Below are 115,343 nucleotides of genomic sequence, written 5' to 3'. Positions count from 1 at the left end.
GACAGATAAATCACCTTTGCGCCTTCACCTGCCGCGGCTTTTGCTGCATGGATGGCTTCCCGTAAGGGTTGAACCATCATTAACATCCCCGGTCCGCCGCCGTAAGGACGTTCGTCCACGGTACGGTGCCGGTCATGCGTGAAGTCACGAGGACTCCAGCTTTCGATGTTCAGCAGGCCTTTTTTTACTGCCCGGCCAGTTACCCCGTAATCAGTAATCGCGCGGAACATTTCAGGAAACAGGCTAATAATGCCAATCCACATAGCGCCGTCTTTTACCGTTTATCCGGAGAATTTAAAAACCAGGATCCCAATCTACTTCGATTGTTCGAGTAGTGAGATCGACTTTCTTGATAACCTGCCCATCGAGGAACGGAACCAGCCGCTCCTTGATGCCAAACGCATCTTTCAGGTTTGCCTTAATGACGAGAACGTCATTTGACCCGGTTTCCATCATGTCGATGACTTTGCCCAGGGCATAGCCTTCAGTAGTGACCACCTGGCAACCCATAAGGTCTTTCCAGTAATAATCACCCTCTTCCAGCGAAGGCAGTTGCGATGAATCGACGACAATTTCGCAATTGGTCAGCAGATTCGCCGCATCGCGATCGTCAACGCCTTTCAGCTTGATCACGATATCCTGATTGTGGTGACGCCAGCTTTCCAGCTCGACCGTTTCCCACTTACCGGCTTTCTGGATCATCCAGGGCTGGTAATTAAAAATGCTTTCAGCGTCTTCAGTGGAGGAAAACACTCTGAGCCAACCACGAATACCGTAGCAAGAACCCATTTTTCCCAATACGATCGGTTCAACAGGTGCTTTATTGCTCATCATGACCACCGTGACAGATTAAGCTGCTTTGTTTGCTGCTTTGATAAGCGTAGCAACGCGATCGGAAACAGTAGCGCCCAGGCCAACCCAGTGAGCGATACGATCCAGATCCAGACGAGTTTCTTCTTCAGAACCGCTAGCGATCGGGTTGAAGAAACCAACGCGCTCAATGAAGCGACCGTTGCGTGCATTACGGCTGTCAGTAACAACAACCTGGTAGAACGGACGCTTTTTTGCGCCGTGACGTGCTAAACGAATAGTTACCATAACATCCTCTTGTGTGAATAAAACACAGGGCCCCATCGAGGAACGGAGCCCAGTGTCATATTAAAAGCCCGAAAATTTTACTGATTTCTGGGGAAAATGCAATCAACAGTTACTCAGACTGCTGTAAATGGCAGGCAAGCCAGGCCAATCAGCGGCCCGGGAAGCCTGGGGGCATCATCCCTTTCATGCCTCGCATCATTTTCGCCATTCCGCCCTTCTTCATTTTCTTCATCATGCGCTGCATGTCGTCGAACTGTTTCAGAAGGCGGTTTACATCCTGTACCTGCATCCCGCAACCGGCGGCGATGCGGCGTTTGCGCGAACCTTTGATGATTTCTGGCTTGGCGCGCTCTTTCAGCGTCATCGAGTTGATGATCGCTTCCATACGCACCAGCACTTTGTCATCCATTTGCGCTTTGACGTTATCTGGGATCTGACCCATGCCCGGCAGTTTGCCCATCAGGCTGGCCATGCCACCCATGTTTTTCATCTGGCGAAGCTGTTCGAGGAAGTCGGTCAGGTCGAAACCGTCACCTTTCTTCAGCTTGCTTGCCAGCTTCTCAGCCTGCGCGCGGTCAACCTTGCTCTCGATATCTTCGATCAGCGACAGCACGTCGCCCATACCAAGAATTCGGGAAGCAATACGATCTGGATGGAACGGCTCCAGCGCTTCGGTCTTCTCACCGACGCCGAGGAATTTGATCGGCTTACCGGTGATGTGACGGATAGAGAGCGCCGCACCACCGCGAGCATCACCGTCCACTTTCGTTAATACAACGCCGGTCAACGGCAGCGCTTCATTAAACGCTTTTGCGGTATTTGCCGCATCCTGACCGGTCATCGCATCGACAACGAACAGGGTCTCAACCGGATTAATCGCGGCGTGAACCTGTTTGATTTCGTCCATCATCGCTTCGTCAACGTGCAGACGACCGGCGGTATCCACCAGCAGCACGTCGTAGAATTTCAGCTTCGCTTCTTTCAGTGCCGCATTAACGATGTCCACTGGCTTTTGCGCAACGTCAGACGGGAAGAAATCTACGCTAACCTGCTCAGCCAGAGTTTCAAGCTGTCGGATTGCCGCCGGACGATAAACGTCGGCAGACACAACCAGGACTTTTTTCTTATGCTTTTCGCGCAGGAATTTACCCAGTTTAGCGACGCTGGTGGTTTTACCCGCACCCTGCAGGCCCGCCATCAGCACCACCGCAGGTGGCTGCGCGGCCAGGTTCAGAACCTGGTTTTCTTCGCCCATTGCCGCAACCAGCTCGCTGCGCACAATTTTGACGAACTCCTGACCTGGGGTCAGGCTTTTGTTCACTTCATGACCAACCGCTTTCTCTTTTACACGGCTGATAAACTCGCGCACAACGGGCAGTGCCACATCGGCTTCGAGCAACGCCATGCGGACTTCGCGCAGCGTTTCTTTCACATTGTCTTCGGTAAGGCGCCCACGGCCGCTGATGTTGCGCAGCGAGCGCGACAAACGATCGGTTAAATTATCAAACATTGTCTCTCGCCTGAGGGTGAAACGTTAGGTCGCGTCAGCGACACATACACAGAATTTTGCCGCAGTATAACATGAAGGCGTCTTTGTTGTTATGCAACGGTTGGAGCGCGCGTCACGTAACGTTATACTGCTTCTCTTTCTTATTAAGACAACTGTCGACGCCTATATGCCTGTTTTCGCACTGATCGCCCTTGTTGCCTACTCTTGCAGCCTTGCGCTGATTATCCCTGGCCTGTTACAAAAAAACAGCGGCTGGCGGCGTATGGCTATTTTGTCGGCAGTGATCGCGCTGGTAAGCCATGCGTTTGCGCTGGAATCGCGCATTATTCCGGGCGACGGCAGCGTACAAAATCTGAGTGTCCTGAACGTCGGCTCACTGGTCAGCCTGATGATCTGTACGGTGATGACCATTGTCGCTTCCAAAAATCGCGGCTGGTTGTTACTGCCGATTGTCTACGCTTTTGCGCTGATTAACCTGGCGTTTGCCACCTTCGTTCCCAACGAATTCATCACCCATCTTGAAACCACACCGGGCATGATGGTGCATATCGGCCTGTCGCTGTTCTCTTACGCTACGCTGATCATTGCGGCGCTGTACGCCATGCAACTGGCGTGGATTGACTACCAGCTGAAAAACAAAAAACTGGTTTTCAACCAGGAAATGCCACCGCTGATGGTCATTGAGCGTAAGATGTTTCACATCACTCAAATAGGCGTCGTTTTGCTGACGCTAACGCTGTGTACGGGTTTGTTTTACATGCATAACCTGTTCAGCGTTGAGAATATCGATAAAGCGGTTCTCTCTATCATTGCGTGGTTTGTCTATATTGTCCTGTTATGGGGCCATTATCATCAGGGCTGGCGCGGTCGTCGCGTCGTCTGGTTTAACGTAGCGGGCGCTGGCATCCTGACCCTGGCCTATTTTGGCAGCCGCGTCATACAGCAGTTCGTCGGCTAAGCAACAAAGGAGTTCCCCCTGGAACACATCTCCACCACCACGTTGATCGTCACGCTGATCGTCATGGTGGTTATCTCCGCCTACTTCTCAGGATCGGAAACCGGCATGATGACCCTCAACCGCTACCGGTTACGTCATCGTGCTAAACAGGGTAACCGTGCTGCCCGACGCGTCGAAAAGCTGCTGCGTAAACCCGATCGCTTGATTAGCCTGGTGCTCATCGGCAACAACCTCGTCAATATTCTCGCCTCCGCGCTGGGTACCATCGTCGGGATGCGTCTTTACGGCAACGCGGGTGTCGCCATTGCGACCGGCGTTCTGACATTCGTGGTGCTGGTATTTGCTGAAGTCCTGCCTAAAACCATCGCCGCACTGTACCCAGAGAAAGTTGCCTATCCGAGCAGCTTCCTGCTGGGGCCGCTGCTGATCCTGATGATGCCGCTGGTCTGGCTGTTGAATATGGTCACCCGTTTGTTGATGCGCATGGTCGGGATTAAAGCCGACGTGGTCATCAGCAGTGCCCTGAGCAAGGACGAACTGCGCACCATCGTGCATGAATCTCGCTCGCAGATTTCTCGTCGTAATCAGGACATGCTGCTGTCGGTGCTGGATCTCGAAAAGGTCAGCGTCGATGACATTATGGTGCCGCGCAATGAAATCGTCGGGATCGACATCAACGATGACTGGAAAGCCATCGTCCGCCAGCTAACGCACTCCCCGCATGGCCGTATCGTGCTTTATCGTGATTCACTGGACGACGCCATTAGCATGCTGCGCGTACGCGAAGCTTATCGTCTGATGACGGAGAAAAAAGAGTTCACTAAAGAGGTGCTGCTACGCGCCGCCGATGAACTTTACATCATTCCTGAAGGCACGCCGCTCAGCACGCAGCTGGTGAAATTCCAGCGCAATAAAAAGAAAGTCGGCCTGGTGGTCAACGAATACGGGGATATTCAGGGGCTGGTGACAGTCGAAGATATTCTGGAGGAGATTGTTGGCGACTTTACGACGTCAATGTCGCCATCGCTTGCCGAAGAGGTCACGCCGCAAAACGACGGCTCGGTGCTGATCGACGGTAGCGCCAACGTGCGCGAGCTCAACAAAGCCTTCAACTGGCAGCTGCCTGAAGACGACGCTCGCACCATTAACGGAATGATTCTGGAAGCACTGGAAGAGATCCCGGCCTCCGGCACCCGTGTGCGCATCAGCCAGTACGATATTGATATCCTGGACGTGCAGGACAATATGATCAAACAGGTGAAAGTCATCCCGATAAAACCGCTGCGGGATAGCGTGGCCGAACGGTAATGTGTAGGCCGGGTAAGGCAAAGCCATCACCCGGCACTACTCAAGCTAAAGCAAATTACGCCTTCGCTTTTGCAACAGTCACCATCGCAGCACGAATCGTACGACCGTTCAGCGTGTAACCTTTCTGCATCACGGCCAGCACGTTGCCTGCGGTGACATCTTCAGATTCAACCATTGCAATCGCCTGGTGAACGTTCGGGTCCAGAGCGACGTTGGTATCAGCCACCACTTCAACGCCGAACTTACGCACTACATCCAGCATGGATTTCAGCGTCAGCTCCAGGCCTTCGACCATCGCAGCCATGTCCGGGTTGGCTTTATCAGCCACTTCCAGCGCACGATCCAGGCTATCAATCACCGGCAGCAGTTCGTTGACGAATTTCTCCAGCGCGAACTTATGCGCCTTCTCCACGTCCAGCTCGGTACGACGACGCAGGTTTTCCATTTCCGCTTTGATACGCAGCACGCTTTCGCGCTCGCGATTCTGGGCTTCAGTTAACTGAGCTTCCAGATTCGCAATTTTCTCATCGCGCGGATCCACCTGCTCAGCAGAAGCATCCGGCTCAACAGCCTCAACTTCTTCATGCTGTTCCATGATAATTTCTTCCGGGGCTTGCCCCTCAGGCGTTTTCTGTTCTTTACTACTCATGAATTTCTCCGCGTTTTTCTGCATTCATCTCGCTAACTTCGCTTATTATGGGGATCAGTTTCCGGGATTCAAGGGAACAAAGCATATTGTCACCATCATTCGGCACAAGGACCTCCAGAAAATGAATAATCATTTCAAGTGTATTGGGATTGTCGGACATCCACGTCACCCTACCGCGCTGACGACACATGAAATGTTGTATCGCTGGCTGTGCGCGAAAGGTTATGAAGTGATGGTTGAACAGCAAATTGCGCAGGAATTGCAGCTCAAAAATGTGAAGACCGGCACACTGGCTGAGATCGGCCAACAGGCTGATCTCGCGGTCGTGGTCGGCGGCGACGGCAACATGCTCGGCGCTGCCCGCACGCTGGCGCGTTACGACATTAAAGTCATCGGTATCAACCGTGGCAATCTCGGCTTCCTGACCGACCTCGATCCAGACAATGCCCATCAGCAGTTGGCCGATGTCCTGGATGGGCATTACATCAGTGAAAAACGCTTTCTGCTCGAAGCGCAGGTCTGCCAGCAGGACTGTCAAAAACGGATTAGTACGGCCATCAATGAAGTGGTCCTGCATCCTGGCAAAGTCGCGCATATGATTGAGTTCGAAGTCTATATCGACGAAGTCTTTGCCTTCTCGCAACGTTCTGACGGGCTGATCATTTCCACACCGACCGGTTCTACCGCCTATTCCCTTTCCGCTGGCGGTCCGATACTGACGCCCTCTCTGGATGCCATTACGCTGGTGCCAATGTTCCCGCACACCCTCTCGGCCCGCCCTTTGGTTATCAATAGTAGCAGCACCATCCGTCTGCGCTTCTCGCACCGCCGCAACGATCTTGAAATCAGCTGCGACAGCCAAATTGCACTGCCAATTCAGGAAGGTGAAGATGTCCTTATCCGCCGCTGCGACTACCATCTGAATTTGATCCACCCGAAGGACTACAGCTATTTCAACACCCTAAGCTCAAAACTCGGCTGGTCAAAAAAATTGTTCTAAAGTCGCACTCAGCACTTTACTGTATAAAAAACCAGTTTATACTGTATGAAAATACAGTTATGGTTTTTCATACAGGAAAACAATTATGCTGGCACAACTGACCATCAGCAACTTTGCCATTGTTCGTGAGCTTGAGATCGACTTCCAGAGTGGAATGACGGCTATAACCGGTGAAACCGGAGCCGGTAAATCTATTGCCATTGATGCGCTCGGATTGTGTCTCGGCGGTCGTGCAGAAGGCGACATTGTGCGCACCGGCGCCAGTCGAGCCGACCTCTGTGCACGCTTCTCTTTGAAAGATACCCCTGCCGCTCTGCGCTGGCTTGAAGTCAATCAGCTCGAAGATGGACGTGAGTGTTTACTTCGCCGCGTCATCAGCAGCGACGGGCGCTCCCGTGGTTTCATTAATGGCACTGCGGTTCCTCTTTCGCAGCTTCGTGAGCTGGGCCAATTACTGATTCAAATTCATGGTCAGCACGCGCATCAACAGCTCATCAAACCTGAACAACAAAAGGCACTGCTTGATGGCTACGCGGGTGAGCACGCGCTCACTCAGCTGATGGCAGAACATTATCGCCTTTGGCATCAAAGCTGCCGTGAACTGGCGCAGCATCAGCAGCAGAGTCAGGAGCGCGCCGCACGTGCTGAACTGTTGAACTATCAGCTTAAAGAACTGAATGAATTTAACCCGCAGCCGGGCGAGTTTGAGCAGATCGACGAAGAGTATAAACGGCTGGCTAACAGCGGGCATCTGATTTCAACCAGCCAACAAGCACTCAATCTGCTGGCGGATGGCGAAGACATCAACCTGCAAAGCCAGCTCTATTCCGTGCGCCAGCAAGTCACTGAACTGGTCAGTCTCGACAGCAAACTGTCAGGCGTGCTCGAGATGCTGGAAGAAGCTGCCATTCAGATTTCCGAGGCTGGTGAAGAACTGCGCCATTATTGCGAGCGCCTGGATCTCGATCCCAATCGTCTGTTTGAGCTTGAGCAGAGAATTTCCCGCCAGATTTCACTGGCACGTAAGCACTACGTCACGCCGGAAGAACTGCCGAATTTTCACCAGTCGCTGTTAGATGAACAACAGCAGCTCGACGATCAGGCCGACTCGCATGAAACCCTGTCGCTGGCAGTGAATGTTCATCATCAGCAGGCGCTGGCCACGGCGAAGCAGCTTCACGCGGTCCGCCAGCATTATGCTCAGGAACTGGGTCAGCACATAACAGACAGCATGCATGCGCTATCGATGCCACACGGCATCTTTACCATCGACGTCAAATTTGAAGTTAATCATTTAACGGCAGAAGGCGCAGACCGCATCGAGTTTCGTGTGACGACTAACCCAGGCCAGCCTTTACAGGCGATTTCCAAAGTGGCCTCCGGGGGCGAACTCTCGCGTATCGCTCTGGCGATTCAGGTGATCACTGCACGTAAAATGGAAACCCCGGCGCTGATTTTCGATGAAGTGGACGTGGGGATCAGCGGCCCGACCGCTGCCGTTGTCGGCAAACTGCTCCGTCAGTTGGGCGAATCCACCCAGGTAATGTGTGTGACCCACCTTCCGCAGGTGGCTGGCTGTGGGCATCACCATCTCTTTGTCAGCAAAGAAACAGACGGTGAAATGACTGAAACGCACATGCAGCCATTGGATAAAAAAGCTCGGTTACAAGAACTGGCTCGGTTACTTGGCGGCAGTGAAGTCACTCGTAATACGCTGGCCAACGCGAAAGAACTGTTGGCTGCATAAACTTTTTCGGGTTCTCAGGGTCATACTGAACAACAAAAACGCCGTCAGACCGGTTTCAAAGTGGGGCAAGGTCTATTATCATCGGCATATAACATATGAGCCGCGTATTGCTCGGGCCCGAAAAGGAATCAAATCACTATGCGCTGTAAAACGCTGACCGCTGTCGCAGCGGTTCTTCTGATGTTGACCGCAGGTTGTTCCACTCTGGAGCGAGTGGTTTACCGTCCTGACATCAACCAGGGGAACTACCTCACACCTAACGATGTGTCTAAAATTCGTGTCGGCATGACGCAACAGCAGGTCGCTTATGCACTGGGAACCCCGATGATGTCCGATCCGTTCGGCACTAACACCTGGTTCTATGTTTTCCGCCAGCAGCCTGGCCATGAAGGCGTGACTCAGCAGACGCTGACCCTGACCTTTAACAGCAGCGGTGTGTTAACCAACATTGACAACAAACCGGCGCTCACTAAAGAGTAAGGTTTCAGAAATGCAAAAAGGTGCTCACTGAGCACCTTTTTTGTGTCTTAACGATGTTTAGTTCTACTTCCCAGCTTTCTCCGCACGCTGACGGCGCAGCTCTTTAGGGTCGGCAATCAGCGGACGATAAATCTCAACGCGATCGCCGTCATTCACAACGTCACTCAGCTTAACCGGACGGCTGTAAATACCCACTTTGTTTTGAGCCAGATCGATATCACTGCGCAGCTCAAGTAGACCAGAGGCGCGAATTGCTTCTTCAACGGTGGCCCCCTCTTCGAGTTTCACGCGTTGCAGATATTGCTTTTCAGGCATCGCGTAAGCCACTTCCACCGTGATTTTAGGCGACACTGTAAACCTCTTTTGCACGCACGGTGAATGCCTGAACCATATTGGAGGCCAGTTCTTTAAAGATGCGGCCAAACGCCAGTTCGATCAGCTTATTGGTGAACTCGAAATCCAGATGGAACTCGATGCGGCAGGCATCAGCGCTCAGCGGCGTAAACTTCCAGCCTCCCATCAAGGTTTTGAACGGCCCGTCGACCAGATGCATCAGAATACTTTGATTATCGGTCAGCGTATTTCGAGTAGTGAATGTCTTACTGATCCCTGCTTTGGACACATCCACCGCCGCCGTCATCTGCGTCGGGCCAGCATCCAGCACCCGGCTACCGGTACACCCCGGGATAAACTGCGGATAGGACTGAACGTCATTCACTAACTGGTACATTTGTTCCACACTGTAGGGGACAAGCGCAGTACGGCTAATCTGAGGCATAGCATTTTCCATGGTCACACAACGGACAAATAATAACATTTATCCCCTGTTAAAAAAACGCTAAGGCGTATCTCGTGCTAAGATAGCGCGTTGGACCTCACAGGATGCAATCGCAATGAGGTTACTTTTTGAACTCAGATTACCTATGGCTTCACGACACTTATGACGAAGAAAAAAGCACATAAACCTGGCTCGGCAACCATTGCGCTGAACAAGCGTGCCCGCCATGAGTATTTCATTGAAGAAGAATTCGAAGCTGGTCTTGCGTTGCAGGGCTGGGAAGTCAAATCCCTGCGTGCAGGGAAAGCAAACATCAGCGACAGCTATGTGATCCTGATTGATGGCGAAGCCTTCCTGTTTGGTGCGAACTTTACGCCGCTGGCCGTCGCCTCTTCGCACTACGTTTGCGACCCGACGCGCACGCGCAAACTGCTGCTGAACCAGCGCGAACTGGCTTCACTCTTTGGCCGCATCAACCGCGAAGGTTACACCGTCGTCGCCCTGTCTCTGTACTGGAAAAATGCCTGGTGTAAAGTGAAAATCGGCGTGGCTAAGGGTAAGAAACAGCACGACAAACGTGACGACGTAAAAGACCGTGAATGGCAGGTCGACAAAGCGCGTATCATGAAGCACGCAGGTCGTTAATTTCTGCCTGAATTTTGTACTTTTCATAGTGATTTAAGAACTTATCGTTCCACGCTGGCATCACCAATGCCAGTTCTGGTATACTGAGTTCAACACATTGGGGCTGATTCTGGATTCGACGGGATTTGCGAAACCCAAGGTGCATGCCGAGGGGCGGTTTGCCTCGTAAAAAGCCGCAAAAAAATAGTCGCAAACGACGAAAACTACGCTTTAGCAGCTTAATAACCTGCTAAGAGCCCTCTCTCCCTAGCTTCCGCTCTTAAGACGGGGATCAAAGAGAGGTCAAACCCAAAAGAGATCGCATGGATGTCCTGCCTGGGGCTGAAGTGTTAAAACTAATCAGGCTAGTCTGGTAGTGGCGTGTCTGTCCGCAGGTGCCAGGCGAATGTAAAGACTGACTAAGCATGTAGTACCGAGGATGTAGGAATTTCGGACGGGGGTTCAAATCCCCCCAGCTCCACCAAATAAAACAAGGGGTTACGTGAAAACGTAGCCCCTTTTTTTTGTCCATGTCCACTTTACGTCCACCCAAGTTTGTTCGTTAGATTGGTTTTAATCAAAGAGGATTGATTGCCCATGAGTAACGCCCCTACACAAGAACTCGATGCTGAAAAGCTTTACGAAAATGCCAGAGTCTCAATTCAGCTCGGAATTGAAGACTTCCAGATGTCGCAACGAAATGAAAATGAAGGAGGAAACCCGGCTCGAGCTTTGTCCTCAGTGAGAAATCTTTTTGCCGGAATGATGCTTCTATTCAAGTACAAGCTAGCTAAGTCCGTGGATACTCCAGAAGACGCTTATCGTTTAATTCACATTCCTCCCAGGGATATCTTGCCAACACCTGATGGCTCCGGTGGCATCCAATGGAGGCCAGAAGGTAAATTTCAGAAGAATAAAACAATCGATGTCTCTGATATTAAAGCTCGTTTCAATACGTTTGAGGTTTATGTCGACTGGGATACGATTGCTGAACTTCATAATTGCCGCAATCATTTAGAACATTTACATCCTCAGAATACACATGGCGAACTAGCTGGTTTTGTAGCCAATTTGTTCCCTGTACTAACAAATTTCATCAATGACGAGCTTGAAAAATCGCCTCCAGAGGTTTTAGGTACTTCTTGGGAAATTATGCTTGCACATCAAACGTTTTATAATAGCCAATTAGCTGAGTGTGAAGAATCTTGGTTAGGTGCAGAAGTTCCTGAGGGGATGCAAGAATATTTACCAACCTGCACTTGTAGTGAATGCGGCTCCAGACTTTTAAAAGCTTCACCTGACAGCATTGAACAGGGATATACAGTCCAATCAAATGAAGATGATTTTGAGTATTACTGTATATCCTGTGGCGAACATGCTCCTATCACGCCCTTATTGATGGACTCATTTGAACACGAGTTTTTCTATTGGCCACCAGATGGGGATGATCCAACTTACGAGGAGTGTTACAACTGCAATCATGACACTTTTGTTATAGCTGAAGGCAACTGTCGTTGGTGCGATACCGACTTAGACTATAAAAAATGCAAATTTTGCGAACAAACATTACAGCAAGATGATCAAGCAAACGAAGGGCTTTGTGGTTACTGCAATCACAGATTTTATAAAGATGATTAATGGTTTTTTTGCTGTCTTTTACATTTAACCTTAAAAATCAACATTTATAGCCACTCAATAGTACCATTGACGACAGAGTGGCAGCAGAGATACAAGGTGCGATTCTTTACATGGATAAAGTGAATACCGTTTTAGTCCTCCTGATTACAGTATCGTTAGCTCTGATTGCTCTGTTCACAGGAACTGGCTCAGTTTCAGACACAATAGCAATTGGAGGTTCTGGCGTTTCATTTCAGGCCCCAAAAGCTGTGCCACTTATACTGGCTTTCGTTTGGTTATTGCTTTGGCAGCGCTTCATGGTTCTTTCCTTACATGAAAATAAACCTGAAATAGACAAATTAATCCAAAACAAACTGAACGATTCAGGCTTCGTTCACAAAGCTTTCTCAGCTAAGAAAGCAGGATTTCCAGGAGCCTATGCTGTGTGCAAATGGCCATGGCCAGATTTCAAAATCCCCCAGACAGCTGCCGGAAAATACGTTCATTATGAGAGAGGGTTGCTAGCTCGGAGATTTAAGTTTTCCTATTTCGGAAACGATGCTACCGGTGGGGGTATGTTCGTACATTTCGGACCAAAAGCGAGCAACATCAAGAACGGAACGCTTACCCCTTTAAATCTGGGTTATTGGAAGTGCCTGCTTTTTGAGGTGAAATTTCTAACAATTCGCCTTTTTGATACACCTTCAGTAGGGCAGCATTACATACCCCATGTCATTGCGTGGACAACAGCCCTAACAATTCTCTTAATGACAATACATCAATCTTCAATCTGACTTTTTCAGTTTTGAATTGTTAATCGAAAGCCTTGCAATGCACACCTGCCAAGGCTTTGCTGTATTTTCCTTACCAGCCATCTCTGGTGTAATTTGATCTTCCAAACTTACGTAAAATATTAAATCCCCTTATTTATCTGTAAGTTGCAATTCTCATTAGATCCTCTTCAGATCCATAAACCTGAAAAATACTGAAATTTGTTTCAATCTTTTCAGTTTGGATATTCTGCAAAACCGCCAGTCGTGGCGCGGTCTGGCCATCCGGTTTGTAGAAAAATAAAACTGAAAAATTTTTACGATCCAAAAACCGCAGGCGGGTGCGGTGTAGTGCGATTTTGGTCTGCGGAAGATTTATTTTGTCATGCTGTGACGCTCTCAGCGCCCCGCTGTGGGTACGATCTATTTTAACTGTTGCGGTTGCTGTCGTAAGGAAAGGACGCGGCAGAGCGCTGCGGGTTGCGCGTGATGATAGGTAACGAAGGCTTTCATAGTTATCCCTCACATCATGCCGCTGGCGTTTGTGGTCACGATATCGACGGCAGCAGCAAGAACCGGCGCGGACTGGAGGCGGCTTTCAACGGTGTAAGCCAGAACGGAAAGGGAGCGAATAGCATCACGCGCACGATCAAGAATTTGTATGCGGCGCGCAGCGGTCATATCCTCAGTTGATACAGCTTCCCCAGCGATCGCACCCACATTGGCGGTGGCGCTCAATGCACAAAATTGCATGTTGGCTTCGATAGCGTTGTTAACCGGAACGGACGGCAAGCAATTTATCTGCCCCAGCATCCCGTCCAATAAACGCGCATCCTCTGTGTAATCAGTGATCGCAAGAAGCTCGTCACAAGTCAGGCGGTGTGGTTGCGTAGGGTTCAACTTATTGCGCAGAATTTGCGGACGCATACCAACGGCTGCGGCTACATCTTCCAGGTTATGAGAGAGCGCGAACGCTCGGCAAGCTGCATCAAAGTGAGCATGTTTAGAAGTCTGATAATCAAACATTGTTTCAATCCCACGCCATATACAAAATGAACATTGAAATTCGCTCAAAATGATAATTAGTTGTCTGCATTCCACGCATGCCAATCTACAAAGACGTGTTCTTTTGGCCTGATTTTTGGTTTGATTTTCAGTTTTCCTGAATGGACCCAGTATCGTGCTGTGCGTAGTTTGATGCCTACACGGTCGCAAAAAGCCGCAATTGGCACCCAACGACTTTCTGTATAGGTTGCGGAGGTAGTTTTCATAAGGCAAAATCTCACTTTGAAGTACCCACCATTTGCAGATGGTGGCAATGGTTAACAAAGAACTACAATCAATCACAATAACGAACTACAAACCAACATCGCAAATGCTATGTATTCGTTTGTAGTTTGTCAACCATTAAGAACTACAAAGATGCAAAACTATAATATCAAAACTGGTGCCAGAGAAGCTGTAGCTCGCATTTGCGAGGTTTACGGATTCACTTCACGCCTTCAGCTAGCTCAGTATCTTGAAATGTCACCGAGTGCCTTGGGCACACGGATAATGCGAGACAACTTCCCAGCAGATCTTGTTTTAAGATGTGCTTTAGAAACAGGGGCTTCTATCTACTGGCTTACAACTGGAGAGGGTGCAACATTCGACCATTTGGCTAGTGAAACGGTTAGAATTCCAGCATATAAAATCGTCAACAACGAATTATCACGCCAGCCCTCTTACATCTTCGATAAGGTACTTTTACCGAACTACACGGGAGAACTACAAATTATCATAGATGACAAAACAACCTACTTTGTAGATTTCGGAACCCATCAAGTTAATGATGGTAAGTATCTGATCGAATATTCAGGCACAAAGAGCATTAAGGAATTGACTCTTTTGCCAGGCAATAAACTTCGTATTGATTGGGGTAAATATCCCGTGGACTGCGACGTGACCGACGTTACATTGCTGGGTAAAGTTGTTGCCATATACTTGGTTAACGAATAATGGCAGTACGGAAAATTGACAGTGGGGAATGGCTATGTGATGTGCGCCCAAACGGTGTACAAGGAAAGCGTGTTAGGAAAAAATTTGCTACAAAAGGAGAAGCGCTTACTTACGAGAAATTCATACTTCTTGAACTTGAAAATAAACCATGGCTTGGTGAAAAACAGGATAACCGAAGACTCTCAGAAATAATTGAGCAATGGCATGATCTGTATGGGCGAACCTTGACGGACTCTGAACGCATGATGTCAAAACTTAAAGCTATCTGTACTGGAATGGGAAACCCAATAGCTACTAATATTAGTGCGGCTGATTTCAGCGAGTATCGCCAAGGAAGGCTCAGAGGTGAAATCCCTGATATTAATGGCAGGTGCATGTCTATTAGCCCACGCACAGTCAATCATGAACATCGCTATCTCTCTGCCGTATTCGGCACATTAAAAAAATTAGGACATTGGCCACTTCCAAATCCTTTGTCAGGCATTCCCACATTCAAAATTGATGAGAAAATGGTTTCATTTCTTTATCCTGAGGAAATAAAAAATCTCATTGAATATTTGAAAGATTCTAACAGTGAAAGTGTACTACTAGTCGCAAAAATCTGTTTAGCCACAGGTGCAAGATGGAGTGAAGCAGAAAACCTTGAAGGGGCACAAGTTACTCCTTACAGAATTACCTATCGTAATACAAAAAATAAAAAGGTACGTTCAGTTCCCATTTCAAAAAAACTCTACGAGGAAATTCCAAAGCTACGAGGACGTTTGTTTACACCTTGTCGTAAAACATTTGAAAGAGTAGTAAACAAAGCGGGAATTGATTTACCTGTAGGTCAATGCACACATGTATTACGTCACACTTTCGCGAGTCACTTCATGATGAACGGGGGCAATATACTAGTCCTAAAAGAGATTCTTGGCCATTCAGATATCAAAATGACCATGATATACTCTCATTTCGCACCCACTCACCTAGAAGATGCAGTAACTAAAAACCCTCTTTATAATTTGGAATAAAAATGGAAGAATTAAACTTTGAGTTTTCTATAAAGCTGATAATAATTATTACATATATTATTTATTTAATTTATACCAGCATTAATATTTTCAAAGCTGATTCATTCAATATGACTCCGGAACCATTATCGCACCAACCATTATTCAAAGCAGCCATAATGATCCCCTTCGTATCATTCATTACGTTTGGAATGATTGCATGGATTGGTCATAAGCCTCAATTAGATGCTGAAGGTTTAAATAATTTCCTTAACATTAGCAAACTACCACTAGCGCTTTTTTCATTAGCAGCTCCCTTTGGAGTTTTAGTCAACAACATTCACAGAACCATACAGACAAAAGCTCAAATAAATGAAATCCAGAAAAAAAACACTAGTGACATTTATTACAGCCATCAAAAAAACATAATAGAATTAATTAATGGCATAAAGGAAAAAACTTTAGATTTTAAAGTAACCCTAGACTCAAAAAATGATGATACATACATTGCCAGCATTATAAGACCGATAAGACTATACCGTACGGTATTTTACAAATCGACGCCTAAGAGCAATGACTTCTCATTTAACTTTGAGTTTATTTACTTCACAATTAAGAGTATGGTCTCTTCACTCGAAATATTAAAAAATTTAGAGGAGCATTCAAAGAGAGAAAAAAAAGACATATCATTTGTAGCTAAGGAACTCAGCAATTTCATTGATAAGATAGATAATGTCGCGAGGCTTTATCAAATTGATACGTTTTTTAGACACAAACAATATGAAATAAAAGAAGATACATTTACATTCAACACTATCTTTCAAACAGAATCTGAAGTGATTTGTATATTTGTCTATTACATTTCCACCATTCAGAATATTGCAGATATTTTGGGATTTAAAAGTCATACTTATCCAATTTTTGAATATTTAAAAGATAAGGAAGAGTATTTCATGAAAGATGTATTTAAACATCCCAACTTTGAAGAAAGAGATTTCAAACTCTCCAAACATGGCTTCAAAACCAATGACCACATTGTGTCCACCGAGTAATTAAACCAGTGATAACAGGTGTCAACCACTAACAACTAGGCATATGAAAAATAACAACTAAATCACCAATAGCGCATTCCCATTGAGAATGTAGGAATTTCGGACGGGGGTTCAAATCCCCCCAGCCCAAAATTCTTTGTAGATGGTCACCAGAGCCTGATACGAAGTCCTGAAAGCCCGCACGGCGAAAGCCTGCGGGCTTTTTTGTGGCTCATATCTGTCACGAGAATTCTCAAGCAAATCTCATAGCAACGCCGTCGGCAACCTTATGCCTCCAAACCACAGCAACCACCTCAAATAACATCACTGCCAATAATCCATTCATTATCACAAGCGTTCTATTTCGATCGCTAAAGCACTTTTCACGATTTTCTGAACGAGAACTCCCCCTATAAATTCGCCATTTCATACTTCTTTATCTTCCGATACAGGGTCGCAATCCCAATCCCTAGCTCATCCGCAGCCTGTTTTTTATTACTGTTACGACTCAGCGCGCCTCGTATCATCTGCCGCTCCATCTCCTCCAGCACTGTCACGCTCTCTTCTTCGGAAGACACCGTCGCCCCTGGCAGTTGAGCTGCTGCAACCTTCCGACTACTCACCACGTTTGGCGGCAGCAGCGAGATATCAATAACGCTGCCAGAGGGTACAACGTTCACCAGATACTCGAGCAAATTGCTAAGTTCGCGGATATTGCCGGGCCACTGGTAGTCTTTCAGGAAGGCGATAACATCAGGTGCGACGCCGGGATATACCAGGTTTAGACGACGGGTGTGCAGATGCAGGAAATAGTGGATCAGTAGTTCGATATCCTCCTGCCGCTCACGAAGCGGCGGCAGATTAAGCGGAATTACGTTCAGACGGTAGTAGAGGTCTTCGCGAAACTGACCCTTACTAATCAACTGTTCGAGGTTCTGATTGGTGGCCGAAATAATACGGATATCCACTGGCAACGGGTGGCTGGCCCCTACTGGCTGAATCTCCCGAGACTCAATGGTGCGCAGCAGCTTGGCCTGCAGTGACAGCTGCATATCGCCAATTTCATCGAGGAACAGCGTTCCGTGATTCGCCGCCTGAATTAGTCCAGTTTTACCGTTCGCCAGTGCCCCGGTAAAAGCGCCCTTCACGTAGCCAAAAAGTTCGCTCTCCAGCAGCTGCTCAGGGATAGCGGCACAGTTGATAGCAATAAACGGCTGGTCCCGACGGTCGCTGAGCTTATGAATCGCACGGGCGACCACCTCTTTACCGGTGCCACTCTCACCGGCGATCATCACGCTGGAAGGGCTAGGCGCCACGCGGCTCATGAGCGTTTTTAACTGCCTCATGGGCGGGCACTCCCCCACCATCGCCTCGATCTGCGGCCCCTCCTGAACATGATTTAAAGCAGTTGAAGAATGAGACTGATGGAACGCCATCAGAAACAGCCACTGATCCTGTACCGCGTGCAGCTGGCCAATAATCAGCTCCTTCTTGTCATCTATGGAGATAACGTGCTGCATGTGGCCGTGCCTGAAATTCCCTTCAAAAGTCAGGGGGCTAAAATGAATGCTTTTGCCCATAATATTGTTATGGGTGGCACCCATAATCTTTAATGCCACCTGATTCGCACATATGACTTTCTGATCTCGCCCCACCACCAGAACACCCTGGTCCATATTTTCAATCATAGTGGTGAAGAGTTTCTGAATATTATCGCTGCCCCCCTGATCTTGTAAAAGACGAGCAACAAATATTGAAGAGATATGACGAACGTAATCAGAGAACGCCTGAATATTGTCATTAATTCGCTCCTGCTGTTCGCAGGTCAGTGCAACCAGACTGATAACTCCGACGCATTGATCTTGATATATTACCGGTGTTCCCAGAAACGCCTTCTCTTTGCAATTTTCTTTATGTGAACAATCGGTACAAAGAGGATCGAAACGCGAATGCGTCACCACCTTCTCTTTTTTTGTTTCTATTATGTAACATAATAACCGAGAGTTTTTACTGAGTTTTCGCCCGAGAAATTTCCCATACACGCCCGTCCCGGCCACGCGACACAGCGTATTATCAACAATCTCGACCTCCAGTTGCAGCACACTGGAGAGCATTCTTGCAAACTGTTGAATCGTAGGCTGAATTTGCATGAGAATCGAGGGTGCATTAGAGGATGTCATAATCAACCTTTTAATATTGCGCATTGGGTGACATATCAGAACAGGTCCATGTCATGTCTTATCCACAATGATACTACGCTCTCTTTAGCTGGAATTGACATAGAGAGTTTTCTTTCCCGCTTCCTATCCAAAAATATGCAGCCACTATCACATTTTCATATCAATATGATATTTACAGCGCGTGTTTTATCAATTTCGCAAAGCTGCCCTACCTGGTTCTCTTTACATTGGCAATGAACTACGTAATTTCGTGATTCACTTCTCAAAATCGCGGCCAAATAACGGTTTTCACATCATCAGTGACGTTCTGGCGCACTAATTGCTTGATGTGCATTAGCGCTGGCTGTCGCTATTTCGGTACCCCCGCACATCCGACCGCACAGCAATCATTAAGCTCGTTACTTACAATCAGGATTAAAAATGAAAACTGTCAACGAATTGATTAAGGATATCAATCAGCTTAATTCTCACCTCCACGAGAAGGACTTTCTGCTGACGTGGGAGCAATCTCCAGATGAGCTGAAACAGGTACTGGACGTTGCCGCTGCGCTCAAGGGGCTGCGCGCCGAAAACATCGCCACCAAAGTGTTTAACAGCGGGCTGGGGATTTCCGTTTTTCGCGATAACTCAACGCGCACCCGCTTCTCCTACGCTTCAGCGTTAAACCTGTTAGGCCTTGCCCAGCAGGACCTTGATGAAGGGAAATCGCAAATCGCCCACGGGGAAACGGTTCGCGAAACAGCCAACATGATTTCTTTCTGCGCGGACGCCATCGGGATCCGCGATGACATGTATCTCGGCGCGGGTAACGCCTATATGCGTGAAGTAGGCGAAGCGCTCGACGACGGACACCAGCAGGGTGTTCTGCCACAGCGTCCCGCGCTAATCAACCTGCAGTGCGATATCGACCACCCGACCCAATCAATGGCCGATCTGGCCTGGCTGCGTGAGCATTTCGGCTCGCTGGAAAACCTGAAAGGCAAAAAAATCGCCATGACCTGGGCCTATTCCCCAAGCTACGGCAAACCCCTTTCCGTGCCGCAGGGAATTATCGGTCTGATGACCCGCTTTGGTATGGACGTCACCCTCGCGCACCCTGAAGGTTACGACCTGATCCCAGAAGTGCTCGAGGTTGCCGAACGCAATGCCAAAGCCTCCGGGGGGAGCTTCCGTCAGGTCACAGATATGGCCGAAGCCTTCAAAGACGCAGACATTGTTTACCCGAAATCCTGGGCACCTTACAAGGTCATGGAAGAACGCACCGAACTGCTACGTGCTAACGATCACGACGGCCTGAAAGCGCTGGAGAAAGCCTGCCTGGCGCAAAATGCCAAACACAAAGACTGGCACTGCACCGAAGAGATGATGGCAAAAACCCACCAGGGCGATGCCCTGTATATGCACTGTCTGCCTGCCGATATCACCGGCGTCTCCTGTGATGAAGGTGAAGTGGCCGAAGCGGTGTTCGAGAAATACCGTATTGCTACCTATAAAGAAGCGAGCTGGAAACCTTACATCATTGCCTCGATGATCCTGTGCCGCAAATACGCCAAACCAGGCCAGCTTCTGGCAGAGCTGCTCAGCGAAGGGCAGAAACGCATCAAATAAATTTCCCGGCTGGCTGACCCGCCAGCCTTATCTTTTACACCTGGGAGAAGGATCGCGTATGTCTACTTTCTCAATGAAGATGGATATTGCCGACAACCATTTTTTTACCGGGGAACACTCGTCGCTGTTCTCTCGCCAGCAGGCGCAGCAGGCCCGGCAGTTCCATCAAAAAATAGCCGGTTACAGACCGACCCCCCTGTATGCCCTGAATGACCTGGCCGCCCTGTTTGGCGTGCACAAAATTCTGGTCAAAGACGAATCGCAGCGCTTCGGTCTCAACGCCTTCAAAATGCTGGGCGGCTCCTATGCCATCGCCCAGTTACTCTGCGAAAAGTATCATCTCGATATCAAAACCCTTTCCTTTGATGCGCTGAAAAATAGCATCAAAGAGAAGATGACCTTCGCCACTACCACCGATGGCAACCACGGACGAGGTGTGGCCTGGGCGGCTAAACAGCTTGGGCAAAAAGCGGTTATCTACATGCCGAAAGGCTCCGCGCAGGAACGCGTTGACGCCATTCTTCGCCTCGGTGCTCAGTGCATCGTCACCGACATGAACTACGACGATACCGTCCGTTTTACCCTACAAATGGCGCAAAAAAACGGTTGGGAAGTGGTGCAGGACACCGCTTGGGAAGGCTACACAAAAATCCCAACCTGGATCATGCAGGGCTACGCCACTCTCGCCGACGAAGCGGCCGAACAGATAGCCTCTATGGGCATTGCCCGCCCGACGCACGTCTTCCTTCAGGCGGGTGTTGGCGCGATGGCTGGCGGCGTGCTCGGCTATCTGACCAACGTCTATGACGCGCGTGAATTGACCTCGGTGATTGTTGAGCCGGACCAGGCCGACTGCATTTATCGCTCTGGTGTCAAAGGTGAGATGGTCAACGTCGGTGGCGATATGGCCACCATTATGGCGGGCCTCGCCTGCGGTGAACCCAACCCGCTGGGCTGGGAGATCCTGCGTAACTGTGCCAGCCATTTTGTCTCCTGCCAGGACGCCGTCGCGGCGCTAGGGATGCGGGTACTGGGCAATCCCCTCGGCAACGATCCCGCCATTATCTCCGGTGAATCCGGCGCCGTCGGTGTGGGTCTACTTACCGCCATTCACTGCCACCCCGACCGCGACGTGCTAAGACAAAAACTCGGGCTGGACAGCCACTCCGTGGTACTGGCGATCAGCACCGAAGGTGACACAGATGCGAAGCACTACCGGGAAGTGGTCTGGGAAGGCAAACATCCGGCAGCGCGATAACGCATATTCATTTCATCCCGGAACACGGGACAACAAGGACTGGAGAACAACTCAATGGCTAAGCAAATTCCTTTCAAACTGATCACCGAAAAAGCAAAACATTATCAAGATGATATGACGCGCTTTCTGCGCGACATGATCGCTATCCCCAGCGAAAGCTGTGATGAAAAGCACGTCGTACACCGCATCAAAGAAGAGATGGAAAAAGTCGGGTTCGATAAGGTGGAAATCGACCCGATGGGCAACGTGCTTGGCTATATCGGCCACGGCCCGCGTCTGGTGGCAATGGATGCCCATATCGATACTGTCGGCATCGGCAACATCAAAAACTGGAACTTTGACCCGTACAAAGGCATGGAAACCGATGAATTGATCGGTGGACGCGGCGCGTCAGATCAGGAAGGCGGCATGGCCTCGATGGTTTACGCCGGGAAAATTATTAAAGATTTGGGGCTGGAAGATGAGTACACCCTGCTGGTGACCGGCACCGTGCAGGAAGAGGATTGTGACGGCCTGTGCTGGCAATACATTATCGAGCAGTCCGGCATCCGTCCTGAGTTCGTGGTTAGCACTGAGCCAACCGACTGCCAGATCTATCGCGGCCAGCGCGGACGCATGGAAATTCGCGTTGATGTTCAGGGCGTCAGTTGCCACGGCTCAGCGCCGGAACGCGGCGACAACGCCATCTTCAAAATGGGTCCAATCCTCAACGACCTGCAGGGGCTTTCACACAATCTGGGCAACGATGAATTCCTCGGCAAAGGCACTCTCACCGTCTCCGAAATCTTCTTCACCTCACCGAGCCGCTGCGCGGTGGCAGACAGTTGCGCCGTCTCCATCGACCGTCGTCTGACCTGGGGTGAAACCTGGGAAGGCGCACTGGACGAGATCCGCGCCCTGCCTGCGGTCAAAAATGCCGGTGCGGTCGTTTCCATGTACAACTACGATCGCCCTTCGTGGACCGGGCTGGTCTACCCCACTGAGTGCTACTTCCCGACCTGGAAAGTGGAAGAGAACCACTTCACCGTCCGCGCCCTGAGCAACGCCTATGAAGGTCTGTTTGGCAAAGCGCCAGTCGTTGATAAGTGGACCTTCTCCACCAACGGCGTATCGATCATGGGTCGTCACGGTATTCCGGTGATCGGCTTTGGTCCTGGTAAAGAGCCCGAAGCGCACGCGCCGAACGAGAAGACCTGGAAATCACATCTGGTCACCTGCGCCGCCATGTACGCCGCTATTCCACTGAGCTGGCTGGCAAACGAATAATCGCTTTCAGGATCACCTCCCGCCGCACCCACGGTGGGAGTCTGGGGTTTTCTATGCGCCTGTTGATTAAAAATGGCCTTGTCGTCAACGCCGACGGGCAGGCAAAGCAGGATTTGTTGATCGAAGGGGGTCGGGTCAAGCAGCTCGCCCCTCATATCGCGGTCGAGCCGTCCTGCAAGATCATTGATGCCGAGGGGTGCTACGTCATGCCCGGTGGGGTCGATGTTCATACCCACTTTAATATTGATACCGGTCTCGCACGCAGCTGCGATGATTTCTTCACCGGTACTCGCGCCGCCGCCTGTGGCGGAACCACCACGATTGTCGACCATATGGGTTTTGGTCCGTCGGGCTGTCGGCTGCGCCACCAGCTTGAGGCCTACCAGGGTTACGCAGCCTACAAAGCGGTGATCGACTACAGCTTTCACGGCGTGATTCAGCACATTAACGCCGCCATTCTCGATGAAATTCCGATGATGGTGGAGGCGGGCATCAGCAGCTTTAAACTCTATCTGACCTATCAGTACAAACTGAACGATGAGGAGGTTTTGCAGGCGCTGCACCACCTGCATCGCGCTCATGCCCTGGCCACCGTTCACCCGGAAAACGACGCGGCCATCAAGCAAAAACGCGCCGAGTTTATCACCGCCGGAAAAACTGCCCCGCGCTACCACGCCCTGAGCCGTCCGGTCGAGTGTGAAGCTGAAGCTATCGCCCGAATGATCAACCTGGCTCAGCTCGCGGGCAACGCGCCGCTGTATATCGTGCATCTCTCCAACGGCTTGGGGCTGGACTATTTACGCCTTGCCCGCGCCCGCCGCCAGCCGGTATGGGTCGAGACCTGTCCGCAATACTTGTTACTTAACGATCTTTACTACGAACGCGATGACGCGCTGCAGTTTATTCTCAGCCCACCTTTGCGTAACGCCAGCAACAACGACGCCCTGTGGAGCGGCATTGCTGATGGTGCCATAGACGTGGTGGCGACCGATCACTGCGCCTTCTCAATGGCCCAGCGCCAGCAGATCTCCGGCGGTGATTTCAGCCGCTGTCCGAACGGTCTTCCGGGCGTTGAAAACCGCCTGCTACTGATGTTCTCAAACGGAGTCATGACCGGGCGCATCACGCCAGAACGCTTCGTCGCACTGACCAGTACCAACCCGGCAAAGCTGTTTGGCATGTGGCCGCAAAAAGGGCTGCTCGCCCCCGAATCGGATGCCGACGTGGTGATTATTGATCCGAAAAGGACCACTACCATCCGCCATGACATGCTGCACGACAACGCCGACTACTCGCCGTGGGAGGGCTTTATCTGTCAGGGGGCGATTCGCCAAACCCTTTCTCGCGGCCGGGTGATTTATGACAACGGCAACTTTACCGGCAGCGCCGGACAGGGCCGCTTTATCCGCCGCCAGCCTTTTTCTGCGACTCACGCTCCCGCCACGGGATTGCATCTTAATGAGAGGAATTAATGCGTAAAAAAATCGTTCTCGCTCTGGGCGGGAATGCCCTGGGCGACAATCTTGCCGGGCAAATGCAGGCCGTGAAGCAAACGGCACAAGCGATCGTCGATCTGATCGCGCAGGGGCATCAGGTGGTCGTCACACACGGAAATGGCCCGCAGGTGGGGATGATCAACCTCGCTTTCGAAGCCGCCGCCAGAACCGAAGCCCACACCCCGATGCTGCCGATGTCCGTCTGCGTGGCCCTGAGCCAGGGTTATATCGGCTACGATCTGCAAAACGCCCTGCGCGAAGAGCTGCTCAGCCGCAACATGCCCATTCCTGTCGCCACGTTGATTACTCAGGTGGAAGTGGATGCCAACGACGAGGCTTTCCGCAACCCGACAAAACCGATCGGGTCCTTTTTCAGCAAAGACGAAGCCGACGCGCTGACGAAGCAAGGCTACACCCTGAAAGAAGATGCCGGGCGCGGGTATCGTCGCGTGGTGGCCTCGCCGCAACCACTGGATATTATTGAAAAAGAAACGGTCAAAGCGCTGATGAACGCCGGTCAGGTAGTGATCACCGCCGGTGGCGGCGGTATTCCGGTGGTCCGAGAGGGGCACCATCTGCGCGGCGTCAGCGCAGTGATTGATAAAGACTGGGCCAGTGCCCGGCTGGCGGCGATGATCGACGCCGACATGCTGATCATCCTCACCGCCGTGGAAAAGGTCGCCATCAACTTTGGCAAATCGAACGAACAGTGGCTGGAGAAATTGTCTCTGCACGATGCCGAGCGCTTCATTGCCGAAGGGCATTTTGCCAAAGGCTCAATGCTGCCAAAAGTGGAAGCTGCGGCCTCTTTCGCCCGTTCGCGTCCCGGTCGTCAGGCGCTCATTACTATGCTGAGCAAAGCCAAAGAGGGCATCGAAGGCAAAACCGGAACGATTATCGAAGGCTAATCGCCGGCAATCGTCACCATCATCAGGCCCCCAGGGGCCTGATTTTTTACCTGCAAAAGCTCCGCCAGCACGCTGATGGCAATTTCATTCGGCGTTTCGGCCCCAATGTCATACCCCACCGGGGCACGCAGACGGGCGATATCCGCTTCCGCCACACCGTTTTCCCGCATCTGACGGACAAAAACCTGCACCTTACGCCGACTGGCAAGTAGCCCAAGCCAGACCACCGGCAACACAATCAGCTTATCCAGCGCTTCACGATCCTGGTTATTGGTGGCGATCAGCACGAAGTTTTCAGGGCAAATCGCCAGTTGCTCGACGGCTGCCCCGAACGTGGGCGCATGCAGTAAGGTAGTCGATGGCGGAAAGTAGGTCGGGTTCAGGCTCTCTTCGTGGATATCCGCCACCGCAATATCAAAACCCAGCAACACCGCCCCATGCGCAATCGCCCGATTGACGTGTCCGCCGCCGATCAATACCAGCCGCGGGCGCAAACCGTGCACGCTGATGTAAACCGACATCGCTCCGCCGCAGTCTGACCCGACCGCATCGTTGCCGTTGCGCGCCATGCGCCCGTGGAACATTCGCGAAGCCTTTTCCTGCATCGCTTCCAGCGCTTCGGCAATCACCTTCCGCTCCACCATTCCCCCGCCAATGGTCCCCACAATAGAGCCATCATCGCGGATCAGCATCTGGGCAGAATGTCTGGGAGTAGAACCGCGGCTATCGACAATTTGCGCCAGCGCAAACGCGCGGTTTTGCTCTTCAAGCCGTGCGGCTTCTGCGAAAATATTCATAGCAACCTCGATGATTATTCCTTTGTTCCCAATCCCGTTTGCCATGCAAGGTTTGTGCTGATTTCATCTCTGTCGTGTTAAAGCGTGAGCGTCGTCAGCTTATTTCCCTTATCGGTACTTTTTTCGCCCTGACGTGCTGCCCTCTTTCGCTGAAATATTATCATTCTGATAGCTTGCTTCTGTTTTTGAGAAATAAAACCACGCTTTAAAAAAGAGTGATTTTAATTCGCATCAAGCATCGGAATATTATTTACCGTATCGTCACCGACTTTCGATCTGGTTCACAAATTCATTCAATCTCTGGTCGCCAGGGAATACGTGGTGTGAATATTGCTCTCCTTCTCCTCATTCACTGGAATTATCACAAAACGAGCAATGTCTTTCTGACAAATTAAGGAGAAGGTTATGGGGGATATTATGCGTCCCGTTCCATTTGAGGAACTCTTGACGCGCATTTTTGACGAATACCAGAGCCAGCATTCCATTTTTGGTATTCCTGAGCAGCAGTTTTACAAGCAGACAGTACCGCACAGCCTCAGCGTGTTTGGCGAAAGCTGTACCACCCCCGTGGGCCCTGCCGCCGGGCCACATACCCAGCTGGCGCAGAATATCATTACCTCCTGGCTGACCGGTGGGCGGTTTATCGAACTGAAAACCGTGCAAATTCTTGACCGCCTGGAGCTGGAAAAACCCTGCATTGATGCGGAAGACGAATGTTTTAACACCGAATGGTCTACGGAATTTACCCTCCTGAAAGCCTGGGATGAATATCTTAAGGCGTGGTTTATTCTGCATCTGCTGGAAGAACTCTTCCCTCTCACGCCCGTCGAAAACGGCAAATCTTTTATTTTCAATATGAGCGTCGGCTATAACCTCGAGGGAATTAAGCAGCCGCCGATGCAGCAGTTTATCGATAATATGATCGATGCCTCTGAACAACCTAAATTTGCTGAATATCGCGACACGCTTAACCGCTGGTTGCAGGATGAGTCCTTTATTAACCGCGTCAATCCGGCAGCGAAGCGATATCACCTTGCGACGCTGGCCCAGCGCATCCCAGGGACGCTGGTGCAGAGCATCACCTTATCCACCATGCATGGCTGCCCGCCCGATGAAATCGAAGCCATCTGCCGCTATATGCTGGAGGAGAAAAACCTTAATACCTTCGTGAAACTCAATCCGACATTATTGGGTTATCCGCGCGTGAGGGAAATTCTCGACTCTTGCGGCTTCGGGTATATCAAACTCAGCGAAGAATCCTTCGAGCACGATCTCAAAATTGGTCGTGCGCTGGAGATGTTAAAACGGCTGATGGCGATCGCCAAAACGCGCTCGCTGGGCTTCGGGGTAAAACTCACCAACACCCTCGGTACCCTCAACAACAAAGGCGCGCTGCCGGGCGGCGAAATGTACATGTCCGGGCGCGCGCTGTTCCCGCTGTCGATCAACGTTGCGGCACTGCTGTCGCGGGAATTCGACGGCAAGCTGCCCATCTCCTACTCCGGCGGGGCAAGCCAGGTTAATATCCGCGAGATCTTCGAGACCGGGATTCGCCCGATCACTATGGCGACGGATCTGCTCAAACCCGGCGGCTACCTGCGCCTGACCGCCTGTCTGCATGAGCTGGAATCCTCCGACGGCTGGGAAATGCCGCTGATTGACGTCGCGCGCCTGAACGCCCTGGCTGAAAAAGCGACGACTATGGCCTATACCCAGAAAAGCTGGAAGCCGGAAGATCGCATTGAGGTCGCCGAACCGCTGCCAATGTTCGATTGTTACGTTGCCCCTTGCGTTACAGCCTGCGCCATCAAGCAGGACATCCCGGAATACATCAGTCTGCTGGGACAGCAGCGTTATGCCGACGCGCTAGAGCTTATTTATCAGCGCAACGCCCTGCCTGCGATCACCGGCCATATCTGCGATCACCAGTGCCAGTACAACTGTACGCGCCTTGATTACGACAGCGCACTCAACATCCGCGAACTGAAAAAAATAGCCCTCGAAAAAGGCTGGGATGAGTATCAGCGCCGCTGGCATAAACCGGCAGGTTCCGGCTCTCTGCATCCGGTCGCGGTGATCGGCGCAGGTCCGGCGGGGCTAGCGGCGGGCTACTTCCTCGCTCGCGCCGGTCATCCGGTCACGCTGTTTGAACGCGAAGAGAACGCCGGTGGCGTGGTCAAAAACATCATTCCTCAGTTCCGCATCCCCGGCGAACTCATCCAGCATGACATCGATTTTGTGGTCGACCACGGCGTGAAAATTGTTTACGGCTGTGACCCGCATTTGAGCGTTGAAAAGCTCCAGCAGGAAGGCTTCCAGTATGTACTGGTTGGCATCGGCACCAATAAAAACAGCGGTGTGACGCTACGCGGCGATAACCCGAACGTGCGTAAATCTCTCGATTTCCTGCGCGAATTGAATCGCGGCGATACCCTTCATCTCGGCAAACATGTGGCTATTGTCGGGGCGGGAAATACGGCGATGGACTGCGCTCGTGCGGCTTTGCGCGTGCCGGGCGTGGAAAAAGCCACCATCGTCTATCGCCGCTCGCAGCAGGAAATGCCCGCCTGGCGGGAAGAGGTTGAAGAGGCCCTGCACGACGGCGTCGCTTTCCAGTTCTTGAGCAATCCCGAACAATTCAACGCTGACGGGACGCTTGTCGTGCGTGTGATGACCCTCGGCGAGCCCGATGAAAAAGGCCGTCGCCGTCCGGTGGAAACCGCAGAAACGCGTACCATGCAGGTCGATACGCTGATCACCGCCATCGGCGAACAGCAGGACACCGACGCGCTGACCGCGATGGGTATTCCGCTGGATGCACGAGGCTGGCCAGAGGTCAATGCCGACGGTGAAACCCGCAAACCGGGCGTGTTCCTGATTGGCGATGTTCAGCGCGGGCCGTCTTCCATCGTCGCCGCCATCGGCAATGCCCGGCGGGCGACGGACGTGATCTTGGCGCGGGAAAACATCGCCAGTTCTCACGCCAATAAACACTGGAACAACGTCGATCCGGCGCAGGTTTATCAGCGCAAAGGGGCGATTGTCATCGCTGAAATCAGTAAAGACGACAGCGATGCGTTCGTCGCCCAGGAAGCCAGCCGCTGCCTGGAGTGCAACTACATCTGCAGCAAGTGTGTCGACGTCTGCCCTAACCGTGCCAACGTTTCTATCGCCGTACCTGGCTTCCAGAACCGCTATCAGACATTGCATCTCGATGCATATTGCAACGAATGCGGGAACTGCGCGCAGTTCTGCCCGTGGCAGGGAAAACCGTATAAAGACAAAGTGACCGTCTTTAGTCTGGCGCAGGATTTCCTCCACAGCAGCAATCCTGGATTCTTCGTCGATAACCACAGCCTACATGTCCGGCAGAACGACCAAATCTGGCAGCTCTCGATCGGCAACGACGGTCAGTTCGCTGAGGTTCCCTTGGAGCTGAATGCGCTCTGTCGCATCATCAGCCATGTCCATCAGCACCACAGCTATCTGCTGGGAGGCGTTGAAATATGAGTATCTTAATTCTGAAAAATGCGACAGGCGTGCAGCTACATCCGGCGAAGGTGTGGGAAAACGTCGATATCGCCATTGAAAACGACGTCATCCTGGAGGTCGGTCCTTCGCTCTCCGCGCGCTATCCACAGGCGAAGAGCAAAGAGATGAACGGGCGCATCGTCATGCCAGGCATGGTCTGTGCGCATAACCACTTCTATTCAGGCCTGTCGCGCGGCATTCAGGCGACGATCCCGCCCTGCCCAGATTTTATCTCGACGCTGAAAAACCTGTGGTGGCGTCTCGACCGGGCGCTGGATGAAGAATCACTTTACTACAGCGGGCTGATTTGCGCGCTGGAAGCGATCCGCAGCGGCTGTACTGCGGTGATTGATCATCACGCCTCCCCAGCTTATATCGGTGGTTCGCTTAGCCAGCTGCGCAACGCCTTCCTGAAAGTCGGTCTGCGCGGCATGACCTGCTTCGAAACCACCGATCGCAACGGCGGCACTAAAGAGCTACGGGCCGGTGTCGAGGAGAATATTCGCTTTGCCGGGGAGATCGACGCAGCCCGCAAAAAAGGCGAGCAGCCGTATCTGGTAGAGGCGCATATCGGGGCGCATGCGCCCTTTACCGTGCCCGACGAAGGGCTGGGGATGCTGAGAGAAGCGCTCAAAATCACCGGGCGCGGCCTGCATATTCATGCCGCCGAAGACGGGTATGACGTTTCGCACAGCCATCACCGTTATGGGAAAGATCTGCTGGTACGCCTCGCCGAATTTGACCTGCTCGACAGTAAAACGTTAGTCGCCCACGGGTTGTATCTTTCAGAGGCGGATATCGCGCTGCTGAATGCCAGCGACGGTTTTCTGGTACACAACGCCCGCTCCAATATGAACAACCACGTCGGGTATAACCAACATTTACTCGAAATACGCAATCTGGCGCTGGGCACCGACGGTATTGGTTCCGATATGTTTGAAGAGATGAAGTTTGCCTTCTTCAAACACCGCGACGCGGGCGGACCGCTGTGGCCGGACAGCTTCGCCCGCGCATTAAGTAACGGCAACGAGCTTCTGAACCGCAACTTCAACGCTCGCTTTGGTCGCCTGGAAGCCGGCTACAAAGCGGATCTGACAATTTGTGACTATCAGCCACCAACGCCGCTTATTGCGGAAAACATTGCCGGGCATATCGCCTTCGGCATGGGCGCTAATAGCGTGTACGGCGTGATGGTCAACGGTGTGACGATCTATGAAAACCGGCAGTTTACCTTCGACTGCGAACCGATCTTCACCGAAGCACAAAGGGTGGCGAAGAAACTCTGGGCGCGGATGGATAACCTGTCCTGATAAAAAAATCCCCCGGCGAGCCGCATCGGGGGGATTTTTTCGCGACAGCACTCACCAACTGACGGTATCGGCCTGGCGCTTTTGTCGCAGCGCCACCAGCTGTGATTCGGTCATCAGACTCAGTGCTGCCGTCGGGCAGGCTTCGACACAGGCCGGGCCGCGCTCCCTGCCAGCACACAGACTGCATTTCACCATCGCCGGTAATTCCCCTGCCTTAATCTCAATGGTAATCGCACCAAACGGACAGACCACCGCGCAGCGCTGGCAGCCGATACACTTTCCGGCATCGGCTTCGACCCGCTCTTTTCCCATCGACAACGCACCGCTCGGGCAAACCGCCACGCAGGGCGCGTTCTCGCACTGATGGCACATCACCGGAACGCTCAGGGTATCCAGGCGCAGCACGGTAAGTCGCGGCTGAAGTTTGCCGTCCGGCGCGCCGTTTTCCAGCGCGCAGGCCAATTCACAGGTCCGACAGCCAATACAGGCTTCCGGGCTGACGAAAATAAAACGGGTCATGCCTCCTCCTTACGCTCAAAGAGCGTGAGCATCTCCTGCGCCGCCTGACGTCCGGCCACCATCGCCGTGACCACCAGATCCGCGCCGTGAACGGCGTCTCCGCCCGCAAAAACCTTGTCGTTGCCGGTTTGCGTGGTGGCGCGATCTTTTCCGCCGGTACAAATTTGCCCCCAGCGATCAAGCTCGATCCCGTTCCCGCGCAGCCACGGCATATCGTGCGCCTGGAAACCAAAGGCCATGATCAGCACATCGGCAGGCAGTTCAAATTCCGATCCGGCCACCGGCTGTGGACGGCGGCGACCATCCGGGCCAGGCTCTCCCATCGCCGTGCGGATAAGCCCAATCGCGCTCACCTGGCCTTTGCGGTTGGACTGAATGAAGCGCGGCTGCACATTGAACTGAAAATCCACGCCCTCTTCACGCGCGTTACCCACTTCTTTCTTCGAGCCGGGCATACTTTGCTCATCCCGGCGATAGGCGCAGGTGACGCTGGCGGCCCCCCGACGGATGGCGGTGCGCAGGCAGTCCATCGCCGTATCACCGCCACCGAGCACCACCACGCGTTTGCCCTTGATTTCGGTCAGTGGATACTCAGCTATTTCTTCGAGTCCCATCACTTCGCGGGTATTGGCTATCAGGAAAGGCAGCGCCTGAATAACGCCCGGCAACGTTTCACCCTCCAGCCCGGCCGCCATCAGACCGTAGGTGCCAACACCGAGGAACACCGCGTCATAGTTGTCCACCAGCTCATTGAAGGCGATATCGCGGCCCACCTCCTGATTAAGGTGAAAACGAATCCCCATTTCACTGAAAATTTCGCGCCGCACCGCAAGAATATTTTTATCGAGTTTGAAGGGCGGTATGCCAAAGGTCAGCAGCCCGCCAATTTCCGGGTGGCGATCAAACACATCCACCTGCACGCCCGCGCGCGCCAGAATATCGGCACAGCCAAGCCCCGCAGGCCCGGCACCGATCACCGCTACCCGTTCTTTGCGGGGCGCGACCTCGCCAATTTTTGGCCGCCAGCCCATCGCCAGGGCAGTGTCGGTGATATAGCGTTCAAGATTGCCGATTGCCACCGATCCGCCTTCGTTTTTCAGGGTGCAGGCCCCTTCGCAGAGCCTGTCCTGCGGGCACACCCGGCCACAAATTTCCGGTAGCGAACTGCTCTGATGGCAAAGCTCAGCGGCCTCGATAATCTTGCCCTCATTCACCAGACGGATGAAATCTGGAATGGCGTTATGCAGCGGGCAGGTCCAGTTACACCAGGCTTTTTGCGCGCAGCTCAGGCACCGCTCGCTTTCATATCCGGCATCGCATTCTGCGAGCGGGCGATAAATCTCGTCGAAATGCTGTTTACGCTGTTCGGCGTCGACTTTTTTCGCCCCGATACGCGGCGGTTTATTCAACATATCCTGGCGTCGGATGCCGTGAGGTGGCTTCTGCTGTTGCCCCAGCGCCGAGCGAATTTGCCGCTCGCGGCGCAATTGGTTGAGCGCCTTTTCATCCACCAGGCTCAGTGCCTGTGTCGGACAGTTCGCCACGCAGGCCTGCTGCCCGGAGGCACTCTCGCTGCACAGATCGCATTTTTGCGCCAGCAACGGCGACGCATCGTCATTTGCCACCATCTCAATGGCACCAAACGGGCAGGCAATCACGCAGTTTTTACAGCCGATGCACGCCTCCTGTCGGAACTGCACGCTGTCATTGGCAAATAACAAAGCCTGAGTGGGGCAAACGGCGACGCAGGGGGCGTCATTGCAGTGATGGCAGGTGGTCGCACTGCTGGCATCGCGCTTAAAAATGACGTGAATGCGTGGAAGGAAATCACTCCGCTGCTGCGGCCAGGAATCCTGGTGATGAGAGAGAACGCAGGCGACTTCGCAGGCATGGCAGCCAATACAATTCGCCGCATCCGCGACAATAAATTTATTCATTTTCTTCCCTTTATTATTCTGAAGTAACTCAGGGAAGCTATGCAATTATCAGGCGATGTTTGATTACGGGATTATATGAAACGTTATTTTGCGAGCCATATCAAAAAGCCGCCCCAGAACATCATTACAGGCAGCCCTAACCTTTTGAAAATACGGACACAACCACTGATTAAAATACCATTATGAGAGATAATTTATCTCAATGTGATATCGCAGGGGAAAAGGTTTGGAATTCGCCTCGCAAACTTATTTCAGGGTATTTCATTATTTCAGGTAACGCGTGATTTAATTCACAGAATATATTCATCACACGTTGGCGTATTCATTTCTGGCACAGCTTACGCATAACACTCTCCGTGTGCGCAACATGCTGATGATCCCATCAGTGCAGGGAGGCTAAGGCCTTCGAATCGTAACTTCAGCCTTCAACCTAATCGGCGTGCTGGAGTCGTACAGGAGACAACCTTTTTATGAAAGACATGGCCATTCCGGCTCCACGAGCCACAGGGTCAACCGCTCCGGTTGACGAAATTCTGCCTATCACCCAAATGTTCCTCTATGGTCTGCAGCATGTGCTGGTGATGTACGCCGGCGCGGTGGCGGTTCCGCTGGTGGTGGGCAGCGCGGTGGGGCTACCGCCCGAGCATATTATTTTATTGATCAGCGCCGATCTGTTCGTCTGCGGCATCGCCACTATTATCCAGTCGATGGGCGCGACCCAGTGGCTGGGCTGTAAACTACCGCTGATTCAGGGATGTACCTTTGCGGCGCTGATCCCGATGGTACTGATCGGCAAGCAGTACGGTATGGGGGGTATTTCCGGGGCAGTGATTGTCTCCGGGATTTTCATACTTTGTTGCGCGCCCTGGATTAGCCGACTGATCCGTTTCTTTCCAAAAGTGGTGATGGGCGGGATCGTGACGCTGATCGGGCTGTCGATTATGCCCGTGGCAGGAGGCTGGATTGGCGGTGGCTCAAGCGAAATGGCCGGGTTCGGCGATCTGTTCTGCCTGCTGATGGGGGCCATCACCCTGGTGATTATCCTCAATATTTATACCTTCGCGTCGGGCGTGATTAAAAACACCTCTGTGCTGATCGGGCTGGTGATTGGCACAGTGCTATGGAGTTTCTTTAAACCACTCAATTTCAGCCTCGTCAACACCACCCCGTGGCTCCACCTGCCAACGATAATGCCCTTCGCAAAACCCGAATTTCACATTATCCCCGTCGCGCTGCTGTCGATGGTGATGGTCGTAGTGATGGTGGAAACCATGTCATCGATGATGGCCACGGGTGATATCGTGGGCAAAAAAGTGGATGCATTGATGCTGCGTAATGGCCTGAATACCTGCGGGTTGGCAACCACTTTCTGCGGCTTCTTTAATCTGTTTCCCTACGCCGCCTTTGCACAAAACGTCGGACTTATCGGCCTGACGGGCGTTCGTAGCCGCTATGTAGTCTCTGTCTCAGGAATGATTCTGGTGCTGATGGGCATTTTCTCCAAAATGGCGGCGCTGGTGGTGCTGATCCCGAAACCGGTGCTCGGCGGCGCGGGTATTGTGATGTTCGGGATGGTGGCCGTGTCCGGCATTCGCACGCTGGGGCAGGTGAACTATCGCAATAATAACAACGGGATGGTGGTGGCGTTAACCCTGGGCCTCGGCATGATGCCGGTGCTGGTGCCCAATCTGTTCAGTCAGTTCCCGCCGATGGTTCAGCTGTTTCTGCACAGCGGGATCACCATCGGGACGCTGACGGCGATTGTCGCCAACCTGACGCTGAACGGAAGCGTGCCTTTCCGCGTCTCCCACGATGCACTTGTGCCAGACCCGCTCCCGCCAAGCTCAGCGGCGCGTAATATGGCGGTGAGAACCGTACGGATGTGGCTGTTGCTACGTAAAGTACAAAAAGAGCAGCAGCTCCTGCAACAGGAAGAGAAAGGATGATCATTCGTCTCATTTTCTCGGCGATTGTTTTGGCGCTGCTGGCGGTTCCTGCCGTTCAGCAGGCCATCGCCCTGGGGCTGAGCAGCCGCTTCGGCTTCGGGTTACTGTTTTAACGAGTCAAAAAAATCGCCCCGATAGATGCACTACCGGGGCGATGCAGAAAAAATGATTACTTTGAAGTCATCGTGCAGACTCGACCACTCCATTGCGCGACCTGCGAATACTGCGCTGGCGTATCGACATCCCAGTGAATGCCCTGCTCTCTCACACTCACCACATGTGTTTCGATCTGATTGATTACGTCCTTAAGCGTGGTGCTTTCCGGCGCGTGCGCGATCAACACCTTGGCTCGCTGAGGCAACAAAATAGGATGTCCTTTGCCCCGATCGTGTCCAGGAATCAAACAGACATCCTGATTACCACCAAACCACAGGGTACGATAAACGGCGGGGGTGACTTCCGGCATATCCCCTAACGCGAGGAAAAAGCGCGAAGAGGTCAGCGCGGCGACCCCGCACTGAACCGACGAAAACATCCCCGCCTCGTAGTGAGGGTTCTGGATAACGTCGATGCGCGGATGATCCTGGTAGTACAGCGCCAGCTCATTGCCGCGATGTCCTGCCACCAGCACCACGCGATCGCAAAAAGATAACGCGCTGGCAAGCGCGCTATCGAGGATCGTCCCGTCGTCCCAGGGCATCATCAGTTTCCACTTTCCCATCCGGCTGGAGAGGCCCGCCGCCAGCATAACGCACTCTTTTGTTTGCCTGGTACTCACCCTCTTCTCCTCCGAAAACACCGCCTTGGCAGCGGTGTCGGTTCTCAATTACGCTTTCAGGACCGCTTTAATGGAAGTGATGATCGGCTGATAGCCAGTGCAGCGACAAAGGTTGCCCTCCAGCGCTTCTTTTAATTGGTCATCGTCGGGAGTGGGGTTCACATCCAGCAGCGCTTTGGTACTCATCAGCACGCCCGGTGTGCAAAAACCGCACTGCACGCCGCCATGACGGATAAAGGCATTTTGCAGTCGCTTGCCTACCGGATCGCGATACAGCCCTTCAACGGTCTCAATCTCTGCCCCGTCGCACTGGGCGGCCAGCAGCAGGCATGAGCACACCGATTTACCGTCGACAACAATTGTACAGGCACCGCACTCCCCGACAGAGCACCCTTCTTTGGTGCCCGTCAGTTGCAGGTCGTCACGCAGAAAATCGATCAGACGCTGGTTGTCTTCGACATCACGACAAACGCGAATGCCATTCACAATTAGCTCAATATGATTCATGGTCATGGCTCCTTATTTGCTCTGCTCTGTCATCACTTCCAGCAGCATCTGCCGGAACATATCGATAAATACCGGGATTTTGTACGGGGCAGACCAGCGCCCGCCAATCGCACCTTCAATCAGGGTATGAAGCACCTGCTCCGCATGCGCGATGGTGTCAGCCGTCAACGGTTTACCCACCAGAGCCTGCTCGACGACCGTCAAACGCTGCGGCTTGCTCATCAGCGCCCCATCCACCAGCCGACAAACCTGAATTGTCCCCGCCGCATCCACATGGAACTGGCCGGTTAAACTCTGGCGGGTGATGTTTAGGGCGTTTCGCCGCCCCAATTGTAGGTAACGCGTAGTCAGCGGCTGTTTGAGCGGAGCCGGAAGATGGATATGCGTCACCAGCTCATCGGGTTCGAGAGCGGTACGATATCCGCCGGTGACAAACTGGCTGACCGGCATTCGGCGCACACCCCGTAAACTGCGTAGTTCAACTTCTGCGTCGTAAATAATCAGCGGCGGCAGCGAGTCGGCACACGGTGCAGCGTTAACAATGTTGCCGCCGATAGTCGCGCGGTTGCGAAGCTGCAACGAGCCAACCGTGCGACAGGCGGTGACCAGCAGTGGATAACGTTCTTGAATCAGCGGATGTTTCACCAGGTCGCTAAAGCAGACGCCCGCCCCGACCGACACGCCACCGTTGACATCAGCAATCTCTTTTAACGCCTGCAACGCCGCGATATTCACCAGCGGCACGCCTTCGGATTTCATTCGCGCCTGAACCAGCACATCTGTGCCTCCGGCAATCGGAACGGCTCCACCGTCGGCGAGCATCGTGAGCGCCTCTTCCAGCGAGTGAGGGATTTTTAACGAAACCGAATTGAGACGATGGATCTGCTTTTTCTCTTCCGAGTCGAGCATCTGCTCGCTCTGACGTTCCGGCTTTTTCAGGTTATAGCCGAGCCTGACCTGCTCGAGCGTGAGCGGCAGGGTGCGGTTATGGCGTTCAATGGCAAAACTCACCGCATTGTTTAACGCCGCGGCACCCAGCTCCAACACCGGCTCGCCAATCACTTTCGCCCCCATCGGCCCGGCGTTATCATAATTCTCAACGGCGATGACATCGATGTGCGGCATGTCCTTGATGGTCGGTAGCAAATAAGTATCAAAGTTTTCCGACTTCACCACGCCGTGCTCGGTGTTGAAATCTTCCAGCATGCCGTAGCCGATCATCCCCTGCATAACGCCGCCATAGACCTGGCCGACGAACCCGACTGGGTTGATGACTTTGCCGACGTCGTGGGTCGCCACCACGTTATTCACCGTCACTTTGCCGGTGCGCGTGTCCACCGCCACGTCGGCTATTTGACAGCCATACACCCAGGTGAAGTACGGGCTGCCGCTGCCTTTTTCCTCATCCCAGTGGATATCCGGTGCTACGTGCCAGCCGTAGGATGACAGGTTCGCGCCGGTCGCTTTGGTCATATCAACCACCTGCTGGAAACTCAGGCTGTGTTCAGGATGATGGCGATGGAACACTCGCCCTTCGCGCCAGACCAGATCGTCATCGCTTCCGGCTTTCAGCGTCTCTTTGATCGCTGCCGCCATACGTTTTTTGATTTTAGTGACCGCGCTCAGAATAGCCTGACCGCCCATCAGCGTGCCGCGAGAAGCCACCGTTGAGCCGCCATCGGCAATCATCGCCGTCGCCGGTTCGCTGAACATCACCCGATCGAGCCCAATACCAAAGGCTTCCGCCGCCAGCAGCGACATGGTGGTTTGCAGCCCCTGCCCGTTTTCCGATACGGATGTGGAGATGTTGACGCTGCCGTCGGCATTCACTTGCATCAGCGCAGACGACGCATCCAGCCCTTCCGCCCCCAGCGAGCAACCGCGATGGCTTAAGGCCAGCCCAATGCCATAGCGAATCGGGCCGCCTTGCGCATTAATCTCCCGGTAGTGCGCCCGCTTGGCTTCAAACTCCGCCTTAATCAGTGATTTTTGCAGGACCTCTTCGGCAGAGACCGTATGTTTATCGAAGACCTGCCCCGCCATGCTGGTGTCGCCCTGCTGCAAGACGTTGCGCAGACGAAATTCCACGGGCGACATTCCGATAATTTCCGCCACTTCATCCATCAGGGATTCGTTAGCAAAAATCACCTGCGGCGCGCCGTAGCCGCGATAGGCCGAGGTGTAGTTATTGTTGGTATAGACGCCCGTCACATCGACGCGCACGTTGGGAATATTGTACGGACCGGCCGCCTGGACCGAGCTTCGCCAGGTCACAAACACCGTCTGCCCGGAGTAGCTTCCGCCGTCAGCGATAATGTCGATTTTCATCGCCTGAATGTGAGCGTTGTCATCCAGCCCGATGCGGTATTTCATTTTATAGGGATGGCGTTTATAGCTTTCCCGCATCGACTGTTCGCGGTTGTAGGTAAACTTCACCGGGCGCCCGGTCAGGTGGACGAGAAGGGCCGCGCGGCAGGCGAGATTATCAATGATGTCGTCTTTACCGCCAAACGAACCGCCCAACACCGAGCGTTTAACGTTGACTTTGGCCTGGGGAAGATCGAGATATTTGGCCACGATCCCGCGAATGCGGTGCGCATTCTGAATCGAGCCGGAAATGGTCATGATCTGCTCATTATCATCCAGATACGCCGTTATCGATTCCGGTTCGATGTAGCCGTGTTCCTGGAACCCGACTTCATATTCACGCTCAAAAATACGCGTAGAGGCGGCAAACCCGGCATCAATATCGCCTTTCACCGTGTGGTGGTGATTAATAATGTTGCTGTCCAGCTCGCTGTGAATGAGGCGGGCCCCCGGTTTCATCGCTTCTTCGGGTGAGGTAATGGGTTCCCAGGGGGTGTAATTCACCTTTATTTTATCGACCGCCAGGCAGGCGGCTTCATAAGATTCCGCAGCCACTACGGCAATCACATCGCCGCGATAGGCAATTTCGTTATCGATGATCGGAGGATAGTCAGGAATGATTACCCCCAGACTGCGCTGACCAGGAATATCATTCCAGGTCGCAATTCGTATCACACCGGGGATATTTTCTGCTTCAGACAGGTCCATCGAATCAATTCTTCCGGCGGGAATATCGGCATATCGACACGCGCCATACAGCATATTCTTCATTCTGATGTCATCGCCGTACACGGCCTTGCCATTCACCTTCGCAAGCCCGTCTACCCGCGGCACCTCATTGCCAACCAGCAATGTTTCCATGTTGTTTCATCTCCGCTAACAGAAAAAAGATAGGGGAAAGAAGCAATGGCTGTGCCATCTCTGGCGGCAAGGGGAATTTGCATGGCGTTCTGTGACGTCAGTTCAGAAAAATAAAGCAAAGGTGGGACAGAGAATGAAGCGATACGCTGAAAGCCTATCAAAAGGATAGCGCATGTATCACTGTGATAATTTCAAACCGAGGGTGACGGTTTAATAACGTCTTGTTGGTTCACGCTTAAGACTTTATTACAGCACCTGAATTTTCCTCATTGATCCAATTACAGTTTTTTCCTAAAGCCATGCCGCTTCGCTCGTGCCATGCTGAATCACGCTCATAACATGAATAACGTTAATTGAGGATATTATGAAAAAGACAATCATCGCATTATCTGCACTTCTGCTGGCTTCTCCTGTTTTTGCCGCAACCACACACGCAACCGACGATACTGTTGCCGCCGCGAAAGCGAATGCCAATGACGCGAAGCAAAAACTGCACGAAGAGCAGAACAAAGGTGAAGAGCTGAAGCTTAAATCTCAGCACGCTGCGGAAGGCAAAAGCGAGAGCTTTGGCAGCAAGGTGAGTGAAGATTCCCAGAAAGCCTGGCATAAAACCAAAGAAGGCACCGAGAAGGGCTGGGATGCCACCAAAGAAGGGACGGAGAAAGGCTGGAACAAGACCAAAGAAGGCGCAGCGTCGCTGGAAAAGAAAGTCACTGAGTAAGTTATCTCCCCCCGAAAAGGCCGCCATCGCGGCCTTTTTTATTTGTAGGCCGCTGCGGCCTGAATTGCCCGGTGGCGCTGCGCTTACCGGGCCTACAACGACAACGACTCGAACCGTAGGCCGGATAAGGCGCAGCCGCCATCCGGCGGAAAACGGCTGTGCAGCCTGACTACACCGGCTGATCATTTCCCCCTTCCTCCCGAATAAATCTCCCTCCCCGCGCGTTTACCCCTTGCCCGCATACTGGAGATCTGCCCGATGATTCGTCCTTTGATATTTGCGCTCGCCCTGCTCTCCCCTGCCCTTTACGCGCAGCCGGTGAGTTACGCCATCAATACCGATAGAACTCCGATTACCCTTTCATGGCATGCGTTCGGCGGCATTCTGTCCTGGGCGAACCTCGATGGTGCCACGGGGGATGTGACCCTAGATCCAGAGAATGAATTTAGCGATCGTATCGACGTCACCATCCCTGTCTCTACGCTGGTCGCATCCAACAGCTTGCTCACCTGGCAGCTGAAGAGCGACATGTTTTTCGATGCCAGCCGCTATCCCAATATTCAGTTCAGCAGCACCCGCGTGGTGGCGCTGAGTGGCGGGCGCTTTCGGGTATTCGGCACACTAAAAGTCAAAGATATCCAGCGCCCGGTGATTCTGGAAGCGACGCTGGAAGAACACAAAATGGATGAATCCATATCGCTTCACGCCACCACTGCCATCTCACGATCCGCGTATCATATGGACAAATTCGCCCTGGTGGTGGATGACCGTATCGCCATTAAAATTGAGATCCAGGCCATTGCCCGCTCCGCGTCATGACAACACAGACTGCAATTGACGCGCACTGGCTTCCAGCTGCGCCGTCGGGTTGCGGCCAATCAGCACAAACTGATAGCTCCGACTTTTCCACCAGGCAATATTCATACTGTGCCGTTGCTCATTCTGAATCTCTGCATCATTGCTCTGCTCAAGCGGCGAAATACACAGCGCCATCGGCCCAAAATCCGCGTGCATCCAGACAATCTGGGCGATAGAGGTGCTGTCATAGCGCAGCATTCGGATCATCTTCAGCTCAGCATTGTGCAGCATCAGCTGCTGCTCACTCACTTTCAGACCGAGATCCTCGGCGGTACGCGCGATCCCTCGGGCAATGACGGGCTGCGAACTGTCGACATCCAGCAAGGTTTCAGCGCTGTAGAGCGACATATACTGGGCTTCAAGATCGCGGATATGCGCGTTTTCATCGCGTGCTTCGCCCAATGGCCTCACCAGATAGCCCAGACCCGAGCCGATAACCAGAAAACTCACTGAGGCAGCGATAAGCGCGCGGCGACTCACGCCGGGACGGGATACGGGGCTTTCTGCCAGATATTTGTCCAGGCATTGCTGCATGCGAGCCGAAGGCGCGTCATCCAGCAACGGGGCAAAGGCGCGTTGATAATCCTGATGGCTATTCTTCAGCTCGGTCGTTCGTGCGCTCAGAAACGCGTCAACGTTAAGTTGCTCTTCGAAAGCGCGGGCGTCGGCACTGTCCATCTCACCGTCCAACCAGGCGACTATCGCATCATCGTGATAAGGGGGAGTAAATCGTAACGATTTCAAGAGCGTTTCTCCTTTGCCGCAGGGCGGGCATCCACTGTTTTTGCAAGCGTTGCCCGCGCCGTGGCCAGTCGGCTCATAATGGTGCCGATGGGGACCGCTAGTGTGTCCGCCGCTTCCTGATAGGTAAATCCTTCGACATAAACTAAAAACAGCGTGTTGCGCTGGGCTTCAGGAAGATTATTCACCCGCTGCATGATTTGCTGAAAATGAATGCGTTCCTCATCCCGCGTATGTGTATCAGGCGCAATAAGCTCTTCGCCCGGCACAAAACCTTGCCCCTGACGAACCTGGCGGGCGCGCAGATCGGAAATCCAGATCGAATGCAGAATCGAGAACAGCCATCTGTCAATTCGGGTGCCAGGCGTGTATTGCGCGCTCCTTTCAAGCGCGCGAACACAGGTCGACTGGACCAGCTCTTCAGCCATATCTCGACTTCGCGACAGCACCAGCCCGTAGCGCCAGAGGCGCGTCAGATGTGCCGCCAGCTGCTGGCGAACGTCACTGGTTGCGATTTTTTTGCCCTCTCGCTGATGTCAGGATTCCGGATGCCCGTCAATCGCGGCCTGCAAATCGCGATACTCCTCGCAATTCTGACCGCAAATACCGGCAATTACTTTCAGTTGTTCTTTCGCCAGATCCGGGCGACCTTTCACCATCCATGCTTCACCCAAGTACTCACGGGCTTTGGCATAGTTAGGCTGCAGGGCAAGCGAGCGCTGGTAATAGCCGATGCCTTCATCCGTGCGTCCCAGTTTTCGCGTCGCATAGCCGCGATAATTCCACGCCTCTGCCGTATTGGCATTTTTCAGCGAATCCAGCAGATTCAGTGCCGCCTGATACTCGCCTTTTTTCGCGAGATGATACGCATAGTTGGTTTTGTCCTCATCGCTGAGGCTGCTGGTTTTCTCCGGCACACATTTCTTGCTCACACTGTCATAGACTTGCCCTGACGGACAGTCTGGCGTCTTGCTTTCAGTATCATTATTGCCCATCGCGAAAGCCTGCGGGGCCTGCAAACAAAATAACAGCACCGGAATCGCAAGGGTGCGGGAAAGCGGGAAAGATGCGTTAGCGTTCATTTTCTACTCCTGGGTCAGTGATGGTCAGGTGAACGAAGAGTAAACGCCTGAGCACCCTGTTCTATTCGGAGTCTGTGCATCATTTATCGATACCGAAAATCATACTTAAGGCGTATGCCATCGGATAATGGAAAGCGATAGATTCAATCAAGAATTAATTCCGCATTAATTACCGCCCCAACTAGCAGATTATTTAGCCCACGCCAGTTTTATTTTTAATTCGGTCACAAACATAATATATCTTATAAGTGATGATTTACCCACCCTGAAATAACGCTTTAGCACTTCTTAACTGACTATTTATTTACATTATAAAAACTCAAATATATTCATCCTCTTTCTTAATAACCCTGTCTAACCCGCAAAGAAGAAAAAACCGCAGAAGCCATGCATAGCGCGGCCTTGAAGGCATTTCATCTATATATAAACCTGTGTGAGATTATTCAATTCAGAAGAGGTTAACGGGTGGTTACTGGCGCTTCATTTGCATATTACGCTATTTATAGCTATATCATTTTTAGACCGTTTAATTAATATCTCTATAAATCACAGGGCTTTATATAACACAAAAAACGTCGAACACAAGCAAAACACAATCAAATAAATTGATTCATCTGATGTTGCCACCCTATTTGTTGGCGGGCATCGATCGCTCTGAAGAAAAGGACGGTGAGCACTATTTCAAATAAATAGCGACTCCGCCGGGGGCGCTCTTTACCCACAGAAATTATATGGCCTCATCTTGCACGCCATTTCAATAAAAATCTGTTGGGAGTCATCTATATGAGCCAAATCTCTGTTATCTCGAAACTTACTGGCGTGGAAACCACCACCGAAGGCACTCAGGTTACTCTGGATCACTCCTCAATCGTGAAGCTTCACGTCGGCCGGGCCGACATTTCCCACTACACGCGCAGCGGCAACGATCTGATCGTGAGCCTGCACTCAGGGGAAGTCATTACCCTGAAAAACTTTTACCACGGCGATGCGCAGGGCGAGAGCCAGCTGGTATTGCAGGAAGGCAACGGCGCGCTGTGGTGGATTGAAGACCCGACCGCCGCCGAGCATTACGAAGCGATTGCCTCGACGGATGTACTGATGGGGGCCTCTGGCGATAACGGCGGCGCAGCCATCTGGCCGTGGGTGCTGGGTGGCGTCGCCGTCGCAGGCGGGATAGCCCTTGCCGCAGGCGGCGGTGGTGGCGGCGGTGGTGGTGGCGGTGATGACAATAACTCGGGTAATCCCGGCAATCCAGGCAACCCGTCGGACCCTGATACCACACCACCTAACGCACCGACCAATCTGCAATTCTCGCCGGACGGTAACACCGTGACCGGGACCGCAGAACCCAACAGTACCATCACCTTAAAAGATGCCAACGGGAATCTGGTCGGCACCGGGAAAACCGGCAGCGACGGGAAGTTCACCATCGAACTGGGTACGCCGTTAACCAACGGCGAGCAGCTTACTGCAACCGCCACCGACTCATCCGGTAACGTCAGCAAAGAGGGCCACGTCACCGCGCCTGACCTGACCACACCTGATGCGCCGGACATTTTGATTGTCAACGACGATGTCGGGGGCGAAACCGGTCCGCTGGAAAATGGCCAGCGCACCGATGATGCCCGTCCGACGCTGAGCGGCATTGGCGAAGCGGGAACCACCATCACCATCTTCGATAACGGCACCAAAATCGGCACCACAACCGTGGATGCCAAGGGCAACTGGAGCTTTACCCCGCCGAATGCGCTGTCCAACGGCAGCCATACCCTGACCTCTACCGCCACCGATGCGGCAGGCCACACCAGCGCGCCGTCAGCCGGGATCACCATTGTGGTCGATACGGTTGCGCCTACGGCACCGGTGATTTCCAGTGTCACCGATGACGTCGACCCGGTCACCGGGCCGCTCAACAACGGCGGCAGCACCAACGATCAGCGCCCACAGTTTACTGGCACCGCTGAAGCGGGTTCAACGGTTACGATTTACGATAACGGCATCGCAATCGGCACGGTAACTGCCGCCGGAAACGGCAGCTGGAGCTTTACCCCGTCAGTCAATTTGAGTGAAGGCAGCCACCAGATTACGGTGCGCGCCACAGACGTGGCGGGCAATACCAGCGCTGCCTCGCCGGGCTTTAACATTACCGTTGATATCACCGCGCCCGCTGCGCCGTCCGCTTTTGTGGTCAATGATGAAGTCGGCTCGATCCGCGGTGCGGTTTCCGCGGGGCAGACCACCGATGCCAGCCAGCCGCGTCTGACCGGTCGGGGCGATCCGGGCAGCACGATTATTATTTACGATAACGGCGTGGAAGTCGGCAGAGTGACCGTCGGCACGAACGGCTTGTGGAGTGTGGCTCCGAATGGCCCACTTTCCGAAGGCCCGCACTCGGTCACGGTGCGTGAAATCGACGCTGCCGGGAATCCGAGCGGCTTGTCGCAGGCCATCAACTTTATTGTCGATACCGTAGCACCAGGCCAGCCTGCGATCACCCTCAACCCGGCAGGCACCCAGATAACCGGTACTGCTGAACCGAACAGCACCATTACCATTACCAACGGCACGGGTCAGAGCTGGACAGGCACGGCAGATGGCAGCGGCAACTTCACCATTGCGCTCAGCCCTGCGCAGACCAACGGCCAAACCATTTCGGTCATCGCCTCGGACGCCGCCGGGAACGCCAGTATTCCTGCCACAGCTATCGCCGTTGACAACATCGCTCCGAACCCGCCAACCGGATTGACCGTCGCCGGAGACGGAGCCAGCGTCAGCGGTAGCGCCGAGCCAAACAGCACCGTCACCGTTAAAGATCCTGCTGGCGGCGTGATCGGTTCTGGCACCACCGATGCTAACGGCCATTTCACCGTGCCTATCGATCCGCCACAAACCAACGGCGAAGTGTTGCAGGTGATCGCCAGCGATCCAACGGGGAATGACAGCCAGCCAGGTCACGCTGATGCGCCTGACACCACCAAACCGCTGGCACCGGATAACCTGGATGTCTCGGATGACGGGACCACCGTTACCGGCACCGCCGAACCGGGCAGCACCGTCAGCATTAAAGGTCCGGATGGCGTGGAGATTGGTCACGCCACGGCGGGCGATAACGGCGACTTTACCGTCACTATCTCCCCGCCGCAGCTTAACGGCGAGAAGCTGACCGCCGATGCGACGGATCACGCGGGCAATACCGGGCCAACGGCGTCGGTCGATGCCCCTGATATCACCCCACCGCAAGCGCCGGTGATCACGTCGGTGTATGACGACGTGGCCAACGGAATCGGTGACATCGCGAATAACGGCCTGACTAACGACTCTAACCCGACTATTCATGGGACAGGCGAGGCTGGCACCCGGCTCTATATTTACAGCGGGTCAGACCAAATCGGTACGCTGATCATTCCTCAAAACGGCATCTGGGAATACACGCCGTCGGTGCACCTGCGCGAGGGCGGGCATGTTCTGACTGCCACCGCCATTGACGCTGCCGGGAATGCCAGCGGCACCTCGAACAGCTGGAGCATTACTGTCGACAGCGTAGTCCCTGCCGCACCGGTCATTACCTCAGTGGTTGACGATGTTCCAGGCAGAACCGGCCCGCTCGATACGGGAGAAACCACCAACGACTCTCGTCCGACGCTCAACGGCACGGGCGAGCCAGGAGCGACAATCAGCGTGCGTCTTGACGGCGTGCAGATCGGCACCGCCGTGGTCAGCGATGGCGGTTCCTGGACCTTTACTCCGACGCTGGCGCTCCCGGAAGGCGGCCCGCACACACTCACCGCCGTAGCCATTGATAAGGCCGGGAACGTCGGCTCCCCTTCGAACGGGTTTGAGATCATCGTCGATACCGCGCCGCCACCGGCCCCGTCTATCGCGACAGTCACCGACAACACCGGCAGCGTCACTGGCCCGGTCACCAGCGGCACACCGACGGATGAAACCCGTCCAGTGCTTTCAGGCAACGCTCCGCCGAATACGATTATCACCGTTTACGATGGCACCACCCTGCTGGGAACCGCCACTGTCACCGGCGGAACCTGGAGCTTTACCCCAACCACCCCGCTCACCAACGGCACGCACTCGCTGACGGTGGTCGCCACGGATTCCGCAGGCAACTCAACCGCCTCGCCGCCGTTTAGCCTGGTGGTGGACACCATTGCGCCCGCCACGCCGGATACCCCGGATGTCACCGTTAATCCTGACGGCCAGCCTGCTGCGCTCAATCCAGGCGAAGCGACGCGTGATACCACCCCGACCTTAAGCGGCTCCGGTACGCCGGGCGACACGGTGACTATCTACATTGACGGCGTCAAACAGCCCGATGTGGTCACCGTTCAGCCGAACGGAACCTGGACCTGGACGCCAACTCAGGCGTTGCCAAACGGCTCTTACGATGTCGCCCTGACGGTCACCAACAAAGACGGCGCGGGCAACGAGAGTGCGCCATCCCAGCCGGTGACTATCATCATTGACACCGATCCGCCAGCGACGCCGACGGCACCGGTTGTCACCGATAACGTCACCCAAATCACCGGACCGGTCGATAACAATGGCAGCACCAACGATTCGCGTCCGGTGCTGAGCGGCACGGGCGTAGCCAACGATGTGATCATTATTTACGACAGCGTGGGCGGTGCACCTAAGCAGGAAGTGGGTCGCGTCACCGTCGGTGCCGACGGCAACTGGAGCTGGCGGCCAGATACAGCCCTGACTCAAACGACACACGCCTTCACCACTACCGCCACGGACGAAGCGGGGAACGTGTCAGGCACATCGCCAGTCATTACGGTGACCGTTGATACCGAGGCTCCTGATACCCCAGCAATCACCTCCGGGACCGTTGCCAATGGCGGTTCAACAACCGATACCACCCCTACCATCAGCGGAACGGGCAGTAGCGGCGATACGGTGATTATCTATAACAACGGCGTCGAAGTGGCCCGCGTTCCTGTCACAGGCGGCACCTGGACCTGGACCAGCCCGGAAGCGTCAGACGGCACGCTGAAACTGACCGCCTCCTCCGTCGATGCGGCGGGTAACGTCAGCGGCACCAGCCCGGTTTACACCATCACCGTGGATACCGTTGCGCCAACCACGCCGCAGATTGACAGCATCTCCAGCAGCACTCTGGTAAACGGTACGCTGTACACCAATGACAGCACGCCGACCATCAGCGGGAAAACCGAGATCGGCAGCACAATCACCGTCTCTATCGACGGTGGCGCACCGCAGCAGGCCACGGTGGATGCCAACGGCAACTGGACATTGACCCTGCCGAACGGTTCGGCGCTGAGCGATAACCCGCATACCATTATCGTTACCGCCACCGACGCCGCCGGAAACGCCACGCCGAGCGCGCCTGTGACCGTGACCGTTGATACTATTGCGCCGGACAATCCTTCGGGCCTGGCGATTACCGCTCAGGGCACTCCGCTCACCGGGGTGACCACTGAAGGCGCGACCGTTGTCGTTCGTGACGGCAGTGGCAATGTGATCGGTACCGGCGTCGCCGGGGCGGGCGGGAGCTTCTCTATCGCCCTGAGTCCTGCTCAAACAAGTGCCACCACCCTGAGCGTGACGGCCACGGATGAAGCGGGCAATAACAGCGCCTCTGTCCCTCTGACTGTGACCGATGCACCTGAAACTCTGCCGGACGTGCCCGTTATCACAGCGATTACCGATGATATCGGCACAGTGACGGGTAACGTTCTGGGTAAAACTTCTGATGATACTTCGCCAACAGTTAGCGGTACTGCGCAGGCGGGCACTACGGTGTCGCTCTATCAGAATGGAGTGCTGTTAACCACCATTGTACTCGGGGCCACTGAAACGACCTGGAGCTATACCGTGCCGGGCCCGTTAACCAACGGCCAGTACAATTACACGGTCACGGCAACCCTTGATGGTGCCACGAGCGGGCTCTCTCCGGCCGCCACCGTCACCATCGATTTGACGGCACCAAACACACCTACCCTTGGCGCGGTCACCGATGACGTCGGCCCTGGCACCGGGCCACTCACTAACGGACAAACCACCAACGATAACCGTCCAACCCTGAGCGGCACCGCAACGCCGGGCGACACCATCACCATCTACAACAATGGTACCGCCATTGGCACTGTGGTGGTCGGTTCCACCGGCACCTGGAGCTTTACCCCAGGCGGCGCGCTGGCGGAAGGCAACCACGCTCTGACCATCACCGCCACCGATCCTGCAGGTAATACAAGCCTGCCATCGGGTGCGTTTAACATTGTCGTCGATACCATTTCCACCACCCCGGTGATCGTCGGCGCGGATGATAACGTCGGCACCGTTGTCGGGAATGTCCCAACCGGCGGTACGACCAACGACAGCACGCCGACCCTTTCAGGCACGGCGGAAGCCAACAGCAGCATCGCGATTTTCGAAGGCAACACCCAGATTGGCACCGCCACCGCCAACGGTTCGGGCGGCTGGAGCTTTACCCCGACCACGCCGCTGGGCGAAGGCAGCCATACCTTTACGGTAATCGCGACCGATCCTCAGGGTAACGTCAGCACCAGCTCTAACAGCTACACGGTGATCGTCGACCTCACCCCACCAGCGGTTCCGGTGCTCACTTCCGTTGCCGATGACGTGCAGGGTGGTGTGGTCGGTAATTTGACCTCGGGCCAGCTCACCAACGACGCCACACCAACCCTGACCGGCACCGGCGTTGACGGCAGCACCATTCACATCCTGAATAACGGCGCCGAAATCGGCACTGCGGTTGTCGTCGGCGGCACCTGGACCTTTATCCCATCAACCGGTCTTGCGGACGGCGTGTACAACATCAGGATCAATGCCACCGATGCGGCGGGTAACGTTTCAGCGAACTCCCCGGTCTTCTCCTTCACAGTGGATACCACCGCGCCTGCGGCACCGGCCCTTACCTCGGTACAGGACGACGTCGGCCCGGTCACGGGGAATATTAACGACGGCGGCAGCACCAATGACAACCGTCCAACCTTTAACGGCACTGGCGAAATCGGGGCGACAATCACCCTGCTCAGCGACGGACAACCGTTCGGCACTGCGGTGGTCAACTCGCAGGGGAACTGGACCTTCACCCCAACGGCAGCGCTCGCCGACGGCCCGCACACCATCACCATCAGCACCACCGATGTGGCGGGCAATTCCTCTACCACCAATACCACCTTCACGCTGACGGTCGATACTCAGCCGCCAGCCGCGCCGCTGATTATTAACGCCACGGACGACGTCGGCACCGTTCTTGACCCGGTGTTAAACGGCAAAACGACCGACGACACGCGGCCACAGCTGAACGGATCGGCGGCGGCCAATGCCACCATCATCATTTATGAAAACGGCGTCCAGGTTGGCACGGTAACGGCCAACGGATCGGGGGCATGGAGCTTCACCCCGCCAACCGCCCTGAGCAATGGCAGCCATACCTGGACGGCCACCGCGACCGATGCGGCGGGCAACGTCAGCGTGGCATCGCCGGGCTTCACGGTGATTGTGGATACCGTCGCTCCGCTCGCCCCGGTTATCACCCAGGCACTGGACGATGTCGGCACCGTGACCGGTCCACTGAGCAGCGGGCAGACAACGGATGACACCTTGCCGCGTCTGAGTGGGACCAGTGAGCCGAACGCGACCATCAATATCTATGAAGGCAGCACACTGCGCGGCACCACCACGGCGGACGCCAGCGGGAACTGGTCGGTGACCCTGACCACTCCGCTTGGCGAAGGCACGCATAATCTGGTCGCCCAGGCCACCGATGCGGCGGGGAACAACAGCGATCCATCCACACCGTTTGTCCTGACCATTGACCTCACCGCCCCGACGCTCCCTGTGCTGCTGACGGTGGTCGATGACGTCGGCACCGTGACCAACCTGGCCAGCGGTCAGCTGACCAACGACGCGCAACCGACTCTCTCAGGCACGGCGGAAGCGGGTTCGACGGTGAAAATCTTCGACAATGGCGTGCTGATTGGCACCGTCACCGCCACTGGCGGCGCGTGGTCCTTCACCCCGACACCAGCGCTGAGCGACGGGCTGCATCCGCTGACCATCACCGCCACCGACGCCGCCGGGAACACCAGCGGCCCGACAACAGCCTTTGTGGTTAACGTGGACGCCACCGCGCCAACGGCCCCGGTGATCTCGTCGGTCGTCGATGATGTCGGTTCCGTCACCGGGCCGGTGATTAACGGCAATCCGACCAACGATACGACGCCGACGCTGAACGGCACCGCCGAGGCCAATGCGACGGTACGCATTTACGACGGCGGCGTGCTGATCGGCACCGTCACCGCCGATGGCAACGGTAACTGGACGCTGCCGCAGGCCACGATCTCGTTGACCAACGGACAGCATAACTTCACCGCCACCGCGACCGACGCGGCGGGCAACACCAGCGCGCCGTCATCCATCACCTCGATCGTGCTGGATACCGTCGCACCAGGTGTTCCAGGCACCCTGGCCGTGATCAGCAACGGGACACACGTCACCGGTCTGGCGGAAGCAGGCAGCACTGTCACCATCACCAGCAGCACCGGGACCGTGCTTGGTACGGCGACGGCGGACGGAAGCGGTGCGTTCAACGTCACCATTTCACCTGCACAAACCAACGGCGAAACCCTGCTGGCCTTTGCAACCGATAAGGCCGGGAACGCCGGTGGCACACTTAGCGTGGTCGCGCCGTTCACCAACCTGCCGAATGCACCGCTGATTACCACCGTGAACGACAACGTCGGCACCATCACCGGGAATCTTACCAACGGCAAAACCACCGATGACACCACGCCAACCCTGAGCGGGACGGCGCAGCCGAACTCCACCATCACGCTGTACAACAACGGCGTGGCGATGGGCACGGCGACCACGGATGTCAACGGTAACTGGACCTTCACCACGCCAGCATTGGGCGAAGGTTCCCACGCCTTTACCGCCACCGCCACCAACGTTATCGGCGGCACCGGGCCGGTCTCGCTACCGACGACGGTCATCGTCGACACCATCGCCCCGAACGCGCCGAACGGCACCTTCAACGCCGATGGCAGCGTGCTGACAGGCACCGCCGAAGCAGGCAGCACCGTCACCATTCGTCTGGCGGATGGTTCTACGGTCACCACCACGGCGAACGCCGGAGGCACCTACAGCTACAGCTTCCTCAATAAACAGACGGAAGGTCAGACGCTGCAAATCACCGCCACCGATGCGGCGGGCAACACCTCTACCCCAGGCTCGGCGCTGGCTCCTGTTGTGCCACTTTCCGCGAGTTCGAACGTCGAGGAGCTGGAACTCAGCACCACAGCGACGGTAACGACCGCCCAGTACAGCGACTACGGCTCCCTGCTGGTCGGCGCGCTTGGCAACGTGCTGGCGCTGCTCGGCAACGACACGGCGCAGGTCGGCTTTACGGTCAGTGCGGGCGGAAGTGCGGATATCTCGATCAATGCCAACGCCACGGGCGTGGTGCTTTCTCTGCTCAATACTCTGGAAGTGGTGGTGCAGCGCTGGGATGCGGTTAACGGCACCTGGACCACGGTAGTGGATACGGGTCTGCCGCAGTTTGCCAACCTGCTGACCCTCGGGGCGAGCGGCGTCACGCTTAACATGACCGGGCTGGCAGATGGGCAATATCGCGTTCTTAGCTACAACACCAACCTGCTGGCGACCGGGTCGTACACCAGCCTTGACGTGGATGTCACCCAGACCAGCGCCGGGACGGTGACGGGCGTGACCACTCAGTCCGGGAACGTGATTTATGACGTTGACCCGACCACCGGCAGCGACAACGCCCCGGCGGGTACACGTATCACGGCAGTGACTGATGCGCAGGGCCATACCATCAACGTTACGGCGGATGGCACGGTTATCCAGGGCCAGTACGGTACGCTGACCATCAACCTGAACGGGAGCTACACCTACACCCTAACCAACACCAGCGCCGCCGTTCTGGGGCGGACCGAAAGCTTCACCTACACCATCGGCCATAACGGGGCCAGCGCCTCGGCGCAGCTGGTAATTTCGCTCGGGGCGAACACCGTCACCAACAGTGTCACGGCGGTGGACGATACGGCGAGTTTCACCTTCGATACCAGCGTGCACGCCATCAACAACGGCACCTCGTCCCAGGGCGGCTTTACCGTTGTCGGCGTGAACCTTGGCAACACGCTGGGGCTGAACCTGCTCGACGATCTGAGCAATCCGATCATCTATAACGTGGCGGAAGGTACCACCCGCACCATGACCATCCAGGCCTCCGTGGGCGGCGTGGCGCTGGCCTCTGTGTTCGACCTGTACGTCTATAAATTCAACGAGGCGACGCAGACCTTCGAGCAGATGCGCGTCCAGCCTGGCTGGCTGCGCGCACCGCTGCTGGGCGGAACGTCAGCCACCCTGACGCTCAACCTGCCGGCAGGTGAATACCTGTTCCTGCTGAATACCGCGGCGGGGATCACGGCCCTGACGGCCTACACCCTCAACGTGCTGGAAGACCATGTCTACACCGTCTCAAGCGTCGGCGGCAGCACCACCGGCGATGTGCTGGCGGATGACATTATCCCGGCGGGCACCCACGTCACCTCGGTGAACGGCGTGGCGGTCAACGGGACGGGCGTCACCACCATTCAGGGGGAATATGGCACCCTGACCATTAATGCGGACGGGAAATACACCTACACCCTGAACAGCGGTGTCGGGGCCGATCACATCAAAACGCCGGATACCTTCGTCTACACCGTGACCGCGCCAAACGGCGATAAAGACACGGCGTCGCTGAATATCACCCCAACGGCGCGGGCGATGGATGCGGTCAACGACGTCAGTGCGGTGATGGACGTGACCTCCGTTCACCATACGGCGGCTTATTCGGACACCACCGTCGGCAGTGCCAGCTGGCAGGCAGCGCTGCTGGCCTCCACCCAGGGCAGCGGCAGCGGCACCTTTGTGGTCGACCCGAACACGGCGCTGCATAACGTGGTTCTGCACTTTAACGTCGCGTCGTTGCTCTCTCTCGGCGGGCTGACGGTGGACTGGGTGCTGTCGAACGGCTCGACCACTATCCGCAGCGGTTCGTTCAACGGGGGATTACTGCTGGGCGGTACCGCCACGATTAACCTCAGCGGGCTGGATCTGGATGCGGGCACCTACACCCTCTCCTACACCGGGAAAATGGGCGCGCTGGCGGTGGGGCAAATCACCATCACCCCGGACGTGGTGGGGACCACTTACTCCCTCACCCAGTTCGATTCCACCAGCGGTCACACCGTCAACGGCAACATCTTCGACGGGACGGATTCGCAGGGGGCGATGGATCAGCTGCACTCGGTCGACACCCGTCTGAGCATCACCGGCTTCAACGGCGTGGTCACCACCCTTGACCCGTACACCACCAGCGCCGCTAACGTCACTATTCAGGGACATTACGGCACGCTCTCTATCGGTGCGGACGGGCATTACACCTACACCATGAACACCGGGGTATCGCTCTCCAGCATCACCTCGAAGGAGGTCTTCAACTACACCCTGACCGATGCGGCTGGCAAAACGGACAGCGCCTCGCTGACCATCAACATGGCGCCGCAGTTCATCAGCTCTGAGCATAACGACGTGATCAACGGGACGGCCTACGGCGATACCCTGATTTATCAGGTGCTGAACAATACCGTGGGTAACGCCACGGCGGGCAACAACACCGGGGATCACTGGACCAACTTCTCTATCAGCCAGGGGGATAAAATTGACATCGGCGATCTGCTGGTGGGCTGGAACGGGCAGGCCTCGACGCTGGGGAATTACGTGCATGTCACTACCAGCGGTAACAACACTGTGATCTCCATCGACCGTGATGGTACAGGGACCACCTACACTAATACCACGTTGGTCACGTTGGACGGCGTGCAGAGCAGCTACGACGAACTGGTTAATCAGCACCACAACATCATCACCTGATAGCACAACACAATTGACCCGGGCGTTCAGCGCCCGGGCATAAAGCGGTACTCTTTTATTAGGGATATGACATGGGAATGAAGATGCCTTACTGGTGGCTTTCATGCTGCCTGATATCTGTGCCCGCGCTCGCTGCAAATCCTGCGGGGGTGATCAATACCGGTTTCCTGAGTGAAGAACAGGAACTGCCGTCGCTGAATGGTCGCGTCGCGCCGGTTGCCGGTAACGCCGCGCCCGGCACACTCAAATTGGGCGATGCCGTTAACCGCGCCGTCAGCTGGCATCCGACCATTAGCGAAGCCGTCGGGAAACTCTACGAACAATCGGAACAAGTCGACGTCGCCAAATCGAAATACTATCCGCAGGTCAACGCCGGAATGGATGGCGGCTATAGCCACGACGGCAGCAACAACGGTTTTACCCCTTCATTAGTGCTTTCTCTTTCACAAATGCTCTACGACTTTGGCAAAGTGGCCAGCCAGGTCCGCGCCGAAAATGCAGGCGTAGCCCAGCAGCAGGCTAACGTGCTGGTGAGTATTGATACCATCGGGCACGACACGGCGCTGGCGATGGTGCAGGTGCAAACCTGGCAGCAGATGGTGGAAACCGCCAAAGAGCAGCTCGACGCGCTGTCGTCCATCGGCAATCTCGCCCGCCAGCGTAACGACGAAGGAGCGAGTTCGCTCTCCGACGTGGTGCAGACCGACGCCCGCATCGAAGGCGCTCGCGCTCAGCTGATGCAGTATCAGGCGAGCCTCGACAGCTCCCGCGCCACGCTGATGAGCTTTCTCGGCTGGAACAACCTGAACACCATCAGCAACGACTTCCCAGCCAACCTGACGCGCAGTTGCGATGTCGCTGAGCCGGACGATCGTCTGGTGCCAGCGGTGCTTTCGGCATGGGCACAGGCCAACGTCGCGCAGGCCAATCTCGATTATGCCAATGCGCAAATGACGCCGACCGTGTCGCTCGAACCGGAAGTGCGCCACTATCTCAACGACCGTTACGCGGGCCACGACTCATTGGATCGCACCCAGTATTCCGCGTGGGTCAAAGTACAGATGCCGCTCTACCAGGGCGGCGGCCTCACCGCCCGGCGCAACGCCGCCGGACACGCCGTCGAAGCCGCGCAATCCACCATTCAGCGTACCCGCCTCGACGTACGCCAGAAGTTGCTGGAATCCCGCAGTCAGATAATGAGCCTGATGAGCACTTTGCAAATTCAGGGCCGTCAGGAAGCGCTCAGCGTCCGCACCCGCGAACTGTATCAACAGCAATATCTCGATCTTGGCTCGCGCCCGCTACTCGACGTGCTGAACGCCGAACAGGAGGTCTATCAGGCGCGTTTCACGCAACAGCAAACCGCCGGGCAAATCCACCAGCTACAGCTGAGCTGCCTGTACAACACGGGCCTTCTGCGTCATTCGTTCGATCTTGAAAACCGCACCATTCAGACTGTGGAGATCCAGCCATGAAGCACACCGATATCCCGCTGGACGAAAGTATTGCGGAAGAGACGCTGGAACACTGGGCGCAGGCGTTTGGCTATGTTGCCAGCCGCTATCGCGTGGCCTGTTCTCCCGGCGCCCTGGTCGCCAGCGCGCCGTGGCTGAAGGGCAAACCGATGATCCCGGCGCTGACCCAGCTGGCGCGTGAGGCGGGGCTTTCCTTTCAGCTCCTGACCGCCACGGAGCAGTCAATCAGCAGCTGGAAACTGCCGGTGGTGGTTGAGCTAAACGAAGGCAAAATCGGCGTCATCGAGCACTTCGACGGCGACGATACCCTCGATATCAACTTCATCGACACCTCGCCGCACAACAACCGCGTGTCGATGACCGCCCTGCTGCCAGCGATTCGCCACGTGGTCGCCCTGCGCCCGCTGGCGGCGCTGAAAGACAGCCGCGTCGATGCCTATATTTCCAAGTACCGTCCGGACTGGCTCTACCGGCTGGTGATGCGCGACATGCGTCCGTACACCTGGGTGATGCTGGCCGCGCTGTTTATCAACGTGCTGTCGCTCTCCGGGATTGTCTTTTCGATGCAGGTGTATGACCGGGTGATCCCCGCGCAGTCCTACCCAACGCTGTACGTCCTGACCATCGGGGTGCTGATCGCCACCTTGTTTGGCTTTGTACTGCGCATTGCGCGCGGGCACATTATGGATCTACTCGGCAAACGCGCGGATCTGCGCGTCTCGGATCGGGTATTTGGTCACGCCCTGCGCCTGCGTAACAGCGCGATCCCGCGCTCGACCGGGAGCTTTATTTCCCAGCTGCGCGAGCTGGAGCAGATCCGCGAGATGGTCACCTCCTCCACCATTTCAACGATCGTCGATTTGCCGTTCTTCTTCCTGTTCGTGGTGGTGCTGGCGATCATCGCCCCGCAGCTGGCGTGGATCGCCCCCGTCGCCGCCGTGCTGATGGTTCTGCCTGGCCTGCTGCTGCAAAAGAAACTTGCGGCACTGGCGAAGCAGTCCGCCCATGAATCGACCCTGCGCAACGCGGTGCTGGTCGAGAGCGTGCAGGGACTGGAAGACATCAAACTGATGCAGGCGGAAAACCGCTTTTTGCAACAGTGGAACAGCTATATCCAGATAACCGCCGAGTCCGGTCTGCGCACCCGCGAGCTGACGCAAAACCTGATCAGCTGGGGGATGACCATTCAAAGCCTGGTCTACGCCGGAGTGATCGTGGTCGGCGCGCCGATGGTGATCGACGGCACGCTCACCACCGGTTCGGTAGTCGCCGCCTCGATGCTGGCCTCGCGGATGATCGCCCCGATGGCGACCCTGTGCGGCGTGCTGGCCCGCTGGCAGCAGGTGAAAGCCGCCAAAGAGGGGCTGGACAGCATCATGCAGTTGCCGACGGAAAATCAGCGTGAAGAGACGCCGATCCGCCAGGACGTGCTGCGCGGACATTACCTGTTCGATCAGGCGCAGTTTCGCTATCACCCGGAAGATCCGCGCATGGCTTTACGCATCAACCGCCTGGAGATCAAACCCGGCGAGAAAGTGGCGATCCTCGGGCGTAACGGGGCGGGCAAATCCACGCTGTTACAGGCGATGTCGGGCGGAATGGATCTGGCGGGCGGCGAGCTGCGCCTCGACAACCTCAGCCTGCCGCATCTGGACGTGGCGGATCTGCGGCGCAACGTCGGGTTTATGACGCAAAATGCGCGGCTGTTCTACGGCACACTGCGGGAAAACATCACCCTCGGGATGCCGCGTGCGACAGATGAAGAGATCTTCGCGGTGCTGGAAATGTGCGGCGCGGCGAGCTTTGTGCAGAAGCTGCCAAAAGGGCTGGATTACCCAATCATGGAGAACGGCGTGGGGCTCTCCGGCGGGCAGCGCCAGTCAATCTTGCTGGCGCGTATGTTCCTGCGCGATCCCAATATCGTGCTGCTGGATGAGCCGACCGCTTCGCTTGATGAACACACGGAACGTGAGTTTCTCCAGCATCTCAGCCAGTGGCTCGGGAACCGGACGCTGATCGTCGCCACTCACCGCGTCCCGGTGCTGGAACTGGTGGAGCGCGTGGTGGTGCTGAAAGAGGGCATGCTGGTGATGGACGCGCCGAAAGCGCAGGCCCTGAGCAACAGCCGCATGCAGCAGCAGGCAAACGGACGGGAGTGGAAAAATGAAAATCAGTCAGCGTGACGTGGCGGCAATGGACGATCTCGATAACGCTCTCGACTCCGAAAGCGGCTACTCCGGCGCACGGCGCATCGTGATCCTCTCCCTGCTGTTGTTCGTTATTGTCGGGGTGTGGGCATGGTTCGGCATTCTCGACGAAGTCTCAACCGGGACCGGGAAAGTGATCCCCAGCTCGCGCGAACAGGTTTTACAGTCCCTCGACGGCGGGATTTTAACCGAGCTGAATGTGCGAGAAGGCAATCTGGTGCAGGCGGGACAAGTTCTGGCGAAACTCGACCCTACGCGCTCGGAATCTAACGTCGGGGAAAGTGCAGCGCGCTATCGGGCATCGCTGGCCTCCAGCGTGCGTCTGACGGCGGAAGTGAACGATCTGCCGTTGGTGTTCCCCCCTTCCCTGAAAAAATGGCCGGACCTGATCGCCGCTGAAACCCGGCTCTACACCTCTCGCCGCGCGCAGCTCGATGACACCCAGCGCGAGCTGAGAGCGGCGCTCGATCTGGCGAACAAAGAGCTGGCGATCACCCAGCGGCTGATCAAAACCGGCGCCGCCAGTCGCGTGGAAGAGTTACGCTTGCAGCGGCAAAAAAGCGATCTGGAGCTGAAACTCACTGACGTGCGATCGCAGTATTACGTCCAGGCCCGCGAGGCGCTGTCAAAAGCCAACGCCGAGGTAGATATGGTCTCGGCGGTGCTGAAAGGCCGCGAGGATTCCGTGACCCGTCTGACCGTGCGATCGCCGGTGCGTGGGATCGTGAAAAACATCAAAGTGACCACTATTGGCGGCGTGATCCCGCCTAACGGCGAGCTGATGGAGATCGTGCCGGTGGACGATCACCTGCTGATCGAAACCCGCCTGTCACCGCGCGATATCGCCTTCATCCACCCCGAGCAAAAAGCACTGGTGAAGATCACCGCTTACGATTACGCCATCTACGGCGGGTTGAATGGCGTGGTCGAAACCATTTCACCGGACACCATTCAGGATGAAGCCAAGCCAGAAGTGTTCTATTACCGGGTATTTATCCGCACCAGCCAGGATTATCTGGTCAACAAAGCGGGGCGGAAATTCTCGATTGTGCCGGGGATGATCGCGACGGTGGATATCAAAACCGGGGAGAAATCGGTGATGGATTACATGATTAAACCGTTTAACCGGGCGAAAGAGGCGCTGCGCGAACGGTAAGGGTTTAACAAACATGCCCGGTGGCGCTGCGCTTACCGGGCCTACGGGTTTTGTAGGTCGGGTAAGCGTGAGCGCCACCCGACATTTTTTTCCCTGAACTCTGCTACAGTACCGCCAACATAAAAATCAGGGAGTGAACATGCGCCAACGTACGATTGTGTGTCCGATTATCCAGAATGACGGGGCGTATCTGCTGTGCAAAATGGCGGCGGATCGCGGGGTGTTTCCCGGTCAGTGGGCGCTGTCGGGTGGCGGTATGGAGCCGGGTGAAACGATGGAACAGGCGCTGCGCCGCGAAATCAGCGAGGAGCTGGGGGATCGCCTTGAGATAAACGAGGTCAAACCTTTCGCCTTTCGCGACGATATCCGGGTAAAAACCTACGCCGACGGCACCACCGAAGAAATCTATATGATCTACCTGATCTTCGATTGCATCAGCGCTAACCGCGACGTGACCTTTAACGAAGAGTTTCAGGAGATCGCGTGGGTGCAGCCGGAGTCTTTGAAAGATCTGGATCTCAACGAGGCAACGCGCGTGACGTTTGCGCAGAAGGGGTTGTTGTAACGCCCCACTGCCCCGGCGTTTTACCGGTATAGGTGCGAAATACCTCGATAAAGGCGCTAACACTGTTATATCCGCACGACAGGGCAATCCACCCCACCGGTTTGCCCTCTTCAAGCCACTCCATCGCCCTGATGACACGGGCCAGTTGGCGCCAGTTCACAAAATTCATTCCCGTCCCGGCTTTGAACTGGCGGTTAAAGGTCCTCACGCTCATCCCGCACTGGCGTGCATACGCTTCCACGGACTGCACATCATCCACGGCGTTCAACAACGTACGGGCAATTTTCAGCAACCGTGGATGGGCAGGCATTGGCAGGCGGTAGAGATCCTGTTTCGCATGAGCCAACTCATCGGTCAGCATCGATGCCCAGCGCAAATCAGCTTTTCCACTCGCCTGACAGAGCCGCATAAACAGCGCCTCGGACAGCATTTCCGGTTCGAAGACCGACGGCTGATCGGGCAGCGCAGTGCACAGCGACGAATCGAGATAAAGAGACTGGCCCTCAATGGCGCTTTCCGACAGCGCAGCGTGACGCAATTCCGCCGGGATCCAGCCGATGTGTTCTCGCGGCACCACCCAGCGCCCTTTATCGCTTTCGATAATCAGCAGGCCCGAGGTAATACGACACAATTGACCGGTAGAATGAACGTGCCAGTCGGTACGATAGCCCGTGGGATGACGAAGGGGTTCAGACGTTAGCATCATTTGACCGAAAATCGTGATTAATTGCCTGATTACAGAAACTACGCCAGATTCTGTCAAGGATAATGTGCTTCACCACGTAAAAGGAGCACAACCATGAATCCACTCATTCACTTGCCATCAGCCGCTAATGAACTGGCGTGTTGCACATTTATGCAGCAGCTCTTAAACGATCTCTTCGCGGGAAAACTGGCTCCGGCGGAAATTTTCTCTGCGGATTATCAGCAGCATACGGATGGCAATACGCTTGATTACGAGGGATTTATCCAGCATCTGAATCACGTCCGCGCCCAGGTTAGCCGTATCGCCTTCAGAGTCGAGCAGGCATGCTGCACCCCACACATGCTGGCAGACCGACATTGTGTCACGGTCACCAAAACCAACGGGCAAACGTCAGACATTGAGGTGTACATGTTTGCCCGCCTGCGTGACGGGAAGATTTGGCGAATCGACGAAGTGACACGCGTGATCAAAGGCGACCATGCCGACAAATCCCTTGCCAGCGCAACGTCTTAACTGGCTTGCTGCGGTGCGGCAGAGAGATAAACGCGCACATAGCGGGTGAATTTACCGACAAAGACGCCCGCGAATATCCCACCGGTGATAATCGCAAAGGCACTCATCCCTGGCTGTTGCAGCGTTTCGGGCGAGACGGCGGTCATTACGCCTAAGACATATTTCACACCGAACGCCAGCATCATAAACGGCAACGCCGAGTAGTCTGCCTGTCGATAAATGCTGCGGGGCTGCGCCGCGCGGGCGGTGTTCACTTGCTTAATCAGCAGATAGCCCAGCGCCGCGCCCGCCAGCAGTCCAGCTCCCCACAGCGTGCAGGTCGCGACGGTGAGTTTGCGAAACACCACCAGATCGTAGATATCCCAGATCAGAAAAATGGCGGGAATAATCGCGAGCTTTTCCAGCGTGACGATGGCGGGTTTGCGGGCTTTTATGCCGCGAGAAACGAGAAAAATAAACAGTACCCACACCCAGACGGGCGTGTGAGTGATAACACCGGTGATGAATTCTGTCATGGGTTTTACCCTCAGTAAGATTTTCTCACCGGCTCATTATTACGCACAATGGCGGCGGTGCCATCATGCGTAAGACTGTTCAGAGCGAAATTTTCAGGCGTCGAACGGCCTCTATCAGCTGTTCATCGGTGGGAGTGACGAACGACATGCGAAGCGTCGAACGATCGGGATTGCTGCAATAGAAGAACTCGCCCGGCACAAACACCACGCCGTTCGCCAGCGTCTTCGCCAGCCACTCGGTGGTATTGAGGCCATTGTTGAATTTCGCCCACAGGAACATCCCGCCCTTCGGCTTGTGGAAAGTCAGCACATCGCCCAACTCTTTTTCCAGTTCATCAGCAAAAGTCTGATATTTCTGGCGATAGGCTTCACGGATAAGCTTTATTTGCCCTGCCAGGCGCCCGGTTTGCAGATATTCATACGTCATCAGCTGCGACAACGTGCTGGTATGCAAATCGGTAGTTTGTTTGAGATTCACTACCGCCCTTTTCAGCCATTCCGGAACCACCAGCCAGCCGACGCGGGTGCCTGGTGCCAGGATTTTAGAAAAGGTCGAGGTATAGACCACGTTGTGTTCGTTGCCGATGGCTTTGGCGTGGGCCATCAGCGGGCGGAACACGTCTGAGGTGTAGTTAATTTCGCTGTACGGGTCGTCTTCAATAATCACGAAATCGTAGCGTTTTGATAACGCCACCAGCTGCTTGCGGCGGCTTTCAGAAAGCGTCACGCCGCCAGGATTACCGAAGGTCGGCACGATATAAACGGCTTTAATGGTTTTGCGGCTGACCAGCGCTTCCAGTTCATCGACCTTCATTCCTTCGCCGTCTGTCCCGACGGATTCAAGATTCGCCTGGGCGAGGCTAAAGACCTGCAACGCTGCGAGATAGGTCGGGCTTTCCACCACCACCGTATCGCCGGGGTTGATCAACGCGCGGGCCAGAATATCCAGCGACTGCTGCGAGCCGGAAGTGATGACCACGTCATCAGCCTGGCAGGCAATTCCTCGGCCAGTACAGATCTGCCCAATCGCTTCGCGAAGTAAAGGGTAGCCTTCGGTCAAACCATACTGGAAGGCTTCGCCAAACTGTCGGGATAAGACGGCATCGGCCGCAATTTGTAAGCCTTCGTGATCGAATAGATCGGGATTTGGAATGCCGCCGCCGAGGGAAATCACACCCGGCATTTTGCTGTGTTTTAACAATTCACGGATGGCGGAAGATTGCAGGCTTTGCACGCTGCTGGCGAGTTTGTTCTTTGACATACTGTCGGACCCTGTTTTTCTGATTTTTTTATGATGTTCACAGTGTTAGTAACACATGTACGGGGCTTTGATAATCCCCTTTGCCGCTTTTTGCTGGAGTTTACTGATCATCTTTGGGAATGATTGAGATATGCCCGGTACGCTCCAGAATTGCATACTTTATTTTACTGAATTCCGTAATGCCCTGGTTTTGTCGCGCGGCGACCAAAATATCATCGCAGGAAACATCCACTTTTTTGAGTTTATCCGTCAGAGGCATCCCATTTTCGACCAAAATGACCGGGGAACCATCCAAAATAGTTTCTGCGCCAGAGACATACTTCTTCATCAGGCCGAATAGAATATCCACCGCAACCAGCGTGACAATCGTCAGCATCGCGCCGGTGACCGAAAAGTCATTCCCCAGCAACGCCTGCTGCGTCGCCTCGCTAATGATCAGCAGTAAGATCAGATCAAAGCTGGTCATCTGCAATAATGCCCGACGCCCGGCGACTTTGAATACCACCAGCAGGATCAGGTAAATCGCCAGTGCCCGAAAGACCATCTCCATATTGCGCTCCTAGGGATAAATAAACTGCCAGAAGCGGATTTCCGGCCCATTATTGAATGAGACCCGGCTCACCGCTTTTCCCGGCGTCGTTGGCGTGACGTACATTGTCACAGAGAAATCACTGTGATTTTTTATTGCGTTATAGACCAGGATAATGGCCTTTCCCTGACTGAACATGCGGTCAGGTTGAGGGGAGATATTGCCGGGCTGGAAATTATCGCTAAAATCACCGTCAAGGCGAAAGACATATTCCCCGGAATTTGAAAAAGGGGCAGTCACCTTGAGTTTACCTTCCGTTTGCAGGCGGCCAAAATGTTCATAATAAAGTCGTAGCGTATGATTGTTATTTTCTTTCTGCGCGGAGCTGAAATACCCCGTCGAAAAAAAACCGCCCAGTGCCAGCGCTAATATGAATAATAAGACAGCAAACCCGAACTGGCGAAATCGTTCCTCGAAGGTGAGCGCAGCACGATTTTCGTTTACGCCAGGTAATACCTTATGTTCGTCTTTCAGACTCGCCATCTATCACCTCATCCTGATGACTCTAGAAATGACCGGTAATCAGACTTAATATTAAGCCAGATCTGCAGATTAGGGAGTTCAGCATGAAATTATCTCTTGCCGCCACACGATACGGGCTGTCTGGGGCGATTTTGTTGCTCTCTGGCTGCGTGGTCGCGGATATGGATTCGTCCAATTATGCCTACGTTCCGTGGGTTCAGGTCTTCCAGAAACCGGATGCCTCCGGGCGAACCAACGTCTCGCAGCGCAAAGAGGATCTCTACGCCTGCGGCGTTCGTCGGGAAGATAATCTCGATGATAAAAACTGGGGACTGAATAGCGCGTATGGAAATGAAACGCCAAAAGAGCATCGTGACCGAATGGATAACACGCTAAATTGCATGACGCAAAAAGGCTATAAGGTTTATGGTTTCGATGAATGTGGGCCGCTAAAAAAACCGACCGGATTATGCCCTAATTAAAATTATCCTCCTCCCCTACCAATATAGGGGAGGGATACACCAGGAATATTCCGGTCTTTAAGATTAATCCCCATTTCTTCCCTTGCCAAAAAAAACAACAATTTCACCGCTCCATTTGTCATGGAATATCCATGACGTCTTTGTCGGTTTATCCGGCATGATCACAATAACAACGGCACAAGGATTACGGAAAATGAAAACAATATCTCTGGCGGTATTGGTGGCGGCAAGTCTGGCCAGCGGCGCTGCTCTGGCGGATAACCAAACTGTCTCTGTTGGCTATGCGCAGAGCAAAGTTGAGAACTTTAAAAATATTCGCGGCGTCAACGCACAATATCGCTACGAATGGGATTCCCCGCTGAGCGTGATCGGCTCTTTCACCTATATGAGCGGCAGTGACGATCAGAAATATTATGTCGATTCTGATTCGGTGAAAAATAACATCGACGTGAAATATTACTCGCTGATGGCCGGTCCGGCTTATCGTATTAACGAATATGTTTCGTTATATGCCCTGGGCGGCATCGCACATACCAAAGCGGATGTGGATACCAAATGGGTGAACGCAGGCGATGGTTATACGCAGAAAGACAGCCTTTCTGAAAAATCGACCTCTTTCGCCTATGGCGCGGGCGTGCAATTCAACCCAACCGCTGAACTGGCGATTAATGTCGGTTATGAAGGCACCAATGCCGATATTGATGGCAGCCATTCCATTAACGGCTGGAACGTGGGTGTGGGTTACCGGTTCTAAGCGGCGTTTATGCCGGGTGGCGGCTACGCCTTACCCGGCCTACGAGGTCAGTGCAGTATTTTGCCGGAGATTAAACCGCACGAATGCCCTGCAAAATATGCTCAATGTAATGCGTCAATTTCGGCAACGGGCGTAAATCCTGGCGCCACAGCATATGCACCGGCCTCGGTTCTGGCGTGTACTTTTCCAGCACGCGGATCAACCGGCCATTCGCCAGCTCTTCCGCCACCAGCACCTCCGGCTGCAACAGCAAACCCGCCCCGGCAACCGCCGCCGTGCGTAATCCATACCCGTCGTTACAGCGCAATATGGCATCACGTTTCCAGCGCACATCCCCTTCTACACCCGGCAGTCGCCATTCATTGCGCGCGGTCCAGACCGTGTGCGAAAGGCACAAATGATCGACCAGATCGGCAGGCGTTTGCGGCGTTCCGTGCCGCGCCAGATAGTCAGGGGCCGCGCAGATCACCATCCGGTACGGACACAGGTACTTCGCGACCAGATCGTCTTTACGGATATCGCCAATGCGGATCGCCAGATCGAATCCTTCATTGACCATATCGACCATCCGGTTGGTTAGATCGAGTTCAACGCGCACTTCGGGCCAGGCTTGTAAAAACGTCGCCGTGAGCGGAGCGATCACACAACCCCCGAATGAGGTCGGCGCACTGATGCGCAGCGTCCCGGCTGGAGCGGCACGCAAACGCTCGACCGAACTTTCAGCAATTGATACCTGCTCCAGCACCCGTTTCGCTTCATCATAAAATACGCGACCGGCGTCGGTTAGACTCTGACGACGGGTATTGCGCTCCAGCAAACGCGTGCCAAGCTGCGTTTCAAGAAGCTGGATGTATTTCCCGACCATCACCGCCGACATCTCCAGCCGGGCCGCTGCACCGGTAAAACTGCCGCTTTCGACCACGGTAATAAAGGTTTCCATGCCGCGAAGCTTATCCATATTGCAAACCTCTGGTTAGTAATCCTCTAACTTTAGCCCAGTTTATCCGAATTCTGATTTATTAAAGAATGGAGACTCACAACCTGAAGGAGTCTGCTATGAAAATCGTCATTATTGGTGCCAGCGGTACGGTCGGTCGCGCCGTGACAGAAGAGTTGAGCAGTAAACATGAGGTGATCCGCGTCGGTCGCACGCAGGGCGATGAGCAGGTGGATATCACGTCGCAGGAGAGCGTACAGGCACTGTTCGAAAAAATCGGCCCGGTGGATGCCATCGTGTCTGCCAGCGGCGGCCTGCATTTTGGCCCGCTGGCAACCATGAAAGACAGCGATTTCAACCAGGGCTTGCAGGACAAACTGTTGGGGCAGGTGCGCCTGGCACTCACCGGGCAACATTACCTGAATGAAGGCGGGTCGATTACCTTGATTAGCGGGATCGTGGCCGATGAGCCGATTGCGCAGGGTGTCAACGCCACCACCGTGAACGCCGCGTTGGCCGGATTCGTCCGCGCTGCCGCCTGCGAACTGCCGCGCGGAATTCGTATCAACCTGATTAGCCCGACGGTGCTAACCGAATCCGCCGAAGCGTACGACGGATTCTTCCCCGGCTTCGAAAGCGTGCCCGCCGCTCGCGTCGCGCTGGCCTACCGCCGCAGCGTAGAAGGCGTGCAAAGCGGCCAGGTGTACAAAGTCGGTTACTGAGGTCTAACGGCGGCGATCAGCACCAGCATCGGTCGCTCCGCCTCTTCTGCCAGCGCGGGCCAGGCGTCAATCTGCGCCTGCGTTGGGCCCCACTCGTTGACTTCACGAAGCGTTAAGCCTGCTTTTATCAGCGCATTCAGCGTGGTGCCGAGCGTGCGGTGATATTTGATCACCCCGTCCGCCAGCCAGTTGCTGACGCGCTGCCCTTCCTGCTGATACTGATTCACGCCCCAGAAACGATCCCCGTTATCATCCGTCAACCACCCCTGGCGCGAGGCGCAGGTGTAGATCGGATGCTCCATCGAAAAGACCAGGCTGCCGCCAGGCTTTAACGCGCGCTGAACATGGCTAAATAACGTGTCGAGTTCCGGGAGATAGTGCAGCGCCAGCGAGCTGTAGACCAGGTCGAGGCTGTTGTCTGCAAGCGTTAAAGATTCCAGATCGCTGCGTTGATAAGTGATCGCTGGATCGTGAGTTAACTCTGAAGCGCGGGCGAGCATTTTTTCCGAGATATCGACGCCCATCACCTGCGCAGCACCCATTTCGCGCGCGCTACGGCAGAACCAGCCGTAACCGCAGCCCAGATCGATGACCGATTTGCCCGACAGATCGGGGAGCATTTTTTTGAGTGCAGGCCATTCCGGTGCGCCGTCCAGCCCCTGCACCGAGCGCGGAAGCTGGGCGTAGCCCTCGAAAAACGCCGGATTGTCGTAGATATTTTGTGCCATCGCAGATCCCTCTTTGTGAATATGCGTAGCAGTATATCGCATGGTATGGGTTTTGTAGGCCGGGGAAGGCATAGCCGCCACCCGGCAGCACGCGGCTGTGCGGCCTAAAATGCCCGGTGGCGCTGCGCTTACCGGGCCTACGGTTCGTGCTGCTGTTGGTTTTGTAGGCCGGGTAAGGCGTAGCCACCACCCGGCAGCAAGCGGCTGTGCGGACTAAAATGCCCGGTGGCGCTGCGCTTACCGGGCCTACGGTTCGTGCTGCTGTTGGTTTTGTAGGCCGGGTAAGGCGTAGCCGCCACCCGGCAGCACGCGGTTGTGCGGCCTAAAATGCCCGGTGGCGCTGCGCTTACCGGGCCTACGGTTCGTGCTGCTGTTGGTTTTGTAGGCCGGGTAAGGCGTAGCCACCACCCGGCAGCAAGCGGCTGTGCGGCCTAAAAGGCCCGGTGGCGCTGCGCTTACCGGGCCTACGGTTCGTGCTGCTGTTGGTTTTGTAGGCCGGGTAAGGCGTAGCCGCCACCCGGCAGCAAGCGGCTGTGCGGACTAAAATGCCCGGTGGCGCTGCGCTTACCGGGCCTACGGTTCGTGCTGCTGTTGGTTTTGTAGGCTGGGTAAGGCGTAGCCGCCACCCGGCAGCAAGCGGCTGTGCTGCCAAAAAAGGCCCGGTGGCGCTGCGCTTACCGGGCCTACGGTTCTTGCTGCTGTTGGTTTTGTAGGCCGGGTAAGGCATAGCCGCCACCCGGCGCAACATTAGCTCACTATACCCCATACCAGATTGCCGTTATGGAACGTGGCGGTACGCGGAGAGATGCGCGCCACGGCTTCGGCGGAACAGGAGGCATCCACCAGCACAAAGCTGGCGTCATCCTGCGCTTTCGGCCACACGCGCTCGCCTTTATCGTTCAGCGGCAACACGTCGCCAGTGGCAATCCCCAGCGCGCGCGACAGGGTTTGTTCGTTCGGGCGGATATAGAGCTGCGCGTAAAGGTTCGCTTTTTCCAGCATGTCGCCCAGGCCATACGGCGACCAGTGGTCGATCACGCTGTCGGTACCCGTCATCACAAACACGCCTTTATCGCGCAGCTGTTTGAGCGGCATGTGCAGCGTGCCAATCGGCACGGTCGAGGCGATGGTGATTTGCTGTGCCGCCATGCGCGTGGCGATGGCGTCTACCTGCTGCTCGTTGAGCGTCGCCAGCGCAAAGCCGTGGCTGATGGTCAGTTTGCCCTTCAGTTCCGGTGTTTTCTCGACCATCTCGACCATATAATTCACCGCCGCCACGCCTGCCGGGCTGGTTTCGTGCAGATGGATGTCCACGCCCTTGTCGTAATCCAGCGCTATCTGGAACATGGCGTCGAGGGATTTTTCCATCGCGCCGTCGACATTAGTCGGGTCCAGCCCGCCGACGTAGTGCGCCCCGGCCTGCATCGCTTCGCGCATCAGCGGCTCGCATTTAGACAGCAGTAATCCGTGCTGCGGGAAGGCCACGATTTCACAGTCAAAACCGGCTTTACGCCGCGCCAGCACCGCCTGCAGATTTTCCAGATTTTTCAGGCCAGAGGTCGGCTCGATATTGCAGTGGCTGCGGGCGATGGTCGAGCCTTTGGACTGGATCAGATCGATCAGCTTTTCCGCGCGCTCCTGCGTGTAAGGCTGCAGCTCCGGCAGCAATTTTTGCTCAAGGCGGATCATGTCCTGAATCGTCGTTCCCGCCGGGCGATTGAGCGATCGCCACGGGCCGCCGTAGAAGGTTTTGTCCAGATGGATGTGCATGTCGCGCATCGCCGGGAGCATCAGCTTGCCGCCCGCGTTGTAGTGCGAAAGCGCGCTGTCAGCGTGGCTTTTATTGTCGCGCAGAGCGACGATTTTACCGTCTTTAATTTCCAGCGTTTTCAGCTCAGTACGCGTGCTGGTGGCTACGTCGCCGTCAAAATTAAACCCGGCCTCCAGCAGCACGTTGTCGAGGTAGTAATGTTTCGCAGTGATGTTCATCGGTTTGCCCGTCTCGCAGGTCTCTTTTGCTGTGTCAGCAGCATACGCGACGGAACCGGTCGCGCCAAACAACGCGCAGGCAGTGACCATTTTGCCGCTCTGGCTGATAAACTCCCGGCGGCTTTTATTCTCTTTCATCTTATCTTCCTTTTCTGACTTTCTTACGCGTTCACGATGTGGGTGCCGGTCTCTCCGCGCAGCGCCGCAGGTAGGCAATCTGGCGAGGTGATGATGACCCGTTTGCCGCCCTGTTGCAGGAACGCCAGGCTGGCAACAATTTTCGGCAGCATGCTGCCCGCCGGGAAATGGCCCTCGTCCATGTAGCGCGTCATTTGCGCCACGTTGACGGTGTCGAGAGCCTGCTGGTTCGGCTTGCCAAAATTCACGCACACTTTCTCGACGCCGGTGGTGATCACCAGCACGTCGGCAGAAATTTCACGTGCCAGCAGCGCGGTGGAGAGATCTTTATCAATCACCGCGTCGACGCTTTGATAATCCCCTTCAGCGGTGCGGATCACCGGAATTCCGCCGCCGCCCGCGCCGATCACCACAAAGCCTTTTTGCGTCAGGGTTTTGATGGCATCGGCTTCGACAATGCGCACCGGCTGCGGCGAGGCGACCACGCGACGGTATCCGCGCCCGGAATCTTCGACAAAGTGCCAGTCGGGATGAGCGAGCTGTAGCTCATCGCGTTGAGCTTCGCTGAAAAAGGCACCGATAGGCTTGGTGGGATGGGTAAAACCGGGATCGTTTTGATCCACCTCCACCTGCGTGACTACCGTCACCGCCTTTTGCTCACCGCGCGCGGCGAGACGGTTGTTTAGCGCCTGCTGGATCAGATAGCCGATCCCGCCCTGAGTGTCGGCGACGCAGTTGGCGAGCGGTGTCAGGGGGAGACCTTCGCGCTCGTGGGCGATCTCCGCGCGCCTAAGATCGAGGCCTACCTGCGGGCCGTTGCCGTGGGTGAGGACGATGTCGTAGTCGGAGGCGAGCATCTCTAACACCGATTCCGCCACCGCTTTGACTGCCTGCGCCTGATGTTCAATCGACTGGCTGGCGTTATCTTTGATAATGCTGTTGCCACCGATGGCGACGACCATGAGTTCTTTCATGTGTTTTCCTTAGAAATTGTGCGGTCTGGTGCCCTCACCCCGGCCCTCTCCCGCAGGGAGAGGGAGAAAACCAGTCCCCCCTCTATCCAGGGGGGAGGGAGAAAACCAGTCCCCCCTCTATCCTGGGGTGAGGGAGAAAACCAGTCCCCCCTCTATCCAGGGGGGAGGGAGAAAACCAGCCCCCCTCTATCCTGGGGGGAGGGAGAAAACCAGTCCCCCCTCTATCCTGGGGGGAGGAATAAACCAGTTCCCTCTCCCTGTGGGAGAGGGTTAGGGTGAGGGCATCAGGCATTATCAGGACTCTGAAACCGGCGCTGCCGCCTGCGCTACTTCGCGGCTATCCATGATGTGTTTCACCACGAACATCCCGCTCATCATCAGGTACGCGGTGACGAACATCAGCGAACTGCCTTCGGCAAAACCGACCACCGGGGCGTGGATTACACCGAACAGCGCCAGCAGTGCACCGACGGCTGCGGCGATCGCCCCGCGCAACGGTTTATTGAGGATGGCGAAGATGGCGATACAACCCCACAGCATGCTGGCGAGCGGTGCGCCGTTGCCCAGATGCATCAGCCCTTCGTAGTAGATACCTTTGCTGTGCAGCACGTCGGTGCCAATCTTCGCGGCGTTAGTCCCCGCTGCACCCATCACGCTGTTCATCATGGTCAGCGCCCAGTTGGCGATCCACGGGAACAGGCAGATAAAGATGACGGGCACCTCCACTTTGGGCGTTTCCCTCACCACCTGGTTGGCGGTGACCACGCCGATAAACACCAGAATCGGCACGATGGCGGTCATCGGAATGATGGCGAGCATAAAGGCCCCCAGCCCGAACAGCGGCACGATGAACATGGTGACGCCCGACGCCAGGGTGTAGCCGATGCTCGCGCCCATCGCTTTCCATCCCGCGTGGCCGACGTAGACTGTCACCGGGAACGGATTGCCCATCAAACAGCCAAGCATGGAGGCCAGGCCGTTGGCCAGCATCACTTTGCGGGTCGGGTATTCATCCCCTGCCGCGTGGGCGCTTTCGATGTTTTCGAGGTCAAAGATATAGTTCGCCAGCCCCAGCGGGACCGCCGACGCCAGATACGGCAGGGCGTGCGGTAAACCTTGCATGAAACTGTCTACGTGGACTGACGGCGGGTTAAAGCCGAACGAGGACATGGACGCTTTGATCGCTTCCGGGCTTTGCAGGCCGGAGATCCACGCCAGCGCAGTACCGGCAACCAGTAACAACAGGCCGGTCGGAATGCGCGCGAAGATCGGCTTTTTACCAAACCAGTTGATAAAGATCAGCAGCAGCACGATGAAGGAGACCGTCGGCGCTTCGAACGCCTGCAGCATTGGGTTCATCGCCAGCAACAGCAGACCTAAACCGGAGAGGCACGACAGCAGCACGGTACGCGGGATCATCTTGCGAATGGTTTCGCCAAGGAACGAACCGCCCGCCAGAATCATCGCTTCCACGAAGCACCACACCAGACCTATCTGGATGGCAAAATCCGCATCACCGGTCTGCTGATAAACCGGCATCAGCACCAGAAACGTCACGGTGAAAATGGACGGCGCGCTCGGGCCAGACGGCAGCGCCGTCACATCGTTGCGCCCGGTCTGGCGCTGCATTTGCAGGCCAAACCACGTGTAACAGATGCTGGCGACCAGCACCGCCAGCCCGAAGGCTGGCGCGATACGCCCATAAACAATCTCTTTCGGGATGCCGACGACAAAAATGAGCAGCCCCATCATGGTCAACAGGTTAGTCAGGTTATTGGTCATGAGCCCGAAATAGGCCGCCCAGTCACCTCTTTTCCACTCCAGTTTCATGCTTTTCATGAATGCTTACCTTATAAAAAGTAGCGATCGCGGAAGGTCAACAGCGCCTTTTCAAAACAGCTAAATGGCGGGTGAACGATGCCCGCCCCAATCATGCCGATCCCAGCGTCTTTGTGGGCGATGGCGGTGTTGATCACCGGCAGAATGCCGCTGGCGGCAACGCGGGTGATATCAATCGCCGTTGGGATGCCCATAAACGAGAGCAGCGGAATGGTGACGTTCGGGTTTTCGCCAAGGGTGATTTCGCGCATCTGGCGCGAGAAGTCGATGGCTTCGTCCACCGTGCCGCCCACCAGCGCGACAATCGCCGGCGCCGTCGCCATCGCAAATCCGCCGATGCCGTAGGTTTCGGTGATGGCGCTGTCGCCGATATCCAGACCGGAATCCTCCGGTTTGTAACCGGCAAACATCGGGCCAATCACCTGCTGCGCCGGGCCGGTAAACCACTGCCCCGGCAGGCCAGAAATGCGCAGGCCAAATTCGTACCCGTTTCGCGCCATCGTCGTGACCACGGTGCTGTACTCGATGCCGTGCGCGGCATCGAGCGCGGCTTTGCACATCGCCATCCACGTCGGGCCGGAGAAGTAGTCGCTGCTCGCCACGAACTCGAACACCTGACGCTGCTGCTCTACCGGATAACCGGCCTGAATCAGCCCCGGCGTTAGCGCCTGGATCAACAGCGTGGTGCCTGCGTTGTTGCGGTTGTGGCACTCATCGCCCATGTGCAGCGCCTGAGCCAGCATTAAGCGCAGATCGATTTCGCCGATGATTTTCATCGCATCACGCAGCATCGGGCCGAGCACGTCGCGCATCCAGTTCAGGCGATCAATCACGCTTTGATCGTTAGCGCCCATGCGCAGGATTTTCGCCATCTGCTCGCTGAGGTTGGTGAACGCGCGGTTGCCGTAGGTTTTATTCTCGACGATGTGCATGAACATCGACGCCGAGGTGACACCCGCCATCGAGCCGACGCAGTCGTGTTCGTGGCACGGCGAGAAGGTGATTTCTCCGGATGCCGCGAGGCGCTCGGCGTCGTCCAGATCGCTTGCCAACCCTTCAAACACCAGTGCGCCCGTCACTGCGCCGCGCATTGCGCCGCACATGTTTTGCCACGCCACCGGTGGGCCGGCATGCAGAATGGTGGTGCGAGTCATGCCAGGCACCACGTTGATGGCCTGATCAAAGCCCACCAGCACCGGATGGGACTGAATAATGCGCTCCAGCGCCTGTTTGTTGGCGGCGGCGATTTTTTCGGCAAGCGCGGACTGTGCCAGCTGATCCAGCGCCTCCACCACCTGCATGTTGCCCTGCCCCGGCGGCGTCCAGTCGAGCTGCGTGACCGCCACGTGTTGTTTTTTGAGATCGTCGCTGAACATGGCGATACCGACATTAATGACGTTCAGCGGCTGGTTAAATAAGGTTTTCATCAGGCTTTTTCTCCTTTGCAGACAAATTCACGCGCCAGTAATCCGGTATTGGTGCTGCTGCTGGCCCAGATCACACCTGCATCCGTGAGCAACTGGCACTGCTGCGACAGGGACGGGGTATCCAGATCGGTGCCGAGCACGTAGCCAAGGATCTCCAGCGGGCGGTTGTCCGCTTTCGCGATGGCCTGCGCCTCTTTAATGGCGTCGATCATCACCCCGACCGGGTCCTCGTGGGAGCCAAAGCCGAGCACGAAATCCATCACGATCACGCCGACTTCCGGGTCGCGCGCCTCCTGCAACAGACGGCTGATGCGGTTGGTCGGGTCGATCATCGGATGCGGTTTGCCGTTGGTGAAATCATCGTCGCCGAAATCAAGGAAGGTATGGGCTTTACTGACGTTGAGATCGGCCAGACGTTTGGTCGGGTCCGGCTGGATGTTGCTGTAAACGTCGTCGAATTTTTCCAGCGCCGCGAACATCGCTTCGTCGCATAAAGTGCCGCCGCAGAACAGGCCGCGAATGTATTTTTGCTGCGGTGTCAGACGCGTACGGACTTCTTCAATAAGCGGCCAGTTGAGCGGATGCAAATCCAGCGACTCTTTTTTAATGCCGGTGAGGAGGACCGCTTTCAGGGCTGCCTCTTTGGTGCCGCGCGCGAACTGCAGGCCGTCTTCATCGGCGGGCGGTTCGTTGCGCCCGAGGAAACAGACCACCACCGGTTTGCGGCAGGCGCGGGCGCGGGCCAGCACTTTTTCAGCCACTTTTGGCGCAGGCGGTTTAGAGATTAAGGCGATCACCTGGGTGGCCTCGTCGGCTTCGAGCATCTCGATGGCGTCGAGCATCATCAGGCCGCCGATTTTTTCACTCAAATCACGGCCACCGGTGCCGATCAATTGCGATATGCCGCCGCCGAATTCATGAATGCGCGCGCTCAGCTCCTGGCTGCCGGTGCCCGACGCGCCCACGATGCCGATCGGTCCAGGGCGTACCGCGTTGCCAAAGCACAGCGCGGCGCCATTGATAATGGCAGTGCCGCAGTCCGGGCCCATCATCAGCAGACCTTTCTCATGCGCCAGCTGCTTGAGCGCCAGTTCGTCGTCGAGGCTGACGTTATCGGAAAAGAGCATCACGTTGAGATCGTTTTCCAGCGCCTGGCGCGCTTCACGGGCGGCAAACAGGCCGTTGACCGAAATCACCGCCAGATTGCTGTCAGGACGATGGGTTTTGGCGCTGGCGAGCGTGGCGAAACGCGCTTCGTGTGCACCGCCGCTCTCTTTGCGGGTAAACAATTCTTCGATGGCCGCCAGGGTTTCGTCATTGGCAGACTCACCTTTAATCACAATCATCAGGTCGCCGTTTTTAGCGTCCTGCAGTTCCGGCGTTAATAAGCCGAGGTTTTTTAATACGCCTTTGTTCATTTCGGTCGCCATCGCCACAAACGCCTGTTCCACACCAGGCAATTTATTGGCTTTGGTCGAAACCGACATCAGCGAAACAGAATCAAAATAAGTGTTCTTTTTAATAACGATTTTGGTGGGCATGTTTCCTCCCGAATGCGGGCAAAAGGGGGCCGCCATCATGATTAAGGCATGATGGTAAACGTGAAAATTTTCAGGTCAGGCAAGCCCGAAAAGGCTTGCCGAATGCATTACGCGCCTGCGGCTAACAGCAGCTCGGCAATGGCGTGATAGCCTTTCTCGCGCGCCAGTTCGAGCGGCGTTTTACCGTATTTGTCGGTCATGTGCGGATTGGCGCCGTGGTCGAGAAGTAATTTGACGATCTCCTGCTGTTTTGGGCCGCCATCGTTGAGCACGATCGCTTCCAGCAGCGGCGTCCAGCCGACAAAGTTGGTGTGATTGACGTTGATATCTGTGTGGGTCAGCAGTTCGCGGACAATTTCCACGTGACCTTTTTCACTGGCAGGCGTAATACCGACGCCGCCGAAACGCGACAGACGATCCAAGTCCGGATTCGCGGGCAGGATAATGCGCAGCAGAGTTAGATCGTTCGTCAAACAGCTGATTAAGAACGGGTTGAAACAGGTCTGATCCTGTTGATCGATATCCGCACCGGCGGAAATAAGAAATTCAACGCAAGGATAATGCTTTTTGAGGCTGGCAGTAATAATGGCGGTTCTTTTCTGGCGATTGGTGGCGTTAATATCCACGCCTTTTTCCAGACAGGCTTTAAGTGCATCCAGATTGCCCTGCTCTGCCGCCAGCAGAAATTCAGTAACGAGTTCATTTGCAGACATATTCAGACTCCGATTTTTCATTTCTGATGGCCTGAGAATAGCAACAGCCCAGGGATAAAAGAATCCGGTTAAAATTCATTCATCGTAAGCACATTGATTGTTGAATCAAAATCAACAGTTGAGTCAAAACGTGCGTCGGTGCAATGTTTTTCTTATCTTTCGAGCGCTTTTTCCGCACAGAAGTGCTTTCTGCTTATGGCTCAACACGCCTTTACTGGCGCGGCCTGAAACAAAATCGCAGAAGTGTGATTGCGCTCAAATGAGTTGTAACCGCAGTGTTAAATACTGTTCAAAACTGATTGCCGTTTGGGTGGATTACAAATAGATTCAACAATACCGCTGAGGCCGTTTGCATAAGAGAGTGAGCCATGAATTCTATTTTCACTGAAGAGAACCTGCTGGCTTTTACCGCTGCGGTGCGCTTCGGCAGCTTCAGTAAAGCGGCAGAAGAACTGGGCGTGACGACATCCGCGATAAGTTACACCATCAAACGGATGGAGACCGGGCTGGACGTCGTACTGTTCGTGCGTAATACCCGCAGTATCGAACTGACAGAATCCGGATTTTACTTTTATCGTAAAGCGACGGATTTGCTTAATGATTTTTACGCCATCAAACGCGGGATTGATACCATTTCACAGGGCATCGAAGCGCGGGTACGCATTTGTATTAATCAGCTTTTATATACGCCGCGCCATACCGCGAGACTGTTGCAGGTATTAAAAAAACAGTTCCCGACCTGCCAGATCACGGTCACCACCGAGGTGTATAACGGCGTGTGGGATTCGATTATTAATAACCAGGCGAATATTGCCATTGGTGCGCCAGATACGCTGCTCGACGGCGGTGGGATTGATTACACGGAGATTGGCGCGATTCGATGGGTGTTCGCCATCTCTCCCCAGCATCCGCTGGCATTTTCCCCGGAGCCGATTGCCGAGAGCCAGCTGCGCCTTTACCCGAATATCATGGTTGAGGACACGGCGCACACGATCAATAAAAAAGTGGGATGGTTGCTGCACGGGCAGGAGGCGATTCTGGTGCCGGACTTTAACACCAAATGCCAGTGTCAGATTCTTGGCGAAGGGATTGGCTTTTTACCGGAACATATGGCGCGGGAAGCGGTGGAAGAAGGCCTGCTGGTAACGCGGCGGATTAACAATCCCCGTCAGGATTCCCGCATGTTGCTGGCAACACAACATGCGGCGACCGGCCAGGTAACCCGCTGGATCAAACAGCAGTTTGGGCCTCAAGGCGTCCTGACCGGGGTTTATAGCGATTTATTGTGGCGAGATTAACGTTTAATCGCGGGACTGCACCCAGAAAGCATGAATAAGCCCCGGAATGTAACCCAAAAGAGTCAGAACGATATTAAGAATAAACGCCCAGCCGAAGCCTTTGCCAAGCAATACGCCCAGCGGTGGGATAAGAATAGTAAAAACGATACGCCAGAAACCCATACATTCTCCATACAAGCTAAACAGGTAATTGTTAAAAAAGATAATTTATCTTTAAGCGTAGTGAGTTTACCGTGGCCTGCCATTCCGCTCGCGAGCTTTTACGCTCCTTTACCCTCTTTACAATCGCACAGACTGGCGAATAAGAGGTATTCGCGCGTTAAGCCTGTACCCTGTTGGCGACGTGGGCTAAGGTAAGAAACACCAAAATGAGGAGGTCACTATGTTTACTGTTGGAGATCTTGTGCAGCCACGTATGGGCGGCCCAAAACTGAAAGTGGTTGAAGTCCATGAGGATCAGATTGTTGCCGTGCAGGCAAGCAATGAGCAAGGCGAGAAATTTACGCTGAAGGCGGCGGATGTGGCGCTGTATAAAGAAGACGGCGATTTCGGCGTCTGCTGAAAACTCAGGGCGGTGCAATACCGCCCTGATGTAAACCACTTAGATCAGGAAATCATCCAGTGATTGACCGTTCGCCAGCGCATTCGCGATAGGCTTAGGGGTGCGGCCCTGACCGGTCCAGGTTTTTTCTTCACCGTTAACGTCAGTAAAACGATATTTCGCTTCACGTGCCTGACGTTTTTGCGGCTGGCTGGCGCCTTTCAGTACGTCTTTACCCAGCAAATCTTCCGGAGAAATACCGTCTGCTTTCATCAGCTCCAACAGCGCATTAATTTTCTGCTGCTGTTCAGCCTGCTGGCTCTGCATTTCATCTTGCTCATTACGTTTTTCTTCCGTAACGATGCGGAATTTTTCCAGCATTTCTTCAAGCACATCTATAGAGAATTCACGCGCCATTGCGCGAAGGGTACGGATATTATTAAGATTTTGTAACATTGAAGACATATTACTGAAGACCTTTTATGAGTTGATTCAATGAGCAATAGTTCAATATGGTAATCCACTTTACTTTGAATATCCAGCGAGATTCCTCCCAGACTTTTATTAAGGACATTCAAAAATATTTAATTAATTATCCTTACCTTTATTTGCATTCCCCACAATATTGCATTTGTTTATCACACTATTTGTTTTCAAAATGGCGTGTATGGGGGGAAAGACCACGGTTTCGTTTACATAGATGAATAATCATTCACGTGTTAAGCATAGTAAAACAGATCCCATATCAGAATAATTCACCATTAAATTGGCCTTAATAGAACATTAATCACAGACTGCCTGATTTTTATACAACTTAGAGCAGCGTCTGCTGAGAGGGATGTCTTTGCGGCTTGTATCGCAGCGCAAAACACAACTAAAGCATTGATTTTAAATGTCAATTACTACCGAGAGACACAAAATATCAGGCTGAGTGAACTGCAGACACTTTTAGAGCATTTTATCGACGAAAGGTCATTAAATAAAAATAAATCACTCATTGTGACTTTCAAGGCAGAGATATACTCTATACACGTTAAATAAACCAACCTAAAGCACCGTTCGCTGCGGGTAAAATTTCTGTTTTGTGGTTTTCTCAAGGAGTTTGGACATGTTCTCACCGCAGTCTCGCCTGCGTCACGCAGTTGCAGACACTTTCGCGATGGTTGTCTACTGTTCCGTTGTGAACATGGCGATCGAGATATTCCTCTCCGGAATGTCGTTTGAACAGTCACTTTCTTCCAGACTGGTCGCTATTCCAGTCAACATTCTTATTGCATGGCCGTATGGATTTTACCGTGATGCGGTGATGCGCGTGGCGCGTCGCTTTAGCCCGTCCGGATGGATGAAAAACCTGGCGGACGTGCTGGCTTACGTCACCTTCCAGTCTCCGGTATATGTGGCTATTTTACTGACGGTCGGCGCAGACTGGCATCAGATTGCTGCAGCTGTCAGCTCAAATATTGTGGTGTCGATGTTGATGGGTGCCGTCTATGGCTACTTCCTCGATTACTGCCGCCGCCTGTTTAAAGTCAGCCAGTATCATCGGTCTCAGGCGTAACGTGCTGCGACTGGCCGACGCCAGTCGCGGATTTATTGCGGTTCGCCAAACAAACCTTGCAGAAATCGCTCCAGCGCCATGCGGGAGCTAAAACCGTGCGGAATACCGTAGTGCTGGTGCCGTTCACCGGCTAAGTACAGCGGGAATTGCTCGTAATGATCGCAGGTTTTGATATCTGTGGCCGGCTCAGCAAACGACAAACTGCGGTCTTTTAGCGTGGGATGAATAATCAGCGCAGTGCGCCCCATTCGGGCTTCGCGGTTAACATAAACATAATTATCGCCACGGCGATATCCGTATGTTTTTTGAGTCACTGCATCCATGATGAAACCCGCTTTTTCAAGAACGCGTGCCACCTCATCGGGTCGTAAATACATATTTTATCCTCGTTATCTTTTCCTGCGGGCCAACCTTACAATATTCAGCATTAGCAACGCTTTCAGATAAATCCATAAAGGCCACGATATGTCGTGACTCGCTTCAGATATTAAAATCCTGGGCTAAACTGAGTATGAACGCAAAATTATGGAGGATCGTATGTTTAACAGACCGAACCGAAACGATATTAATGACGACGCTCAGGATATTCGTAACGATGTCAGCCAATTAGCGGACACACTGGAAGATGTGTTGAAATCCTGGGGCTCAGATGCAAAGGATGAGGCGGATGTCGCCAGACGTAAGGCTCAGTCTCTGCTGCGTGAAACCCGCGCCCGGATGAATGGCCGCTCGCGCACATCGCAAGCCGCCTGCGACGCCATTGGCTGTGCCAGTAGTTTCGTCCGCGATAAACCGCTGTATGCCGTGGGGACTGTCGCTGCGGTGGGGATTTTTATCGGTGCCCTGCTGACGCTGCGTAATAAATAACCCTTAAACGCATCATGCATGACCCTCGTTCGCTCTGGCGTTCGGGGGTTTTTATTTTTTTTGGTCAATATACAACCAAAACCCTTGTACGGCCCGCCCCTCCTCACTTTGACTAGCACCGAGGAAAAATCACGCCAGAAATCCCATATCTTGTATGGTTGAAACTTACATCAACTACATCTAGTATTCCTTTTAGCCAGACACCTACAACCCGACGCGTTCAATCGCGCCGTTCCTTCATTCTAAATGGAAATACGAATCATGAGCATTACTATTTACACTCGTAACGACTGCGTTCAGTGTCACGCCACTAAACGAGCAATGGAAAGCCGTGGCGTCGAGTTTGAGATGGTGAATGTGGACTTACAGCCCGATGCGGCAGATACCCTGCGTGCGCAAGGATTCCGTCAGCTTCCGGTGGTGATCGCCGGGGAAACCAGCTGGTCAGGCTTTCGCCCGGACATGATTAACCGCCTGCAAACTCAGGCCGCCAGCGCATGAGTCTGCTCGTCTACTTTTCCAGCAGCTCGGAAAATACGCTGCGCTTTATCGAGCGCGTCGGGCTGCCCGCCGTGCGCATTCCGCTCAACGAGCGCGAGCGTATTCAGGTAGACGAACCTTATATTCTGGTGGTCCCAAGCTATGGCGGCGGTGGGACGGCGGGCGCGGTGCCCCGTCAGGCGATCCGCTTTCTTAATGATCCCCATAACCGGGCGCTGATTCGCGGCGTGATCGCGGCAGGTAATCGCAACTTTGGCGATGCATTTTGCCGCGCCGGGGATGTTATCTCTCAAAAGTGCGGCGTGCCGTATCTCTATCGTTTTGAACTGATGGGGACACAGCAGGACGTAGAAAACGTGCGTAAAGGAGTGAACGAATTTTGGCAACGACAACCGCAGAACGCGTAATGCAGGGATCGACGGATTACCACGCCCTGAACGCGATGCTAAACCTCTACGATCGCGAGGGGCATATTCAATTTGGCAAAGATCATGAGGCGGTGGACGCCTTTTTTGCCGCCCACGTCCGTCCGAACATGGTGCCATTTGCCAGCCAGCAGGCGCGGCTCGACTACCTGGTCAACGAAGGCTATTACGAAGAGCGGGTGCTGACGCGCTACGATCGCGCCTTTGTAGTGAGCCTGTTTGAACGCGCACACGCCAGCGGTTTTCGTTTTCAGACCTTCCTCGGCGCCTGGAAATACTACACCAGCTATACGCTCAAAACCTTCGACGGCAAACGCTATCTGGAAAGTTTTGAAGATCGCGTGTGCATGGTGGCTTTAACGCTGGCGCAGGGTGATGAAGCCCTGGCGCAGCAGCTGACGGATGAGATCCTTTCTGGTCGATTCCAGCCCGCCACGCCGACGTTCCTCAACTGCGGTAAAGCGCAGCGCGGTGAGCTGGTCTCCTGTTTCCTGCTGCGCATCGAAGACAATATGGAGTCGATTGGACGCGCGGTGAACTCGGCTCTGCAACTCTCCAAACGCGGCGGCGGCGTGGCGTTTTTGCTGTCGAATCTGCGGGAATCCGGTGCGCCCATTAAGCGCATCGAGAATCAGTCTTCGGGAGTGATCCCGGTGATGAAAATGCTGGAAGATGCGTTCTCGTATGCCAATCAGCTGGGAGCGCGTCAGGGTGCGGGCGCGGTCTATCTTCACGCCCATCACCCGGACATTCTGCGTTTCCTCGATACCAAACGCGAAAACGCCGACGAAAAAATCCGTATCAAAACCCTGTCGCTTGGCGTGGTAATCCCCGATATCACTTTCCAGCTGGCGAAAGAGAATGCCGAGATGGCCCTCTTCTCGCCGTACGATATCGAGCGCATCTACGGCAAGCCCTTCGGTGACGTGGCGATTAGCGAGCTGTACGACGAGCTGGTCGCCGACGACCGCGTTCGGAAAAAATACATCAACGCCCGCGACTTTTTCCAGACCCTGGCCGAGATCCAGTTTGAGTCCGGCTATCCGTACATCATGTATGAAGATACGGTGAACCGCGCCAATCCGATTGCCGGGCGCATCAACATGAGCAACCTGTGCTCGGAGATTTTGCAGGTCAACAGCGCGTCGACGTACGACGAGAATCTGGATTATGCCGACACAGGCAAAGATATCTCCTGCAATCTCGGCTCACTGAATATTGCCCACACTATGGATTCGCCGAATTTTGGCCGCACCGTTGAAACCGCCATTCGCGGCCTGACGGCGGTGTCGGACATGAGCCACATCCGCAGCGTGCCGTCGATTGAAGTCGGGAATACCGCGTCCCACGCCATCGGGCTGGGGCAGATGAATTTGCACGGTTATCTGGCTCGCGAAGGGATTTTTTACGGTAGCGCGGAAGGACTGGATTTCACCAACCTCTATTTCTACACCATCACCTGGCATGCCCTGCATACCTCGATGATGCTGGCCCGCGAGCGCAACCAGCGCTTCGCCGGGTTTGAGCAGTCGCGCTACGCCAGCGGGGAGTATTTTAATCAGTATCTGGAAAGCGACTGGCAGCCGAAAACCGACAAAGTGCGGGCGCTGTTTGCCCGGGCCGGAGTCTCGCTTCCAACGCGCGAGATGTGGCAACAGCTGCGCGCCGACGTGATGCAGTACGGCATCTATAACCAGAACCTACAGGCGGTGCCGCCGACCGGGTCAATTTCGTATATCAACCATGCGACGTCGAGCATTCACCCGATCGTTTCAAAAATCGAAATTCGCAAGGAAGGCAAAACCGGGCGCGTGTACTACCCCGCCCCGTTTATGACCAACGAAAATCTGGCGCTGTATCAGGATGCGTATGAAATCGGTCCGGAGAAGATTATTGATACCTACGCCGAGGCCACGCGACATGTGGATCAGGGGCTGTCGCTGACGCTGTTCTTCCCCGATACCGCCACCACCCGTGATATTAACAAGGCGCAAATTTACGCCTGGAAAAAAGGCATCAAGACCCTGTACTACATTCGCCTGCGTCAGCTTGCGCTGGAAGGCACCGAAATTGAAGGCTGCGTGTCCTGCGCGCTGTAAGGAGAAAGGATGAAACTGTCACGCGTCAGTGCCGTTAACTGGAATAAGATTCAGGACGATAAAGACCTGGAAGTGTGGAACCGTCTGACCAGCAACTTCTGGCTGCCGGAAAAAGTGCCACTGTCGAACGATATTCCGGCGTGGGCCACGCTCAGCCACGCTGAACAACAGCTGACAATCCGTGTATTTACCGGATTAACGCTGCTCGATACTATCCAGAACACCGTAGGCGCACCAGCGCTGATGGCCGATTCGCTGACCCCGCACGAAGAGGCGGTGATGTCGAATATCAGTTTTATGGAGGCGGTTCACGCTCGCTCGTACAGTTCGATTTTCTCGACGCTGTGCCAGACCAAAGATGTGGATGCAGCTTATACCTGGAGCGAAGAGAGCGCCTCGTTGCAGCGTAAAGCGCAGCTGGTGCTGGAGTATTATCAGGCCGATGAGCCACTGAAGAAGAAAATCGCCAGCGTGTTTCTGGAATCGTTCCTCTTTTATTCCGGCTTCTGGCTGCCGATGTACTGGTCGAGTCGCGGTAAGCTCACCAACACCGCCGATTTGATTCGCCTGATCATCCGCGATGAGGCAGTGCATGGGTATTACATTGGGTATAAGTATCAGAAAGGGCTGGAGAAAATCAGCGAGGAGAAGCGCGAAGAGCTGAAAGGGTTTGCGCTGGATTTGCTGATGGATCTCTATGATAACGAGCTGAACTATACCGAAGAGCTGTACGCTGGAACGGGCTGGGAAGAGGACGTGAAAGCGTTTCTCTGTTACAACGCCAATAAGGCGCTGATGAATCTCGGCTACGAGGCGCTTTTCCCACCGGAAATGGCGGCAGTGAACCCAGCGATTCTGGCAGCGCTCTCGCCAAATGCCGACGAAAACCACGATTTCTTCTCAGGTTCTGGGTCGTCCTATGTGATGGGTAAAGCGGTGGAAACCGAGGATGAGGACTGGGATTTTTAGATAAGTCTTTCCCCCTCACCCTAACCCTCTCCCCAAACGGGAGAGGGGACTGTTCGGTGCGGTCTTTTCCCCCTCGCCCCTTTGGGGAGAGGGCCGGGGTGAGGGGAAAATAACGAATCTGAAATTAATATAAACTCCACTTCCTTCCCCATAAATATCCCCCATCATCTATACTGTAATTCCAGTGTCATATTCTCCTGAATTATTCCGATTCAGAAGAAATTCCCCGACCCTGCGGCAAAAAATCTCAGAAAAATTCAACACCCGCTCAGCCCTTTCCTCATGGGAAATTCAGACGATTCGCTAATGGCAAAATTCGTGCCACAGACGCCGCAAGGGTTGTCTCAGATTCTCAGTATGTTAGGGTATGGCCAGTTCATTATTTTTAATGGTATTCATATCGACGCTAATAAATAACGGGAATGACTCTATTGCATGGCAATTAAATTAGAAGTTAAAAATCTCTATAAAGTATTTGGCGAGCATCCACAGCGCGCATTCAAATATATTGAAAAAGGACTTTCAAAAGAACAAATCCTGGAAAAGACAGGATTATCCCTTGGCGTTAAAGACGCCAGTCTGGCAATTGAAGAAGGCGAGATTTTCGTCATCATGGGGTTATCCGGTTCGGGTAAATCCACTATGGTTCGCCTTCTCAATCGCCTGATTGAACCCACCCGCGGACAGGTGCTGATTGATGGCGTGGATATCGCCAAAATATCTGACGCCGAGCTTCGTGAGGTGCGCAGGAAAAAGATTGCGATGGTCTTTCAGTCATTCGCGCTAATGCCACATATGACGGTACTGGATAATACCGCTTTCGGTATGGAATTAGCAGGAATCCCTGCAGCTATTCGCCAGGAAAAAGCACTGGATGCATTACGTCAGGTGGGCCTGGAAAATTATGCCCACGGCTATCCTGATGAACTTTCTGGCGGTATGCGCCAGCGCGTCGGTTTAGCCCGCGCATTAGCCATTAATCCCGATATCTTATTAATGGATGAAGCCTTCTCTGCGCTTGATCCTTTAATTCGTACTGAGATGCAGGATGAACTGGTAAAACTGCAGGCAAAACATCAACGCACCGTGGTATTTATTTCCCACGATCTTGATGAAGCGATGCGTATAGGCGACAGAATTGCCATTATGCAAAACGGCGAAGTGGTGCAAGTGGGCACGCCGGATGAAATTCTTAATAATCCGGCAAATGATTATGTCCGCACCTTCTTCCGTGGCGTGGATATTAGCCAGGTATTTAGCGCTAAGGATATTTCCCGTCGCGCGCTGGAAGGCATTATCCGCCGCACGCCAGGTTTTGGTCCGCGTTCCGCGCTGAAACTGTTGCAGGATGAAGACCGTGAATATGGCTATGTGATTGAACGCGGTAATAAGTTTGTTGGCATTGTCTCCATCGACTCTCTGAAACACGCGCTCAGCGAAAATCAGGGAATCGATGCGGCGTTACTCGACGCTCCGCTTGCCGTGGACGCCGAAACGCCGCTCAGCGAGTTGCTCTCTCATGTAGGCCAGGCGCCGTGCGCGGTCCCGGTCGTCGGAGAAGAACAACAGTACGTCGGCATCATCTCAAAACGCATGCTGCTGCAGGCTTTAGATCGCGAGGGAACAAACAATGGCTAATCAATCAAACCCGTGGGGAACCACAGAGGCGGCGGACAGCGCCGCGCAATCCGCAGATGCCTGGGGTTCTTCTGCGCCCGCACCGGCTGACGGCGGCGGTGCGAGCGACTGGCTCACCAGCGCGCCCGCTCCAGCACCGGAACATTTCAATATTATGGACCCGTTCCATAAGACGCTGATCCCGCTGGATAGCTGGGTGACCGAAGGCATCGACTGGGTGGTCACCCACTTCCGTCCGGTGTTCCAGGGCATTCGCGTCCCGGTGGACTACATCCTGAATGGCTTCCAGCAGATGATGCTGGGTATGCCGGCACCTGTTGCCATCATTCTGTTTGCGCTGATTGCCTGGCAGTTCGGCAGTGCAGGAATGGGGATCGCAACGCTGATTTCATTGATTGTGATTGGCGCAATTGGCGCCTGGTCGCAGGCGATGATTACTCTGGCACTGGTGCTCACCGCCCTGCTGTTCTGCGTAGTCATCGGCTTGCCGATGGGTATCTGGCTGGCGCGGAGTCCGAAGGCGGCAAAAATTATACGTCCACTGCTGGATGCGATGCAGACCACACCAGCATTTGTCTATCTGGTACCAATCGTCATGCTGTTTGGGATCGGTAACGTACCGGGCGTGGTGGTAACGATTATCTTCGCCCTGCCGCCGATTATCCGTCTGACCATTCTGGGGATTAACCAGGTCCCAGCCGACTTGATTGAAGCTTCGCGTTCGTTCGGCGCAAGCCCGCGCCAGATGTTATTCAAAGTGCAGCTTCCGCTGGCGATGCCCACCATTATGGCGGGTGTGAACCAGACGCTGATGCTCGCCCTGTCGATGGTCGTTATTGCGTCGATGATCGCCGTTGGCGGTCTCGGTCAGATGGTACTGCGCGGCATCGGTCGTCTCGATATGGGGCTGGCCACCGTGGGCGGCGTCGGGATCGTTATCCTCGCCATTATTCTTGACCGTCTGACTCAGGCTGTCGGTCGCGATTCACGCAGTCGCGGCAACCGTCGCTGGTACAGCACCGGCCCGATCGGGTTGATGACCCGTCCATTCATTAAATAAGGAACAACGATGCGACATAACATCCTTTTTGCCACAGCGTTTGCCACCCTTGTCTCCTCCAGCGCATTTGCCGCTGATTTGCCGGGCAAAGGCGTGACCGTTCAACCGATTCAGAGCACTATTTCTGAAGAATCCTTCCAGACCATGTTGGTCAGCCGCGCACTGGAAAAGCTGGGCTACACGGTTAATAAAGCCAGCGAAGTGGATTACAACGTCGGCTATACCTCGATTGCCTCTGGCGATGCGACTTTTACCGCCGTGAACTGGCAACCGCTGCACGATGATATGTATGCCGCAGCGGGCGGAAATAAGAAGTTTTACCGCGAAGGCACTTTTGTGACGGGCGCAGCACAGGGTTATCTGATCGACAAGAAAACCGCCGATCAATACCACATCACCAATATCGAGCAGCTTAAAGATCCGAAGATCGCCAAACTGTTCGATACCAACGGTGACGGTAAAGCCGACATGATGGGCTGTTCACCAGGCTGGGGCTGTGAGGCGGTGATTAATCACCAGAACAAAGCCTTCGACCTGGAGAAAACCGTCGATGTGAGCCACGGTAACTACTCTGCGATGATGGCCGATACCATTGCCCGCTTTAAAGAAGGCAAACCGATTATTTACTACACCTGGACGCCGTACTGGGTCAGCGATGTAATGAAACCGGGTAAAGACGTGGTGTGGCTGCAGGTGCCATTCTCTTCCCTGCCAGGCGAGCAGAAGGATATCGACACCAAACTGCCGAACGGCATGAACTATGGTTTCCCGGTGAACACCATGCATATCGTTGCCAACAAAGCCTGGGCTGAGAAAAACCCGGCGGCGGCGAAATTATTCTCGGTAATGAAATTGCCACTGGCGGATATCAACGCCCAGAATGCGATGATGCACGCAGGCAAATCATCTGAAGCGGATGTCCAGGGTCACGTTGACGGCTGGATCAAAGCCCACCAGCAGCAGTTTGACAGCTGGGTGAATGAGGCGCTGGCAGCGCAGAAGTAAGGTTTTCCCCTCACCCCGGACCGTACACTCCCAAAGGGAAAGGGGGATTAAATTCCCTCTCCCCGTGGGAGAGGGTTAGGGTGAGGGCATCAGGCCGCACAATCTCACTCTCCCAACCCTAAACCGCACAAACCACCACGCGACAAATCCCCAACATTCACATTCATCCGTTATGATGGTTTCTGAAAAAATAATCACTTAACTCACAGTTCTCGAATCTCATGACGAAAAACTCTCAAGGGCTTAGCCCGGCACTTATTCTGCTCATGTCGGTGGCAACCGGCCTGGCGGTGGCAAGTAACTACTATGCACAACCGTTGCTCGACACCATCGCTCGGGCCTTTTCACTCTCGGCCAGTTCCGCTGGTTTCATCGTGACCGCCGCCCAGTTGGGCTATGCCGCCGGTCTGCTGTTCCTGGTGCCATTAGGCGATATGTTCGAACGCCGCAGGCTGATCGTCATCATGACGCTGCTGGCCGCCGGTGGTATGTTGATCACCGCTTCCAGCCAGTCGCTGGGAATGATGATTCTCGGCACGGCACTCACCGGATTGTTCTCGGTAGTGGCGCAGATCCTCGTCCCTCTGGCCGCCACGCTCGCGGCCCCGGAAAAACGCGGCAAAGTGGTGGGCACCATCATGAGCGGCCTGCTGCTGGGGATTTTACTGGCACGAACCGTGGCCGGACTGCTGGCGAGTCTCGGCGGCTGGCGCACCGTTTACTGGGTCGCCAGCGTATTAATGGTGGTGATGGCGTTTGCCCTGTGGCGCGGCCTGCCAAAAGTGAAGCAAGAAAACCATCTTAACTATCCTCAGCTTCTCGGCTCAGTTTTTAGCCTGTTCACGCAGGATAAACTCCTGCGTACTCGCGCCCTGCTGGGGTGTTTCACCTTTGCCAACTTCAGCATTTTGTGGACCTCGATGGCCTTTCTGCTGGCGTCGCCGCCGTTCAACTATTCCGAAGGGGTCATTGGCCTGTTTGGTCTGGCAGGTGCGGCCGGTGCACTGGGCGCGCGTCCTGCCGGTGGTCTGGCGGATAAGGGCAAATCGCATCTGACAACTTCCGCCGGATTGGTTCTACTACTGCTTTCGTGGGCGGCTATCTGGTACGGGCATATCTCGGTGCTGTCGCTGATTGTCGGGATTCTGGTCCTCGACTTGACGGTTCAGGGCGTGCATATCACCAATCAGACCGTTATCTATCGCGTGAAACCCGAGGCGCGAAACCGCCTGACCGCAGGTTACATGACCAGCTACTTTATTGGCGGTGCGGCGGGTTCGCTGATCTCTGCATCGGCGTGGCAGCACGCGGGCTGGACCGGTGTTTGTGTGGTCGGTACGGTCGTCGCCGCCATTAACCTGCTAATCTGGTGGCGCGGATATCACCTTCAGGAAGCGATTCAGTAAGCTTTACATGATGATGGAGCTTCTTAGGGTGTTAAGGAGCTCCGCACTCTGTTAAGGTGAGCGTAATTATTTATCCCAGAAATTTTACTGTGGGTGACATATTAGATTACCGCATGAATAGTTCAGACCTGGTGGCTGCTCACGCCCCACTCAAATCGCCTACATTTTCGTCCTGTTTGAAACTTCATGCTGTTTCCTCCCGCCCGACCCCGTCTTTCATGGGCGTTAGCCCTCTCGTTTCTGTGCTCACCGGGTCACGGATTCACCCGGCACTTTCTGACAGTGATATCAGCTTGGCGGATATAACCGCACAAATAATTCATTTACATTATTTGTCACTGTCGTTACTATATCGACTGTAATTAATGAGGTCATACCCAAATGGATAGTTCGTTTACGCCCATTGAACAAATGCTTAAATTTCGCGCCAGTCGTTACGAGGACTTCCCGTATCAGGAAATCCTGTTAACCCGTCTGTGCATGCACATGCAGGGTAAGCTGCTGGATAACCGCAATAAAATGCTGAAAGCTCAAGGGATTAACGAGACGTTGTTTATGGCGTTGATTACGCTGGAGTCTCAGGAGGATCACAGCATTCAGCCTTCTGAATTGAGCTGCGCCCTGGGTTCATCCCGTACCAACGCGACCCGTATCGCCGATGAGCTGGAAAAACGCGGCTGGATTGAGCGCCGTGAAAGCGACAACGACCGTCGTTGCCTGCATCTGCAACTGACCGATAAAGGTCATGAATTCCTGCGTGGGGTGCTGCCACCTCAGCACAACTGCCTGCATCAGCTTTGGTCTGCCCTGAGTACGACCGAACGCGATCAGTTAGAGCACATCACTCGCAAGCTTCTCACCCGTCTGGATCAGATGGATGAAGATGGCGTCATTCTTGAGGCGCTGAGCTAACGCGACGACACGCTCAACCTTCCAGATTAAAAAAGATAACGGACAGGCCAGCACGTAATACTGCTGGCCTTTCTGACAACAGGTCGGCTCAGCCGATGTGAAAATAAGAAGATCGTGGAGAACTACAATGAGCGCAAATGCGGAGAACACTCCCCCGCAGCAACCGGTCAACACTAAGAAAGGCAAACGTAAAAGCGCCCTTCTGCTGCTGACTTTGCTCTTTATTATTATTGCCGTGGCATATGGGATTTATTGGTTTTTAGTACTGCGTCATATTGAAGAAACCGATGACGCATACGTGGCAGGGAACCAGGTTCAGATTATGGCGCAGGTGTCGGGCAGCGTGACGAAAGTCTGGGCTGACAATACCGACTTTGTGCAAAAAGGGGATGTGCTGGTCACGCTTGATCCGACCGATGCGCAGCAGGCGTTTGAAAAAGCACAGACTGAGCTGGCCTCAAGCGTGCGTCAAACCCGCCAGTCGATGATCAACAGCAAGCAGTTGCAGGCGAGCATCGATGTGCAGAAAACCGCTCTGGCGCAGGCGCAAAGCGACCTTAACCGTCGTGTGCCGCTCGGCACCGCCAATCTGATTGGCCGTGAAGAACTGCAACACGCGCGTGACGCCGTGGCCAGCGCGCAAGCGCAGCTCGACGTGGCGATTCAACAGTACAACGCGAACCAGGCGATGATTCTGGGTACCAATCTGGAAGATCAGCCTGCCGTCAAACAAGCGGCAACCGAAGTCCGTAACGCATGGCTTGCCCTGCAACGTACTAAGATTGTTAGCCCGATGACCGGCTATGTTTCTCGTCGCTCCGTGCAGCCTGGCGCGCAAATTAGCCAGACTACGCCGCTGATGGCAGTGGTACCGGCTAACAATCTGTGGGTGGATGCGAACTTCAAAGAGACGCAGCTGGCCCACATGCGTATCGGCCAGACCGCGACCATCGTCAGTGATATTTACGGTGACGACGTGAAGTACACCGGTAAAGTGGTCGGCCTGGATATGGGTACCGGCAGCGCGTTCTCCCTCCTGCCAGCGCAGAACGCCACCGGCAACTGGATCAAAGTGGTTCAGCGTCTTCCTGTGCGTATCGAACTGGACGGCAAACAGCTGACGGATCACCCACTGCGCATCGGTTTATCGACGCTGGTGACCGTGGACACTGCCGATCGTGAAGGCCAGATGCTGGCGAATCAGGTTCGTACCCACCCGGCTTATGAAAGTAATGCCCGTGAAATCAACCTTGATCCGGTCAATAAGCTGATTGACGACATCGTGAAAGCGAACGCCGGTTAATTCGAAGGTGAGCGGTATGCAACAGCAAAAACCGCTGGAGGGAGCGCAACTGGTCATTATGACCATTGCGTTGTCGCTGGCGACATTCATGCAGGTGCTGGACTCCACCATCGCAAACGTGGCGATCCCCACCATCGCCGGTAACCTTGGCTCATCGCTGAGCCAGGGGACATGGGTAATCACCTCGTTCGGGGTTGCGAATGCGATCTCGATTCCGATTACCGGCTGGCTGGCAAAACGCGTCGGGGAAGTTCGACTGTTCATGTGGTCGACGGTGTTGTTCGTCATCGCCTCCTGGGCGTGCGGCATGTCCAACAGCCTGACGATGTTGATCTTCTTCCGCGTGATTCAGGGGATTGTTGCCGGGCCACTCATTCCACTGTCGCAGAGCTTGCTTCTGAACAACTATCCGCCAGCCAAGCGTTCTATCGCCCTGGCGCTATGGTCGATGACGGTGATCGTTGCGCCGATTTGCGGGCCGATTCTCGGCGGGTATATCAGCGATAACTACCACTGGGGCTGGATATTCTTCATCAACGTGCCCATCGGTGCGTTAGTGGTACTGATGACGCTGCAATCGCTGCGCGGTCGGGAAACCAAAACCGAACAACGCCGTATCGACGGCGTGGGACTGGCGCTGCTGGTGCTGGGTATCGGTAGTCTGCAGATCATGCTGGACCGAGGTAAGGAGCTGGACTGGTTTGCCTCGCAGGAGATCATCGTCCTGACCGTTGTCGCGGTGGTCGCGATCAGCTTCCTGATTGTCTGGGAGCTGACGGACGATAACCCGATAGTCGATTTGTCGCTGTTTAAGTCGCGAAACTTCACCATCGGCTGCCTGTGTATCAGTCTCGCCTATATGCTCTATTTCGGCGCGATTGTTCTGCTGCCGCAGCTGTTGCAGGAGGTATACGGCTACACAGCAACCTGGGCGGGCCTGGCGTCTGCGCCAGTCGGTCTGATTCCGGTGTTGCTGTCACCGATTATTGGTCGCTTTGCCCATAAACTCGATATGCGACGGCTGGTCACATTCAGCTTTATCATGTATGCAGTGTGCTTCTACTGGCGTGCGTATACGTTCGAACCGGGGATGGACTTTGGCGCGTCCGCGTGGCCACAGTTTATTCAGGGCTTTGCCGTGGCGTGCTTCTTTATGCCACTGACCACCATCACGCTGTCGGGCTTACCGCCTGAACGCATGGCGGCGGCGTCGAGCTTATCGAACTTTACCCGAACGCTGGCAGGCTCAATCGGGACGTCCATTACGACGACGCTGTGGACCAACCGTGAGTCGTTACACCATGCGCAGTTGACCGAATCGGTGAATGCCTTCAACCCGAACGCCCAGCAGATGTATTCCCAGCTCGAAGGCATGGGGATGACAGAGCAGCAAGCATCGGGCTGGATTGCCCAGCAGATAACCAATCAGGGTCTGATTATCTCCGCTAACGAGATTTTCTGGATTTCAGCAGGGATATTTATCCTGTTGCTTGGTTTGATATGGTTTGCCAAACCGCCATTCGGCGCGGGCGGCGGTGGCGGTGGTGCCCACTAACGATTGGGAAAGTTGTCCATTTCTCTACAGCTTCTGTCAGCTCTGATAAAGCAGCGCTCCTGAAATCGCTTCACGATAGTGAAAAGACAACAGGAGCGCATCATGCTGAAACACCCTTCCCAAAAATACGCCCCCTTTACGCCTCTCCCCCTGCCCGACCGTCGCTGGCCGGATCAACGTATCACCCAAGCTCCACGCTGGCTTTCCACCGATCTGCGCGATGGCAATCAGGCGCTGGCTGAACCGATGGACAGTGCGCGCAAATTGCAGTTCTGGGATTTGCTCCTCGGCTGTGGTTTTAAAGAGATTGAAGTCGCCTTCCCGTCTGCCTCGCAGACCGATTTCAATTTTGTTCGCCAGCTCATTGAAGAGAATCGGATTCCTGATGACGTCACTATTCAGGTGCTGACTCAGGCGCGGGAAGATTTAATCCTGCGTACTTTTGAGTCCTTGCGCGGGGCAAAACAGGCAACCGTTCATCTCTACAACGCCACCGCGCCGCTGTTCAGACGCCTGGTGTTTGGCATGGATAAAGCCCAAATTATCGAGCTGGCCGTTCGTTCAACGCGCCAAATACGCAGGCTGTGCGAGGAAAATCCTGATACACGCTGGCAATACGAATACTCCCCGGAAACCTTCTGTTTTACCGAAGCGGAATTTGCCCTTGAGATTTGCGAAGCGGTCGCTGACATCTGGCAGCCGTGCGCGGAAAGGCCGATGATCCTTAACTTGCCTGCCACCGTTGAAGTCAGCACGCCAAACGTCTACGCCGATCAAATTGAGTATTTTTGCCGCCACTTTAGTCGCCGTCGTGACGTCTGCATTAGCGTTCACCCGCACAACGATCGCGGCACAGGTGTGGCCAGTGCAGAACTGGCGGTGATGGCAGGTGCAGACCGCGTGGAAGGTTGCCTGTTCGGTAACGGTGAGCGCACCGGGAATGTCTGTCTGGTGACGCTGGCAATGAATTTGTACAGCCAGGGCGTGAGTCCTGATCTGGATTTCAGCAACATGACGCAGGTTGTCGAAGTGGTGGAGAGCTGCAATCAGCTGCCCGTTCATCCCCGCCACCCGTGGGCAGGACGTCTGGCGTATACCGCTTTTTCTGGATCTCATCAGGATGCCATTAAGAAAGGCTTTGATACGCGTAAACCAGATGAACGCTGGGAGATGCCCTATCTGCCCGTCGATCCGCAGGATATCGGCTGTTCCTACGAAGCGGTTATCCGGGTAAACAGCCAGTCGGGAAAAAGTGGCAGCGCATGGATTATCGAGCAAAACCACGGACTCAAACTCCCCCGCGCCTTGCAGCAGGATTTTAGCCAGCACGTGCAGCAGGAGACCGATAGTCACGGCAAAGAGATGACGCAAAATGCCCTTTGGCAGCTTTTTCGGGCACGTTACAGCCTGGTGGCGACACCGCGTTTTGCGCTGCAAAGCTACCGAAGCGAAAGTCAGCAGGACGGACAATTACGCTTAACGGCCACTGTCGCCGTCGATGGCGGTACGCGCCAGCTTGTGGGTCAGGGGAATGGTCTGTTATCGGCAGCCGCCAACGGAATGAGTCGCTGGGTAAGCACGCCGTTTGTGATTAAGGATTATCATGAACATTCGCTCGGAGAGCGCAGCGATAGCCGGTCAGTGGCGTACATTCGCTGTCTGTTCCCGGACGGCAGCAGCCGCTGGGGAGTCGGCATTGATAACGACGTGGCGCGCGCCTCGCTTCAGGCACTGCTGAACGCAGTCGGCTAGTAATCTTTGAAATAGTCGCTGGGTGAAACGCCCATCACCCGGCGAAACATTGCGCTAAAAGCGCTGTGGCTGCCGTATCCCAGATCGAGAGCCACACGCAGTACCGGCTGGCCCTGCGCCAGACGAGTCAGCGCCTCCAGCAAACGCGCCCGTCGCGTCCATTCCCCGTAGCTCAGCCCGGTTTGCTGCTGAAAGTGGCGGTTAAGGGTGCGTTCACTCATGCTGGTAAGGTTGGCGGCTTCTGCGCTGCTCCAGTGATGTTCCGGAGCGCTGCGGATTTGCTGACACAATTTGCGCAGTACGTCCGTATCCGGTTCAGGCAAACAGAACGGCAGCACCGGCATGGCCCGGATTTCATCAAGGATCAGTTCATAGATCCGCTCATCGCGACTGCCGGGAGCATAAGATTCAGGAAGATCGAGTGCGCTGACGATCAGCTCGCGCAATAAGGATGAGATCTGCACAATCTGGCACGACGCAGGGAGATCGGCACGCGCCAGAGGATCGATAAACAGCGTTCGCGCTGCCACCTTCCCGGTAATGCGTATCGCGTGCTGCGTCCCGGCGGGCAGCCATACGCCGCGTCCGGGCGGAACCACCCAGCATCCAGCCGCCGTATCAACGCGCACCACGCCGCTCAGGCTGTGCAACAGCTGGGCACAGTCGTGCTGGTGCCACGGCTCGCTATCGCCATTTTTATAATCATGGGCGAAGGGAACCAGGGGGCGATGGGCAAAGGAGAAGGTTAACGTTGTGGTCATTGTGTTTCGCCGAATGGCGGGTTCGGGGCGGTGATTGTGCCGGGTGGCGTCTGCGCCTTACCCGGCCTACGCTTCGAGCCGTTGTAGGCCCGGTATGCGCAGCGCCACCGGGCTTCCACTGACATCATGCTAGATGTGCAGTTCCTGCAGGGTTTCTTTCGGCAGGGCCAGCTCTTCATTGCTGTTCACGCGGACATCACGCTCAATAATGTGACGCGCGATTTCCTGCGCTTCTTCCAGAGAGTGCATCTGATACGTGCCGCACTGGTAGACGTTCAGCTCAGGGATCTGGTTCTGCTCTTTCACTTTCAGCACGTCGGCCATTGCCGCTTTCCAGGCATCCGCCACGCGCGTTTCATCTGGCTGACCAATCAGGCTCATGTAGAAACCGGTACGGCAGCCCATCGGGGAGATATCGATGATTTCCACGCCGTTACCGTTCAGGTGATCGCGCATGAAACCGGCGAACAGGTGCTCCAGGGTGTGAATACCTTTTTCCGGCATCACTTCTTTGTTCGGCACGCAGAAACGCAGGTCGAATACGGTGATTGTGTCGCCGTGCGGGGTATGCATGGTCTTCGCAACACGGACAGCAGGTGCTTCCATACGGGTGTGGTCGACTGTGAAGCTATCTAATAACGGCATACGTCACCTCCGATAGTGATTATTTTTAAAATAAAATGAACTCTTTGTTTCCCTGCGCGTCTGAGTATATGAAAGACGCGCATTTGTTATCATCATCCCTGATTTCAGAGATGTATATTTTGGCCACAGCGATGTGGCCTTTTTCTTTTCTGTCAGGCGTTCTTCGCCAGAAACTCATCAAACGACTCGGTATCCGCAGCTTCCACTTCACGCTGACGCACCACCGATGCCTCGCGCTCTGCCACGAAATCCTCTTCGCTTAAAACCTCCAGCGGCTCCTGCGACAGCATGTCGCGATACTGCGCGGCAAGCGAACGGCCGGTTCCACCGATACCTTGATCAATCATAGAACGCAGAATGCGCGCTGAGAACGTCAGTTCTGGGTTATCAAACGATTCGACCAGCTGATCGCACACCTTCTGATAGTCCTCGCCGCCGTACACGCTGTCCATTGTCTGCGCCACACGTTTGAGATCGCGGAACAGATCTTTGCCGACTTTCGCCAGCGGAAACTGCGCCGTTTCGCAACCAATACCCAGCGTCAGGCCAGGCTTGCGCCCTTCCAGAATCACACGATTCCAGTTGGTGCGCGTACAGAGAAGTTCGTCAGAACTCATCTCAGGCGCATCCGCCAGCACACACCAGACCATAAACAAGTCCAGGAAACGCACCTGCTGCTCGTCGACGCCGATTGGCGAGAACGGGTTGATATCCAGCGAACGCACTTCAATGTACTCAATGCCGCCGCGCTCCAGCGCATCCGATGGAGCTTCGCCGCTGCGCGTCACGCGTTTCGGGCGGATCGGCGCATACAGCTCGTTTTCAATCTGCAACACGTTACTGTTGATCTGCAGGCGCTTACCGTCTTTTTCGAGGCCGATTTTCTCGTACTCTTCTGACGGCGTTTTGATCGCTCGCTTCAAGCCTGCCACATATTCGTGCAATTCGTTAAACGTAATTCCGAGATTGCTTTGCGACTTATTGGTATAACCGAGATCGCTCAGGCGCAGAGAGGTGGCGTACGGCAGGTAATACATGCCGCAGTCGGTCTTCTCAAACGGCAGCGTGGTCGGTTTGCCCTGCAGGAACGAGGAGCAAATCGCAGGCGAAGCACCAAACAGGTACGGGATCACCCAACCAAAACGGTAGTAGTTGCGGATCAGACGGAAATACCCCGCCGAGATCGACTCTTTATCCGTTTCGCCGCACTTCGCCTGCCAGAACGCCATCGGCAGCGAGAAGTTGTAATGCACGCCGGAAATAGTCTGCATCAGCGCGCCGTAGCGGTTTTTCAGCCCTTCGCGATAGAGCGTTTTCAGGCGGCCAATATTCGAGGTGCCGTATTGCGCCAGCTCAATGTCCTGCCCCTGCTCGATGTAGCAAGGCATGCTCAGCGGCCACATCCGCTCATCGCCCAGCTGGCGGGCGGTAAAGCGGTGAACGTCGCGCATCAGCGTCAGCATGTGGTCAATATCGCCATCGACGGGCGTAATGAACTCCAGCAGCGCTTCGGCGAAATCGGTTGTGATCCATTTATGTGTCAGCGCAGAGCCTAACGCTTCAGGATGGCCTGTTGTTGCCAGGCTGCCATCTTCGTTTACGCGCAGCGTTTCGCGCTCAAGCCCACGCTGAATCCCCTTCAGAGCCTGAGGATGTTTTTCCAGCCAGGCCAGCGCCTGTGATACGTCCGGGATCAAATTGACCTCCCGCCTGTCAAAATAAGAGTTATCCAGCATAAATTGTAATGGTTGACGATTGAAGGTCGCTTTTTCATTCCACCAATTAGTGCCACCACGTCATGCCCTGTAGGGTTGCAAGTGCCACGAGGACATAGCGCAACGCCTTGCCAAGGCATAAAAAAAAGAGCACCGGCCCCCAGGAGATGCGCATCCATCCCGCCAGCAGACACAGCAAATCGCCTATAACAGGCATCCAGCTTAATAAAAGCGTCGCAGCGCCATAGCGTTTAAGCCAGCCCGCTGCTTTTTCCTGCCAGCGTGATGTTTTACGCAGCGGAAAGAAACGCCCAAGAATAACGTTAGTCAGCCCTCCAAGGCTATTACCCATTGTTGCTATTACTACCAACAACCAGGGCTGACTGACACCAGACAACAGCATCGCGACCAGCACAACTTCCGAATTACCCGGTAAAAGTGTGGCACTTAAAAAACTGCTGGCAAATAAAGACGCAAGTGACAGCAAGTCACTCACAGCAGGCGAACATCCACAGCGTCCATTCCGGCTGCATGTGCGGCCTGAATGCCGAAATCTGCATCTTCAAAAACGACGCACTTGTTCGCCGGGACGCCCATCAGTTCCGCACAAAGCAGAAAGGTGTCCGGAGCCGGTTTATGGTTTTGAACATGATCGGCGGCGACAACCGCAGAGAAATAGTGGCGCAGACCCAAATGATTTAGCAACGCTTCTGCTACTGCGCTTTCACTGCCTGTGCCCACTGACATCGGACGACGACCGTGCCACTCTTTGACCACCTCAATCAGCGGTAAAGGGTTTACGGTGTCTAACAGCATCGCTTTGACAGCGTCGGTTTTTTCACGGGCAAGCAAATGGGGATCGAGATCAGCGTGGTTCAGTTCAATCACTGCCTGAGCGATTCGCCAGGTGGGTGAGCCATTCAGCGCGACCATCGCCTGTAGGTCGAACGTCATACCATAACGCCCAAGAACGTCATTCCAGGCTTTACGATGTGTGGGTTCGGTATCCAGGATGGTGCCATCCATGTCGAAGATCAGACCGTCATACTGTGCGTACATCGTGCTCTCGCCAAACGATTAACAAGATATTACTTTATCGTAAACGAGGATTTTTGTCGCTGATTCTGGTTGTAATACAAAGAGGATGATGGGTAATTGAACTATGGGGGAATACTAAGAAGAAATGGTGCATCCGGGAGGATTCGAACCTCCGACCGCTCGGTTCGTAGCCGAGTACTCTATCCAGCTGAGCTACGGATGCATCAAGGGGTACTGCTGATTCAATGTCGCTCAACAAGCCGCAACACTGAGAATATGGTGCATCCGGGAGGATTCGAACCTCCGACCGCTCGGTTCGTAGCCGAGTACTCTATCCAGCTGAGCTACGGATGCATCGGGATTTACTATTTACTGCTTGATACGTCATATCACTTCGAAAGCAATACGAGGTAATAGATGGTGCATCCGGGAGGATTCGAACCTCCGACCGCTCGGTTCGTAGCCGAGTACTCTATCCAGCTGAGCTACGGATGCATCAGGGGGTACTGCTTTTACTGCTGATTCAATGTCACTCAACAAGCCGCAACACTGAGAATGATGGTGCATCCGGGAGGATTCGAACCTCCGACCGCTCGGTTCGTAGCCGAGTACTCTATCCAGCTGAGCTACGGATGCAAAATGGCGGTGAGGCGGGGATTCGAACCCCGGATGCAGCTTTTGACCGCATACTCCCTTAGCAGGGGAGCGCCTTCAGCCTCTCGGCCACCTCACCACACAACGCCTCTTTCGAGTGCTTCGAGTTACTCGTTAAGAGCTTCTCGTCGCTGCGTGGCGCATATATTACTTTCTGGGACTTATAAGTCAAACAATTTTCCACAACCTTTTTTCGTTTGCACAAATCACACTCAATTCGCATGTAAAAGCTGCAAAGAGGGTGTTTTATAAACGGATTTTGCAGCCATCCGCACAGAAATCCTCAGGGAAAATTGCGGAGTTTGGGCGAGATAAGGTTTAGAGAGTGACAAAAAACAGAAGGAATGAAATCGAACGGTAACTTTATGCAGGAAGAATAGCGAGAGGGTTGCGTCTCGCCGGGCGGCGAGACGCGATAATATCAGTAACTGGACTGCTGGGATTTTTCAGCCTGGATACGCTGGTAGATCTCTTCACGATGGACAGAGACTTCTTTAGGGGCGTTCACACCAATACGTACCTGGTTACCCTTCACCCCTAAAACTGTCACGGTGACCTCATCCCCAATCATGAGGGTCTCACCAACTCGACGAGTCAGAATCAGCATTCTTTGCTCCTTGAAAGATTAAAAGAGTCGGGTCTCTTGTATCCCGGCATTATCCATCATATAACGCCAAAAAGTAAGCGATGACAAACACGTAATGTGTAAGCAGTCACGGCATCACATTCTGTTAAACGTAAGTTTAGCCGATATACACAAACTCAACCTGACTTTATCGTTAGCGATAGCGTAGTGAAAAGTACGCCATAACGGTGAGGTTATGGCGTCTGTTTACGCTTTGTAATTATTACAGTTTAGCGTTTACCCAGCTTTCAACACTGGCCAAAGCGGCTGGAAGTGCTGCCACGTCTGTACCACCGGCTTGCGCCATGTCCGGACGTCCACCACCTTTGCCACCCACCTGCTGGGCGACCATACCAATCAGCTCCCCTGCTTTCACACGGTCAGTCACATCCTTAGAGACGCCCGCAATCAGAGAAACCTTACCTTCAAACGCTGTTGCCAGAACGATAACCGTTGAACCGAGCTGGTTCTTGAGATCATCAACCATGGTACGAAGCATCTTAGGCTCTACCCCTGCCAGTTCGCTGACCAGCAGTTTAACACCTTTAATATCAACCGCTTTGCTGGAGAGGTTTGCACTCTCCTGCACTGCCGCCTGCTCTTTGAGCTGCTGCAGCTCTTTTTCCAGCTGACGAGTACGTTCCAGCGCGCTGCGCACTTTCTCGCCCAGGTTGTGGCTGTCGCCCTTCAACAGCTGAGCAATGTCGTGCAACTGATCGCTTGCAGCGTGCAGGCTGGCAATCGCACCTTCGCCGGTCACAGCTTCAATACGACGCACACCGGCCGCGGTACCTGATTCAGACAGAATACGGAACAGGCCGATATCACCCGTACGCGAGGCGTGAGTACCGCCGCACAGTTCAGTAGAGAAATCACCCATGCTCAACACGCGAACACGTTCGTCGTACTTCTCGCCAAACAGTGCCATCGCACCTTTGGCTTTTGCCGCTTCGAGATCCATGATGTGGGTCTCGATTGGCAGGTTGCGACGAATTTGGGCGTTGACCATGTCTTCAACCGCACGGATTTCGGACGGTTTCATTGCTTCGAAATGGGAGAAGTCAAAGCGCAGCACTTTGTCATTCACCAGAGAACCTTTCTGAGCAACGTGCGTCCCCAGCACATCGCGCAGGGCGGCATGCATCAGGTGCGTTGCGGAGTGGTTCAGACGAATGCGCGCACGGCGAGCTTCATCCACTTCGGCTTTCACGCCCGCGCCGACTTTCAGGGAACCTGAAGCCAGTTTGCCGACATGACCAATAGCCTGGCCGTATTTCTGGGTGTCAGTCACGGTGAAAGCAAAATCGCTGCCTTTCAGCTCGCCTTTATCGCCCACCTGACCGCCAGATTCCGCGTAGAACGGCGTTTTGTCCAGAACGACAACCGCTTCCTGACCAGCGCTGATGCTGTCTACGGCTTTACCGTCAACAAACAGTGCGGTCACTTTACCGGTCAGTTCCAGATGGTCGTAACCCTGGAATTCAGACGCGCTATCCACGCGGATCATCGCGTTGTAATCTGCGCCAAAACCGCTGGACTCACGCGCACGACGGCGCTGTTCTTCCATTGCAGCTTCAAAGCCCGCTTCGTCGACTTTGATATTGCGCTCGCGGCAAACGTCTGCGGTCAGGTCAACCGGGAAACCGTAAGTGTCATACAGGCGGAAAGCGGTGTCGCCGTCCAGCGTATCGCCGGTCAGTTTGGACAACTCTTCATCGAGCAGAGCCAGACCGCGCTCAAGAGTACGCGCAAACTGCTCTTCTTCTGTTTTCAGAACCTGCTCGACCAGCGCCTGCTGGCGTTTCAGTTCATCGCCCGCTGCACCCATGACGCCAACCAGTGGCCCCACCAGCTTATAGAAGAAGGTATCTTTCGCGCCCAGCATGTTGCCGTGACGGACAGCACGACGAATGATACGGCGCAGCACGTAGCCACGGTTTTCATTCGAAGGGGTCACGCCGTCAGCAATCAGGAACGCACAAGAGCGAATATGGTCCGCGATAACGCGCAGAGATTTGTTGCTCAGATCGGTTGCACCGGTCACTTCAGCCACGGATTTAATCAGGGTGCTGAACAGATCGATGTCGTAGTTGGAGTTGACGTGCTGCAGAACAGCCGCGATACGCTCCAGACCCATACCGGTATCTACGGACGGCTTAGGCAGCGGCTCCATAGTGCCGTCAATCTGACGGTTGAACTGCATGAAGACGATGTTCCAGATCTCAATGTAGCGATCGCCATCTTCTTCTGCCGTGCCCGGAGGTCCGCCCCAAATGTGGTCGCCGTGATCGTAGAAGATCTCGGTACAAGGACCGCAAGGACCTGTGTCGCCCATCTGCCAGAAGTTGTCAGACGCATAAGGCGCGCCTTTGTTGTCGCCGATGCGGATAATGCGCTCACGTGGGATACCGACTTCTTTTTCCCAGATTTCGTAAGCTTCATCATCGGTTTCGTACACGGTAACCCACAGACGCTCTTTCGGCAGGTTGAACCAGTTTTCACCGGTCAGCAATTCCCACGCGAACTGGATAGCATCGTGTTTGAAGTAGTCGCCGAAGCTGAAGTTGCCCAGCATCTCGAAGAAAGTATGGTGACGTGCGGTGTAGCCGACGTTTTCCAGATCGTTGTGTTTACCGCCCGCACGCACGCAACGCTGTGACGTTGTAGCGCGGGAATAATTACGCTTGTCGAGACCAAGGAATACATCCTTGAACTGGTTCATCCCGGCGTTGGTAAACAGAAGAGTCGGGTCATTGTTTGGTACCAGGGAGCTGCTGGCAACAACCTGGTGTCCCTTACTATGGAAAAAGTCGAGAAACGCCTGACGGATCTCAGCGGTGCTCTTGCTCATAATTATCCTGAAATCAAGCTAACGAAATGTCGTCGCCAGCCAGTACCGGTTAATACCTGGACGGACTCGCGACTTGAAAAAGTGGGAATAAGATAAGTTTTCTTGCAAGGGAAGTAAAATCCCGCATGCGGTCAATCAGCAAAATTACGCCATATGTCCTGAATATCTTCCATCAGGAAGCCGCGGTACAACAAAAATCGCTGGATTTTGACTTTTTCCGAAAATTCACGCGGCAAAGGTTCGCCGTATTTCCGAATTGCCTGGTCACGTGCCAGTTCGCACCAGTCAATTTCACATTCCCGCATCGCCTGTTCGGTAGCCTCACGGGCGATGCCTTTTTGGTTTAGCTCCTGGCGAATGCGCGCCGGGCCATAACCTTTGCGGCTACGGCTGGCGATAAAGCGGGTCACAAAACGGCTATCGTCGAGATAGTGATATTCGTAGCACCAGGCCACGACGCGGTCGTAATCTTCCGCCGTTGCGTCAATCGCTTCTGGCCCGTTTTTACCCATCACGGGCGCGGCGAGTTTACGCCGTAGCTCCTGTTCGCTGTGGTCGCGCACCGCTAGAATCCGCACCGCGCGATCCAGTAAACGCGCGTAGGCAGGGCGACGCGGGGTATTTTCGCTCATAACAAACCTGCTGTTTTACAAATGCAAAAAGGGCCGCAATCGCAGCCCTTGATTTTAGAAGACGGAATTAGAAATCTTCTTTGGTTTCTTCAACATCAGCAGCATCTACAACGAAGTCAGGTTTTGAATCCTGATTGCTGAGAAGCAGCTCACGCACTTTCTTCTCAATTTCTTTCGCTGCAGCTGGGTTTTCTTTCAGCCAGGAAATAGCGTTCGCTTTACCCTGACCAATTTTGTCGCCGTTGTAGCTGTACCAGGCGCCTGCTTTTTCAATCAACTTCTCTTTCACGCCGAGGTCAACCAGCTCGCCGAAGAAGTTGATGCCTTCACCGTAGAGGATCTGGAATTCAGCCTGTTTGAACGGTGCGGCAATTTTGTTCTTCACAACCTTCACGCGGGTTTCGCTACCGATGACATTATCGCCGTCTTTCACTGCGCCGATGCGACGGATATCCAGACGAACAGAAGCGTAGAACTTCAGTGCGTTACCGCCAGTAGTGGTTTCCGGGTTACCGAACATCACACCAATCTTCATACGGATCTGGTTGATGAAAATCAGAAGAGTATTAGATTGTTTCAGGTTACCAGCCAGCTTACGCATCGCCTGGCTCATCATACGTGCCGCGAGGCCCATGTGAGAGTCACCGATTTCGCCTTCGATTTCCGCTTTTGGCGTCAGCGCCGCAACGGAGTCGACCACGAGAACGTCTACCGCACCTGAACGCGCCAGCGCGTCACAGATTTCCAGCGCCTGCTCACCGGTATCTGGCTGAGAACACAGCAGGTTGTCGATATCGACACCCAGTTTACGGGCATAGACAGGGTCCAGCGCGTGTTCAGCGTCGATGAACGCACAGGTTTTACCTTCACGCTGTGCGGCAGCAATCACCTGCAGCGTCAGAGTCGTTTTACCAGAGGATTCCGGCCCGTAGATTTCTACGATACGGCCCATTGGCAGACCGCCTGCACCCAACGCGATATCCAAAGAAAGCGAACCGGTGGAGATGGTTTCCACATCCATGGAACGGTCTTCACCCAGGCGCATGATGGAGCCTTTACCAAATTGCTTTTCAATCTGGCCGAGTGCTGCCGCCAACGCTTTCTGTTTGTTTTCGTCGATAGCCATTATTACTCCTGTCATGCCGGGGAACTGCGCCGGATAGTGAATTCTGTTCTGTTGATGCGATTATACTGTATGGTCATACAGTATCAAGTGTTTTGTAGAAATTGTTGCCAGAGCGTTTTTAACGCATATTCCGTCGCCTGTCGGCGCACGCTTTCGCGGTCACCGCTGAAGCATTCGCGGAAGGTGACGCCCTGCCCCTGTGAGGTCGCAAAACCAAACCAGACGGTACCGACCGGTTTAACATCGCTGCCGCCATCCGGCCCGGCGATTCCGCTGATGGCGATCGCGTAATCTGCGCGCGCGGCTTTGAGCGCGCCTATCGCCATCTCCACCACCACCGGCTCACTGACCGCGCCGTGCTGTTCGAGCGTCGATTCACGCACGCCAATCATCTGCGCTTTGGCTTCGTTACTGTACGTCACAAAACTGCGCTCGAACCAGGCGGAGCTCCCCGCAATGTCCGTTATCACTTTTGCCACCCAGCCGCCGGTGCAGGATTCGGCCGTCGTTAAGGTCGCGCCGCGCTGCTTTAACGCCAGCCCGACAACTTCGCTCAGCTGCATCAATTCATGGTCAGTCATCATCGCTTTAGGCTCCTGAAAAACATGCAGGACAAGATAGCACTTTCTCATGGGATATGGGGATGAGGTTCCGGTTTTACGAGGAGGCTTCAGAAAAAAGCCGACACAGTCGCATCGGCTTTAAAAGAGGGCTATTTCATGCTGTCGGCGAGGGTATTTACGTTGTGGCGAAAGGCTTTCACGTAGGTGTCCGCCACACCGCCTTTAGCGGAGAGCGCTTCGGGATAGAGTTCACCACCCGGCTGCGCGCCCGTCGCACTGGCAATTTGCTTCACCAGTCGCGGATCGAGCTGGTTTTCCATAAACCAGCTTTTGACGCCGTCGGCCTTAATCTGGTTGATGATCTCCGCCACCTGCGCGGCGCTGGCCTCGCTCTCGGATGACAGCCCTTGCGGCGCCATAAAAGTCACGTCGTAGGCACGGCTGAAATAGCCGAAGGCGTCATGGCTGGTGAGCACTTTGCGTTTCTCCTGCGGGATAGAACTGAAGCGCGATTTCGCCCAGCCGTCGAGCTGTGTCAGCTGTGTAATATAAGGTTTGCCCGTGGCCTCCAGCGCTGCTTTCTCTTGCGGGTCAGCCTTGACCAGCCCCGCCAGAATATTTTGCGCATACAGGGCACCATTGCCGGCGCTGTTCCAGGCGTGCGGATCGGTGACAGTTTTCCCGTCTTCCTCCAGGGTATGGGTTTTGACTCCGGCTGATGCCACCACCAGCGTGCCTTTAAAGCCCGAGGCTTTCACCAGACGATCCAGCCACCCTTCCAGCCCGAGTCCGTTGACCACCACCACATCCGCTTTGCTTAATGCGGCGCTGTCTTTTGGCGACGGCTCAAAGGTATGCGGATCGCCGTCTGGCCCCACCAGCGTGGTGACCTTCACATGGTCGCCGCCAACCTCTTGCGTGATATCGCCCAGAATAGAAAAACTGGTTACCACGTTCAGCGTTTTCGCCAGCGCACCCTGTGACATCAGCCCCAGCGCGAACGCCATCATTATTCCTGTCTTTTTCATCATTTCCCCTTGCGTTAAAAAAGCGCACGCAGCCTGCTGCGCGAGCCACATAAAACCGAAATAAAGAACCACACGCTGGCGGTCAGCACGATCGAAGGCCCGGCGGGCAGGCTTGCCGCCCAGGAGAGGCTCAATCCGAGCCAGGCACAAAACACGCCGCTGATGCCTGCCATTAACAGTAATCCCGGTAAGGTGCGCATCCAGCAGCGGGCAGCCACCGCGGGCAGCATCATCAGCCCTACCGCCATCAGCGTGCCGAGCACCTGGAACCCGGCGACCAGGTTCAGCACCAACAATGACAAGAACAAGCCGTGCAGCACTGCGGGTAGCCTGCGCGCATTGACCTGCAACCACGCGGTATCAAAGGCCTCCGTGACCAGCCCTCGGTAAAACAGCGCCAGCATCATTAAGGTCAGGCCGCACACGCCCGCTACGAATAGCGCCGCGTCGTTATCGACCGCCAGAATAGAGCCAAAAAGCAGATGCAACAGATCGACATTCGACCCGCGCAGGGAAACCAGCGTAACCCCCAACGCCAGCGAGCCCAGATACAGCCCGGCGAAACTGGCATCCTCTTTCAGAGGGGTACGTCGACTGACTAATCCCGCCACCAGCGCCACGACGATCCCGGCGATAAATCCGCCAATACTCATCGCCAGCAACGACATTCCGCTGACCAGATATCCCACCGCTACACCGGGTAAAATGGCGTGGGAAAGCGCATCGCCCATCAGGCTCATGCGTCTGAGCAGTAAGAAAACGCCGAGCACTGTGGTGCTGACGGAGAGCGCCAGGCATACCACCAGCGCGCGGCGCATAAAGCCGTATTCGATGAACGGCTGGAAGAAAATATGCCAGATCATGCGACTCTCACCCGCTCCGTGCCCCAATGAGGCATCGCCGTATCGAGACGTAATGTCTGCGGGAAGTGGCGCGACACGCGTTCGCTATCGTGCAACACCGCCAGCACCGTCTGCCCGTTCAAATACATATCCAGCATTAATTCCATCAGGACATTACAGGTGGTTTCATCGACGCCGGTAAAAGGCTCGTCCAGCATCACCAGCGGCGCATTCTGCACCAGCACGCGTGCGAACAGCATGCGCTGAAACTGGCCGCCAGAAAGCTCGTCAATGGTGGAGTTCGCCAGGGATTCCAGACCGACGCGTTCAAGCGCTTCAGCGATCCTCAGCCGGGTTTCGCGACGATACGCCGCCAGCAGGGAAATTTTCGGCCAGCAGCCCATGCTCACTACGTCATGCACGGTCAACGGAAATTGCGCTTCAAGGGAGTGACGCTGCGCCAGCCAGCCGATCGTCGGGCGTTTTTCACGCCAGAGAAATTTCCCGCTGACCGGTGGAATAAACCCCGCCAGGGTTTTGAGCAGCGTCGATTTTCCGCAGCCGTTGGCCCCAATAATCGCCGTCATGCTGCCGCGTTCAATGATGCCATTTAGCGCCTGAGTCACCGGCTGGCGGTCATAGCCCGCCACCAGGTTTTGCAGTTCAATCATGGAAGAACCACCGCCCAGCGCACCGCCTGGCCAATGAGCACAATCAGAATGGCCGCCAGCCACAGGCGGTTGAGTGCGGAAAGAGAAAAGAGAGACATCGTTGCACCACTGATAAATGTTATAACATAACAATAATCAAATGCGATGCGGATGTAAACGCGAATCAAAAAATGGGAGTGTGGCGAAATGTTTCTGTCGGAGGAAATTGCCGGGTGGCGGCTACGCCTTACCCGGCCTACGTTCGCGGATTTTTGTAGGCCGGGCAAGCGCAGCGCCGCCCGGCAAACTCAACGTAAACTACTGACTAAACGGTGAAGTCCCCGGAACGCGCGCCAGCGAGACCGCCTGACCAAGCTGCCACACCGCCATCGCGTAATGCGTGCTGTGGTTATAACGAGTGATGGTGTAGAAGTTCGGCAGACCGTACCAGTACTGATAGCCGGTGCCGATATCCAGACGCAGCAGGCTGGCGGTCTGATGATTGCCCAACGGCTGCATCGGCGTTAAACCTGCCGCCGCCAGCTGCGACACGCTGTAGTTGGTTTTGAAGCCATTCTCCAGCCCTGGTGCCTGGCCGTTCGCCTGCACCGCCACCGGATCGCCCTTCACCCAGCCGTGCGCTTTAAAGTAGTTCGCCACGCTACCGATGGCATCCACCGGGTCCCACAGGTTAATGTGCCCGTCGCCGTTAAAGTCGACAGCGTACTCTTTATAGGAGGACGGCATAAACTGGCCGTAGCCCATCGCGCCCGCAAAGGAGCCTTTCAGATCCAGCGGATCATCTTGTTCGTTACGCGCCATCAGCAGGAAGGTTTCCAGCTCAGACTGGAAATATTCCGCACGACGCGGATAGTTAAAGGAGAGCGTCGCCAGCGCATCCAGAATACGGGTTTTGCCCATCACGCGGCCCCAGCGGGTTTCGACACCGATAATCCCGACGATAATTTCAGGCGGCACACCATAAACCTGCCATGCGCGCGTCAGCGCATCTTCATACTGATTCCAGAACGCCACGCCGTTTTGCACATTATCCGGGGTGATGAACTGTTTGCGATAGCGCAGCCACGCCCCGTTTGGCCCAGTCGGCACCTGCGCAGTCGGCGCCTGGCGATCCATCAGACGCAGCACGTAGTCCAGACGTTTCGCCTGAGACAGAATCTCGTGCAGCTGCTGTTTGTTAAAACCATGTTTGTTCACCATCTTATCGATGAACTGCTCGGCGACCGCGTTATTGGCGAAATCACCGCCCATCTGCATCATGTTGTGCTGCGGCTCAAGAAGAAAACCACCCGAAGGGGTGCCAGCCGTCTGTTGAACTTCCTCTGTTTTCGGTTTGCTGCTACAGGCAGCAAGCATAATCAGCGCGGGTAAGAGCGCTGCGTAACGACGCTTGACCATGAGACATCCATTTAAACGAATTCGATAAGTGGCAAGTATGGTAAAGCATCCCCAATGCCTCAAGGAAGCGGTTCTGCGACCATCAGCAAAACTTTTGTCATTGCTTATGAATCTGACCTTTCGAATGCACTATCATGGGCGCAACCCTTTCTGTCTGGCCCGTTCAGACAGGAAGAGAAAGGAACGCTAACCGGAGAAAAAGATGAGTGATTTTCTGCTAAACACAGGCCGTCAGACGTTAATGCTGGAGCTTCAGGAAGCCAGCCGACTGCCGGAAAGGCTGGGCGACGATTTTGTTCGCGCGGCCAATACCATCATCCAGTGCGAAGGCAAAGTGATTGTCGCGGGCATCGGGAAATCCGGCCATATCGGCAAAAAAATTGCTGCCACGCTCGCCAGCACCGGCACGCCTGCGTTCTTTGTCCATCCAGCTGAAGCGCTGCATGGCGATTTGGGGATGATTGAAAGCCGCGACGTGATGCTGTTTATCTCCTATTCCGGCTCGGCGAAAGAGCTCGATTTAATCATTCCCCGCCTGCAGGAAAAATCGGTCGCCCTGCTGGCGATGACCGGAAAATCACGCTCGCCGCTGGCGCTGGCCGCCAAAGCCACGCTCGATATTTCCGTGGAACGCGAAGCGTGCCCGATGCATCTCGCCCCCACGTCCAGCACCGTCAACACCCTGATGATGGGCGATGCGCTGGCGATGGCGGTGATGCAGGCGCGCGGCTTTAACGAAGAAGATTTTGCCCGCTCACATCCGGCAGGCGCATTGGGCGCACGTTTGCTGAATAAAGTGCATCATCTGATGCGCACCGACGACGCCATCCCGCAGGTGAAACTCACCACCAGCGTGATGGACGCGATGCTTGAACTGAGCCGCACCGGGCTGGGATTAGTTGCCGTGTGCGATGAAAACGGGCTGGTCAAAGGGGTCTTTACCGATGGCGACCTGCGACGCTGGCTGGTCGGCGGCGGTAAACTGGAAGCAGTGGTCAGCGATGCCATGACCAGCGGTGGCCTGACGCTCAACGCCGAAAGCCGCGCCATCGAAGCCAAAGAAATCCTGATGAAACGTAAAATCACCGCCGCGCCGGTGGTCGACGACAGCGGCAAGCTGTGCGGTGCGATCAACCTTCAGGATTTCTACCAGGCCGGAATTATCTAACCCTTCAGCCCCAGACGTTTCGCCAGCCGATGCAGGTTGGCGACGTCTGTCTCCAGCGCCCGCGCGCAGGCCGCCCAGCTGCGGTTATTCTGCTCCAGCGTGCGGGTAATCATCTGACGCTGAAACTCTTCTGTCGCCTCTCGCAAATTTTCATTAAGGATGACGGGCGCTTCCGCCAGCGCAACGGGAACAGCATCATCATGCAGGGAAAAATGCCGGGCGTGGATCACCACTTCATCGCCAGTCCGTGTGGCTCGCGCAAGGACCACCGCACGATGAATGGCATGTTCCAGCTCGCGCACATTCCCCGGCCAGCCGTAGCTCAACAGATGGTTACGCGCGCCGGGGCTGAGCACCACGCGGGAAAGTCCCATTTTTAACCGACACTGCTCGCAGAAATAGCCAGCCAGCAAGACCACATCTTCACCGCGCTCACGCAGCGGCGGCACGGAAAGCGGAAACACGCTTAAGCGATGGAACAAATCGGCGCGAAAATTCCCGGCCAGCACCTCTTCGCGCAGGTCACGGTTCGTCGCCGCCAGCACACGGACATCCACCCGCAGGCTGCGGTCATCACCGACGCGCTGAATATCGCCGTACTGCAACACGCGCAGCAGCTTAGCCTGCAACGCCTGCGACAATTCACCGATTTCATCGAGGAAAAGCGTGCCGTTGTCGGCCATTTCAAACTTGCCGCTGCGGTTGCTGATGGCCCCCGTAAACGCCCCTTTCACATGACCGAACAGCTCGCTTTCCGCCACACTTTCCGGCAGCGCGGCACAGTTCAGATAGACCAGCGGATTGATCGCGCGTGGCGAACCTTCGTGGATCGCCTTCGCCACCAGCTCTTTCCCGGTGCCGGTTTCCCCGCTGATTAAGACGTTCAGATCGGACGCCGCAACGATGTCGATCTCCTTTTTAAGCTGCGTCATACCCGGCGACAGGCCGATCATTTCCGTATGCGCCACCTGCTCAAACACCGTCGGGCTGCCCGGCAAAATATTCTGGCTCTCCAGCTGTTCAATCAGCAGCGCATTGTTCAGCGCCCCGGCGGCCAGGGCGGCAATCAGGCGCAATTCTTCATCGCTAAAAGTATCGAACTGGTCTGGCAGGAGTCCGTCGAGGGTCAGCGCACCAATCAGATTTTGCCCGGCAAACAGCGGCAGGCCGATGCAGGCGTGAACCTTCAGACTCTCCTGGCCGGGAATTAAGCCATCGTAGGGGTCGGGCAAGTCGCTATCAGCAGGAAAGCGCACCACGTCACCCGCGCGGGCGATAGTCTCCAGGCGTGGATGGCCCTCAAGCGTAAATCGCCGCCCCAGCACGTCCTGTGCCAGCCCGTCTATCGCCAGTGGAATGAACTGCCGACCTTCGTAGCGCAGCAGCGCCGAAGCGTCGCAATCCAGTACGTGACGCAGCGTGGAAATCAGCCGCTGGAAGCGGTCCTGATGACCAACACCCGCCTGTAATTCAATGGCGATCTTCGCCAGCACCTCTACGGAAAAGCTCATTTTCGCCTCACGGTCATTTTGACAATGCATACTGTCATATTGACGATAAACTGCATAGTCATTTCGACTACCCATTGCGAGTGAGTTTTTATAAAACCATTTTAAATTAACAAGTTAAAAAACTGGCACGCAACTTGATATAGCCAAACCATCTTATTGAAAAACACCGTCTTAATTTGAGGTTGCTATGTCTATTCTGGTTAAAAATAACATTCATTGGGTTGGCCAACGTGACTGGGAAGTGCGTGATTTTCACGGGACCGAATACAAAACGCTGCGCGGCAGCAGCTATAACAGCTATCTGATCCGTGAAGGCAAAAACGTGCTGATCGATACCGTCGATCACAAATTCAGCCGCGAGTTCGTGCAGAACCTGCGCAGCGAAATCGATCTGAATGACATTGATTACATCGTGATTAACCACGCGGAAGAGGACCACGCGGGCGCGCTGACCGAGCTGATGTCTTATATTCCCAACACGCCAATCTACTGCACCACCAACGCCATCGATTCGATTAACGGCCACCACCATCATCCGGAGTGGAATTTCCACACCGTCAAAACCGGTGATGCGCTGGACATTGGCAACGGCAAACAGTTGATCTTTGTTGAAACCCCGATGCTGCACTGGCCCGACAGCATGATGACCTACATGACCGGCGACGCGGTGCTGTTCAGTAACGACGCCTTCGGCCAGCACTACTGCGACGAACGTCTGTTTAACGATGAAGTGGATCAGACCGAGCTGTTCGAACAGTGCCAGCGCTACTACGCCAACATCCTGACCCCGTTCAGCCGCCTGGTGACACCAAAAATCACCGAAATCCTCGGCTTCAATCTGCCGGTCGATATGATTGCCACCTCGCACGGCGTGGTCTGGCGTGAAAACCCAACCCAAATCGTGGAGCTGTATCTGAAATGGGCGGCAGATTATCAGGAAGATCGCATTACGCTGTTCTACGACACTATGTCCAACAACACCCGCATGATGGCGGACGCCATTGCCCAGGGCATCAACGAAGTCGACCCGAACGTGGCGGTGAAAATCTTCAACGTGGCGCGCAGCGATAAGAATGAAATCCTGACCAACGTTTTCCGCTCGAAAGGCGTGCTGGTCGGCACCTCCACCATGAATAATGTGATGATGCCGAAAATCGCCGGTCTGGTCGAAGAGATGACCGGCCTGCGTTTTCGCAACAAACGCGCCAGCGCCTTTGGCTCCCACGGCTGGAGCGGCGGCGCGGTGGATCGTCTCTCCACCCGTCTACAGGATGCCGGTTTTGAGATGTCGATGAGCCTGAAAGCGAAATGGCGTCCGGACATCGACGCCCTGGAGATTTGCCGTCAGCACGGCCGCGATATCGCACGCCAGTGGGCGCTCGCTCCACTGCCGGAAGCGGCACCAAAAGCACCGGAACAGAAAGACGATTGCGCCTGCGCTGCGGCAGCAGCAGCCGATCTCGGCCCTTGCATGCAGTGCAGTGTCTGCCAGTGGATTTACGATCCTTCTCTCGGCGAGCCTTTGCAGGATGTCGCACCGGGCACCCCGTGGCGCGACGTACCGGACAACTTCCTGTGCCCGGAATGTTCCCTCGGTAAAGACGTCTTCGATGAACTGGCCGCGGAGGCAAAATGAACCACGGAATTGTGATCATCGGCTCGGGCTTTGCCGCCCGCCAGCTGGTGAAAAATATTCGTAAGCAAGACGCGAACGTCCCGCTGACAGTGATCGCCGCAGACAGCATGGACGAGTACAACAAGCCTGATTTAAGCCATGTCATCAGCCAGAATCAGCGTGCAGACGACCTTACCCGCCAGACGGCGGGGGAGTTCGCTGAACAGTTTAACCTGCGACTTTTTCCGCATACCTGGGTCACGGATATCGACGCCAGCGCCCATGTAGTGAAGGGCAAAGACCAGCAGTGGCAGTACGACAAACTGGTGCTGGCGACGGGGGCGTCAGCCTTTGTGCCTCCCGTTCAAGGCCGCGAGCTGATGCTAACGTTGAACAGCCAGCAGGAGTATCAGGCCAGCGAAACCACGCTTCGCGACGCGCAGCGGGTAATGATTGTCGGCGGCGGTCTGATTGGCACCGAACTGGCGATGGATTTTTGTCGCGCCGGGAAAGCGGTCACACTGGTCGATCACGCCGCCAGCATTCTCTCAGCCCTGATGCCCGCAGAAGTGAGCAGTCGCTTACAGCATCGGTTAACGGAAATGGGCGTGCATTTGCTGCTGAAATCTCAGCTCCAGAGCCTGATGAAAATCGATAATGGCATTCGCGCCACGCTGGGTAGCAACCGCAGCGTTGAGGTCGATGTGGTGATCGCAGCGACGGGCCTGCGCCCGG

98 protein-coding genes, 5 tRNA genes, 1 other RNA gene and 1 pseudogene (2 of these 105 cut by a window edge) are annotated in these 115,343 nt (G+C 54.7%); 50 read left to right on the top strand and 55 right to left on the bottom strand.

Annotated features, from left to right (window positions below; all coding sequences use genetic code 11):
• From trmD to ffh, 4 genes are all read right to left on the bottom strand, one after another.
• On the bottom strand, window positions 1–263 hold the 5' portion of the coding sequence (gene trmD / locus JBO43_RS13725; RefSeq protein ID WP_103946488.1) for a tRNA (guanosine(37)-N1)-methyltransferase TrmD. 505 nt of this gene lie to the left of the window's left edge; 263 of the gene's 768 nt are visible here — the first part of the coding sequence; its start codon is at window positions 261–263; the stop codon falls past the left edge of the window.
• Between the two features lie 31 nt (window positions 264–294).
• Window positions 295–834, bottom strand: coding sequence for a ribosome maturation factor RimM (gene rimM / locus JBO43_RS13720; RefSeq protein WP_095282976.1), 540 nt, complete (start codon window positions 832–834; stop codon window positions 295–297).
• A 15-nt stretch (window positions 835–849) separates the two neighbouring features.
• On the bottom strand, window positions 850–1,098 hold the full coding sequence (gene rpsP / locus JBO43_RS13715) for a 30S ribosomal protein S16 (RefSeq protein ID WP_095282977.1): 249 nt from the start codon (window positions 1,096–1,098) through the stop codon (window positions 850–852).
• 148 nt (window positions 1,099–1,246) lie between these two features.
• Window positions 1,247–2,608, bottom strand: a complete 1,362-nt coding sequence (ffh, locus tag JBO43_RS13710) for a signal recognition particle protein (protein ID WP_095282978.1) — start codon at window positions 2,606–2,608, stop codon at window positions 1,247–1,249.
• Window positions 2,609–2,774: 166 nt separating this feature from the next.
• On the opposite strand from ffh, the gene JBO43_RS13705 reads away from it, so the two are divergent.
• Window positions 2,775–3,566 (top strand): cytochrome C assembly family protein, encoded by a 792-nt coding sequence (locus JBO43_RS13705; protein ID WP_095284347.1) that lies wholly within the window; start codon window positions 2,775–2,777, stop codon window positions 3,564–3,566.
• An 18-nt stretch (window positions 3,567–3,584) separates the two neighbouring features.
• Window positions 3,585–4,874 carry an HlyC/CorC family transporter gene (locus tag JBO43_RS13700; protein ID WP_095282979.1) on the top strand — a complete coding sequence of 430 codons (1,290 nt, stop codon included), beginning with the start codon at window positions 3,585–3,587 and terminating at the stop codon, window positions 4,872–4,874.
• Window positions 4,875–4,929: 55 nt separating this feature from the next.
• On the opposite strand, the gene grpE is transcribed toward JBO43_RS13700, so the two are convergent.
• On the bottom strand, window positions 4,930–5,523 hold the full coding sequence (gene grpE, locus JBO43_RS13695; RefSeq protein WP_142503618.1) for a nucleotide exchange factor GrpE: 594 nt from the start codon (window positions 5,521–5,523) through the stop codon (window positions 4,930–4,932).
• A gap of 121 nt (window positions 5,524–5,644) precedes the next feature.
• Between grpE and nadK the strand changes: the two genes are divergently transcribed.
• The 3 genes from nadK (at window position 5,645) to bamE (ending at window position 8,750) form a co-directional block, all read left to right on the top strand.
• A complete protein-coding gene (gene nadK / locus JBO43_RS13690) occupies window positions 5,645–6,523 on the top strand; it encodes an NAD(+) kinase (protein ID WP_015960089.1) in 879 nt (292 codons plus the stop codon).
• 85 nt (window positions 6,524–6,608) lie between these two features.
• Window positions 6,609–8,270, top strand: a complete 1,662-nt coding sequence (gene recN, locus JBO43_RS13685; protein ID WP_174348939.1) for a DNA repair protein RecN — start codon at window positions 6,609–6,611, stop codon at window positions 8,268–8,270.
• Between the two features lie 138 nt (window positions 8,271–8,408).
• Window positions 8,409–8,750, top strand: coding sequence for an outer membrane protein assembly factor BamE (gene bamE / locus JBO43_RS13680; protein WP_095282982.1), 342 nt, complete (start codon window positions 8,409–8,411; stop codon window positions 8,748–8,750).
• A gap of 63 nt (window positions 8,751–8,813) precedes the next feature.
• Here the strand turns inward: bamE and JBO43_RS13675 are convergent, their stop codons facing one another.
• Window positions 8,814–9,101, bottom strand: coding sequence for an RnfH family protein (locus JBO43_RS13675; protein WP_202674536.1), 288 nt, complete (start codon window positions 9,099–9,101; stop codon window positions 8,814–8,816).
• Window positions 9,091–9,528, bottom strand: coding sequence for a type II toxin-antitoxin system RatA family toxin (locus JBO43_RS13670; RefSeq protein ID WP_199184176.1), 438 nt, complete (start codon window positions 9,526–9,528; stop codon window positions 9,091–9,093). The genes JBO43_RS13675 and JBO43_RS13670 overlap by 11 nt, the downstream gene beginning before the upstream one ends.
• A 162-nt stretch (window positions 9,529–9,690) precedes the next feature.
• Here JBO43_RS13670 and smpB point away from each other — a divergent pair, with 162 nt between their 5' ends.
• From smpB to JBO43_RS13650, 4 genes are all read left to right on the top strand, one after another.
• Window positions 9,691–10,173: an SsrA-binding protein SmpB gene (gene smpB, locus JBO43_RS13665; RefSeq protein WP_095282985.1), complete on the top strand. Its 483-nt coding sequence runs from the start codon at window positions 9,691–9,693 to the stop codon at window positions 10,171–10,173.
• Window positions 10,174–10,272: 99 nt separating this feature from the next.
• Window positions 10,273–10,636, top strand: a transfer-messenger RNA (tmRNA) gene (gene ssrA / locus JBO43_RS13660).
• A 113-nt stretch (window positions 10,637–10,749) separates the two neighbouring features.
• Window positions 10,750–11,790, top strand: coding sequence for a hypothetical protein (locus tag JBO43_RS13655; protein WP_202674535.1), 1,041 nt, complete (start codon window positions 10,750–10,752; stop codon window positions 11,788–11,790).
• A 110-nt stretch (window positions 11,791–11,900) separates the two neighbouring features.
• Window positions 11,901–12,563 (top strand): hypothetical protein, encoded by a 663-nt coding sequence (locus JBO43_RS13650; RefSeq protein ID WP_202674534.1) that lies wholly within the window; start codon window positions 11,901–11,903, stop codon window positions 12,561–12,563.
• Between the two features lie 133 nt (window positions 12,564–12,696).
• Here JBO43_RS13650 and JBO43_RS22975 read toward each other — a convergent pair whose 3' ends face one another.
• Together JBO43_RS22975 and JBO43_RS13640 are read right to left on the bottom strand one after the other, a co-directional pair.
• A complete protein-coding gene (locus JBO43_RS22975; protein ID WP_237730048.1) occupies window positions 12,697–13,065 on the bottom strand; it encodes a hypothetical protein in 369 nt (122 codons plus the stop codon).
• Window positions 13,062–13,565 (bottom strand): phage regulatory CII family protein, encoded by a 504-nt coding sequence (locus JBO43_RS13640; protein ID WP_202674533.1) that lies wholly within the window; start codon window positions 13,563–13,565, stop codon window positions 13,062–13,064. The genes JBO43_RS22975 and JBO43_RS13640 overlap by 4 nt, the downstream gene beginning before the upstream one ends.
• A 396-nt stretch (window positions 13,566–13,961) precedes the next feature.
• Here JBO43_RS13640 and JBO43_RS13635 point away from each other — a divergent pair, with 396 nt between their 5' ends.
• The 3 genes from JBO43_RS13635 to JBO43_RS13625 are packed head-to-tail and all read left to right on the top strand — an operon-like array spanning window position 13,962 to window position 16,581.
• Window positions 13,962–14,537 (top strand): phage repressor protein CI, encoded by a 576-nt coding sequence (locus JBO43_RS13635; RefSeq protein ID WP_237730047.1) that lies wholly within the window; start codon window positions 13,962–13,964, stop codon window positions 14,535–14,537.
• On the top strand, window positions 14,537–15,550 hold the full coding sequence (locus JBO43_RS13630; protein ID WP_202674531.1) for a phage integrase: 1,014 nt from the start codon (window positions 14,537–14,539) through the stop codon (window positions 15,548–15,550). Before JBO43_RS13635 ends, JBO43_RS13630 begins: the two co-directional genes overlap by 1 nt.
• Window positions 15,551–15,552: 2 nt before the next feature.
• On the top strand, window positions 15,553–16,581 hold the full coding sequence (locus JBO43_RS13625) for a hypothetical protein (protein WP_202674530.1): 1,029 nt from the start codon (window positions 15,553–15,555) through the stop codon (window positions 16,579–16,581).
• Window positions 16,582–16,970: 389 nt separating this feature from the next.
• Here JBO43_RS13625 and JBO43_RS13620 read toward each other — a convergent pair whose 3' ends face one another.
• Window positions 16,971–18,740 carry a sigma-54 interaction domain-containing protein gene (locus JBO43_RS13620; RefSeq protein WP_202674529.1) on the bottom strand — a complete coding sequence of 590 codons (1,770 nt, stop codon included), beginning with the start codon at window positions 18,738–18,740 and terminating at the stop codon, window positions 16,971–16,973.
• A 420-nt stretch (window positions 18,741–19,160) separates the two neighbouring features.
• Here JBO43_RS13620 and ygeW point away from each other — a divergent pair, with 420 nt between their 5' ends.
• From ygeW to arcC, 5 genes are read left to right on the top strand one after another with little or no spacing between them, the layout of a single operon-like run.
• Window positions 19,161–20,348 (top strand): knotted carbamoyltransferase YgeW, encoded by a 1,188-nt coding sequence (gene ygeW / locus JBO43_RS13615; protein WP_202674528.1) that lies wholly within the window; start codon window positions 19,161–19,163, stop codon window positions 20,346–20,348.
• Window positions 20,349–20,406: 58 nt separating this feature from the next.
• Window positions 20,407–21,606, top strand: coding sequence for a diaminopropionate ammonia-lyase (dpaL, locus tag JBO43_RS13610; protein WP_202674527.1), 1,200 nt, complete (start codon window positions 20,407–20,409; stop codon window positions 21,604–21,606).
• A 54-nt stretch (window positions 21,607–21,660) separates the two neighbouring features.
• Entirely contained in the window at window positions 21,661–22,872 is a 1,212-nt protein-coding gene (locus JBO43_RS13605) for a YgeY family selenium metabolism-linked hydrolase (RefSeq protein WP_202674526.1), read from the top strand.
• Window positions 22,873–22,925: 53 nt separating this feature from the next.
• Window positions 22,926–24,344 (top strand): dihydropyrimidinase, encoded by a 1,419-nt coding sequence (hydA, locus tag JBO43_RS13600; RefSeq protein ID WP_202674525.1) that lies wholly within the window; start codon window positions 22,926–22,928, stop codon window positions 24,342–24,344.
• Window positions 24,344–25,276 (top strand): carbamate kinase, encoded by a 933-nt coding sequence (gene arcC, locus JBO43_RS13595; RefSeq protein WP_202674524.1) that lies wholly within the window; start codon window positions 24,344–24,346, stop codon window positions 25,274–25,276. Before hydA ends, arcC begins: the two co-directional genes overlap by 1 nt.
• A gap of 17 nt (window positions 25,277–25,293) precedes the next feature.
• On the opposite strand, the pseudogene JBO43_RS13590 reads toward arcC, so the two are convergent.
• Window positions 25,294–26,073, bottom strand: a pseudogene (locus tag JBO43_RS13590) (XdhC family protein); the annotation flags it as partial.
• A 405-nt stretch (window positions 26,074–26,478) separates the two neighbouring features.
• On the opposite strand from JBO43_RS13590, the gene ygfK reads away from it, so the two are divergent.
• Window positions 26,479–29,583 carry a putative selenate reductase subunit YgfK gene (gene ygfK / locus JBO43_RS13585; RefSeq protein ID WP_202674522.1) on the top strand — a complete coding sequence of 1,035 codons (3,105 nt, stop codon included), beginning with the start codon at window positions 26,479–26,481 and terminating at the stop codon, window positions 29,581–29,583.
• The gene (ssnA, locus tag JBO43_RS13580) at window positions 29,580–30,914 is read left to right on the top strand and encodes a putative aminohydrolase SsnA (RefSeq protein WP_202674521.1); all 1,335 of its coding nucleotides are present in this window, start codon (window positions 29,580–29,582) and stop codon (window positions 30,912–30,914) included. Before ygfK ends, ssnA begins: the two co-directional genes overlap by 4 nt.
• 51 nt (window positions 30,915–30,965) lie before the next feature.
• On the opposite strand, the gene JBO43_RS13575 is transcribed toward ssnA, so the two are convergent.
• Window positions 30,966–31,433 carry a 4Fe-4S dicluster domain-containing protein gene (locus tag JBO43_RS13575; protein ID WP_202674520.1) on the bottom strand — a complete coding sequence of 156 codons (468 nt, stop codon included), beginning with the start codon at window positions 31,431–31,433 and terminating at the stop codon, window positions 30,966–30,968.
• Window positions 31,430–33,370 (bottom strand): formate-dependent uric acid utilization protein YgfT, encoded by a 1,941-nt coding sequence (ygfT, locus tag JBO43_RS13570; protein WP_202674519.1) that lies wholly within the window; start codon window positions 33,368–33,370, stop codon window positions 31,430–31,432. The genes JBO43_RS13575 and ygfT overlap by 4 nt, the downstream gene beginning before the upstream one ends.
• 470 nt (window positions 33,371–33,840) lie before the next feature.
• On the opposite strand from ygfT, the gene JBO43_RS13565 reads away from it, so the two are divergent.
• Window positions 33,841–35,316 (top strand): nucleobase:cation symporter-2 family protein, encoded by a 1,476-nt coding sequence (locus JBO43_RS13565; protein WP_202674518.1) that lies wholly within the window; start codon window positions 33,841–33,843, stop codon window positions 35,314–35,316.
• Between the two features lie 169 nt (window positions 35,317–35,485).
• Here the strand turns inward: JBO43_RS13565 and JBO43_RS13560 are convergent, their stop codons facing one another.
• Genes JBO43_RS13560 through JBO43_RS13550 form a run of 3 tightly spaced genes read right to left on the bottom strand, consistent with a single transcriptional unit; the run spans window position 35,486 to window position 39,829 of the window.
• On the bottom strand, window positions 35,486–36,094 hold the full coding sequence (locus JBO43_RS13560; protein ID WP_202674517.1) for a nucleotidyltransferase family protein: 609 nt from the start codon (window positions 36,092–36,094) through the stop codon (window positions 35,486–35,488).
• 48 nt (window positions 36,095–36,142) lie between these two features.
• A complete protein-coding gene (locus JBO43_RS13555; RefSeq protein WP_103946503.1) occupies window positions 36,143–36,601 on the bottom strand; it encodes a (2Fe-2S)-binding protein in 459 nt (152 codons plus the stop codon).
• Between the two features lie 12 nt (window positions 36,602–36,613).
• Window positions 36,614–39,829: a molybdopterin cofactor-binding domain-containing protein gene (locus tag JBO43_RS13550; protein ID WP_202674516.1), complete on the bottom strand. Its 3,216-nt coding sequence runs from the start codon at window positions 39,827–39,829 to the stop codon at window positions 36,614–36,616.
• Between the two features lie 364 nt (window positions 39,830–40,193).
• Here JBO43_RS13550 and JBO43_RS13545 point away from each other — a divergent pair, with 364 nt between their 5' ends.
• On the top strand, window positions 40,194–40,550 hold the full coding sequence (locus JBO43_RS13545; protein WP_103950195.1) for a KPN_00521 family repetitive protein: 357 nt from the start codon (window positions 40,194–40,196) through the stop codon (window positions 40,548–40,550).
• A 258-nt stretch (window positions 40,551–40,808) separates the two neighbouring features.
• Window positions 40,809–41,369 carry a YceI family protein gene (locus tag JBO43_RS13540; RefSeq protein ID WP_202674515.1) on the top strand — a complete coding sequence of 187 codons (561 nt, stop codon included), beginning with the start codon at window positions 40,809–40,811 and terminating at the stop codon, window positions 41,367–41,369.
• On the opposite strand, the gene JBO43_RS13535 is transcribed toward JBO43_RS13540, so the two are convergent.
• Genes JBO43_RS13535 through JBO43_RS13525 form a run of 3 tightly spaced genes read right to left on the bottom strand, consistent with a single transcriptional unit; the run spans window position 41,364 to window position 43,231 of the window.
• On the bottom strand, window positions 41,364–42,152 hold the full coding sequence (locus JBO43_RS13535; protein WP_202674514.1) for an anti-sigma factor family protein: 789 nt from the start codon (window positions 42,150–42,152) through the stop codon (window positions 41,364–41,366). The two genes, JBO43_RS13540 and JBO43_RS13535, sit on opposite strands and share 6 nt — an antisense overlap.
• Complete coding sequence (locus JBO43_RS13530) at window positions 42,149–42,625, bottom strand: sigma-70 family RNA polymerase sigma factor (RefSeq protein WP_233210441.1); 477 nt, start codon at window positions 42,623–42,625, stop codon at window positions 42,149–42,151. Before JBO43_RS13530 ends, JBO43_RS13535 begins: the two co-directional genes overlap by 4 nt.
• Before the next feature lie 60 nt (window positions 42,626–42,685).
• Window positions 42,686–43,231 (bottom strand): tetratricopeptide repeat protein, encoded by a 546-nt coding sequence (locus JBO43_RS13525; RefSeq protein WP_103946508.1) that lies wholly within the window; start codon window positions 43,229–43,231, stop codon window positions 42,686–42,688.
• Between the two features lie 783 nt (window positions 43,232–44,014).
• On the opposite strand from JBO43_RS13525, the gene JBO43_RS13520 reads away from it, so the two are divergent.
• The 5 genes from JBO43_RS13520 to nudI all read left to right on the top strand — a co-directional run bounded on the left by JBO43_RS13520 (window position 44,015) and on the right by nudI (window position 60,586).
• Window positions 44,015–55,183 (top strand): BapA/Bap/LapF family large adhesin, encoded by an 11,169-nt coding sequence (locus JBO43_RS13520; protein ID WP_202674513.1) that lies wholly within the window; start codon window positions 44,015–44,017, stop codon window positions 55,181–55,183.
• A 71-nt stretch (window positions 55,184–55,254) separates the two neighbouring features.
• Window positions 55,255–56,658: a TolC family outer membrane protein gene (locus tag JBO43_RS13515; protein ID WP_095282993.1), complete on the top strand. Its 1,404-nt coding sequence runs from the start codon at window positions 55,255–55,257 to the stop codon at window positions 56,656–56,658.
• Entirely contained in the window at window positions 56,655–58,841 is a 2,187-nt protein-coding gene (locus JBO43_RS13510) for a type I secretion system permease/ATPase (RefSeq protein ID WP_103950198.1), read from the top strand. The genes JBO43_RS13515 and JBO43_RS13510 overlap by 4 nt, the downstream gene beginning before the upstream one ends.
• A gap of 10 nt (window positions 58,842–58,851) precedes the next feature.
• A complete protein-coding gene (locus JBO43_RS13505; RefSeq protein ID WP_095284348.1) occupies window positions 58,852–60,021 on the top strand; it encodes a beta-barrel domain-containing protein in 1,170 nt (389 codons plus the stop codon).
• A 139-nt stretch (window positions 60,022–60,160) separates the two neighbouring features.
• A complete protein-coding gene (nudI, locus tag JBO43_RS13500) occupies window positions 60,161–60,586 on the top strand; it encodes a nucleoside triphosphatase NudI (RefSeq protein ID WP_202674512.1) in 426 nt (141 codons plus the stop codon).
• On the opposite strand, the gene JBO43_RS13495 is transcribed toward nudI, so the two are convergent.
• Window positions 60,540–61,292 (bottom strand): AraC family transcriptional regulator, encoded by a 753-nt coding sequence (locus JBO43_RS13495; RefSeq protein ID WP_237730046.1) that lies wholly within the window; start codon window positions 61,290–61,292, stop codon window positions 60,540–60,542. The genes nudI and JBO43_RS13495 overlap by 47 nt on opposite strands.
• A gap of 93 nt (window positions 61,293–61,385) precedes the next feature.
• On the opposite strand from JBO43_RS13495, the gene JBO43_RS13490 reads away from it, so the two are divergent.
• Window positions 61,386–61,805, top strand: a complete 420-nt coding sequence (locus JBO43_RS13490) for a nuclear transport factor 2 family protein (protein WP_202674511.1) — start codon at window positions 61,386–61,388, stop codon at window positions 61,803–61,805.
• Here JBO43_RS13490 and JBO43_RS13485 read toward each other — a convergent pair.
• The 4 genes from JBO43_RS13485 to JBO43_RS13470 form a co-directional block, all read right to left on the bottom strand.
• Entirely contained in the window at window positions 61,802–62,320 is a 519-nt protein-coding gene (locus tag JBO43_RS13485) for a DUF6622 family protein (RefSeq protein WP_202674510.1), read from the bottom strand. The two genes, JBO43_RS13490 and JBO43_RS13485, sit on opposite strands and share 4 nt — an antisense overlap.
• Window positions 62,321–62,399: 79 nt before the next feature.
• A complete protein-coding gene (locus JBO43_RS13480) occupies window positions 62,400–63,581 on the bottom strand; it encodes an aminotransferase-like domain-containing protein (RefSeq protein ID WP_095282997.1) in 1,182 nt (393 codons plus the stop codon).
• A gap of 100 nt (window positions 63,582–63,681) precedes the next feature.
• Window positions 63,682–64,131, bottom strand: a complete 450-nt coding sequence (locus JBO43_RS13475; protein ID WP_103946515.1) for a DUF421 domain-containing protein — start codon at window positions 64,129–64,131, stop codon at window positions 63,682–63,684.
• A 9-nt stretch (window positions 64,132–64,140) separates the two neighbouring features.
• Entirely contained in the window at window positions 64,141–64,653 is a 513-nt protein-coding gene (locus JBO43_RS13470) for a hypothetical protein (protein WP_202674509.1), read from the bottom strand.
• A gap of 83 nt (window positions 64,654–64,736) precedes the next feature.
• Between JBO43_RS13470 and JBO43_RS13465 the strand changes: the two genes are divergently transcribed.
• A complete protein-coding gene (locus JBO43_RS13465; RefSeq protein WP_202674508.1) occupies window positions 64,737–65,114 on the top strand; it encodes a hypothetical protein in 378 nt (125 codons plus the stop codon).
• A 193-nt stretch (window positions 65,115–65,307) separates the two neighbouring features.
• On the top strand, window positions 65,308–65,868 hold the full coding sequence (locus tag JBO43_RS13460; protein ID WP_202674507.1) for an Ail/Lom family outer membrane beta-barrel protein: 561 nt from the start codon (window positions 65,308–65,310) through the stop codon (window positions 65,866–65,868).
• A gap of 70 nt (window positions 65,869–65,938) precedes the next feature.
• On the opposite strand, the gene JBO43_RS13455 is transcribed toward JBO43_RS13460, so the two are convergent.
• On the bottom strand, window positions 65,939–66,826 hold the full coding sequence (locus JBO43_RS13455; RefSeq protein WP_202674506.1) for a LysR substrate-binding domain-containing protein: 888 nt from the start codon (window positions 66,824–66,826) through the stop codon (window positions 65,939–65,941).
• 98 nt (window positions 66,827–66,924) lie between these two features.
• Between JBO43_RS13455 and JBO43_RS13450 the strand changes: the two genes are divergently transcribed.
• On the top strand, window positions 66,925–67,527 hold the full coding sequence (locus tag JBO43_RS13450) for a short chain dehydrogenase (RefSeq protein ID WP_202674505.1): 603 nt from the start codon (window positions 66,925–66,927) through the stop codon (window positions 67,525–67,527).
• Here JBO43_RS13450 and JBO43_RS13445 read toward each other — a convergent pair.
• The 7 genes from JBO43_RS13445 to JBO43_RS13415 form a co-directional block, all read right to left on the bottom strand.
• Window positions 67,521–68,255: a class I SAM-dependent methyltransferase gene (locus JBO43_RS13445; RefSeq protein WP_202674504.1), complete on the bottom strand. Its 735-nt coding sequence runs from the start codon at window positions 68,253–68,255 to the stop codon at window positions 67,521–67,523. The two genes, JBO43_RS13450 and JBO43_RS13445, sit on opposite strands and share 7 nt — an antisense overlap.
• 747 nt (window positions 68,256–69,002) lie before the next feature.
• Window positions 69,003–70,382: an amidohydrolase family protein gene (locus JBO43_RS13440; protein WP_202674503.1), complete on the bottom strand. Its 1,380-nt coding sequence runs from the start codon at window positions 70,380–70,382 to the stop codon at window positions 69,003–69,005.
• A gap of 23 nt (window positions 70,383–70,405) precedes the next feature.
• Window positions 70,406–71,356: a carbamate kinase family protein gene (locus JBO43_RS13435; protein WP_103946521.1), complete on the bottom strand. Its 951-nt coding sequence runs from the start codon at window positions 71,354–71,356 to the stop codon at window positions 70,406–70,408.
• A gap of 294 nt (window positions 71,357–71,650) precedes the next feature.
• Window positions 71,651–73,195: a xanthine permease gene (locus JBO43_RS13430; protein WP_103946523.1), complete on the bottom strand. Its 1,545-nt coding sequence runs from the start codon at window positions 73,193–73,195 to the stop codon at window positions 71,651–71,653.
• Between the two features lie 11 nt (window positions 73,196–73,206).
• The gene (locus JBO43_RS13425) at window positions 73,207–74,622 is read right to left on the bottom strand and encodes a YlbE family protein (protein ID WP_202674502.1); all 1,416 of its coding nucleotides are present in this window, start codon (window positions 74,620–74,622) and stop codon (window positions 73,207–73,209) included.
• Window positions 74,622–76,163 carry an acyl-CoA synthetase FdrA gene (gene fdrA / locus JBO43_RS13420; RefSeq protein ID WP_202674501.1) on the bottom strand — a complete coding sequence of 514 codons (1,542 nt, stop codon included), beginning with the start codon at window positions 76,161–76,163 and terminating at the stop codon, window positions 74,622–74,624. Before fdrA ends, JBO43_RS13425 begins: the two co-directional genes overlap by 1 nt.
• A gap of 107 nt (window positions 76,164–76,270) precedes the next feature.
• The gene (locus JBO43_RS13415; RefSeq protein ID WP_202674500.1) at window positions 76,271–76,876 is read right to left on the bottom strand and encodes an ankyrin repeat domain-containing protein; all 606 of its coding nucleotides are present in this window, start codon (window positions 76,874–76,876) and stop codon (window positions 76,271–76,273) included.
• Window positions 76,877–77,244: 368 nt separating this feature from the next.
• On the opposite strand from JBO43_RS13415, the gene JBO43_RS13410 reads away from it, so the two are divergent.
• Window positions 77,245–78,174 carry a LysR substrate-binding domain-containing protein gene (locus JBO43_RS13410; RefSeq protein WP_202674499.1) on the top strand — a complete coding sequence of 310 codons (930 nt, stop codon included), beginning with the start codon at window positions 77,245–77,247 and terminating at the stop codon, window positions 78,172–78,174.
• Window positions 78,175–78,177: 3 nt separating this feature from the next.
• Here the strand turns inward: JBO43_RS13410 and JBO43_RS13405 are convergent, their stop codons facing one another.
• A complete protein-coding gene (locus JBO43_RS13405; protein WP_095283011.1) occupies window positions 78,178–78,336 on the bottom strand; it encodes a YqaE/Pmp3 family membrane protein in 159 nt (52 codons plus the stop codon).
• 220 nt (window positions 78,337–78,556) lie between these two features.
• On the opposite strand from JBO43_RS13405, the gene JBO43_RS13400 reads away from it, so the two are divergent.
• Window positions 78,557–78,736, top strand: coding sequence for a GDFGVC terminal motif YodC-like protein (locus JBO43_RS13400; protein ID WP_095283012.1), 180 nt, complete (start codon window positions 78,557–78,559; stop codon window positions 78,734–78,736).
• A 39-nt stretch (window positions 78,737–78,775) separates the two neighbouring features.
• Here JBO43_RS13400 and stpA read toward each other — a convergent pair whose 3' ends face one another.
• Window positions 78,776–79,180: a DNA-binding protein StpA gene (gene stpA, locus JBO43_RS13395; protein WP_095283013.1), complete on the bottom strand. Its 405-nt coding sequence runs from the start codon at window positions 79,178–79,180 to the stop codon at window positions 78,776–78,778.
• A 643-nt stretch (window positions 79,181–79,823) separates the two neighbouring features.
• Between stpA and alaE the strand changes: the two genes are divergently transcribed.
• Complete coding sequence (gene alaE, locus JBO43_RS13390; protein ID WP_095283014.1) at window positions 79,824–80,273, top strand: L-alanine exporter AlaE; 450 nt, start codon at window positions 79,824–79,826, stop codon at window positions 80,271–80,273.
• 32 nt (window positions 80,274–80,305) lie between these two features.
• Here alaE and JBO43_RS13385 read toward each other — a convergent pair whose 3' ends face one another.
• Window positions 80,306–80,650, bottom strand: a complete 345-nt coding sequence (locus tag JBO43_RS13385) for a DUF2002 family protein (protein ID WP_095283015.1) — start codon at window positions 80,648–80,650, stop codon at window positions 80,306–80,308.
• Between the two features lie 160 nt (window positions 80,651–80,810).
• Between JBO43_RS13385 and JBO43_RS13380 the strand changes: the two genes are divergently transcribed.
• The 13 genes from JBO43_RS13380 to leuA all read left to right on the top strand — a co-directional run bounded on the left by JBO43_RS13380 (window position 80,811) and on the right by leuA (window position 95,765).
• Window positions 80,811–81,140: an ElaB/YgaM/YqjD family protein gene (locus tag JBO43_RS13380; RefSeq protein WP_095283016.1), complete on the top strand. Its 330-nt coding sequence runs from the start codon at window positions 80,811–80,813 to the stop codon at window positions 81,138–81,140.
• Between the two features lie 246 nt (window positions 81,141–81,386).
• Window positions 81,387–81,641, top strand: coding sequence for a glutaredoxin-like protein NrdH (gene nrdH, locus JBO43_RS13375; RefSeq protein WP_095283017.1), 255 nt, complete (start codon window positions 81,387–81,389; stop codon window positions 81,639–81,641).
• The gene (gene nrdI, locus JBO43_RS13370) at window positions 81,638–82,048 is read left to right on the top strand and encodes a class Ib ribonucleoside-diphosphate reductase assembly flavoprotein NrdI (protein ID WP_095283018.1); all 411 of its coding nucleotides are present in this window, start codon (window positions 81,638–81,640) and stop codon (window positions 82,046–82,048) included. Before nrdH ends, nrdI begins: the two co-directional genes overlap by 4 nt.
• Window positions 82,021–84,165, top strand: coding sequence for a class 1b ribonucleoside-diphosphate reductase subunit alpha (nrdE, locus tag JBO43_RS13365; RefSeq protein WP_202674498.1), 2,145 nt, complete (start codon window positions 82,021–82,023; stop codon window positions 84,163–84,165). The genes nrdI and nrdE overlap by 28 nt, the downstream gene beginning before the upstream one ends.
• Before the next feature lie 9 nt (window positions 84,166–84,174).
• Window positions 84,175–85,134 (top strand): class 1b ribonucleoside-diphosphate reductase subunit beta, encoded by a 960-nt coding sequence (gene nrdF / locus JBO43_RS13360; protein ID WP_202674497.1) that lies wholly within the window; start codon window positions 84,175–84,177, stop codon window positions 85,132–85,134.
• 435 nt (window positions 85,135–85,569) lie between these two features.
• Window positions 85,570–86,772, top strand: coding sequence for a glycine betaine/L-proline ABC transporter ATP-binding protein ProV (proV, locus tag JBO43_RS13355; RefSeq protein ID WP_095283021.1), 1,203 nt, complete (start codon window positions 85,570–85,572; stop codon window positions 86,770–86,772).
• A complete protein-coding gene (proW, locus tag JBO43_RS13350) occupies window positions 86,765–87,832 on the top strand; it encodes a glycine betaine/L-proline ABC transporter permease ProW (RefSeq protein WP_202674496.1) in 1,068 nt (355 codons plus the stop codon). Before proV ends, proW begins: the two co-directional genes overlap by 8 nt.
• A 9-nt stretch (window positions 87,833–87,841) precedes the next feature.
• Window positions 87,842–88,837 carry a glycine betaine/L-proline ABC transporter substrate-binding protein ProX gene (gene proX / locus JBO43_RS13345; protein WP_095283023.1) on the top strand — a complete coding sequence of 332 codons (996 nt, stop codon included), beginning with the start codon at window positions 87,842–87,844 and terminating at the stop codon, window positions 88,835–88,837.
• Between the two features lie 221 nt (window positions 88,838–89,058).
• Window positions 89,059–90,243, top strand: coding sequence for an MFS transporter (locus JBO43_RS13340; protein ID WP_095283024.1), 1,185 nt, complete (start codon window positions 89,059–89,061; stop codon window positions 90,241–90,243).
• 381 nt (window positions 90,244–90,624) lie between these two features.
• Window positions 90,625–91,155, top strand: a complete 531-nt coding sequence (gene mprA, locus JBO43_RS13335) for a transcriptional repressor MprA (RefSeq protein ID WP_095283025.1) — start codon at window positions 90,625–90,627, stop codon at window positions 91,153–91,155.
• Between the two features lie 127 nt (window positions 91,156–91,282).
• Window positions 91,283–92,458 carry a multidrug efflux MFS transporter periplasmic adaptor subunit EmrA gene (gene emrA / locus JBO43_RS13330; RefSeq protein WP_095283027.1) on the top strand — a complete coding sequence of 392 codons (1,176 nt, stop codon included), beginning with the start codon at window positions 91,283–91,285 and terminating at the stop codon, window positions 92,456–92,458.
• A gap of 16 nt (window positions 92,459–92,474) precedes the next feature.
• Window positions 92,475–94,013 carry a multidrug efflux MFS transporter permease subunit EmrB gene (gene emrB / locus JBO43_RS13325; protein WP_095283028.1) on the top strand — a complete coding sequence of 513 codons (1,539 nt, stop codon included), beginning with the start codon at window positions 92,475–92,477 and terminating at the stop codon, window positions 94,011–94,013.
• Between the two features lie 102 nt (window positions 94,014–94,115).
• Window positions 94,116–95,765: a 2-isopropylmalate synthase gene (gene leuA, locus JBO43_RS13320; protein WP_202674495.1), complete on the top strand. Its 1,650-nt coding sequence runs from the start codon at window positions 94,116–94,118 to the stop codon at window positions 95,763–95,765.
• Here leuA and JBO43_RS13315 read toward each other — a convergent pair.
• The 19 genes from JBO43_RS13315 to mltB all read right to left on the bottom strand — a co-directional run bounded on the left by JBO43_RS13315 (window position 95,762) and on the right by mltB (window position 110,314).
• On the bottom strand, window positions 95,762–96,526 hold the full coding sequence (locus JBO43_RS13315) for an AraC family transcriptional regulator (protein ID WP_202674494.1): 765 nt from the start codon (window positions 96,524–96,526) through the stop codon (window positions 95,762–95,764). The genes leuA and JBO43_RS13315 overlap by 4 nt on opposite strands.
• A gap of 129 nt (window positions 96,527–96,655) precedes the next feature.
• Window positions 96,656–97,171 carry an S-ribosylhomocysteine lyase gene (gene luxS, locus JBO43_RS13310; protein WP_095283031.1) on the bottom strand — a complete coding sequence of 172 codons (516 nt, stop codon included), beginning with the start codon at window positions 97,169–97,171 and terminating at the stop codon, window positions 96,656–96,658.
• Between the two features lie 152 nt (window positions 97,172–97,323).
• Window positions 97,324–98,868 (bottom strand): glutamate--cysteine ligase, encoded by a 1,545-nt coding sequence (gshA, locus tag JBO43_RS13305; RefSeq protein ID WP_103946651.1) that lies wholly within the window; start codon window positions 98,866–98,868, stop codon window positions 97,324–97,326.
• Window positions 98,869–98,953: 85 nt separating this feature from the next.
• Window positions 98,954–99,382, bottom strand: coding sequence for a YqaA family protein (locus JBO43_RS13300; RefSeq protein WP_095283032.1), 429 nt, complete (start codon window positions 99,380–99,382; stop codon window positions 98,954–98,956).
• Entirely contained in the window at window positions 99,379–99,945 is a 567-nt protein-coding gene (gene yqaB, locus JBO43_RS13295) for a fructose-1-phosphate/6-phosphogluconate phosphatase (RefSeq protein ID WP_103946532.1), read from the bottom strand. The genes JBO43_RS13300 and yqaB overlap by 4 nt, the downstream gene beginning before the upstream one ends.
• Window positions 99,946–100,070: 125 nt before the next feature.
• Window positions 100,071–100,147, bottom strand: a tRNA-Arg gene (locus tag JBO43_RS13290).
• A gap of 54 nt (window positions 100,148–100,201) precedes the next feature.
• Window positions 100,202–100,278, bottom strand: a tRNA-Arg gene (locus JBO43_RS13285).
• Window positions 100,279–100,342: 64 nt separating this feature from the next.
• Window positions 100,343–100,419, bottom strand: a tRNA-Arg gene (locus JBO43_RS13280).
• Window positions 100,420–100,483: 64 nt separating this feature from the next.
• Window positions 100,484–100,560 (bottom strand) — tRNA-Arg (locus tag JBO43_RS13275).
• 4 nt (window positions 100,561–100,564) lie between these two features.
• Window positions 100,565–100,657, bottom strand: a tRNA-Ser gene (locus JBO43_RS13270).
• A gap of 342 nt (window positions 100,658–100,999) precedes the next feature.
• Window positions 101,000–101,185 (bottom strand): carbon storage regulator CsrA, encoded by a 186-nt coding sequence (gene csrA, locus JBO43_RS13265; RefSeq protein WP_000906486.1) that lies wholly within the window; start codon window positions 101,183–101,185, stop codon window positions 101,000–101,002.
• Between the two features lie 241 nt (window positions 101,186–101,426).
• Window positions 101,427–104,054 (bottom strand): alanine--tRNA ligase, encoded by a 2,628-nt coding sequence (alaS, locus tag JBO43_RS13260; RefSeq protein ID WP_202674493.1) that lies wholly within the window; start codon window positions 104,052–104,054, stop codon window positions 101,427–101,429.
• 131 nt (window positions 104,055–104,185) lie between these two features.
• Window positions 104,186–104,686: a recombination regulator RecX gene (recX, locus tag JBO43_RS13255; RefSeq protein ID WP_095283035.1), complete on the bottom strand. Its 501-nt coding sequence runs from the start codon at window positions 104,684–104,686 to the stop codon at window positions 104,186–104,188.
• A 67-nt stretch (window positions 104,687–104,753) separates the two neighbouring features.
• On the bottom strand, window positions 104,754–105,812 hold the full coding sequence (gene recA, locus JBO43_RS13250) for a recombinase RecA (RefSeq protein ID WP_095283036.1): 1,059 nt from the start codon (window positions 105,810–105,812) through the stop codon (window positions 104,754–104,756).
• An 83-nt stretch (window positions 105,813–105,895) separates the two neighbouring features.
• Window positions 105,896–106,393 carry a nicotinamide-nucleotide amidase gene (pncC, locus tag JBO43_RS13245; RefSeq protein WP_095284356.1) on the bottom strand — a complete coding sequence of 166 codons (498 nt, stop codon included), beginning with the start codon at window positions 106,391–106,393 and terminating at the stop codon, window positions 105,896–105,898.
• Window positions 106,394–106,524: 131 nt separating this feature from the next.
• Window positions 106,525–107,403: a metal ABC transporter substrate-binding protein gene (locus JBO43_RS13240; protein ID WP_202674568.1), complete on the bottom strand. Its 879-nt coding sequence runs from the start codon at window positions 107,401–107,403 to the stop codon at window positions 106,525–106,527.
• Window positions 107,404–107,417: 14 nt separating this feature from the next.
• Entirely contained in the window at window positions 107,418–108,266 is an 849-nt protein-coding gene (locus tag JBO43_RS13235; RefSeq protein ID WP_103946536.1) for a metal ABC transporter permease, read from the bottom strand.
• Window positions 108,263–108,916 (bottom strand): metal ABC transporter ATP-binding protein, encoded by a 654-nt coding sequence (locus JBO43_RS13230; RefSeq protein WP_202674492.1) that lies wholly within the window; start codon window positions 108,914–108,916, stop codon window positions 108,263–108,265. The genes JBO43_RS13235 and JBO43_RS13230 overlap by 4 nt, the downstream gene beginning before the upstream one ends.
• A gap of 297 nt (window positions 108,917–109,213) precedes the next feature.
• Window positions 109,214–110,314, bottom strand: coding sequence for a lytic murein transglycosylase B (gene mltB / locus JBO43_RS13225; RefSeq protein WP_103949268.1), 1,101 nt, complete (start codon window positions 110,312–110,314; stop codon window positions 109,214–109,216).
• A gap of 202 nt (window positions 110,315–110,516) precedes the next feature.
• On the opposite strand from mltB, the gene gutQ reads away from it, so the two are divergent.
• Entirely contained in the window at window positions 110,517–111,482 is a 966-nt protein-coding gene (gene gutQ, locus JBO43_RS13220) for an arabinose-5-phosphate isomerase GutQ (RefSeq protein WP_103946540.1), read from the top strand.
• Here gutQ and norR read toward each other — a convergent pair.
• A complete protein-coding gene (gene norR, locus JBO43_RS13215) occupies window positions 111,479–112,993 on the bottom strand; it encodes a nitric oxide reductase transcriptional regulator NorR (protein WP_202674491.1) in 1,515 nt (504 codons plus the stop codon). The genes gutQ and norR overlap by 4 nt on opposite strands.
• A 187-nt stretch (window positions 112,994–113,180) precedes the next feature.
• Between norR and norV the strand changes: the two genes are divergently transcribed.
• Window positions 113,181–114,629, top strand: coding sequence for an anaerobic nitric oxide reductase flavorubredoxin (gene norV, locus JBO43_RS13210; protein ID WP_095283053.1), 1,449 nt, complete (start codon window positions 113,181–113,183; stop codon window positions 114,627–114,629).
• Window positions 114,626–115,343, top strand: partial view of an NADH:flavorubredoxin reductase NorW gene (gene norW, locus JBO43_RS13205; RefSeq protein ID WP_202674490.1) — the 5' portion only. 416 nt of this gene lie beyond the right edge of the window; the window shows 718 of its 1,134 coding nt (coding positions 1–718); it begins with the start codon at window positions 114,626–114,628; its stop codon lies beyond the right edge, outside the window. The genes norV and norW overlap by 4 nt, the downstream gene beginning before the upstream one ends.

This window comes from Lelliottia jeotgali, assembly GCF_016771845.1.
In the GTDB taxonomy this organism is placed as follows: Bacteria; Pseudomonadota; Gammaproteobacteria; order Enterobacterales; family Enterobacteriaceae; genus Enterobacter; species Enterobacter jeotgali.
This window is presented reverse-complemented; position numbering and strand designations above follow the sequence as displayed.

Bases quoted from the DNA above. Each gene is read 5' to 3' on its own strand.
- rimM (WP_095282976.1), bottom strand. From the start codon at position 834: ATGATGAGCAATAAAGCACCTGTTGAACCGATCGTATTGGGAAAAATG.
- rpsP (WP_095282977.1), bottom strand. From the start codon at position 1,098: ATGGTAACTATTCGTTTAGCACGTCACGGCGCAAAAAAGCGTCCGTTC.
- ffh (WP_095282978.1), bottom strand. From the start codon at position 2,608: ATGTTTGATAATTTAACCGATCGTTTGTCGCGCTCGCTGCGCAACATC.
- JBO43_RS13705 (WP_095284347.1), top strand. From the start codon at position 2,775: ATGCCTGTTTTCGCACTGATCGCCCTTGTTGCCTACTCTTGCAGCCTT.
- grpE (WP_142503618.1), bottom strand. From the start codon at position 5,523: ATGAGTAGTAAAGAACAGAAAACGCCTGAGGGGCAAGCCCCGGAAGAA.
- nadK (WP_015960089.1), top strand. From the start codon at position 5,645: ATGAATAATCATTTCAAGTGTATTGGGATTGTCGGACATCCACGTCAC.
- recN (WP_174348939.1), top strand. From the start codon at position 6,609: ATGCTGGCACAACTGACCATCAGCAACTTTGCCATTGTTCGTGAGCTT.
- bamE (WP_095282982.1), top strand. From the start codon at position 8,409: ATGCGCTGTAAAACGCTGACCGCTGTCGCAGCGGTTCTTCTGATGTTG.
- JBO43_RS13670 (WP_199184176.1), bottom strand. From the start codon at position 9,528: ATGCCTCAGATTAGCCGTACTGCGCTTGTCCCCTACAGTGTGGAACAA.
- smpB (WP_095282985.1), top strand. From the start codon at position 9,691: ATGACGAAGAAAAAAGCACATAAACCTGGCTCGGCAACCATTGCGCTG.
- JBO43_RS13655 (WP_202674535.1), top strand. From the start codon at position 10,750: ATGAGTAACGCCCCTACACAAGAACTCGATGCTGAAAAGCTTTACGAA.
- JBO43_RS13650 (WP_202674534.1), top strand. From the start codon at position 11,901: ATGGATAAAGTGAATACCGTTTTAGTCCTCCTGATTACAGTATCGTTA.
- JBO43_RS13640 (WP_202674533.1), bottom strand. From the start codon at position 13,565: ATGTTTGATTATCAGACTTCTAAACATGCTCACTTTGATGCAGCTTGC.
- JBO43_RS13635 (WP_237730047.1), top strand. From the start codon at position 13,962: ATGCAAAACTATAATATCAAAACTGGTGCCAGAGAAGCTGTAGCTCGC.
- JBO43_RS13630 (WP_202674531.1), top strand. From the start codon at position 14,537: ATGGCAGTACGGAAAATTGACAGTGGGGAATGGCTATGTGATGTGCGC.
- JBO43_RS13625 (WP_202674530.1), top strand. From the start codon at position 15,553: ATGGAAGAATTAAACTTTGAGTTTTCTATAAAGCTGATAATAATTATT.
- JBO43_RS13620 (WP_202674529.1), bottom strand. From the start codon at position 18,740: ATGACATCCTCTAATGCACCCTCGATTCTCATGCAAATTCAGCCTACG.
- ygeW (WP_202674528.1), top strand. From the start codon at position 19,161: ATGAAAACTGTCAACGAATTGATTAAGGATATCAATCAGCTTAATTCT.
- dpaL (WP_202674527.1), top strand. From the start codon at position 20,407: ATGTCTACTTTCTCAATGAAGATGGATATTGCCGACAACCATTTTTTT.
- JBO43_RS13605 (WP_202674526.1), top strand. From the start codon at position 21,661: ATGGCTAAGCAAATTCCTTTCAAACTGATCACCGAAAAAGCAAAACAT.
- hydA (WP_202674525.1), top strand. From the start codon at position 22,926: ATGCGCCTGTTGATTAAAAATGGCCTTGTCGTCAACGCCGACGGGCAG.
- arcC (WP_202674524.1), top strand. From the start codon at position 24,344: ATGCGTAAAAAAATCGTTCTCGCTCTGGGCGGGAATGCCCTGGGCGAC.
- ygfK (WP_202674522.1), top strand. From the start codon at position 26,479: ATGGGGGATATTATGCGTCCCGTTCCATTTGAGGAACTCTTGACGCGC.
- ssnA (WP_202674521.1), top strand. From the start codon at position 29,580: ATGAGTATCTTAATTCTGAAAAATGCGACAGGCGTGCAGCTACATCCG.
- JBO43_RS13575 (WP_202674520.1), bottom strand. From the start codon at position 31,433: ATGACCCGTTTTATTTTCGTCAGCCCGGAAGCCTGTATTGGCTGTCGG.
- ygfT (WP_202674519.1), bottom strand. From the start codon at position 33,370: ATGAATAAATTTATTGTCGCGGATGCGGCGAATTGTATTGGCTGCCAT.
- JBO43_RS13565 (WP_202674518.1), top strand. From the start codon at position 33,841: ATGAAAGACATGGCCATTCCGGCTCCACGAGCCACAGGGTCAACCGCT.
- JBO43_RS13555 (WP_103946503.1), bottom strand. From the start codon at position 36,601: ATGAATCATATTGAGCTAATTGTGAATGGCATTCGCGTTTGTCGTGAT.
- JBO43_RS13550 (WP_202674516.1), bottom strand. From the start codon at position 39,829: ATGGAAACATTGCTGGTTGGCAATGAGGTGCCGCGGGTAGACGGGCTT.
- JBO43_RS13545 (WP_103950195.1), top strand. From the start codon at position 40,194: ATGAAAAAGACAATCATCGCATTATCTGCACTTCTGCTGGCTTCTCCT.
- JBO43_RS13540 (WP_202674515.1), top strand. From the start codon at position 40,809: ATGATTCGTCCTTTGATATTTGCGCTCGCCCTGCTCTCCCCTGCCCTT.
- JBO43_RS13525 (WP_103946508.1), bottom strand. From the start codon at position 43,231: ATGAACGCTAACGCATCTTTCCCGCTTTCCCGCACCCTTGCGATTCCG.
- JBO43_RS13520 (WP_202674513.1), top strand. From the start codon at position 44,015: ATGAGCCAAATCTCTGTTATCTCGAAACTTACTGGCGTGGAAACCACC.
- JBO43_RS13515 (WP_095282993.1), top strand. From the start codon at position 55,255: ATGGGAATGAAGATGCCTTACTGGTGGCTTTCATGCTGCCTGATATCT.
- JBO43_RS13510 (WP_103950198.1), top strand. From the start codon at position 56,655: ATGAAGCACACCGATATCCCGCTGGACGAAAGTATTGCGGAAGAGACG.
- JBO43_RS13505 (WP_095284348.1), top strand. From the start codon at position 58,852: ATGGACGATCTCGATAACGCTCTCGACTCCGAAAGCGGCTACTCCGGC.
- nudI (WP_202674512.1), top strand. From the start codon at position 60,161: ATGCGCCAACGTACGATTGTGTGTCCGATTATCCAGAATGACGGGGCG.
- JBO43_RS13495 (WP_237730046.1), bottom strand. From the start codon at position 61,292: ATGATGCTAACGTCTGAACCCCTTCGTCATCCCACGGGCTATCGTACC.
- JBO43_RS13490 (WP_202674511.1), top strand. From the start codon at position 61,386: ATGAATCCACTCATTCACTTGCCATCAGCCGCTAATGAACTGGCGTGT.
- JBO43_RS13485 (WP_202674510.1), bottom strand. From the start codon at position 62,320: ATGACAGAATTCATCACCGGTGTTATCACTCACACGCCCGTCTGGGTG.
- JBO43_RS13480 (WP_095282997.1), bottom strand. From the start codon at position 63,581: ATGTCAAAGAACAAACTCGCCAGCAGCGTGCAAAGCCTGCAATCTTCC.
- JBO43_RS13475 (WP_103946515.1), bottom strand. From the start codon at position 64,131: ATGGAGATGGTCTTTCGGGCACTGGCGATTTACCTGATCCTGCTGGTG.
- JBO43_RS13470 (WP_202674509.1), bottom strand. From the start codon at position 64,653: ATGGCGAGTCTGAAAGACGAACATAAGGTATTACCTGGCGTAAACGAA.
- JBO43_RS13465 (WP_202674508.1), top strand. From the start codon at position 64,737: ATGAAATTATCTCTTGCCGCCACACGATACGGGCTGTCTGGGGCGATT.
- JBO43_RS13460 (WP_202674507.1), top strand. From the start codon at position 65,308: ATGAAAACAATATCTCTGGCGGTATTGGTGGCGGCAAGTCTGGCCAGC.
- JBO43_RS13455 (WP_202674506.1), bottom strand. From the start codon at position 66,826: ATGGATAAGCTTCGCGGCATGGAAACCTTTATTACCGTGGTCGAAAGC.
- JBO43_RS13450 (WP_202674505.1), top strand. From the start codon at position 66,925: ATGAAAATCGTCATTATTGGTGCCAGCGGTACGGTCGGTCGCGCCGTG.
- JBO43_RS13445 (WP_202674504.1), bottom strand. From the start codon at position 68,255: ATGGCACAAAATATCTACGACAATCCGGCGTTTTTCGAGGGCTACGCC.
- JBO43_RS13440 (WP_202674503.1), bottom strand. From the start codon at position 70,382: ATGAAAGAGAATAAAAGCCGCCGGGAGTTTATCAGCCAGAGCGGCAAA.
- JBO43_RS13435 (WP_103946521.1), bottom strand. From the start codon at position 71,356: ATGAAAGAACTCATGGTCGTCGCCATCGGTGGCAACAGCATTATCAAA.
- JBO43_RS13430 (WP_103946523.1), bottom strand. From the start codon at position 73,195: ATGAAAAGCATGAAACTGGAGTGGAAAAGAGGTGACTGGGCGGCCTAT.
- JBO43_RS13425 (WP_202674502.1), bottom strand. From the start codon at position 74,622: ATGAAAACCTTATTTAACCAGCCGCTGAACGTCATTAATGTCGGTATC.
- fdrA (WP_202674501.1), bottom strand. From the start codon at position 76,163: ATGCCCACCAAAATCGTTATTAAAAAGAACACTTATTTTGATTCTGTT.
- JBO43_RS13415 (WP_202674500.1), bottom strand. From the start codon at position 76,876: ATGTCTGCAAATGAACTCGTTACTGAATTTCTGCTGGCGGCAGAGCAG.
- JBO43_RS13410 (WP_202674499.1), top strand. From the start codon at position 77,245: ATGAATTCTATTTTCACTGAAGAGAACCTGCTGGCTTTTACCGCTGCG.
- JBO43_RS13405 (WP_095283011.1), bottom strand. From the start codon at position 78,336: ATGGGTTTCTGGCGTATCGTTTTTACTATTCTTATCCCACCGCTGGGC.
- JBO43_RS13400 (WP_095283012.1), top strand. From the start codon at position 78,557: ATGTTTACTGTTGGAGATCTTGTGCAGCCACGTATGGGCGGCCCAAAA.
- stpA (WP_095283013.1), bottom strand. From the start codon at position 79,180: ATGTCTTCAATGTTACAAAATCTTAATAATATCCGTACCCTTCGCGCA.
- alaE (WP_095283014.1), top strand. From the start codon at position 79,824: ATGTTCTCACCGCAGTCTCGCCTGCGTCACGCAGTTGCAGACACTTTC.
- JBO43_RS13385 (WP_095283015.1), bottom strand. From the start codon at position 80,650: ATGTATTTACGACCCGATGAGGTGGCACGCGTTCTTGAAAAAGCGGGT.
- JBO43_RS13380 (WP_095283016.1), top strand. From the start codon at position 80,811: ATGTTTAACAGACCGAACCGAAACGATATTAATGACGACGCTCAGGAT.
- nrdH (WP_095283017.1), top strand. From the start codon at position 81,387: ATGGAAATACGAATCATGAGCATTACTATTTACACTCGTAACGACTGC.
- nrdI (WP_095283018.1), top strand. From the start codon at position 81,638: ATGAGTCTGCTCGTCTACTTTTCCAGCAGCTCGGAAAATACGCTGCGC.
- nrdF (WP_202674497.1), top strand. From the start codon at position 84,175: ATGAAACTGTCACGCGTCAGTGCCGTTAACTGGAATAAGATTCAGGAC.
- proV (WP_095283021.1), top strand. From the start codon at position 85,570: ATGGCAATTAAATTAGAAGTTAAAAATCTCTATAAAGTATTTGGCGAG.
- proW (WP_202674496.1), top strand. From the start codon at position 86,765: ATGGCTAATCAATCAAACCCGTGGGGAACCACAGAGGCGGCGGACAGC.
- proX (WP_095283023.1), top strand. From the start codon at position 87,842: ATGCGACATAACATCCTTTTTGCCACAGCGTTTGCCACCCTTGTCTCC.
- JBO43_RS13340 (WP_095283024.1), top strand. From the start codon at position 89,059: ATGACGAAAAACTCTCAAGGGCTTAGCCCGGCACTTATTCTGCTCATG.
- mprA (WP_095283025.1), top strand. From the start codon at position 90,625: ATGGATAGTTCGTTTACGCCCATTGAACAAATGCTTAAATTTCGCGCC.
- emrA (WP_095283027.1), top strand. From the start codon at position 91,283: ATGAGCGCAAATGCGGAGAACACTCCCCCGCAGCAACCGGTCAACACT.
- emrB (WP_095283028.1), top strand. From the start codon at position 92,475: ATGCAACAGCAAAAACCGCTGGAGGGAGCGCAACTGGTCATTATGACC.
- leuA (WP_202674495.1), top strand. From the start codon at position 94,116: ATGCTGAAACACCCTTCCCAAAAATACGCCCCCTTTACGCCTCTCCCC.
- JBO43_RS13315 (WP_202674494.1), bottom strand. From the start codon at position 96,526: ATGACCACAACGTTAACCTTCTCCTTTGCCCATCGCCCCCTGGTTCCC.
- luxS (WP_095283031.1), bottom strand. From the start codon at position 97,171: ATGCCGTTATTAGATAGCTTCACAGTCGACCACACCCGTATGGAAGCA.
- yqaB (WP_103946532.1), bottom strand. From the start codon at position 99,945: ATGTACGCACAGTATGACGGTCTGATCTTCGACATGGATGGCACCATC.
- csrA (WP_000906486.1), bottom strand. From the start codon at position 101,185: ATGCTGATTCTGACTCGTCGAGTTGGTGAGACCCTCATGATTGGGGAT.
- alaS (WP_202674493.1), bottom strand. From the start codon at position 104,054: ATGAGCAAGAGCACCGCTGAGATCCGTCAGGCGTTTCTCGACTTTTTC.
- recX (WP_095283035.1), bottom strand. From the start codon at position 104,686: ATGAGCGAAAATACCCCGCGTCGCCCTGCCTACGCGCGTTTACTGGAT.
- recA (WP_095283036.1), bottom strand. From the start codon at position 105,812: ATGGCTATCGACGAAAACAAACAGAAAGCGTTGGCGGCAGCACTCGGC.
- pncC (WP_095284356.1), bottom strand. From the start codon at position 106,393: ATGACTGACCATGAATTGATGCAGCTGAGCGAAGTTGTCGGGCTGGCG.
- JBO43_RS13240 (WP_202674568.1), bottom strand. From the start codon at position 107,403: ATGAAAAAGACAGGAATAATGATGGCGTTCGCGCTGGGGCTGATGTCA.
- JBO43_RS13235 (WP_103946536.1), bottom strand. From the start codon at position 108,266: ATGATCTGGCATATTTTCTTCCAGCCGTTCATCGAATACGGCTTTATG.
- JBO43_RS13230 (WP_202674492.1), bottom strand. From the start codon at position 108,916: ATGATTGAACTGCAAAACCTGGTGGCGGGCTATGACCGCCAGCCGGTG.
- mltB (WP_103949268.1), bottom strand. From the start codon at position 110,314: ATGGTCAAGCGTCGTTACGCAGCGCTCTTACCCGCGCTGATTATGCTT.
- gutQ (WP_103946540.1), top strand. From the start codon at position 110,517: ATGAGTGATTTTCTGCTAAACACAGGCCGTCAGACGTTAATGCTGGAG.
- norR (WP_202674491.1), bottom strand. From the start codon at position 112,993: ATGAGCTTTTCCGTAGAGGTGCTGGCGAAGATCGCCATTGAATTACAG.
- norV (WP_095283053.1), top strand. From the start codon at position 113,181: ATGTCTATTCTGGTTAAAAATAACATTCATTGGGTTGGCCAACGTGAC.